The sequence below is a fragment of the Pseudomonas syringae group sp. 26L6 genome (genome assembly GCF_032587815.1).
In the GTDB taxonomy this organism is placed as follows: Bacteria; Pseudomonadota; Gammaproteobacteria; order Pseudomonadales; family Pseudomonadaceae; genus Aquipseudomonas; species Aquipseudomonas amygdali.
The window spans coordinates 109775-225117 of sequence record NZ_JAWHPJ010000011.1; the positions used below are offsets into that span (position 1 = coordinate 109775).

The window sequence follows — 115343 nt, forward strand, 5'->3', positions numbered from 1 at the left end:
AGACGTACGGCCTGAATCAGCATCAGGCTGATGCCCCAGGTGGCGAGCAGGGTTTCCAGTGGACGGCCATACAAGTGACGGATGACCGTACGTTCCAGGGCCATGCCGATCACGGCGGTGACAAAGAACGCCACCGGCAGTGCGATCAGCGGATAGTATTCGATGGCGCCCGGCGCATAGCGCTGCAGCATCAGTTGCACGACATAGGTTGAATAGGCGCCCAGCATCAGCATCTCGCCATGGGCCATGTTGATCACCCCAAGCAGGCCGAAGGTGATCGCCAGGCCCAGCGCCGCCAGCAGCAGGATCGACCCCAGCGACATGCCGCTGAACGCCTGACCGAGGATTTCACCGATCATCAGCTTGCGCTTGACCTGCGCCAGGCTGGTTTCAGCCGCCACGCGTACCGAAGCGTCGGTTTCCACGCCGGGTGCCAGCAATGACTCAAGACGGGTACGCGCCAGCGGGTCACCGGTTTCACCCAGCAGTCGCACGGCAGCCAGACGTACTGTCGGGCTGGAGTCGACCATTTGCAGGTTGGCCAGCGCCAGGGCCAGCGCGCTTTTGACGCTGGAATCGGTTTCGCTGGCGACACGTTCGGTCAGCAGCTCCAGTTGTGCAGGGCGAGCGCTTTTTTGCAATTGCAGGGCTGCTGCCATGCGCAGTTGCGTATCGGCTGCCAGCAACTGGTGGCTGGCCAGCGCTGTTTCAACCAGACCACGCAGCCGGTTGTTCAGGCGCAGTTTGCGCGGTTCGTCAGGGTTTGGGGCGTCGGCTGCTGCAGGGGCTTGTGCATCGACCGGCACGTATTGATCGTTGTTTTCGATCCAGGCGCGCTTGCTGATGTCGGCGGCAACACGGCCATCGCGCAGAGCTTCAAGCAGTTCAACGCGTTCCGCTGTCGGCTTGGCTGCCCAGGCCTCCAGCAGCTCGGCCTGTTGTGCAGAACTGGCTGCGACAAAATCACTGGCATCGCTGGCCTGAGCTGCAAGGGGAAGCAGCAGGCTGATAGCGAGGATAAAACGGTAGAAGTAGGAAGGCATATCAATATGGCCTTGATTGAGTGTGGCGCCGTCTGCTCTTGATTCTGGCCGAAGGCCGTGGGAGTGAACTTGTTCACGAAAGGGCCGTTACATTCACTGAAGATGTATCGTTTGAACAGCCGCCTTCGCGGACAAGTCCGCTCCTACAAAAAATGCTTTCCACCCTGAGGCCGAGCGAACGTGTGCGTACGACTAGCGCTGGAGCGTAGGGGCGAGAGTTATTGTGCTCTCAGCCCCGTCACATCAGTTGCTCTTCACGGGATGATCAGGCTTTTTGTCGTTGCCAGGAATGTAGGGGCTCCATGGCTGGGCGCGGATCGGCTCTTTGGTCTGCCAGACGACGTTGAACTGACCGTTGTCCTCCACTTCGCCAATCATTACCGGCTTGTGCAAGTGGTGGTTGGTTTTGTCCATGGTCAGGGTGAATCCCGACGGTGCTGCGAAGGTTTGTCCGGCCATTGCCTCGCGTACCTTGTCCACGTCAGTGGTTTTGGCTTTCTCGACTGCCTGTGCCCACATGTGAATACCGACGTAAGTAGCTTCCATCGGGTCGTTGGTTACCGCTTTGTCAGCGCCTGGCAGGTTTTTCTTTTTGGCGTAGGCAGTCCAGTCAGCGACGAACTTCTTGTTGACCGGGTTTTCCACCGACTGGAAATAGTTCCAGGCGGCGAGGTGGCCTACCAGTGGTTTGGTGTCGATGCCGCGCAGTTCTTCTTCGCCTACCGAAAACGCTACAACCGGTACGTCGGTGGCTTTCAGGCCCTGGTTGGCCAGTTCCTTGTAGAACGGTACGTTGGAATCGCCGTTCACGGTGGAGATAACCGCTGTCTTGCCACCCGCAGAGAATTTCTTGATGTTGGCCACGATGGTTTGATAGTCGGAGTGACCGAACGGGGTGTAGACCTCTTCGATGTCTTTATCCGCTACACCTTTGGAGTGCAGGAATGCGCGCAGAATCTTGTTGGTGGTACGTGGGTAGACATAGTCGGTGCCGAGCAGGAAGAAGCGCTTGGCCGAACCGCCTTCTTCACTCATTACGTACTCGACCGCAGGGATCGCCTGTTGGTTAGGCGCGGCACCGGTGTAGAACACGTTGGGCGACATCTCTTCGCCTTCGTACTGCACGGGGTAGAACAGCAAGCCGTTGAGTTCCTCAAAGACCGGCAGCACCGATTTGCGCGATACCGATGTCCAGCAACCGAAGACCACCGCCACCTTGTCCTGGGTCAGCAATTGGCGGCCTTTTTCGGCGAACAGTGGCCAGTTGGAAGCCGGGTCGACAACCACTGCTTCGAGCATCTTGCCGTTGACGCCGCCTTTGGCGTTGATTTCGTCAATGGTCATCAAGGCCATGTCTTTGAGCGAGGTCTCGGAGATCGCCATGGTCCCTGACAACGAATGCAGAATACCGACCTTGATGGTTTCGGCAGCCTGAACGGTCCAGGTCAACCCCATGGCGGCGATCGATGCGGACAGGGTAAAGGCTTTGATCAGGCTGCGACGCTTCATTGACTAGCTCCCTTGGTTCATTTTTTTGATAGGTCTGCGGCGGTGCATTACGTTGCTCTTTCAACCGTTAGCAAGGTCTGGGCCAACCTAAGCGCGTCGTAAAATGGAACGAATGTGTCGCGCAGTAAAGGGTGTGCGCACCAACCTGGAACGGGGGCAGGAAGAGGGTGTGCGCTATGCGCTGCAATGGTGCGGACCAGGAAATACCAGCATTGTCTCTACTGGCTGGGTGTTCAAACGGCCAAGCGCCTCATACCCAGAACTCCTGTGCTCCGGTGTAAAGATCGTAGGTCTGGTCAACGAGTCGCTCGGGAGCATCGAACCAGGCGAACAGCTGGCCGTTGACCCGTGTTGTCGCACCCAGTTGCACGCGACTCGAACTTCAAACGCTCAGCGCTGTTTGCTTCCTGCAAGGATGCAGGCCAGGCAGTTGTCAGGCTGGTCAGTTGTGCTCGGGCATTACGGATGCCTGTTTCAGCACTTTATCCAGTTGCTTGTCGATAAAGCGCGTGAGGTAAGTACGGCTTTCGATATCCGGCTGACTGAAGTGGTCCTTGTAGTCAGGGCTGACGGCGCACCGCTATCGGCCAGCGCAGGTCGGTGAAGGCAGCATTGGCGATCTGGTCGGTAGGAAGTTTCGGGGGCATGAAGGTTCAAAGCAGGGCGGGACCTGAAACCGGGTATGAGGAGGAATTCATCACAACGCCACTCAATGGTTTCAGGCCCCGCAGCGAGCAATCTAAGCTGTTGCCGCTGTTTTGGCAAAGCGTGAAAGCACTATTCGATCAAGCACCCAGACAATCAGCATCGAAATACCCACCAGAGGGAATATGACGCCCAGGGCAATCATGACCACCGTCGCGGTTTTCCAGCGTGGCAGGTCGTGGCGCAATGGCGGTACACCCAGCCCGCTTCGAGGTCGGCGCTTCCACCAGATCACCAACCCACTGACCGAGCTGAGCAGTACCATCAGGCAGATCAGCAGGATCAGCAACTGATTGATCCAGCCGAAAAATTTACCTTCATGCAGCATCACGCCCAGCTCGGTGGCCTTGGACACTGCGCTGTAATCAACGTAGCGCACGTCGGCCAGCACCTTGCCCGTGTACTGATCGATATGCAGCGTCGCGTCATCGCGCGGGTCGTCGGCGAACACCGACACAGTGAATACGCCATCAGCTGTTTTAGGCTGGGTGATGCTGTAGCCCGGTACGATCTCTCTGGCGCGTGCAATGTCGACAACTCGCTGCAACGACACGGTTGGCGCTGCCAGTGCGCTGGACATATGCATGTGGTCCATGTGCTCGGCGTGCTCGCCGGTAGAAACCGGCATCGGCGTATTTTCCATGGCCCATGGCACGGTCTGCACGCTGGCATTGTTCAGTTCGCCAGCCTGCTTGTCGGACTTGGGCACGTCAGTCCACATGGCTGCCGGAAAGGTGTTCCATACCGCAGCGTATTGTTTGCCCCACAGCCCGGTCCAGGTCATGCCGCTCAACAGCATGAACAACAGCAAAAACGCGCCCCAGAAACCGGTCACCGCGTGCAGATCACGCCACAGCACGCGCCCCTTGGCGGTCAGGCGTGGCCAGAACACGCCGGCGGCCGAGCGGCCTCGGGGCCACCATAGATAAAGGCCGGAGACCACCAGCACAATCCCCCAGCCAGCCGCCAGCTCGACAAGCCGGTCACCCAGCGTACCGATCATCAGCTCGCCATGCAGTGCGCGGGCAATCGCCTGCAGGTTCTCTTTGGCGTCCTGGGTGCCAAGAATCTCGCCGCGATAGGGATCAATGAAGACATTCACCTCGCGGCCTTGCTCGCTGATCACAAACTGTGCGCTGCCCTCGGTGCTTGACGGCGGGAAATACTTGCCGATGCCGGCCTGTGGGTAGGCACTCATCACCCGCTGTTGCAGCTCGTCGGCAGTGAGGCGGTGCTCGGCCGGTGCCACGCTGAGCAGGTCGTGGTACATCAGGTTGTCCAGTTGCGGCTTGAACAGGTAAATGATGCCGGTCAGCGATAACAGGATCATGAACGGCGCGACGAACAACCCTGCGTAGAAATGCCATCGCCAGGCAAGGTTGTAAAAAGAGACATCAGGTTTGGACACGTTAAACGCTCCCCAATAGGGATAACACAGCACGAATGGCGCGCAGCCTTGAGCTGCGCGCCGTCGTGGAATCTTTTTTTCGGGTTATGCCGTGGTGAGCGCTGGCGGTGCCCGGCTTCGGGCATTGGGGAATATAGCCTTGTGTGCATGCCCCGGCAGCGGCTGCGAGGCAAAGAAATCACCCGGCCTTGGCGGCGGGGCTGCGACCAGTTCCAGCACATGGGGCAGTGCCGGGCAACTGAACAGCAGTGTGCAATAGCCGCATTTTGCCCACAGCGCGTGATCGCTCATGCCCGCGTCGGCAGGCATGGCATGCTCGCCGCCGTGATGGGCGTGGCTGTCTGCCGACATATCCATACTGGCTGGCATGGACATCGACATGCCGGCGTGATGATCCATCGGCATCGACTGGGAAACCAGTGGACCGATAAAGATCATCAACATGGCGAACAGACTCAGCCATGCGCCCCGTTTGTTACGGGTGGCTGATCTGTCGCGAACGCGGCGCAATGTGCTCACTTTGTAAAACGACTCAGTGCTGGTGTTCCGGAGCCTGCTTTTGTACCACGACCTGCACCTCGACATCTCCCGCCTTTTCAAAATGCAGGGTCATCGGGAAGCGTTGGCCGGTGACCAGCTTCGAACGGTCTTTGAGGTCCAGCAGCATCACGTGCCAGGCCATCGGCGCGAAACTCACCTTCGCACCGGCCGGGATGTCGACCGCCTGAACGTGCTGCATCTTCATCAGTCCGTCGGCATGTATATGCTCATGCAACTGCGCTTGCCCGGCGATGGGGCTGTCGACGCTGATCAGACGATCTGCGCTGTCGCCCTTGTTCTCGACAGTGAAATACGCCGCGACCGTCGGTGCATTGGGCGGCAGCTCCATTGACCAGGGATGGCCAATCAGCAACGGCCCAGCCTTGTACTCATGGGCCTGGGCGAAGCAGGCTGGCAGCAGTAATGCGGCCAGCAGGAGTGCGTTTTTGAGCATGCGGGGATTCTCCGGTGACGTTCAGGTATTTAAGGTGAGAGAGGCGGGCAAGCGTGCTATTTCGAGTTTTTTAGCGCGTACTTGCGTGTAGTTTGATCCCCATCGCCCTCACGACTTTCATGATGGTCGTGAACTCTGGATTACCGTTTGCACCCAGCGCTTTGTAGAGGCTCTCACGACCAAGACCTGTATCACGTGCGATTTGTGTCATGCCATAAGCCCTTGCTATGTCGTTCAGCGCGGCCCTTACGAGCAGCCCGTCTCCTGAATCCTCTTCAAGACACGCATCCAGATAATTGGCCATATCTTCAGGTGTCTTCAAATAGTCGACGGTATCGAACGGTGTCGTCTCGTTGTTCATGGTTACTCCCTCTCACAGAGCTCTCTCGCCAGCTGTCTGGCAAATTTTATGTCGCGCTTTTGAGACGATTTGTCACCAGCGATCAAGAGCAGGTAAACCACACCCGTGCGTCGGGCAAAATACACCCGATAACCTGGTCCATGGTGTATTCGTAGCTCTCTGACGCCTTGACCTAAAGCATCGCAGTCCCCGAAGTTACCGAGCTCTGCTGCTCTTATTCGAGCCAGAATTCGAGCTCTGCCAATGGAGTCCTTCAACGACCTTAACCACTCCGCAAAAGCGGGCGTCTGTTCAAAGCGATTCATATTTTCGAGTATCCCTTGGGATACACCTCGATAAGTTACCAGCTGTTGGTCGCGCAGGCTAGTTATCAAGTTTGTCCTAAACAAGAGACTCTGGGATGTTCGGAATTTTCCCTCAGAAAATGAAGAAAGGCCCTCTAAGGAACCAGATTTCAGGCATTGTCAATCTGATCGTCAACAAGCCCCAAGGCCTCCAGCACCTCATCCACACTCCCCAAAATCCGATCCACCTCAGGCAACTCCGGGCGTTTCAGGATCAGGACGGGCAGGCCGCGCTCGCGGGCGACTTCAAGCTTGGGTTCGGTGGAGCTGCTGCCACTGTTTTTGCCGATCAGCACATCAATATCGCGTTGTTCAAACAGCTGACGTTCGTCTTCCAGTGCAAACGGGCCGCGCGCGCCGATCACTTCGCAGTGGTCATTGCCGGGGTAGCTGTCCAATGCCCGAAGCGTCCAGAATTGATGCTCCGGAATCTCGTGCAGATGCTGCAAAGGCTCGCGCCCTAGCGTGAACAGTGGCCGCTTGAAGGGCGCCAGTGCCGTGACCAGTTCTGACCAGTCGGCCACTTCACGCCAGTCATCACCCGCACCAGCCTGCCAGGCAGTGCGGCGCAAGGCCCAGCAGGGAATTCCAGTCAGCCGGGCCGCACATGCAGCGTTGTGGCTGATTTGCGCGGCATACGGATGGGTTGCGTCCAGCAGCAAATCGACGCCCTGGTCACGAATGTACTGCGCCATGCCCTCTGCGCCGCCATAGCCGCCAACTTTCAACTGACAGGCCAGATCTGCCGGCACTCGACCCACACCTGCCAGGCTATAGATATGCTCAGGCCCGAGCCTGCGTGCAATCGCCAGCGCTTCGGTAATGCCGCCCAACAGCAGAATTCGTTTCATGTGTGTTCCTTCGATAACGCAACGCCCGCCTGACCGACGATACCGCCCTGACGGTCTATGGCGAACACTTCGACCTGAACCTGTGCAGGCACCACGCTACGGGCAAAAGCCAGCGCATGACGACACACCTCATCACCCAGCGGCACACCCGCGGCAGCGCTCATCGCAAGCGCCTGCTGGCTGGTATTGGCATCGCGAATACGCTGTTGCAGGTCTGCGTCCGCGCCTGTATCCGCAGCCCACAGCGCCAGTTGCGGCAGGTCGATGCTCGAATGGCGGCTGTGCAGATCCATGTGGCCTGCTGCCAGTTTGCTGATCTTGCCGAAGCCACCGCACAAGCTCAACTTATCCACAGGCACCTTGCGCAGGTGCTTGAGCACTGCGCCGACGAAATCGCCCATTTCGATCAGGGCGATATCCGGGATGTTGTACACGCGGCGCATGGTGTCTTCGCTGGCGTTGCCGGTGCAGGCGGCAATATGCCGATAGCCGTTGGTGGTGGCGACGTCGATGCCCTGATGGATCGACGCGATGTACGCCGCGCAGGAGAAGGGCCGGACAATCCCGCTGGTGCCGAGAATCGACAGTCCGCCGAGAATACCGAGGCGCGGATTCATGGTTTTGAGCGCCAGCGCTTCGCCGCCCTCGACGCCAATCGTAACCTCGAAACCACCGCTGTAGCCGAGTTCTTCCGCCAGCTGCAGCAAGTGTTCGGTCATCATGCGTCGAGGCACCGGGTTGATGGCGGGCTCGCCCACCGCCAACACCAGGCCGGGGCGGGTCACGCTGCCTACACCTGCGCCTGCCACGAAGCGCACGCCGGGTGCCATTTCCAGCCTGACGCGCGCAAACACCAGCGCGCCGTGAGTAACGTCGGGATCGTCCCCGGCATCCTTGAGTGTTCCGGCTTCGGCGAAGTTATCCACAAGGCGGCAGAATTCCAGGCGCATCTGCACCTGTTTGCCCTTGGGCAACACAATCTCTACCGCATCGCTGATTTGCCCGCTGAGTAACAGCCGCGCTGCCGCGAGGCTGGTTGCTGTGGCGCAGCTGCCGGTGGTCAGGCCACTGCGCAGCGGAGCAGGCTGTTCGGCGGTTTCTTCGCGCATCAGGGTTTGACTACATCCAGCAGAGTGATCGGCAAGGCCTGACGCCACGTATCGAACTCGCCAAGAGGCTGAGCATGGGCGACGTGAATACGCGTCAGTTCGCCGCCATGCCGCTCGCGCCAGGCCATAAGTGCAGCCTCGCTTTGCAGGGTGACTGCATTGGCGACCAGCCGCCCGCCGGAGCGCAACTGCTCCCAGCAGGTTTCCAGCACGCCGATACGGGTCACGCCACCGCCAATGAAAATCGCATCTGGACGTTCCAGGCCGCCCAGCGCCTGTGGCGCGCTGCCGCGGACCAATTGCAGGCCCGGCACGCCCAACGCATCGCGATTGAATTCGATCAGTTGCTGACGGCCTTCGTCCGCTTCTATGGCCATCGCCCGGCAGGTTGGGTGCGCGCGCATCCATTCGATGCCGATGGAACCGCAGCCCGCGCCGACGTCCCAAAGCAGTTCACCCGGCACCGGAGCAAGGCGGGCAAGGGTGATGGCCCGCACGTCGCGTTTGGTCAACTGGCCGTCATGCTCGAAAGCGCTGTCTGGCAAACCGGCCACTGTACTCAGGCGAATGGCGCTGGCGTCGGCGCGACAATCGACGGCAACCAGGTTCAGTGCAGCGATCTCGGGATTGCCCCATTCACTGGCCAGCCCCTCGACGCGCCGTTCGGCTTCACCTCCCAGATGCTCCAGGACCGTCATGCGGCTAGGGCCAAAGCCTCGTTCGCGCAGCAAACCGGCAATCACTGCGGGGCTGCTGCCATCATTGCTCAGCACCAGCAGACGTACGCCATGATGGAAATGAGCGTTCAATGCGGCTACCGGACGCGCAACCACTGACAAGGTAACGACTTCCTGCAACGGCCAGCCCAGACGAGCGGCGGCCAGAGAGTAAGAAGAAGGGGCGGGCAGAATACGCATTTCGTCGATGGCGACTACGCGTGCCAGGCTGGCGCCGACGCCGAACAGCATCGGATCGCCACTGGCCAGTACGCAGATTTCGGCACCGCGCTGTTCCAGCACCGGGTTCAGCGAAAATGGACTCGGCCATGCACGCCGCTCGGCGCGAATGCACGGCGGCAGCAATGCCAGCTGGCGCGGACCGCCGAACACCTGATCAGCGTGCAGCAGAGCGTGCCGGGCGTTCTTGCCCAGGCCCTTGTAACCGTCTTCTCCGATTCCCACGACTGTCAGCCACGGCGACATGTACCTACCTCAATCCGAACTTCCGACAGAGCGCCTTTTCATGCCTGCGGACAAAGCAGGCATAATACCGCGCCCGACGGGGTACAAGTGCTCTAATCCACGTCCAGTTCATACCGGGTGATCCATTGAACGAGCCGCAGTCCGCTCGCACATCCTCTGCAACGCTACGCCCCTCGGCCTGTCCGGGGTTGCTGCGTATCGTCCCGGCACTGGACGGCGGGATCTGCCGGATCAAGCTGGCGGGCGGGGTCATCAGCAGTGTGCAGGCAATGGCGGTTGCAGAGGCTGCGCAGACTTATGCACAGGGCGTTATCGAAGCCACCAATCGCGCCAATCTGCAAATTCGCGGCATCGGCGCTGATCACGATGGGTTGATCAAGGCGTTGATGGCGGCAGGACTCGGCCCGGCCAACCCTGCCAGTGACGATGTGCGCAACCTGATGCTCAGCCCGACCGCGGGGCTGGATTCGCGCATGCTGTTCGATGCCCGACCGTTGGCGGCGCAGGTTCTCGATGCGCTGGAAAATCATCCGCGCTTCCATGAGCTGTCACCCAAATTTGCGTTGTCGCTGGATGCTGGTGAAGCGCTGGTGATGCTCGAACACGGGCATGATGTGTGGCTGTCGGCGCTGAACCTCGACGGCGAAGTGCTGCTGGCGTTCGGGCTGGCCGGTTGCCCGGCCAATGATCGACCGCTGGCCGCTGTGCCGCTGGCGGCTGGAGAAGCACTGGTTGTCGGGTTGCTGGAATTGTTCCTCGATCTGGCCCGCCCGGAGCATACCCGGATGCGGCATCTGCTGGCCGAGGTGTCGACCGACGATGTGTTGCGCGAGCTTTCTACCCGGCTGGACTGCGCGTTGCGGGTGGATCAAGCCGTCACCGGCTGGCAGCGCCCGGCCATTCAGGGCAATCGGCATATCGGTATTTATCCACAGGCCGAGCCTGCGCGGGTTGCGGTGGGGGCGGTGGTTCCGCTGGGGCGTCTTGATGCCGCCACACTCGCCATCGTCGCGCAACTGGCAGAAGAGCAGGGCGACGGCACTTTGCGCCTGACGCCCTGGCAGAGCCTGCTGTTGCCCAATGTGCCGGTCGAGCGCGCTGCAACAGTGATGACGGCGTTGCAGGCCGCGGGTCTGATCTGTTCGGCCGAACAGCCACTGGCGCAGATGGTGGCGTGTACCGGTTCTGCCGGCTGTGCAAAAGGGCTGGCCGATACCAAGGCTGATGCGCTGCAACTGGCTACCGGCCTGGTTGCCAGTCAGGCCGTTCATTTAAGCGGTTGCACGCGTTCCTGCGCTGCTGCTCACGTAGCGCCGGTAACCTTGCTGGCCGTTTCGCCCGGCCGTTACGACCTTTATTTTCGCGACGCAGCGCATGCCGGTTTCGGTGTGCTGCGCGCGCGTGACCTTACTATTGAAGCAGTCGGTGCGCAGTTGAACGCCGACTCACGGAGCAACATTGCATGATTGATTACATCCGCGATGGTCAGGAGATATATCGCAACTCCTTCTCGATCATTCGCGCCGAAGCGCGCCTGGACACGATCCCCGCCGACCTGGAAAAACTCGCCGTGCGCGTGATCCATGCCTGCGGGATGGTCGAAGTCATTGAGGACCTGCGCTTCTCGCCGGGTGCCGGTACAGCCGGGCGCAATGCCCTGGCCGCCGGTGCACCGATCCTCTGCGACGCACGCATGGTCTCAGAAGGCATCACCCGTACCCGGCTGCCCGCCAACAACCAGATCATCTGCACATTGCACGATGAAGGCGTGCGGGAAATGGCGCTCGAACTGGGCAATACTCGCTCTGCTGTGGCGCTGGAGCTGTGGCGTCCGTACCTGGAAGGCAGCGTAGTGGTCATCGGCAATGCGCCGACTGCGCTGTTCTATCTGCTCGAAATGCTCGATGCAGGCGCGCCGAAACCAGCGCTGATTCTCGGCTTTCCGGTTGGCTTTGTCGGCGCTGCCGAGTCCAAGGCCATGCTTGCCGCAGACAGCCGTGGCGTGCCATTTGTGATCATGCAGGGTCGTCGTGGCGGCAGCGCCATGGCCGTGGCCGCTGTCAATGCACTGGCCACGGAGATCGAATGATGCAGGCACGCGGTCGATTGATTGGCCTGGGCGTCGGCCCCGGCGACCCGGAGCTGATTACCGTCAAGGCGCTGCGCCTGCTGCGGGAGTCGCCTGTGGTGGCGTACTTCGTGGCCAAGGGTAAAAAGGGCAACGCATTCGGCATTATCGAAGCGCACTTGCAGGACGTTCAAACGTTGATGCCACTGGTCTATCCGGTCACCACCGAGGCCTTGCCAGCGCCGCTGTCCTACGAAAAAGTCATCAGCGACTTCTACGACGAGTCCAGCCTGCACATTGCGGCGCATCTGGATGCCGGGCGTGACGTAGCGGTGATCTGCGAAGGCGACCCGTTCTTCTACGGTTCCTACATGTACCTGCACGACCGCCTGGCCGAGCGCTACGAGGCGCAAGTGATTCCGGGTGTGTGTTCGATGCTCGGTGGCGCTTCGGTACTGGGCGCGCCGCTGGTGTATCGCAACCAGAGCCTGTCGGTGCTGTCCGGCGTGCTGTCCCACGAGGACCTGAAACGCAAGCTGGCTGATGCCGATGCAGCAGTGATCATGAAACTGGGACGTAACTTCCACAAGGTCCGTGAAGTGCTGACCGAACTGGGCATGGCCGGGCGTGCGCTGTATGTCGAGCGCGCAACCATGGCCAACCAGAAAATCGTCCCGCTGGATCAGGTAGACCCGATGTCTTCGCCGTATTTTTCGCTGATTATCGTTCCGGGTGACAGGTGGCAAGGCTGATGACTCTCAACATTCCAGCCATCGTTATTCTCGGCAATGGCAGCCTGGCTACCGCGCGGCGCATTCAGCAGCTGTTTCCCGATGCGCAGATTCATGGCCTGGCCGAGCGTGTGCAGAACGCTGACATTGCCTACAGCGAATTCGGTAGCACGCTGCGTCAGTTGTATCAGCAAAACACCCCTATTATCGCCCTGTGTGCCGCTGGCATAGTGATTCGCACCCTGGCCCCGCTGCTGTTGGAGAAGGGCGTCGAGCCGCCGGTACTCGCCGTAGCTGAGGACGGTAGTGCAGTGGTGCCACTGCTTGGTGGCCTGGGCGGGGTCAATGTCATGGCGCGCAGCATTGCCAACGGGCTTGGCGTTGCACCGGCAATCACCACCAGCGGCGAATTGCGCTTCGGCACCTGCCTGCTCAACCCGCCCAGCGGCTATGCACTGGGCGACCTGGAGCTGGGCAAGCGTTTTGTTTCCGACTTGCTCTCCGGCGAGCCGGTGCGCATTGAAGGCGAGGCACCCTGGCTGGAGCAAGCACAACTGCCCGAAGATCCGCAGGCTGAGCTGACGATTCATGTCGGCTGCGCCCTACGTGAGCCCGCTCCCCATGAATTACTGATCTACCCGCGCAGTGTACTGGTCGCCGTCAGCGAAATAACCGCTGAACTGGCTATGCGGGTCCGCTCGGCGTTGCACGACGCAAGCATTGCCGAGCAATCGCTGGCTTGTCTGCTGACCAGCGAAGAGCAGATGGCCAACGCGCAGTTGCATCAGGCAGCCAGCGAGCTGGGCGTCCCGGTGCGCTTCGACAAGGCTGGGGCGGCCAGCGAAATGGCCTCCCGCTGCGTGCCGCAACGGTTGCCGCCACTCAGCGTCGACGACATGGCGATTGCCGTCGCGACTCAACCGCTGGATGTGCAGAACATCGGCCGTGGGCGTGGCCGGCTTGCAGTCATCGGCCTGGGCCCCGGCGCAGCGGACCTTATGGTGCCTGCGGTCAAGGCTGAACTGGCACGCGCCAATGATGTGCTGGGTTACGAAACCTACGTGCGCATGGCCGGGCCGTTTCGTGCCGATCAGGTACTGCATTGCACCGACAATCGCGAAGAAATGCTGCGTGCCCGGCATGCCTTCGAACTGGCCGCGCAAGGTCGTTCGGTGGTTGTGGTGTCGTCCGGTGATCCGGGCGTGTTCGCCATGGCCTCGGCAGTGCTTGAAGCGCTGCACGAGTCCGGCAACCCGCACTGGCACTCTGTCGAGCTGGAGATTCTCCCGGGTGTCTCGGCTTCTCTGGCAACCGCCGCTCAGGCTGGTGCGCCGTTGGGGCATGATTTCTGTGTGTTGTCGCTGTCCGATAACCTCAAGCCTTGGGAGATCATCGAAAAGCGTCTGGACCTTGCCTGTCAGGCAGACCTTGCGCTGGCCTTCTACAACCCGATTTCCCGTTCACGACCCTGGCAACTGGGGCGTGCGCTGGAGATAGTTCGCCAGCACCGCACTCCTGAAACGCCCGTCACGCTTGGGCGCGACATCGGTCGTCCTGGCCAGACACTGCGCGTCATTACGCTGGGTGAACTGACGCCGGAGCAGGTGGACATGCGAACCATGGTGCTGATCGGCTCTTCCCTGACCTGCACCTTTCCTCGCAACGAAGGCGGCAATTGGGTCTACACGCCCCGCTGGTATGGCGCGAAACCTACAGCCTGAGCCCATAGGCTTGTCGTACCTGTATCGAATTTACTGTGGGAAAGTGCTGAAACCTCTGCGTATCAACAGGCATTCAGGCCGAGTTTTCGGCCTGGCTGCTTGCGCGAACGGATGTTCTTCAAGTTGCCAGGCTTGTGGCTTTTTTCTCTGTCCTGCCACGGATTTTTCTTTCGCCCGCTGTTTACCGAGGGCTGAGCACTGCTTGAGTTTTGCGCGCGCCATCGAGTGTTGCCGCGGCAGTTGAAAAAGCCACCAATAGACCGCTCGAAAGTGCCGGAAAAACGGCCTGATTTATTTGATTAGTCTCGTATCTGTCCATAAGGACTCACGAATTAAAGGACTAAATGAAATGAAACAGGACAATACGATGAGCATGACCGACAACCTAGATTACATTGCCGCTTGTGAGCTGGCTGAATGCCCTGCTTCGTCCATCGCCCACGCAGCAGCCATAAAGCCTGAATTGCTTCTGGCCAGTGACGAGACTGACTTTGACCCAGGCGATGAAGCTGCCAAGGGTGCTGTGGTTGCAAGCAGTCTGCTGGCATTTGCCGAGGGCGTTTCGCGGCAGAGCAAGCAAGACGTCATGGACTCCTTTCTGTTTGCCACCCTTGTGGCCAACAAGGCGTTCAGCCCTGAAACCCAGGGTGATCAGTGGTACGACAAATTCAACGAAGTACTCTCGAAGGTTGGCTGGCTTTCCACCCATTGGAACTATGCCCGCTATCGTGCTACCCAGCAGCGTTTCACCATGGACGAAGTCGGCCTTGAGATCCTTGGCTCGGCTGTTGCGGCTGCCGCTTTGCCTGGGCCTGCATTGCTGCTGATGCTCAAGGTCGCTGCGGATGCCATCGCTGCACTGAAAGCTAAAAAAGAGCCTCTGCGCCTGTTTGAAAGCCAGACAAAAAACCACCGCGGAGGCAGTTTCCGTATTGCCTCGTGCATCGAGTCCGATGACAAGACCGTGACTCTGTCCATGGGCGCGGTCAGCTTCCATACCGACAGTGATGTCACCAATGTCCTGTTCTGGGAGTGGCAGGACACAAACGTTGAAACCTGGAAAGGCGAGGACAACCTGGTGCTCAACACGAGCCTGTATTCGCGCCATCGCGACCTGATCCAGCAAAAGCTCAGCGACAACGCCAAGAGCGCGATCGAAGAGTTTGAAATCTGATCGGGTTATTTGCGGAGGCACGGGTTGCCTCCGCTTTCGGGATAAAAAGGAATTTCTCCCATGAAGCAGGAATTGGATGCCGCAGTCGTCAACGCCGGCTGTTTGCTGTTTTTCCCCACTTCGCAGCAGGTCGCGCCGAAAAACGATGTGCTGGACTCGATGCTGTATGTGCAGTTGGCAGCATCGAAGCAACACCCCAGGTTCGCCGAGTTCGAAAAATGGAATGAAACCCGCCTTGCTGCGGCTCTGCGTTTCGGCTGGGTGCTGAATGCCAGCGAACACGTCAGCGAGCCTTTGCCGGTAGATGCTGTCCGAACCGTATGGAGTTGCCTCGAGCGTGCCCTTGCACCGTCAGTGTCAGCGCAGACCCTGCAGGACGCAGAAACATTGATGCGTAAAGTGTGCAAGCAATCGGCTCGCAACCCGGCGCTTCAGTTGCTGCGTAGCCAGACGGTACAGAGCGGTTTGAATCATGCGGGAAAATTGCAGGTCGGCGTGGTCCTGCAACTGGGGTTCTTCGACGATCAGCACAACCTGACGCTGGCGCAGCTTCAGTTCGCCACACGTCAGCCGTTGCCATCCGGTTTTCTTTTCGAAGTACTCGAACCGCAAAGTGTCTACGGCAACATCGCTGTGACCGTTTATAAAATGCAATTGATTGAACAGGTCTATTCGCAGTTTCGCGATGACATCGACAAGGCGTTGTCGAGCAGGCGTCCCGGTATGATCATGTCGCTTGGGGAAACGCCTTATGTCTGATCTGGATGAGACCCTGCTGGCAGGGGCCAATCTCCTGTCTTTCGCCCGTAACGTCGAGCCCGGTTTGCGTCAGGACGTACAGGACTGTCTGCATCACGCGAAACTTGTCGCCGATGACCAGCATTCCCCGCGCATGGCCTGGCGTTCATGGCTGGACGCTTACCAGCAAGCCATTCTTGCAACGGGTGGACGGCGCAGCGCGGTGATTAACGACGTGCGCTTGAGAATTCACAGTTTCAGGGACATTGGCAAATTGCAGCTTCCAATGGTCAATAACTCCGTCGAGCTTCGCCAGCTCTATCGCAGCTCACTCGACAGGCTGCTGAGCAGTAACCATGCGAAGACATTTTTCAGCAGCTGGTTTACGTCTGGACGTTCTGAAAGCTTTCAACTCATGCCTTGTGCAATGCACAGCGAAGACGAGGTGATGATCCTGTTGTGCAGCCTACAGATGACCACCATTGCGTCGAGGCCAGCGCTTTATTTTTGGCAGATTCTTGGCGGAGAAATGCAAGTACATGCTGTTGGTACTGCGTTTCGGTTCAGTCGCAAGAGCTTCGAACCTTTTCGCCAGACTGTTCAGGACATGCTGGCTGATCGTGCTGCCGCTGAAATCATCAATTTATAACGACGGTCAAGTTCCCATGGAAGGGGGTTACTCAAATGAAAGCAGGCACAGGCAATGCGGCGTATCTGGGCGATATCCCCAGTATGGTGACGTTTCTTCCGGGGCTTACAAGTGAGGAGCGCACGGACATTCAGGATGTACTTCTGGATGCGCAGTTGTTCGCAGGTAAGCAGTTTGATTTCAAGATGCAGTGGAGCAGTTGGATGCATTACTACCGCAGCCGGCTCAAGACACGTGGCATACAGCAAAAAGGCGTGGTTCTGGGCGACTCACTGGTCGTAAGCAATGTCGATGATTTGTTACAGGCGACCTTCAAGGTCAGCAATCCAGCGGACCGCAAGCGCCTTGGCGACATGGTGCAGCGCGCTGTCGCAGCATTGGGAGTGAATCAGGCGGCAGAGTCTTACTTTAAAAACGGCTTTGAACAAGGCCGTCTGGGCAGCTTCCAGATAGTGCCCTGCGAGAAGTATGAACCTGATCGGGTACTTCTGTTGCTGTGCAGTCTGCATCTGAGCGTGGACGAGCACGCGGCAGGTAGCCGACGGCTGCTGTTTCACTTCAAGGGCGGCAGTTACACCTTTGACCGCAAGATTTACGCCGCACATCGTAATGACGTAACGCAGTATCTGGACGGCAGGGCGCAAGGGCTGGTGCGGGCTGCACGTATCTGAGTTGTATCAGGGCAGCAGATAGCCCCTTATACCGGTAAAGATGATTTGTGCCGCCAACGCACAGACGAACAACCCCATCAGGCGGCTGACAATCTGCAAACCCTGATCGCCCAGGATACGTTCGATACGGTTGGAGAGGTAAAGCACCGCGCCAACCGTGAGGCTGGCCAGTGCAATACTCAGGATGGCAGTGAGTTTGTCATCCCAATGAGGCTGACTGACGCCCATGACCAGTAGCGCACCGATGGTGCCGGGGCCGACGGTAAGGGGAATGGTCAGCGGAACAATGGTCACATCCTGCTGGATATTATCGGTCTGGACGGCCGATTTGCCTTGGGCCATGCCCAGCGCGGATATGAACAGCACGCTGCCAGCCCCAATCCTGAAGGCATCGACCGTGATTCCGAATACATCGAAAATCACTCTACCGAACAGATACAGCAAGATGCTGGAAATCAGTGTCGCCAGCGCTACCTTCCAGGCCAGACGCCGCTGTTCCTTGCGCGAGTGACCGCGGGTCAGGCTGATGAAGCAGGAAAGAACGAAAAACGGGCTGTAAAGCACCAGCATTTTCAGATAGACGCTGAACAACACGTGAAGCATGGCTTCGACTCACAGCAGCAGGTGGATGGCAGCGCCAGTCTATCAGGCCACTGTGTGCCTTTCCCGTTGCTGTCAGTTTCTTCGATACTGCTCGCCGTCCGACGGCAGTCCGCGAGCCTTGTCGCGGTGTGCTACCCAGTGTTCGACCAGTTCGCGCAGTTGCGACAGCTCGATAGGTTTGGCCATGTGACCGTCCATACCTGCCTGGCGTGCACGATCCTTGTGCTCAGTGAGAATATGCGCAGTCAGTGCAACGACCGGTGTGCGCACCCGCTGATTGCCGACCTCCCAGGCACGCAATTGCTCGGTTGCCGAGAAACCGTCGAGTATCGGCATTTCACAGTCCATCAGTACCAGGTCATAACGCTGCGCCTTCATGGCACGCAGCGCTTCTTCGCCGTTGCTCGCCGTATCGGGATTCAGGTTGAGCTTGCCGAGCATGCCGCGGATCACTTTGGTCGAAATGCTGTTGTCTTCGGCTACCAGAATCCGGAAGTCGCCCGGTACGCTGACCGGCGTATTGATGACCGGGCCAGGCTTTTGTGCAGCAACGCCCTTGTTCAACTGGGTCAGTTCATCTGCCAGCGTCGTCTTGAGCGTGTAGCCCGCCACCGGTTTGGCCAGAATGCGCTTGATACCGGAGTTGCGAGCAATGATCTTGCTTGGGGCATTGCTGATGCCGGTAAGCATGATCAACAGAATGTCATGATTCAGACTTGGGTCTTCCTTGATCTTGGCGGCCAGTTGCATGCCGGTCATGCCGGGCATGTTCTGGTCGAGCAGGACCACATCGAAATAGTCGCGCAGATGCGCCTTGGTCCGCAGCAAGGCCAGTGCCTCCTTGCCGGACGCCACTGCACTGACATTCAGGCCCCAGGCGCTGCATTGCTGGACCAGCACCTTGCGGCAGGTATCGTTGTCGTCAACCACCAGCACTCTGGCATCTTTCAGCGGGCTGTCCAGATCGATGGTCGGCTGCTCCAGCAGCTTTGCGTCCAGCGGCAGGTTCAGCCATAACGTGTTGCCCTGGGTGCCGCTGTTCTGAATACCGAATTCACCGTCCATCAGGATGATCAACTGGCGGGCGATGACCAGCCCCAGGTGACCACCGAGCCTGCTGCTGGCCAGGAAGTTCCGGCTGTGCAGTTCGGCGTGCAGCAACTCTTCACGTTCTTCGTCGGAAAGCGATTCACCGCTGTCCTGCACCGAAATACGCAAACGCGTCTTTCCGTTTTTCGAAGACTCAAGGGCGACGGCCAGAAGAATTTCACCTTCGTCGGTCTTCTTCAGGGCATTTTCCAGAAGGCTCAACAGCGTCTGGCGCAGGCGAGTCGGGTCACCATTGATAACCCGTGGCACCTGGGGCTGGATCTGGCTGATCAGCTCGACCTGCTGCTGCTCGGCCTTGGCGCGGAAGATGTTCAGGCAGTCCTCGACCAGCGCGCCGATGTCGAACTGCACATCGTCCAGTTCTATCTGCCCTGACTCGAGCTTGGTGATGTCCAGAATCTCGTTGATCAGCGTCAGCAGTTCGTTACCGGCACTGTGAATGGTCTGCACATAGTCGCGCTGCTTGACTGACAGCGGCGTACCGAGCAGCAGTTCGGTCATGCCCAGCACGCCATTCATGGGGGTGCGAATCTCGTGACTGATCTTGGCCAGAAATTCGGCTTTGGCGTTGATTTCGGCGGTACTCGCAGCCTGATCACGGCTGAGGCTGAAACGGTCTTCGGTGATGCTGCGATGGCGTTCGCTAAGGGCCAGGCTCATCGACAGACCGCTGATGCAGAACACGCTGAGCAGCGCGAGTATCAGCCACTGTGGCGGCACCAGACTCAGCCACAGCAGGCCCGGCAGAACCACCATGTAACCAATGTTGAAAATGATCATCCCGAGGACAAACAGGCGCGCCGAACGATAGCCTTTCTGCCAGTGCCACATCGACACCGCCAGAATGCTCAACGTCGTCAACGAGACCAGGCCGAAAGTCAGAATATTGATCGGCAGTCTGTCGTCCAGCAGTACCAGCACAGTACCGATGCCCATGAGCACGGCGTTGCCCAGCAATAGACGATCCAGTTTGCGGGCGTTGCGATGGACGAAGAAGCAGTAGGTGTAGATCAGGCCTGCGACAGCCGCCAGCAACAGCGCAATGTGCGCACTGGGGGTCTGTGCGATATTCCACGGGTCAATCGGGCGCAGCAGGTTAAGCAGCAACAGGGCACTGAGCCCGAGCAGTGCTTCACAGGCGGCGAGCCATAGATTGCTACGCGAACGTGTATGCCCGTAGCGCGTCAGGTTCTGCACGATGAGCATCGACAGCGCACCGAAAAGCAGCCCGAACAGGAACGGCTCGGTCTCGTCGGCGGCGCTTTTGATGGCCGGCTCCAAGGTAATGCTGGGGCGCATTTTCTGGGTGGAGACCAGCTTCAGGTAGATATCCAGCGTGTTCGAACTCTGGGGGATCGGCAGCAGGAAATCGTTCGAAGGCAGACGCTGATCTTCCTTGGGCACCTCGTTGCCGGTGCGCAGGTGATCAATCTGTTGATCGCCATCCATGACATACATGTCCGCGCTGGCGAGGTCGGGAGCGAAGATGCGCAGAAGCTGCTCGTGCTGGGTAGGCAGCAGGCGGTAATGCAGCCATACCGCACTGTCACGTTCCGCTGCAGTGACTCGTTCCAGCTCGGTAGGACTGAATTGATTCTGATAGCGCGCCGAACGAATTTCATCCAGCGTCAGGTGGGCCTTTTCGTCGAGCAGCGTCGACCAACCTGCGCCATGCTCGGCCTGTGCCGAAAGCATGAACAGCAGGGTCAGCAGTCCAGCGATTGATGCTATGGCAATCCTGAGCCAGCGCACAATGAAATCCCTTCGTGAGTGAATGCCTGGTAAAACCGCGAATGCCGGGTCAATCGGCCTGCCTCTGATTGAAGAGGCAGGCCTGATCGATTATTCCAGCGCTTCGCCACGCTCACGGGCAATGGCACGGTAGCCAATGTCCTTGCGATAGAAACATCCTTGCCAATCAACCTTGGCAGCCAACACATAGGCATTTTGCTGCGCATTGCCAACACTGTCACCCAGTGCCGTAGCACACAGTACACGACCGCCGCTGGTCACGACACGATCATCCTGCAAGGCAGTGCCTGCGTGGAATATCTTGCCTTCCAACTGTGCAGCAGCTTCCAGGCCTTCGATAACTGCGCCTTTGGCGTAATCGCCGGGGTAGCCACCAGCGGCCAGGACGATCCCCAGGCTTGGACGGGGGTCCCACTGTGCTTCGATCTTGTCCAGCGCCTGCGCCAGCGCTGCTTCAACCAGCAGTACCAGACTTGATTGCAGGCGCAGCATGACCGGCTGGGTTTCCGGGTCGCCGAAGCGGCAATTGAATTCGATGACCTTCGGGTTGCCAGCTTTGTCGATCATCAGACCAGCATAGAGGAATCCGGTGTAAACATTGCCTTCATCAGCCATCCCCCTGACGGTCGGCCAGATAACCAGATCCATGACACGTTGATGAACTTCGGCGGTGACCACCGGGGCAGGGGAGTAGGCCCCCATGCCACCGGTGTTCGGGCCGGTGTCGCCGTCGCCGACGCGCTTGTGATCCTGGCTGGTGGCCATGGGAAGCACATTCTTGCCGTCGACCATGACAATGAAGCTGGCTTCTTCGCCATCGAGAAACTCTTCGATAACGACGCGGGAACCGGCTTCGCCAAAGGCGTTGCCAGCGAGCATGTCACGCACGGCATCTTCGGCTTCTGCCAGGGTCATGGCGACGATCACGCCCTTGCCTGCTGCAAGACCGTCGGCCTTGATGACTATCGGAGCGCCTTTTTCACGCAGATAGGCCAGGGCAGGCTCGATCTCGGTGAAGTTCTGATAGTCGGCAGTAGGGATCTTGTGGCGCGCCAGGAAGTCCTTGGTAAATGCCTTGGAACCCTCAAGCTGCGCAGCGCCGGCGGTCGGACCGAAGCAGTCCAGACCACGGCTGCGGAACAGGTCGACAACGCCTGCAACCAGCGGCACTTCAGGACCGACGATGGTCAGTGAAACGTTCTTTTCAGCGAAATCCGCCAGTTGCTCCAGTGCCAGAACGTCGATAGCCACGTTCTCGCATTTGGCTTCGATGGCCGTGCCCGCGTTGCCGGGTGCGACGAACACCTTCTGCACACGTGGGTCCTGAGCGACTTTCCATGCCAGGGCGTGTTCACGACCGCCGCTGCCAATGATCAAAACATTCATTTCAAAAACCTCGATGACGCTGATTCTGGAGTACGCGGTGTGCCTGAGGCGACCCAACCGCCGTACGAGACCGCACTGGCGCAGCAGACGCCTGCGCCAGTGCGGCCGTTTTTCTGATTAGTGCCGGAAGTGACGCATGCCGGTGAAGACCATCGCGATGCCGGCTTCGTCTGCTGCTGCAATCACTTCGTTGTCACGCATCGAGCCGCCGGGCTGGATGACGGCAGTGATGCCGACCTTGGCCGCGTTGTCGATACCGTCACGGAACGGGAAGAACGCATCGGAGGCCATGACCGCGCCCTGTACCTGCAGCCCTGCATGCTCGGCCTTGATAGCGGCGATGCGTGCCGAGTTCACGCGGCTCATCTGGCCTGCGCCGACGCCGACGGTCTGGCGGTTGCGGGCGTAGACGATGGCGTTGGACTTGACGTACTTGGCGACTTTCCAGGCAAAGATCAGGTCGTGCATTTCGTGTTCGGTAGGGGCACGCTGGGTAACGACCTTGAGGTCTGCCTGAGTGATCATGCCGATATCGCGGCTCTGTACCAGCAAGCCGCCATTGACGCGTTTGTAGTCCCAGGCAGGCAGACGCTCGCTCCACTGGCCGCTGGTCAGCAGGCGCACATTGGCTTTGCTGGCCACGATGGCACGCGCTTCGGCGCTGACGCTTGGCGCGATGATCACTTCGACGAACTGGCGCTCGACGATGGCCTTGGCCGTTGCTGCGTCCAGCTCGCGGTTGAAGGCGATGATGCCGCCAAATGCCGATTCGGAGTCGGTGGCATAGGCCAGCTCGTACGCCTGACGAATGCCGCCTTCATCATCCGGGCAGACCGCGACACCGCACGGATTGGCGTGTTTGACGATCACGCAGGCCGGTTTGACGAAGCTCTTGACGCATTCCAGCGCGGCGTCGGTATCGGCGACGTTGTTGAACGACAGTTCCTTGCCTTGCAACTGGGTGGCCGTGGCAATGCCGACCTCGGCAGGTTTGGCTTCAACGTAAAACGCCGCGCTCTGGTGCGGGTTCTCGCCGTAGCGCATTTCCTGGGCCTTGACGAACTGGGTGTTGAAGGTGCGCGGGAACTGACTGCGGCCTTCGGTGCTCAGGGTTTCGGCAGTCTGATCGACGCCGCCCAGGTAGTTGGCGATCATGCCGTCGTAGGCGGCGGTGTGCTCGAACGCCTTGAGCATCAGGTCGAAGCGCTGTGCGTAGGTCAGGCCGCCAGCCTTGAGGCTTTCCAATACCTGACCGTAGTCACTGGCGTTGACCACGATTGCGACATCTTTATGGTTCTTCGCAGCGGAACGGACCATGGTCGGGCCGCCGATATCGATGTTTTCGATGGCGGTCGGCAGGTCGCAGCCCGGCTTGGATACAGTGGCTTCAAACGGATACAGGTTGACTGCAACCAGATCGATCGGCTTGATGCCGTGCTCGGTCATGATGGCGTCGTCGATGCCGCGACGACCCAGAATGCCGCCGTGGATCATGGGGTGCAGAGTCTTGACCCGGCCATCCATCATTTCAGCGAAGCCGGTATAGTCAGCCACTTCGACTGCCGCGACACCGTTGTCCTTGAGCAGTTTGAACGTACCGCCAGTGGAAAGAATCTCGACGCCCAGCGCTTCAAGCTCGCGGGCAAACTCAAGGATTCCTGTCTTGTCGGATACGCTGATCAGGGCGCGACGGATAGGCAGGCGGGTAGTCTGGTCGGTCATCTCGATTTCCATCAAAAGCAAAAGAAGTCAGCAAAAAAAAGCGACCGCGGTGCAAGGTCGCCTTTTCTGTTTTGAATGCTTTAAAGCAGATCGTACTGTTTGAGTTTCTTGCGCAGCGTGCCGCGGTTCAGTCCCAGCAGCTCGGAAGCCTTCGTCTGGTTGCCCTTGACGTAGTTCATCACGCTTTCCAGAAGCGGAGCCTCGACTTCCGACAACACCAGGTTGTAGACGTCAGTGACGGATGCGCCTTCGAGGTGGGCGAAATAATTGTGCAGCGCCTTCTCGACACTTCCGCGCAGGGTCTGACCCTCTTCGCTCGGCGTGTTGAGGTGCTGTTTCAAATTGACGTTGTCGCTCACGGGTGTTGTTCCACTCACTAAAGTCTCGGTCATCATCGTCATGCGGCCACCTCTTTATCATTCTCGTTATCCGGGCCCTTGCAGCCTTGGCTGAAGAACTCCCGGACGTTGGCGCACTGTGCTTCCGTATCTTCCAAACGATTGAAGTGGGCGCGAAACTCTCTGGCGCCCGGCAGGGTTGCGAGATACCAACTGACGTGTTTGCGTGCAATACGCACGCCCATCACATCTCCATAGAAAACGTGGAGCGCTGCCAGATGCTCAAGCAGAATACGTTCCACTTCACTCGACTGCGGGGCCGGGAGTTTTTCTCCGGTACGCAGGAAGTGTTCTATCTCGCGAAAAATCCAGGGACGCCCTTGGGCGGCCCTGCCAATCAGTAACCCGTCTGCGCCGGTGGCCTGTAGCACGCGCCGGGCTTTTTCGGGTGAATCGATGTCGCCGTTGGCAAACACCGGTATCGACACTGCCTGTTTGATCATGGCAATGGTGTCGTACTCGGCTTCGCCGGTGTAAAGGTCGGCACGGGTTCGCCCGTGTACCGCCAGTGCCTGAATACCGGCCTGCTCGGCGATTTTCGCCACTGTCAGGCCGTTCCGGTTGTCGCGATCCCAGCCGGTGCGGATCTTCAGCGTAACCGGCACATCGACCGCAGCCACGACGGCTTGCAGGATGTCGTTCACTAGTTGCTCGTCTTTCAACAGCGCCGAACCTGCTGCCTTGTTACAGACCTTCTTGGCCGGGCAACCCATGTTGATGTCGATGATCTGGGCACCCAGTTCGACATTGGCACGTGCTGCGTCTGCCAGCATCTGCGGATCACCGCCGGCGATCTGTACCGAGCGCGGCTCGGGATCACCTTCGTGGATCATGCGCAGACGCGATTTGCGGCTGTTCCACAGGCTCATGTCACTGGTGACCATCTCCGAAACCACCAGGCCGGCACCGAGTCGTCGGCACAGCTGGCGGAAAGGCTGGTCGGTGACGCCCGCCATCGGGGCGAGGACCAAGCCGTTTTGCACTGTATATGGGCCGATGCGTACTGCCGACATAGCCTTACCTGTTGTGGAGGCCAAATCATCCGCAGGCCGTGTAAAAAACCGTTTCACCCGGTCTGCAACGGCCCGTCCCGCCAGCCGCTTGCGCCACCGTCAGATCGAACCGAGAGTTTGAAAAAGGGTTGGCATGATACCCGCTCTCGATGACTGGATAAAGGCTGAATTGGATAAAATCTGAACAGCTGGTTGTGGCGCTTGCAGAGAACGATTACACGGCATCTGGCACTGTAAATTCTGCGATCATGCAGCGTTCCCTGGCCTAACGAGCCTGTATTGGATCAAGTAAAGCCGACGTTATGGCAGTAGGCCTGTCATTCCGGCGAACGGAAGTTCAGGCTGTAATTCACGGCCTTGGCGCCTGGATCAAGGATATCCAGCGCGATATGGATCGGCGTTTGCGGTGGCATCTCTTCCTTGCCGGCCATTTCGCCGCTCAAGTATTCACCGGGCTTGAACCGACGACTGGCAATCAACTGACCGCCGGTATCGGAAAAACGCAGCTCCAGCAGCGGGAACGGCTGGGAAAACGAGGCACGGTTGTAGATGATCGCATCAACCACCAGAGCCCCTTGAAACTCAGGATGGCTGCGTACCACCAGGTTGCTGCTCTTGAGCTGGGATATGTCCACCTTGGTCGGCACCTTGCAGCCAATTTGCGGGCAAATCTGCTGGAACCACGGGCGATACTGATCCTGGCGCGCCAGTTGATCGAAATGGTACCAGACGTATTGACCTGCCAGACCGGCCAAAGCCAGTACGATCAACAGGCCCCACGCAAAGCGGCGGCCCCAGCGCGGTTTGGGCGGCTGCCAGTCCAGTTGCAAAGGGTCGTCAGTCAGGTCAAGCAGTGCCTGCTCGCGCACTGCAGGTTCGTTACGGCTGCGTCTGCCACGTGGTTCAGGTTCAAGTTCTGGTTCGTCGTCGTCATGATCTTCGTCGTCATCCACGGCTGACCAGCGTTGCACTTTTTCCGCAGGCAGGGCCTTGCGCGGTGTGGTAACAAGCACGACGGGTTCGTCATCGTCCAGGTGCTTGTCCAGTGACAGCGAGGGCTCGGTCCTTTTGTCGTCGGGCAAAGCCTCCGGGTCTTCGGGCGAATCCGGGTCGGGGATGACCTCGGCGTGCAGCTCGGGCAGACGTTCGACATCGTCGTTGTGCAGCGTGCCGACCCAGGCAGCCTCGTCGGTCTGGCGATTGTCACGCTTCGCCGTCAGGTTCTCATCGTCAGTGCCGTTGTCGCTGGCCGGGCGGGCGAAGGTGTCGGGTCGTCGGGTCTCGCGCTGTTCGAGGCGAGCCAGTTCTTCGTCCAGGTTCAGATTGTCCAGATCCAGCTCGCTGACCTGCCAGGGGTCATCGTCTTCATGGGCCTTTTCCGGTTCAGGCTTCAATTCGGGCTCAGGCGTCGACGCAGGCTCTGGTTGGGGCGGCGCTATGACCACCGGCGTGGCGCTCAGGGCCTCCTTTTCGGAGTCGACTATGGCGCGCTGCTCCAGCAACTGCCGGGCTGCGTTGAAAACCTGCAGGCAGGCGCCACATCGCACCACGCCGCGGGCCACGCTCAGTTGAGCGTGGCTGACTCTGAAACTGGTCTGGCAGTGCGGGCACTGGGTGACAAAACTGTCGGTCATGCGGCTGTCCGGTTGAAGCGGCGGTTAACGGCGGCGTCCCGTGATGCGTACCCAGCCATCTCGGTTTGCGATCGGGTCTAGATCAAAGCTGTCAGCATAGGCCGCAGCGACTTCCTCACCCTGTTCGGCCAGGATGCCTGACAGGGCCAGGCGACCGCCGGTTCTGACCAGCGATGCCAGTTGCGGTGCCAGGGAAACCAGCGGGCCAGCCAGAATGTTGGCGACCAGCACATCGGCTTGCTGGTGCGGCAGGTCCTCGGGCAGGTACAGCGGGAAGCGCTCGGCAGCGATGTTATTGCGTCCGGCATTGTCACGAGAGGCTTCCAGTGCCTGCACGTCGATGTCAGTGCCCACGGCCTGTTCGGCACCCAGCAGCAGAGCGGCGATGGCCAGAATGCCCGAGCCGCAACCGAAATCCAGCACGTTGCAGCCTTTGAGGTCCTGGCCGTCCAGCCATTCAAGGCACAGTGCGGTGGTCGGATGGGTGCCGGTGCCGAATGCCAGGCCAGGATCAAGCAGCAGGTTCACGGCATCCGGTTGCGGTGCAGCATGCCAGCTTGGCACGATCCACAGGCGCTTGCCGAAACACATTGGCTGGAAGTTATCCATCCAGCTGCGCTCCCAGTCCTGATCTTCGATGACTTCGGCGCTGTGCTCGGGCAGTTCTTCGCCGGTCAGCAGGCTCAGGTGTGCCAAGGCCATTTCGGCATTGGTGTCGGCTTCGAACAGCGCCAGCAAATGGGTGTGTGTCCATAGCGGCGTGGTGTTGAGTTCAGGCTCGAAAATCGGCTGGTCTTCGGCGTCCATGAATGTCACGGACACGGCGCCGACTTCAAGAAGGGCGTCTTCGTAGGTTTCGGCTTGTTCTGGGCTGATGGCGAGACGGACTTGCAGCCAAGGCATGGCGGATTACCTTCGATTCGGAAATTAAGTGCGGCTTGCACGGCCGGCGCGGCCGCAGGAAGCGGGCAAGTTTACTGCTATGCGCTGCAAACAACAAAGCCGCATCGCTGCGGCTTTGTCGTTCTGAAACACACTGGCTTATTGATTGGCCAGTTTGTGCTCCAGGTAGTGGATGTTGACTCCGCCTTCGCAGAAGCCTTCATCACGGGTCAGATCACGGTGCAGCGGGATATTGGTCTTGATCCCGTCGACCACGATTTCGTCCAGGGCATTGCGCATGCGTGCCATGGCTTCTTCGCGGGTCGCGCCCCAGGTGATCACTTTGCCGATCAGCGAGTCGTAGTTGGACGGAACCTTGTAGCCGCTGTACAGGTGCGAATCGACCCGTACACCGTTGCCGCCCGGTGCATGGAAGTGCTTGACCAGACCTGGGCTTGGAACGAAGGTTTTCGGGTCTTCAGCGTTGATCCGGCATTCCAGCGCATGCCCTTTGATGACCACGTCATCCTGGGTGTACGACAGTTTGTTGCCGGCGGCGATGCTGAGCATCTCCTTGACGATGTCGATACCGGTGACCATTTCGGATACCGGGTGCTCCACCTGAACACGGGTGTTCATCTCGATGAAGTAGAAACGACCGTTCTCGTACAGGAACTCGAAAGTACCCGCGCCGCGATAGCCGATATCGATACACGCCTTGACGCAGGCAGCCAGAACATCCGCACGCGCCTGTTCGTCGATGAACGGTGCCGGTGCTTCTTCCAGAACCTTCTGGTGACGGCGCTGCAGCGAGCAGTCGCGGTCGCCCAGATGAATCGCCTGGCCCTGGCCGTCGGAAATGACCTGGACTTCCACGTGACGCGGGTTGGTCAGATATTTTTCCAGGTAGACCATCGGGTTGCTGAACCATGCCGCAGCTTCGGCGCGGGTCTGGGAGGCGGCTTCGATCAGGTCTTCTTCGCGATGAACCACACGCATGCCGCGACCACCACCGCCACCGGCGGCCTTGATGATCACCGGGTAACCCACTTCACGACCAATGCGCAGAGCGGTTGCTTCGTCTTCCGGCAGCGGGCCGTCGGAGCCCGGAACGGTTGGCACGTTGGCCAGCTTCATGGCGTCCTTGGCAGAAACCTTGTCGCCCATCAGGCGGATGGTGTCTGCTTTCGGGCCGATGAAGGCAAAACCCGATTTTTCGACCTGTTCGGCGAAATCGGCGTTTTCAGCGAGGAAGCCGTAGCCAGGGTGGATCGCCGTGGCACCGGTCACTTCGGCAGCCGAGATGATCGCCGGAATGTTCAGGTAGGACAGATTGGCTGGTGCCGGACCAATGCAGACGGTTTCGTCTGCCAGGCCCAGGTGCATCAACTCGCGATCTGCCGTGGAGTGTACAGCGACGGTCTTGATGCCCAGTTCTTTACAGGCACGCAAGATGCGCAAGGCAATTTCGCCGCGGTTGGCGATTAGAACTTTTTCCAACATCGCAGGCTCTCCCCGGGTCAAACGATTGTGAACAGCGGCTGGTCAAACTCAACCGGCTGACCGTTTTCTACCAGGATGGATTCGATCACGCCGCTGGCTTCTGCCTGGATGTGGTTCATCATTTTCATCGCTTCAACGATGCAGATGGTGTCGCCTTTCTTGACGGTCTGACCCACTTCGACGAATGCAGGCGAAGTAGGTGCCGGGGTGCGGTAGAACGTACCGACCATTGGCGACTTGACCACAAAGCCGTTCAGTTTCGGAGCCGATGGTGCTTCTGCTGCGGCCGGAGCGGCTGCAGGCGCCGGTGCGGCGACAGGCGCAGCAACCGGGGCTGGCGCGTAGTAAGGCTGCGCTGGAGTCTTGCTGTGACGGCTGATCCGTACGGATTCTTCGCCTTCACGAATTTCCAGCTCGTCGATGCCGGACTCTTCCAGTAATTCGATCAGCTTCTTGACTTTGCGAATATCCATTAATCAACTCCCAAGGTTCTGTAAGGGCAATTTGTCGGCCGTTTCAAGCGATGTGGTCAGCGTCAGGCTGGACTCGTCATGGCTTGGCACTGGCGGCCAGTTGTTCCAGGGCGGCTTCCAGGGCCAGGCGGTATCCGCTGGCTCCCAGGCCGCAGATCACTCCTACAGCGACATCTGAAAAGTAGGAGTGATGGCGGAAAGGTTCGCGTTTGTGCACGTTTGATAAATGCACTTCGATGAATGGGATGCTCACTCCCATCAGCGCGTCACGTATTGCAACGCTTGTGTGCGTAAAAGCAGCCGGATTGATCAAAATAAAGTCCACACCCTCACCGCGCGCGGCGTGAATACGGTCGATCAGTTCATACTCGGCATTGCTTTGCAGATACATCAGGTGGTGACCGGCATCGCGCGCGCGTTGCTCCAGGTCCTGATTGATCTGGGGCAGGGTGATGGTGCCGTAGACCCCGGGTTCCCGAGTGCCCAGCAGGTTCAGGTTGGGCCCGTGAAGGACCAGGATAGTCGCCATTGCGTGTTCCTTTTATTGTCTGCGAGCGGTTTACGCCCGGCGACTATGCCGGAAGGGCAATGGACTGTCCAGTTAACAACAGTAGCCAGCACGATGAGCGATATTCGCGCAAAGTTTGTGACTCAGCGTTTAGTTTTGGTCATTTGCCCTATTCAAGCGTTCAATCAGGCCTGCGGCGTCGATTTCGCCGACGACTCGCACATTTTGCAGCTCTTCGCCGTTTTTAGCGAAAAACAGCAGCGCGGGAGGACCGAACAGCTTGTAGCGGTCGAGCAGGGCGCGTTGCTCCGCATTGCTGTCTGTCATGTCAAAGCGAACCAGGCTGTAACCCGATAATCCGGCAACGACCCCAGGATCGGGCAGAACTTCGTGCTCGATGACCTTGCAACTGATGCACCAGTCAGCGTACCAGTCGAGCAATAGCGGTTTGCCTGCGTTTTGCGCTTCCTGCATCACGCGGTCCAGTTCGGCTGAGGTGGTGATGGTTTGCCACTGGTTCGAGCTTGATGTGACTGTTGGGTTGTTTGCCGTGGCGTATTCGCGGCCCAGCGGACGCAGCGGGTCGGTTTGTCCGGACAGCGCGCCATACCAGCTGGCCAGCGCATAAACCAACAGCGCCAGACCGAGCAGTTGAGCGAGCTTTTGCCGAGTGGTCTTTTCAGTGAACTCCAGTGCGCCGAGAAACAGCGCAACACCCGCAGACAGCAGGCCGACCAGCAACAAGGTGACCTGGCCCGGCAAAACGCGGCTCAGCAAACCGATGGCCAGCGCCAGCAGCAGTACACCGATTGCATTTTTCACCGTGACCAGCCAAGGCCCGCTTTTCGGCAGCCATGCAGCACCACCGGTGGCTATCAACAGCAATGGCGCGCCCATGCCCAAGCCCAGCGCAAACAGTTTCAACCCGCCACCAACGGCGTCGCCGCTGGCGCTGATATACAGCAGCGCACCGGCCAGAGGGGCGGAAACACAGGGGGAGACCAGCAGGCTGGAAACCACGCCCAGCACGGCTGCGCCCCACAGTGATCCGCCTTCGGTCTTGCCGGCGATACGGTCCAGACGAGAACTGATCGACTGCGGCAGACGCAGTTCGAAAGCGCCAAACATGGCGATGGCAAAGATCACGAAAAACGCTGAAAACGGCACCAGAACCCAGGCCGATTGCAGGCGTGCCTGCAGATTCAGGCTCGCGCCAAACATACCCATCAACGCGCCGAGCAAGGCAAAACAGGCCGCCATCGGCAGTACGTAAGCCAGTGACAGGCTCAGGCCGCGCAGGCCGCCAACCTTGCCGCGCAGCACCACGCCGGACAGAATCGGCAGCATCGGCAGTACACAGGGGGTGAAGGTCAGACCTACGCCTGCGAGGAAAAACAGCGTCAGTTCTTTCCAGCTCCAGGCGGCTGAGGTGGCTGCTGCAGTGGCGGATGCCGAGACGGCAGGGCTGGCGGCCACATCGCCAATGTTCAAACGCTCGGTTTCAGGCGGGTAGCACAGGCCCTTGTCGGCGCAGCCCTGATAGGTGACAGCGAGCGTGAAGGGGCGTTGTTCACCGGGTTTGCGTGGCAGGTCGATGTCGAGAATGCCGTGATAGACCTCGACATCGCCAAAGTATTCGTCGTGTTTCTGTTCGCCCTTGGGCAGTTGTGCTTCACCCAGGCCGATATCAGCAGGCTCGGTGCGAAACTGGAAACGATGGCGATACAGATAATAGCCATCGGTGGCGACCAGCCTTAGCTTGATCGATTCTGGCGTGGTTTCGATCAGGCTCAACTGAAAAGCCTGCCGCACGGGCAGGAAGTCCTTGCTGTTATCCAGCGAGCCGCCGCCCAGGGTTGACGACGGGCGGCTGTCCAGCAGACCGGCACCGAAGGCGGGCAGGGCCAGGATCAATAACATCAGGCATAACAAACGGCGCATGGCAGTCTCGAATCTCGAAAGTCCGCGCATGATAGCGGAGTGTTTCGCGGCCTGCTGACAGGAGGTTTGTAAGGTGCAGTGTCATTCAGGTGACAGAACCACCCCGCGAGGCTACTTGCTACCCGCTGAAAACTTGCCGCCAGCCTCCTGTTCGTAGTACTCGGGGATTTTGTACTTATAGGTTTCCAGCCAGCGTTGCAGGCTCAGGTCACGCTCGGCGGCGGTATTGATTTGCGGCGTCGGCGATGCAGCCTTGCCGCTGGCTTGCAGTTGCAGCCAGGTTTCAGTCTGTTTCTGCGCGTAAGGTGATTGCTCGTCGCTCGCAGCCCAGGCGCTGCTGACGATAAAAAGGGTGAAAATGCTGCCGACGAGTGCGCCTTTCATGGTTGTGCTCCTGTTGTACTGGCGGACGCGAGTGGCGTGGCGCGGGTTTTTCCGATTTTTTCGGCACGCGCCTGAGCCTCGGTGATCTGCTCGGGCGTCAGTCCGGCTCGAGAGGCCAGTTCGGCTGCTTGCGTCCATTTGTTCTGGTAGATCAGCAAGGTGGCCAGATTGATTGCCGCCAGCGGATCGGACTGTTTGAGCTCCATGGCGGTGAGGAACTGGAAGCGCGCCTGTTCCAGTTTCAACTGATTGAGATAGACAACGCCCAGGTCGTTGCGGATTTTTTCGTCAGTCGGTTGCAGTTTGCTGGCCATGAGCAGATGTTGCTGAGCCAGCGCATTGTCGCCACGCGCCGCAGCCAGTTGTCCCAGCCCATGCTCACCCTCGGCTGCCCGACAGGTGCCCAGCAGGCTGCGATACAGCGGCTCGGCTTCGTTGCTGCCCAACAGCCGCAATACCCGTGCCTTGCGCAGGCGAACCTCGCCCAGGCTGTCCGGCAGGCTTTCCAGATTGGCGAGGCTGGCATGCAAGCGTCCCTCATCTGCCATGTTCTGAGCCAGATTCAGGGAGAACTCCTGATCCGATGTCAGTTTGGGGCATTGGCCGGGCTGAGCCGTGGCCTGTGTCCAGAGCGCGCTGCCATCACTGGTACATCCGTTCAGCAACAGCATCCCGAGTAGTGCGATCACTGGTTTCATTGCAATGCGTCCTTTCGTGCACGGGTAACACTGGATTCAACTGCCCAGTGCGCGACTTATGGCGATAAATCCAGGGCCCGCCAACACGATCAGCAGGGCTGGAAACAGAAACACCATCATGACCACCGACATCTTTGCCGACAGTTTGGAAATATATTCCTGCAGGCGGGTCAGGCGTCGGTCGTCAATCAGTTGCTTGAGCGTGAGCAGAGACTTCAATGCGCCGCCGCCCTGATGAATCAACTGATTGAGGATCACACATGTGTCACTCAATTCGTCGACGGCCAGCAAGGCCGCGGTTTTTCGCAGTTCTTCGCCCAGTTCCAGGCCAGAGTCGACCCGCACCAGTACCACGCGAATTTCCTCGGACAGCACCGGCAGCAAGTCTTTACCTTCAAGACTCAGCACGCGTAGCGCCTGCTCGACGGCCATGCCGGACTCGAACAGGATGCGCAGCAACGGGATAAACGTAGAAATTTCCACCACCACCTGTTTCTGGCGGCGCTGAGCGACGGCCGCGAGAATTCGTTTGGGCAGCAGATAACCGATTCCCAAGGCAAATACCGGCGCTATGAGCGGCTGCTCGACGCCTTTGAAAAGCAGCAGTTGGGCTACAATGACCACGACCATCAGGCCGACCGGAACGCCGACCTGGCATGCGGCAAACAATGAGCGTTTGCTGGCGCGCCGCCAGCCGATTCGATTGAGCAACATCTGGGTTTCCGAGTCCAGGCTGATGCTGCGCTGGCCAATGCGGGTATCGCCGAGCAACCGCAACAGGCTGCCGATGCGGCTTTCGCGAATCACCTGGCCTCTCAATCGTCTTGCCACCAAGCGTTCGTTACGGCGTTGCCGAGCCATGCCGGACAGCAGCAGAAATGCGGCAGCGGCGAGCATCACGGCAGCGAGTAACAATTCCATCTAAATGCTCCTCAACATGCGCCACAGCACCACGCACCCTGTTGCCTGCAGAACGAAGGCCATGCTCAACATGATCTTCCCGCTGTCATCGTTCCACATATGCAACAGATAGCTGGGGTTCACGGTCAGAAAGTAGCCGGCCATGCCGACCGGCAGCAGCGCCAGCACTAGCGCTGTCATGCGGGTTTCACCGGTCATTGCGCGCAATTGGCGACCGGCCTGTTCCCGGTCACGAATCAGCTTGATCAGGTTTTCCATCAGCTCGCTGGCATTGCCGCCATATCGATGATTGACCCGCAAGCCAAGGGCAAACAGATGAAACTCGTCGCGTTCATACAGCTCGGCGAAATCCCTCGCGGCATCCGGCAGGCTGACGCCCAGTTGCACGTTCCGCTCGATACGGCTCATGCCATCCTTGAGTGGCTGATCCGTTGCTTCGATGCCGTGCAGCACCGCGTCGGCGAGGGTTCTGCCTGATTTGAGGCTGCGTACGGTATGGTCGAGCAGTTGCGGCAATTGCTGGATCATGCGGCGCACACGCACCTCATAGCGCCACGACACAAACAGGCGCAGGGTCAGCGGCACCGCCAGCAGCGCGCTGACCGCGCCGATGCCGCCGCCCAGTCCGTAGCCGATCAGAATCAACAAGGCATAGAGCGACAAAGCCAAGCCCATGCGCTCGGTCGGTCGACCCAACCCTGCACGCAAAAAGGCCCGATCCAGGTAGGTCCATCCAGCCTTTTCAACCACAGGCTGAACCTGTCCGGCGGTCAGACGCTGCCTGACCCGTTCGCTGGCGCCCTGATTGAGCGCGAGGTAGAACATGCGAATGGACGCAGTCAGCAGCAGCAAGGAGATCAGGCCGAGTACCAGTGATGCATTCATTGCGCCGCCTCCCTGAGCACGTCAGTAGCCTGGCCGCAGCTTGTCGCCTGCGGCGTGTGCAGCTTCGCGCATGAAGCCGACCCCGGTGCGGCGATCAAGCCGGAACAATGTATTGGTGACATAGATGTCATCGCGTATGCCGACTACCTCCACCACTTCGCTGACACAGCGTCGGCCATCCGGCAGGCGCGCCAGCTGGATAATCACATCCAGCGCCGCGCAGACCATCTGGCGCAGGGTTTTTTCCGGTATCAGTCGCCCGGTCAGGCCAACCAGCGTTTCCAGGCGCAGCAGAGCATCCTGAGCATTGTTGGCGTGAACGGTACTCATGGAACCGTCGTGGCCGGTGTTCATCGCCGTCAATACATCGAGCACTTCGACACCACGGATCTCGCCGAGGATGATGCGGTCCGGGCGCATCCGCAGCGAGTTGCGAATCAGGTCGCTGGCGCGCACCTCGCCATGCCCCTCGGCATTGGGCGGGCGGGTTTCCAGACGCACCACGTGCGGGTGGCTGAGCTGCAGCTCGGCAACGTCCTCGATAGTGACCAGGCGCTGGTTGCTGTCGATCAACTGGCTCAGCACGTTGAGCATGGTGGTCTTGCCTGTGCCGGTACCGCCGCTGACGAGGATGTTGCAGCGTTTGCCGACCGCTTCCTGAAAAAACTCGAAAATGGACTGATCGATGGTTTGCATGGCCACCAGATCTGCGCTCTTGAGCATGTCCTTGCGAAATTTCCGGATCGACAGGCAAGGGCCATCCAGCGCAATCGGCGGGATGATGGCATTGACCCGGCTGCCGTCGGGCAGACGCGCATCGACCATAGGCGAAGATTCATCCAGGCGCCGCCCGAGTGGCGCGAGGATGCGCTGCATCACGCGCTCGACGTGGTGCGAGTCGATAAAGCGCAGGTCGGTGTGGTGCAGCACGCCATCACGTTCGACAAATACCTTGCCCGGCCCGTTGACCAGAATTTCCGTGACCGACGTGTCGCGCAGCAACACTTCAAGCGGGCCGAAACCGGTCAGCTCATCGACCAGCTCTTCGGCCAGTCGCTCCATTTCATAGCGCGAAATAGCCAGCCGTAGTCGCGCAACGTATTCGGCCACCTTGTCGATGACAAATTGCGCCAGTGCCGGTCGTGAGCCTTCGAGCAGGTTTTTGCCGCTTTCTTCGATGCCGTCGATGATGTAACGGTGCAACACCAGTTTCAGGCCCTGGCCGTCATCGGCTTGCCCGCTGCCACGCGACGAGACGCCAAACAGTTTTTCCGCCATTACCTGTTCCCCCACAGTCGAGCGAGCCAGCCCTGATCGGGTTTGTCGTGAGCCTCGGTATTGCGTGCCAGATGCTCGCCAAGCCGACGCAGCCCGGAACACAACGCGTCGCGTGAGGCCAGCTCGAACAGCGTCACTCCCTGGTTTTTGGCGTTGAGGCGCAGCTCTGGTGCCAGCGGCAATACGGCCTGCACCGGCAGGCCGAAGGTCTTGGCCACGGTTTCCGAATTGGGTGCGACCGAGCGCTGATAGCGATCAATCAGCAGGCTGGCGTGTTGCATTCTCATGCCTTTCTCACGCCAGTTATTAAGCACCGTCAGGTTGCGTCGACAGCCCAGTACGCTCTGGTCGGCGTACCACAGCAACTGATCGCAATGGCTGACCAGCGAGCGCAGTGCCTCGCTGTCCGGCTGGCCCACGAGGTTCACGACCACATGTTGAAAATGCTGGCGCAGGGCGCTGAGCAGCATATAAAGCTCCGCTGCGCTGGACTGCTCCAGATGATCGTCGGCTTCGCTGTACGCCAGAATGCGCAGACCGCTTTCACTGGTGGTGAACGCACTGTCGATCAGCGTTGCATCGAGCCTGCGCAAGTGGCGCAGGGCATCGCCAAAGCTGAATGTGGATTCAAGGCCGAGCATCAGCAGGCTGTCGCCGCGCGGCAGGCCGAGGTCCAGCAGCAGCGTGCGTTGCCCGGTCTTGTGCACCACCATCGCCAGGTGCGTCGCGATCAAGGCTCCGTCGTCATCGCCTTGCGCGCCATACAGCACTGACAGGCCGCTCATGTTCGGGTTGGGCGTCACGGCAGGCAAGCGCTTGCTCAAGCGTCTGACCAGGCCGGCGACCTCACTCGAACGAGAGCCGTAAGCGACGAAATCCCGCGCCCCGGCACGCATCGCGTTGAGCACCAGCTGGTTATCCATACCATCGCCAAGCGCGACGATGGCCAGCATCGGCTTGGCTTCCAGCGCGCTCTCGATCAGGGCGCTCTGGGTCATCAGATGCTCACGGTCCAGCCCGACGAACACCACACTGGCAAAGGTCACGTCCACCAGCGCGAGCAGATCGTCGAGGCTGCCGGTGCCTGCGCTGACCACCTGGCCCAGTGAGCCAAGGGCACTCTGTAGCCATTCCAGATCAGTGTTGTTACGGGTGATTGCCAGGAAGGTCTGGCTCAGGCTCTGGCTCATTTGGATAACCCGTCGCGACGGTCAAAGTCGCCGTTTTCCAGAAAATACAGGCGCGGAAAGCTTGGATCGTAGGTGCGCAGCCCCTCACCCGGCAGCGAGGGCAATTGCGCGTTGGCGGCCAGCGGTTGAACCAGGTGCGGGGTGACGATCATCAGCAGTTCGCGTTCATCGCGCTGGATTTGCGAATTGCGGAAAAACGCGCCGAGAATGGGGATGTCACCCAGACCGGGAAACTTGCCTACGGAGCCGACGTTACTGGAGCTGATCAGCCCACTGACCACAAAGCTTTCTCCGTCGGCAAGCGCGATACTGGTGTCGGTACGCCGTATGTTAAGCGCCGGCACGTTTGTGCCGGCGATGGTGATACCGGCAGAGAAATCCAGTTCGCTGACTTCGGGGGCAACTTTTAGCAGGATTCGGTCACGGCCCACTACTGTCGGCGTCAGGGTCAGGCGTACGCCAAACTCCTTGTACTCGATGGAAATACCATTGCCCTCGCCATTGGGCACAGGCACCGGGAACTCGCCCCCTGCCAGAAAGCTTGCACTTTGCCCATTGAGCGCAACAAGGCTGGGGCGGGCCAGGGTGTAGGCGTAGCCGCTGTTTTCCATGGCGTTGAGCATGCCCAGCACTTTGCTGCTGCCGCCGCCCCAGACAATATTGAAATTGCTGTTGTTTAGCGGAATGCTCGGCCTTGTGCCACTCACCGTACCGGGGGTGACGTTTACGCCGGGAACCGTGCCAGGCGCGCCGAACAGAAAGTTGTTCGAGCCCTTGCCGAATATCGAGGTACTGGCCTCCTTGAGTTTGGTGCGGCTGACTTCGATAAAGCGGATGTCGGTCTGCACCTGGCTGGGTAACTCGGCATCAGCAGATGGCGCAGTAACGCTCTCTATCATCGATGCCGTGGCCCGGCCGCGTACGAATACCATGCTCTGGCGCGGGGCGGTGGCGCAGGCGGTCCAGACCATCAGGCTGGTCGTGCCCTGCGCAACGCCCGTCAACAGAAAACCATCCGTACCGTTGACATGCACATCGGCAATTTTCGGGTCGCCGACGGCAATGCGGGTGATGGCCACAGGTGAGCGCACTTCCTGCTGAATGCCCTGATCGATTTCCACCGCCGCTGGCATTGCAGCAAGTCCTGCACAACTGCCGGAAGCGGCCCAGGCTGATTGTGCAGACAGCGCCGCCAAGGCTAACGCCAGCAGCCGGGGTTTTGTTACTGGCACGGAACAACAGCTCATCAAATGCAATCCTTGCTCAATCAGGGAGTTTGTTGCGTGATCTGGTTACCGCGTATGACCTCGACTGCGCGAGGCGTGCGAGTGGCTGCGCCCTGTGTCGGCGAGTTGGCCGGGCCCAGGCTCAATTGTCTGAAGCTGACCAGTTGGCGGTTGGCAGAGTCCAGTCGTTCGGCGGCATCACGGCTACCGGCTTCGCTCGCCCAGTAATTCTGAAGGTTGCCCTCGTCGGCGCTGCGCACGGCCAGACGCAGGACACCGGTTTGCGACGCCAGCATCAGCCGTGCCAGCAAGGCTTCCGGTACCGCGACGGTGACGGTTCGCGCGTTGATCCGCAGCTGTTCCTGTTTAAGGCGTTCGTCAGCGTTGATGTCCTGCACCGGCTTGCCGTTGCGATCCGGGCCGAGCAGCCCGCCAACTCCAAGAACTCGCAGGGCGGGTACGACCACCTGGCTGGAGCGGTTCGGGTTGCTGGTGTCCTCGGGCAGGTAAAGCAGCACATCCACATAGTCGCCTGGGCTGAGCTGCCCGGATGCGCCAATCACCTCGTCAACCTGCAACGCCAGCGCTCGTTCATGAGGGCGAATCATCCGCGCCAGTGTGCCGCCTGCTTCAAAACTGTTCTCGCTAAGCCAGGTTCCGGCCGTCAGTGTTCGCCAAGTGCTGCGGCCCACCAGTTTGTCGATGTGCTCGAAACTTCCAGGCGGCGCGACCTTGAGGCGCTCTACGGTCAGGTCTTCAGCCGTGATGGGGGTATAGGCCGGTACGTCCCGGGCCAAAACCACTACGTTGTGGCGCAGCGCATCCTCGACCGGCGGAGTCGGGGGCGTTTGGGTCGATATTTCGGTGGCGTCAGGCACCGTGGGCGGCGTGACAACTGCAGGTGCCTCGGCCGGTTTGCTGACGGCGATTCCCAGATAACCGGCAATCAACGCTCCCAGCAAAAACAGGACAGCAAGCACCGTGGTAATGCGACTGCTCATGGCAACGTTCCCTTTGTCATTGCAGGACAACTTCAAACCGGTGCGACAACTTCGCAATGTGGCGCGGCGGACGACGTTCCCGTCCGTTATGTGACGTTAGCTCATGGCACTCAGAATGCCATTGTGCTTTGGTATAAAAATGCTGTTGCGTGAACAACATAGCGTTTGACCACGCCAGACGCAGGAGATGGCCAGTCTTATAACTTTCCGGTTAATGCTTTGTTGAGATTGTGGGTTTACGGATTGGAGACAATGCTGTGCAGGCAGACAGTTTCGCATGTGACACGCATGTTCGCGCCTAGAAGGCACAAGGAGAAATGAGATGTCCCTTACACGGCTATACGTAGGTACCTATATCCGGGTTAAATCCTTTATCAAAGACCGTGAAGCCGCTTCGGGTATAGAGTACGCCTTGATCGCAGCGATGGTTGCAGTGGCTATCGTTGCTTTTGTTCCCACGATAAGCGGCAGGATCACTGCAATGTTTACAACTATTCAGAATGCGTTGTGAGTTGAGCACAGATGGAAATATGTCAGTAGATAGCCTTTTTCAACAGGAGTAATCTGGATATCCTGATCGCATTTATTCACGTTTGAAGGTGTCAAAATGGCTGTCCATCCTACCCGCCAACAGCTGCTGTTGGTTGATGACGAAGAGGACGCGAACGAGGAGCTTGCAGAACTGCTCGAAGGCGAGGGGTTCTGCTGTTTCACGGCGTCGTCCGTGAAAATGGCCCTGCACCAGCTGACAGCCCATCCGGACATCGCGCTGGTGATTACCGATCTGCGGATGCCGGAGGAAAGTGGTATCCAGTTGATCCGCCACCTGCGCGAGCACACGTCGCGTCAACACCTGCCTGTCATCGTGACCTCAGGGCACGCCGACATGGACGACGTCAGCGACCTGTTGCGCCTGCATGTACTGGACTTGTTCCGCAAACCCATCTACCACGTTCGTCTGCTGGAAACGCTCAACAACCTGTTCCCCGAGCCGAAAATCTTTCAGGTTCAGTGACCACAGCGTTTTCGTAACCTTCACTCCACCACGCTGAATTCAACCCTCGCGGTCTGGCCGCTTTCGTCCAGCACGCTTAATTGATAACGGCCCGGTTTGCTAAGGGTCGGGGTGAAGTCTTGCCGGGTGTCGGTGTCCGCCAGTGGCACGCCGTCAATGAACCACCAGCGATGTCCGCTGCCGCCCAGGGCCGAGAGTCTGAGGCGCAGCGCCTGACGGCTGCTCGCTGGCAGGCGCAGGTTGTCGCCTTCGCGCACGCCGACGATGCTAAGCGGCGGTGCCTGGTTGAGGTTCTGTGGTGGACAGTCCGGGTCGGCGGGTGGCAGGCGGGCTTCGCGTCGTTCGGCCCTGGGCAGCCAGGGTTCCAGAGGGGCAGGCCAAAGCGCGATGTCCTGCGCTTGAGCGTCCGGGCAACCGGCAGCCACGCGTAACCCCTTGGCGTTGATCCAGACACGTTCCTGCAAGCCCAGACCGAGCGGTTGATCGGCCGCCTGCAAGGTTGGCGGCGTGGTGCCGTCCAGTGTCCAGGCGAAGCGCTGTCGACGGCAGTTCGGGTCGCTTTTGCTCATCGGTTGCCCCAGCGGCCAGCAGATCGCTGCCACGCCGACATTCAGCGGCACCGGTTGCACCGGCGCAGCGATCCCGCGCTGGCTGTCGCGATTGACCAGCACATCATGAACCTGAAGCATCAGTGGCGCTGCCGACGCCAGCCCGAACTGCCCCGGCACCGGTGTGCCGTCCGGGCGACCGATCCATACACCGACCAGAAAGCGCGGCCCCACGCCAATCGCCCAGGCATCGCGGAAGCCATAGCTGGTGCCGGTCTTCCAGGCCAGTTGCGGGCGCTGCACCAGCTCGGCGCGCGGGTCTATGTCCGGACGCGACTGGCCGCTGAGAATGCGCCGGATGATCCACGCGGCCCCTGGCGACATCATCTGCCGTTCGCGCAATCGGTCCTGCGGTTGCAAGCGAACATCGGCGCTTCGCCCGCCACGAGCGAAGGCGCTGTATCCCGTCACCAAATCCTCCAGCCGACTGCCCGCACCTCCCAGAATCAGCGCCAGATTCGGCTCGGCCAGCGGCGGCAGGGTCAGCGGTACGCCGCCATTGCGCAATTCGGCGGCGAAGCGTTTCGGCCCATAAACCTCCAGTAACTGCACGGCAGGCAGGTTGAGTGACATCGACAGCGCCGAACTGGCCGCCACCGGCCCGCCGAAACCGGTTGAGAAGTTGCCCGGCCGGTAGTCACCGTAGCGACGCGGGACGTCCTGCATCAGTGATTCGGAGTGAATCAGTCCGGCATCCAATGCCATGCCGTACAGGAATGGCTTGAGGGTGGAGCCGGGCGAACGCAGCGCCGTCACCATGTCCACATGCCCGAAACGTTTGGCGTCGTTGATGTCCACTGAACCCACATAAGCGCGCACGGCCATGTTTTCTGCCTCGACCACCAGAATCGCTGCCGAGGTCCGTTCCGGAAGGCGCGCGCGCCAGCCCATCAGCAGGTCTTCCATGCGCCGTTGCAGTGAGGCATCCAGCGTGGTGCGGATCAGCGGCGGGCTGTTGGGGCGATTAAGGCGTCGGGCCAGCAGCGGCGCAAGGCTGGGTTCCTGTCGCGGTGCCAGCCATAACGGCTCTTCCAGAGCCTCGTCCACGCTGGCTTGCGGCCATACCTGAAACTCGGCGAGACGCCTCAGGACCTTGTCGCGGGCACCTTGCGCCCGTTGTGGATGACGGTCCGGACGCAGACGGCTGGGCGCCTGTGGCAGCACCGCCAGCAATGCAGCCTCAGCGCGAGTCAGATTGTGTGGGGATTTGCCCAGATATGCCCAACTGGCGGCCGCCACCCCTTGCAACGTGCCGCCAAATGGCGCGCGATTGAGGTACAGGCTGAGGATTTCATCCTTGGACAGGTGCCACTCAAGCTGCAAGGTGCGCCACAACTGGCGAAACTTGCCGGATAAGGTTCGCGAGTGCGGGTCGAGTAGCCGCGCCACCTGCATTGACAGCGTACTGCCACCGGAGACCACGCGCGCGCCACTGAGGTTTTGCCAGGTGGCGCGCACCAGCGCCAGCGGGTTTACGCCAGGATGGCTGTAGAACCAGCGGTCTTCGTAGGTCAGCAGGGCTTCAAGGTAATAAGGCGAAACCTGCTCGTTGCTGACCGGATAGCGCCACACGCCATTGGCATCGGCAAAGCGCCACAGCGGTGTGCCGTCCTCGGCCAGTACGACGCGGGCCAGATCGTCTTTGGGCAGTGGCAACGGCCACAGGCGATCCGCCAGCCAAAGCAGGGCGATCAGCAGCATGATCGCGCCTGCCAGCCACTTGAGTTTTTGCCGCAGGCGCAGAAGAAATTCAGGTTTCAACGCAAAGAGCCTTTATGATCCACGGAACCTGACACGCCTTGCGACGGCCAAAGCGGACAGATCATTTTCTTCACGACCCCAATCAGGACGTACATATGCAGGTAGAAGGCTTTTTTGAATGGCTCGGGCAGGCCATCGGCGCGGTGATTCGCTTCTTCGTCGACGGTCTGGCGTGGTTGTTCAACGGGTTTACCCATGCTGGAGGAAATTTTGTCGATGGCCTGTCCCGCACGCTGGGCATGGACACTTCACTGATCAGCATCGTCGCACTGATCATCGGCCTGATGCTGCTTTACTCGGCTGTCCGGGCATTCATGCGCGCCTCGATCATCCTCGGGATCATCTGGCTGGCGCTGGGCCTGTGGTTGCTGAGCTGGATCATTCATTGATGCGCTAACTCCGCCTCCACGCCTTAAGCGCGTGCCCTTGTGGGAGCGAACTTGTTCGCGAAGGCTTTATTCCTGAAGATACATCTTCAGCGGATGTACCGGCCCTTTCGCGAACAATGTGGATCGCCGCCCCGGTCGCTCCCACGGGTACGCATTCCAGTCAAGCATTTGCCCTTCACCACCACTGCGCATCCATATTTGGGAGCGACCGGAATCTTTTGAGATAACGCGCACTCTTTGTGGGAGCGAACTTGTTCGCGAAGGCTTTATTCCTGAAGATACATCTTCAGCGGATGTACCGGCCCTTTCGCGAACAATGCGGATCGCCGCCCCGGTCGCTCCCACAGGTACGCATTCCAACCAACCAACCAACCAATCAGTCAGCGATCATTTGCCCTTTACCACCATCTGCGCGGGTGCATCACCCAGCGCCTGCCAGTTCGGGCGGTACATCGATTCGACCTGCGGCGGCGGCACGCGGTATGTTCCCGGCGTGACTGCGCGGGCCAGGTAGAGCAGGTGCACGGTGCTGCTGCCGTCGATATCCAGCGCCGCCACGTAACGATCACCGCGGTATTCCTGATGCTTGATCCCGGCGTTTTCCATCGATTCGCGGATCGTCTTCACTTCTTCACTGGCGTCTTCCAGGCTTGCCGAGCTTTGCGCCAGGTTCTGGTTTTCCAGCTCCAGGCCCGCAGGCAGCAAGTCCACCACCAACGCATCAGGTACGCGCTGTTTGGCACCAATCTCCAGATGCACCAGCACCAGTTGCCCGGTTTTCAGGGCTCCGACGTTCAGTGGCGCGCCGCTCAGGCTCAGGTATTCGCGACGAATGCTCAGGTTTTCGCCACCGGCTGCAGGCGTCTGGGTTGGATAACCGGAAACGGTCAGTTGCTGATAGAGCGGTTCGCTGCCTTGATTGTGTACTGAAAGCGGCGAGGCCAGCAGCGCACCGTCCAGCTTGAGGCCCGGCTGTTTGTTGCTCAACTCGCGGGTTTGAGTGCCGCTGGTGAGGCTGGCGGTCCAGTCCTTCTCCGCTTTACCCAGCAGGTTACGACCGGCAAGGAACAGCGAGTTGCTTTCCTGAGTGGACAGGTAGCGATTGGCGGCCACTTCATCGGCCAGGGCAAACAGGCGCTCGTCACGCCTTTCCCTGGCGAGATCATTTTCTTCCAGCAAGGCCAGAATCAGTGCCTGATCACGCAGCGAGCTGCCGTAGTCGGCCAGCCATTCATTTTTGCGGCTGACTGCCAGGCCGGCGCTCAGGGCCAGATCGGCACGCGGTTTGTCGCCCATCTTCTCCAATGCGACCGCCAGTTGTACCAGCGGCAGCCCGGAGCGGGCGTCACTGCGTCGGTCGAACAGACTGCGCAAGGCCGCCAGCGGAGCCTGTTGGCTGCGTGACAGCACCAGCCCCGCGTAGGCTTGCACGGCAAAGCGCGTATGTTCGGCGTTCTGGCTGTAATTGACCTGAATCTGCCCGGCATCCTGCAAATAACGCAGCAGACGTTCACTGGCTTTCTTCAGCGCGTCCGGTGGTACGGCAAAGCCCTGATCGCGGGCGCGCAGCAGGAAGTCGGTGACATAGGCCGTCAGCCAGTATTCCTCGTCGCTGTCCGAACCCCAAAGGCCAAAGCTGCCGTTGTAACGTTGCATGCCCAGCAGGCGCTCGATGCCGATTTCGACCTTGCGCTTGCGTTCGGCATCCGGTTCGCCGGTCAGGCCCAGACGCTTGAGGGTCGCCGCGTCGGCATACAGCGATGGATACAGGCCGCTGGCGGTCTGCTCCAGACAACCGTAAGGGTAGGCTTTCAGTGCCCGAATCTGTTCACCGATGTTCAGCGGCGGACGGCTCGACAGCGACAGCATGGCTTCGCGACCGGCAGGCTCGAAGGCTTCAAGTGCACCGTCCGGCAGGCTCCAGCTTTGCTCGTTGAGAGTGGCGCGATAATGCCTGAGCATCGCCGGGTAGGCTGGGCGTACACCGATGTTCCACTCGCGAGTGAAGGCGGGCAGGGTTTCACCGGGCAGGTCCAGACCTTCGACCAGCACTTTGATTTTGCCCTGACCCAGTCCACCCTGCGCCAGTACCGGCACTTTAAGGGTGACGCGCTGACCCTCTTTGAGTTGCAAGGGCTTGATCTGATCGCCGCCAGGAATGCTCAACTGGCCTTCAGCGCTGATCTTCACGTCCAGCTTTTGCGCTTTGCCCGACAGGTTGGAGACGTCAAGCGCGACGCTGGTCTGGTCGCCACCTGCGAGGAAGCGCGGCGTCGACAGCTCGGCGATGATCGGCGCAGCGACGACGGTTTTTGCCTCGGCCATGCCATAGCGGTCGTCGGTCCAGGCCTGAGCCATGACCCGCAGTTCGCCGTTGAAGTCTGGAATGTCGACACTCGCTTCGCCTTCACCCGCGTCGTTCAGGGTAACCGGTGCGCTTTGCAGTGCCACGATGGTCACGCTGGTGTCCGGACGCTTGCCGCCTTTGGCCAGCGCATCGCCACCGAACGCCATGCTGGCCAGGCGTCCCTGACCGGCTTCGATCAACTGGCCATAGATATCCAGTTGGTCCGCGCCATACTGCTTGCGGCCAAACAGGCTGGCAAACGGGTCAGGCGTGGCGTAGCGGGTGATGTTGAGAATGCCGACGTCCACTGCCGACACCAGCACTTGCACCTGCCTTGGCACGCTACCATCAGCATTTTTGGCGACAATCTTGAGTTTAAGCGGCTGTTTGGGGCGCATTTTCTCTGGTGCGGTGACCGTCAGCGCCAGTTTGCGTTGCGTGCGGTCCAGCGGCAGGTGCAGTACACCCACGGCGCGCTTCGGCGTGACGTTGGCCTTGCGTTCGCCGGGGCGTACGACCAGAGCAGTGACGTACAGATCGTGGCGAGCCCACTTTTTGTCCAGCGGGATTTCATACGATTTGCCCTCGGCCGGCACGTCGATTTCTTTCCACCACAATGGGCCTTCGCTGGACTCGACCAGCAGATAGCCCTTGCCCGCTGCGGGTGGCGTGACGGTCACCGTGGCGGTGTCGCCGTCGTTGTAGGCCGGTTTGTCCAGCGCCAGCTTGACCTGATCAGGCCTGACCGCGCCGCCATCGGTGTTGTCCTGCCAACGATAGCCCGCCCAGAAGCGCAGGCTGCTGACCATGCCGGTGGACGGGTCTTCCACTTCGACACGGTACGGACCCCACTCGACCGGGAAGCTGATTTTGGCCGTCGAGTCCTTGATGATGTTGAGGGTTTCCTCGTTCAGGTTGAGGAATTTCTCGTTGAAGTGGTAGCTCCAGCCATCGTTGGCCGAATAATTCCAGTAGTAGTCGCGGCGCTCACGAATCAACCGGACTTTTACATTATCAGCGGCCAGTTTGTTGCCAGCGGCATCGGCCATCACGATTTCAAATTCGGCCGGGCCGTCGCCGTTGGTCTGCGCCTCGCCCTTGTCGGCTTCGTCGTCGTAGTCATCGCTGCCTGTACTGCTGCCGAACAACGCACGCACGCCGGGCAAGTGCTCGGCAGGCCAGATCGGCTGCACCAGACGACGGGTGATCGGACGCCCGCCGGACTCTTGCAGGCTGGCTTGCAGAATCAGTTGCAGTGGCGATTTGGCTTGCGTCCATTCGCTCTGCACGGCAAGCGTCGAGTGACCTTCGGCGTCGAGCGTAATGGGCTCAAGCTCCAGGTCATGCTTGAGGTCTTCTTCGGTGATCGAACCGAACTGATAGCCCGGCAGTTTCGGCACGGCTTCGCGCAACGGACGCACGTAGACCTGACCGGTCAGGGTATTGCCCGAGGCGGGCGCGCCGTACAGGTAGCGGCCAGTGATATCGAACTCGGGGTTGTCAGCAGGCGCAACCGGCGTGTCGCTGCCCTTGAGTTCCAGAGCCAGGCGCTCGGGCAGGAAGTCTTCAACCTTGAATTCGTAAAGTTGCGGTTTGCCGTCGCCCAGATCGAACACCAATTGCCAACGACCGGTCGGCGCTTCATCGGCGAGTTGCAATTGATACTGGTAGAACCCACTGCTGTCGGCTTCCCAGACGAACTTGCGGCTGACCTGATCATCAGGGCGGCGCACTTCGACGGTGATGGGTTGTGGCTTGACGTTCTTGCCGTCGCTGTCACGCAGCAGGCCGTTGAGCAGCACGGTTTCACCGGGGCGATACAGGTCACGCGGGCCGAAAATGAAGAATTGCAGCGGGTGAGCCTGCGGGCCGGAGATGTCGAACTCGGCCAGGTCCAGCGCCGAACTGTTCAAACGCAGCATGCTGGTCTGTTCGTCCTTGTGCGCCAGCACCACCGCCGCCTTGGCTGGCAGCGGCAGTTGAGTGTGGCCGTCGCTGTCGGTCTTGCCCTGGGCGACAACCTTGCCGCTGTCGTCGTACACATCGACGCTCACATCGCTCAGGGCCTTGCCGCCCTCGAGCGCCTGAGTGAAGACGTCCAGACGGTTGCTGTAACGGTGTACCGACAGACCGATATCACTGAGGGTGAACAGGGTAGCCGGCTGCGAGTAGCTGTAGGTCCCCGACGCGCGCATGACTGCCAGATAAACACCCGGCTGTTGCAGAGGTTTGATACCGGCAATCGGCAGCAGCAGGGTTTCACGGGTATTGCGCGCAGGCTTGAGGTCGAAACGACCGCTGTAGACCAGTTCGGCCATAGGCAACAGCTCTTCGGAGCTATAGCTGGACAGGCTCGACGCGCCGTCCCACTGGGCGAGGAAGTTGGGCATCGAGTCGGGTTTGACGCGGAAGAATTCGACATCCACCTTGTCGACGTTCAGGGCGATGACCGGCAAGCCCTCGGCCAGCCGCGTCGGCAACAGGCTGCCACGGCTGGCGAAGCCGACGGTGGCTTGCAGGTCACGGGTTTCCAGACGGCTGATGTATTCGGCCGCGAGCGTGGCCTTGTTGACGGCCTGCAGACCTGCATCGACAGTCAGCACCAGTTTGCGCTGCGGCTCAAGGTGGCGCAGGCGCAGTTCCATGAGGTTGTCCGACAGCTCCCAGGCACCGTCGACCTTGCCGTTCTTGCTGTCCACCAGATGAAGTTTTTCGCCGAACTTCTGCTCCGGGTCGAGCGGCACGGAAAAGCTCACCGACAGGGCGCTTGCGCCGTCGATCTGGATTTCCGACACGTCGATGACGGTCAGTTCGCGCCCTGCGTAGCGCTTGCTCAGCGCGGCGAGGTCGATTGCGGGTTTGGGCTTTGTATCGGTAACCGCTGCCTGGGTCGTCGCTGCCGCGGCTGGTGCCGGTTTATCCGGGGAGGAGGAATCACAGGCGCTCAGCAACGCAAGCGCGCAAGCCAGAAACAATCCTTTGTTGAACATGGTGGCACTCATCGGCAACGGTAGAGAGGGTGCGACTATATAACAGTCGTGATGACAAGTATTACTGTCAGATTGAACAGGTAGTCCCTGGCATTCCTCACATGCCAGCGCAGGACGTAGAGCCTGGCTATCGTTCCTCACGCTCCAGCGTGGGAATGCCTTGGGTGACGCTCCGCGTCACAAATCTTCGCCGCACCGCACATTCACGACCTGGCCACCATCATCTGCACAGCAAAGCCTTGGCGCTCTGGCTACAATGCTCGCCTTGCCGGGAGTTCTCATGTCCACGTTGCTCAACGATTGGCGTCATCGCTCAACCCATCGTCGTGTCTGGGCGCTGGCTGCGCCGATGATTCTGTCGAATATTTCCGTTCCGCTGGTAGCGCTGGTCGACAGCGCAGTGATCGGTCATCTGCCGCACGCGCATCAGTTGGGTTCCGTCGCGGTCGGGTCGACGCTTTATACCTTCCTTGCCTGGGCCATGGGTTTTCTACGCATGGGCACCACCGGTTTTGCTGCGCAGGCGGCGGGGCGCAATGACAGTGCTGCGCTGCGCCGGATCCTGTTGCAGGGGCTGTTGCTGGCCATCGGGCTGGCGTTGTTGCTGGGTGTGATCGCCTTGCCGTTCAGCCATCTGGCGCTGGCGATGATGCAGCCGTCTGCCGATCTGCAGCAAATGACCCTGGATTTCTTTCACACCCGGCTGTTCGGCCTGCCTGCGGCGCTGGCCAGTTATGCGCTGGTCGGCTGGTTTCTCGGCGCGCAAAACGCCAGAGCGCCACTGGCCATTCTGCTCATCACCAATCTGGTCAATATCGCGCTCAACCTGTGGTTCGTCATCGGTCTGGACTGGGGAGTGGTCGGTTCGGCGCGTGCCTCGGTGCTGGCAGAGTGGACCGGCGTAGTGCTCGGTCTGCTGCTGGCCCGCAAGACCTTGCGCGCCTGGCCGGGGCAGATCGTCTGGTCAGCCCTGAAGCTATGGAGCAACTGGAGACCCTTGCTGGCGGTCAATCGAGACATCTTTCTGCGCACACTGGCGCTGCAATCGGTGATGTTCCTGATCACCGTGCAGGGCGCTCGTCTGGGTGACGCAACGGTTGCCGCCAACGCGTTGCTGCTTAACGGCCTGCTGTTGACTGCTCATGCACTGGACGGGCTGGCGCATGCGGTCGAGGCGCTGTGCGGCCATGCCATTGGTGCGCGTGACCGGGATAAGCTGCGGCGCTCGCTGGTGGTCGCGGGAGGCTGGTCACTGATTGCCAGCGTGGCATTTGCGCTGTTGTTTCTGGTGGGCGGGCATGGGTTCGTCAGCGTGCAGACCGATATTCCCGAGGTTCGCGCAACGGCCATGACCTATCTGCCATATCTGGCGCTGATGCCACTGCTGGCCGTCTGGAGTTACCTGCTGGACGGGCTGTTCATCGGTGCCACCCGTGCCCGTGAAATGCGCAACGCGATGCTGTTCAGCGCAGCAGGCATCGCGCCGGTGGCTTATCTGGCTTCCAGCCACGGCAATCACGCGCTATGGCTGACGTTTCTGGCTTTTACCCTGCTGCGCGGCCTGAGCCTTGGCGCCATTGCCTGGCGATTGACGCGCCGGGACGGCTGGTTCGTTCACTGAGTCTTCAAGGCCGGACGGTTCTTTTCCGCGAGCCTTGGCGGGGTATGATTGACGAACATGTCGACCTCGTCGACCACCGGTGCCAGGCCGCTTAACAGCTTGGCAAATGCACCGACCAGCGTGCCGTGGTTAGTGCGCGAGAAGTACAGATCGCGTACTGGCACACCTGCCTCGCGCAATGCCCGCGCCAGGCCACCGGTGTTGCGTTCGGGGTTGACCACCGAGTCCGTACGCGATGCCATCAGCAACGCAGGAGGTGCGCTGGAACTGACGTGGTTGATGGGTTGCGAGTCAGGCGGTGAGTCGGGGTAAAAGAATACCGGTTTCACATCGGCCTCCTCGATAGGCAGAAAGTCGTACGGCCCGGCCAGCCCGATCCAGCCGCTGAGAATGGACGGCGATAAGCCTTCACGGGCCAGCCAGCGCGGGTCGAGCGCCAGCATCGCAGCGTTATAGGCACCTGCGCTGTGGCCCATCACGTACAAGCGGTCAGGATCGCCACCGTAGGTTTTTGCATGTTTGTGCGCCCAGGCCAGCGCTTTGGCCGAATCTTCCAGAAAGCTTGGATAGCGCACTTGCGGATAGAGCCTGTAGTCGGCAATCACGACGACCATGCCACGCGCAGCCAATGCTTCGCCGATGAAGGCGTAATTGGCTTTCGAACCGGTGTTCCAACTGCCGCCATAGAAAAACAATACGACTGGCGCATTGGCCGGTTTAGTCTGTGGGGTGTAAACGTCCAGCGTGTTGCGTGGATCCTGCCCGTAGGCCAGCCCGTAGACATGATCGACAGGGCCGGTCGGATTCAACGTGTTGAGCAGCTTCAGGGGCGAGCAGCCGGACAATGCCGCCAGTACGGCACCCGTCATCAGAGTCAGGAAAATCACTCGTATCATAAGGGAAGTGCTCTGGCAGATGATTCGGACACGCCTTGGACCGTCGCGATTCGCCCAAGTGCCGCATGGTTGGTGCTATTTCATTCAATAGCGTCCGGATCACCCGAGGAACGAACATTCGCCTTGCTGGCAAAGCCGATGCGCGGGCTGCTCAGTGTCAGGCCATCATCGTCGATCTGCACCGTGCTGGGCCCCGCATCCAGCGTGACTTTGCTGCCTTTGCCAAGGTATAGGCAGACCCCGTCTGCGAGTTGCAGCAGTCGGTCAGGCCCGATGAATATTTGCCGGTCGAGGTGCATTAGGACGTTATCGACAGGCGCTGGATCATTCTCGCGGCGCACCTCCTGAGACGGCAGACCGCCGATGATCAGTGGTGGGTGTGTGTCATCCACAGAAAAGCTCACCGCCACTGACATGCCGGCGCGACATTCGATATCCAGCCCCGGTGCCAGATGCAGCCAGCAGCCACCGCCGGGATCATTCGGGTGTTGCCATTCCCACTCCAGCCGGACGTGCACCCGGCCTGACGCATCAAGCCTTGCCGGTTCGCCGCTGATGCCGATGATCCAGCCTCGCTGAAGTTGCGCAACGGGCGTGCGCGGTGCCGGGGCAGGCGTTCTGAAGCCGACTTCCCATGGTATGGCCTTGAACTGGTTCGAGTAGCGATCTGATGCCCCGCGGTCATTGCCATCAACGATGCCAAAGCGATGCCGGACTTCGGTGATCAGCCACATGTGGTTCCAGTTCTTCTCGGGATGGTCGGCCAGCGGCAGCAGTTCTGCGCAAGTCACGAACGGCAAGGTACTCTCGCCTGTCGCGTGCTGGGCTGCGCGGCTGCCGGGCAGATCCGTTGCATGCTCGGTGACGGCAAACCGGGTCACCCCGGACTGCTGCGCGAATTGACGCCAGCGTGCGACAGGGCTGCGCGCAAACCCGTGCAGGTTGGCGCCGAATACTAATTCGTGGCGATGCCGTGAATGGACAAAGTGGTAGTGAATGCCTTCTTCTGCGCACAGGCGCTGGACCAGTTGCAGGTCGGATTCCTGATACTGCACGCAACAGTCGCGTTCGCGGCACTCGGTCGGCAGGTCAAAACGGAAACAGTTCTTCAGGCCATGTTCTTCGAGCACTTGGGTGATGATCCGGGTGGCGGTCATGTGCTGAAAGATGCGCGACTGGTGGCGTAACCCGAGACAGGCCAGTCGAGGCCCCATTATCAGCGTGTAACACGCCGGGCCGGGTTGGTAATGCTTGCGTGTCGCGCCTTGAATCTGACCGTGAAAGTTCTTCCGGTTTCCGAAGCTCAGCGAGGCAGGTTTGTACATCAGGCCGGTCAGGTCCAGATCCAGGCCGTCGCCAAGAATGTCCAGTTCAAAGGTAAAAGGCTGGCTGATCGCCTCGCTTGCGCTGAACGATATGACAGTGAAGCAGCGCTGCAGGCGGGCAATTTCCAGACGAAAGAGCGGCGCGCTGGTGGGGTCGGGCATGATGGAGTGCTTCTCTACCGGGAATGCGACCGCGAATTCTGGCGCAGAAAACGGGCAGGGTAGAGGGCTGCAGGTAGAACAGGACGTTGCCTACAGGGAATGTTGGTAGCGGCTTACGATGTACGCATGACCATCGCGCCAGCGCACAGCATTGGCACCACAGTCACAGTAGATGGGGCCCAATTGCAGGCCCCATCGCAAATCCTGGAATCAGGACGACAGGTACGAAGAGCGTGTCAGCCCCAGGCGCAGGGCGTCGAGGAAGTAGGTACGCTCGCGCGGAGTAATCTTGGCGCTGGCGACCTTGTCCCGATAATGGGTCATCAGTTCTTCCGGCGACAAATGCACGTAGCGCAGCATGTCTTCGATGGTGTCGTGGGTTTCGATGCCCGCGTGGTAAACGCTGCCGTCCGGGTTCTGGTAGATGTTCACCGAGTCGGTATCACCGAACAGGTTGTGCATGTCCCCCAGAATTTCCTGATAGGCGCCTACCAGGAAGATCCCCAGCAGATAGTCTTCGCCTTCGTTCAACGAGTGCACCGGCATGCTGGTCTCGATGCTCTGCTCATCGACGTACTGCTTGATCTTGCCGTCGGAATCGCAGGTCAGGTCCTGAAGCACGGCGCGGCGCACCGGCTCTTCGTCTAGACGGTGCAAGGGCAGAATCGGCAGCACCTGGCCGATGGCCCAGGTATCGGGCAGGCTCTGGAACACCGAGAAGTTGCAGATGTACTTGTCGGCCAGCTTGTCGTTGAGTTCGTCGAGCACCTGACGGTGTGAGCGTTGACGTGCCTTCAGCGAGTTGTACAGGCGGCGGCAGACGGCGAAGTAGCATTGTTCGCCGAGTGCTTTCTCCGCCAGGCTGATTTTGCCATCGGCGTACTGGGTAGCGATGTCGCTCATGTAGTGCGTGGCACGCCAGTAGGTTTCGGTGACCATTTCTATGTCGGTCGGACCCAGCAGGTCCACCAGCCACTGCACGGTTTCCGGCAGGCTTTCCTTGTCGGAGATTTCCGGCACTTCGTCGTTATGCTTCTCGACGTCGGTCACCTGGACCACCAGCATGGCGTGGTGGGCGGTCAGCGAGCGGCCGCTTTCCGAGAAGATATGCGGGTGCGGCAGGCTTTGCGCATCGCAGAACTCCTTGAGCATGCCGACCACCACGCCTGCGTAGTCGTCCATGTCGTAGTTGATCGAGCTGGCGTTGCGTGAGTGGGTGCCGTCGTAGTCGACGCCCAGACCGCCGCCGACATCGATGTAATCCACCGGCAGGCCGAGTTTGCGCAGCTCACCGTAATAGCGGATAGCCTCTTTGAAGCCGTGCTGGTAATCAGCCAGGTTGGCGATCTGCGAGCCCATGTGGAAGTGCAGCAGGCGGATGCCCTGATCGAGCCCGGCCTTGCGGAAGCGCTCGACCACCGACAGCAATTGTGCGGCCGACAGACCGAACTTGGATTTCTCGCCGCCGGTGTCCGCCCATTTGCTCGACGCCAGGGAGGACAGACGCACGCGCAGGCCTACCTGAGGGGCGACTTTCAGCTCGGCGGCTTCTTCGATCACCAGCTCGACTTCGGATTCTTTCTCGATGACGATGAATACGTTGTGGCCCAGCTTCTGGCCCATCAGCGCCAGACGGATGAACTCACGGTCCTTGTAACCATTGCAGACGATGGTGCCGCCTTTGGGCGCCAATGCCAGCACGGCCATCAGCTCCGGTTTGGAACCCGCTTCCAGACCGATGGAGACGTTCTGCGTGGCGATGATGTTTTCCACCACCGCTTCCTGCTGGTTGACCTTGATCGGGTACAGCGCGGTGTATTGGCTCTGGTATTCCAGGCGCGCGATGTTGCTGTCGAATGCACCGGTCAGTTGACGCACACGGTCTTGCAGAATGTCGGGGAAGCGCACCAGCAAGGGCAGCGACAGGCCGCTCTTGCGCAGGTTGTCGACCTGTTCGTAAAGGTCGATGGGCGAGCTGTCCGGCCCATTGGGACGGACTTCAACGCGACCTGCTTCGTTGATTGCAAAATAACCCGCGCCCCAATGGCGAATACCATAAACGCTGCGGCTGTCCGCAACTGTCCATTGGCTGCCATCGTCTTTGCGTGTGCGTCGTACGGACATCGAAGTCCCCTATAAAGAAGTCGTTGCGCCAGCCAATAGCCAGCTGGGCGCAGTGTAATGAGTTGAAATGACGATTTGATTCGCTGCCCGCTACGCGGATTCAGCCGCCGGACTTTTTAGCCTTGAAGCCTTTTTTGATCAGCTCTGCCAATAGCAGTTCGACGTGATCGCCCTGAATCTCGATCACGCCGTCCTTGAGCGATCCGCCTGTGCCACAGCGCTGCTTGAGGGCCTTGGCGAGGTCCTTGAGCGGCTCTTCTGCCAGCGGGACACCACTGATGGTAGTCACGGTCTTGCCGCCGCGGCCTTTGCTTTCCCGGCGCACGCGGGCAATACCGTCCCCTTCGGGGATGGCGGTCTGTTTGCAGGTGCAGTCGGCAACGGGCTGACGACAATCCGGGCAGTGACGCCCTGCGTCGGTTGAAAACACCAGGCCACCAAGGGCGGCGAGAGAAGCGGCTTTTTTAGCCACGCAAAAATCCTCTTGTTGAGGACTGAAGATGGGTCGGGCTCACACGAACCATCGACCGCGAAGCCCCACTCTGGCAGGGGCAGCGCTACTGAAACGGCAGGGCCGGTCCAGTTTGAAAAGGTCGCGCAGTGTAACGGCAAACAGACCGGTTGCTAAGGGGCTGGATACGCCAATTTCTGAACACTGGCTTACTGAGCATTCTCTATCTGCTGCAGGTAGCGTTTCAGCGCCGCGAGCGAGTCCGGGCAGTAAGGGATTTTTTCAGCCTGATGCAGAACGTCGGCGATGGGCATGAAGCGCGCTTCCAGCACTTCTTCGGGCTGCAATCTCAAGGGCCCGTCCCACACGGCTGAAAATACGGCGCACCAGAGCCGGTTGCCCGGCTGATCGAAGAAAAACCGTTCGTGGGCCAGCAACGGTACGCCGCTGACGCCCAGCTCTTCTTCCAGCTCCCGGGCAGCGGACTCGTCATAGCTTTCATCCGCCTGCACCATTCCGCCTGCGGCGACATCCCAATAACCGGGATAAATCGCTTTGCTCAGTGTGCGCCGATGCACGCAAAGCTCACCGGCACTGTTGAACAGCAGGATATAAGTGCCGCGCCCGATCAGTCCGCGCTCACGCAAATCGGCGCGGACCCGCGAGCCGAGCAGTCGGTCCTGCTCGTCGACCCAGGCGATCTGCTCGGCATCCGAGGCGGCACGGTGCGCGGCCTCGTTGGCAGGAATAGACATCAGCCTTGATTCAGCAACTGGCGCAGGTCGATGACCGCGGCGTTGGCACGCGAGATGTAGTTGGCCATGACCAGCGAGTGGTTGGCGAACACACCGAACGGGCTGCCATTCAGAATCATCGGGCTCCACAGCGGTTCCTGGGACGCTTCCAGCTCACGAATGATCTGACGCACGCTGACGGTCGCATTCTTCTTGGCCAGTACATCGGCGAAGTCGACCTCGATGGCGCGCAGCAGATGCGACAGAGCCCAGGCCTGACCGCGCGCTTCATAGAAAACGTTGTCCACTTCCAGCCACGGGGTCTCGACGATTTCCTCGTCTACCTGCGGTACTTCGCCAGGCTTGACCGAAACAGCGGCCTCGGTTTTCAGCGTGCTGTTGAGTTTGACCCGACCGACACTGGCCGAAAGGCGTTGCGACAGCGAGCCCAGGCGGGTGCCGACATCACCCAGCCAGTTGTTCAGGTTGTCGGCGCGGGCATAGAACAGCGCGCCTTTCTGGTTCGGGTCGGACAAACGTGCCTGGTAGCGACTCAGAGAGTTGATACCTTCGGCGTATTGCGACTCGCTGGAAGGCAGGATCCAGCTGCGATTGTTGAAGTTGAACAGCGGCTCGGCGCGAGCCAGATCGCCATCTTCGGCAGATTGAGACTGGGAACGGGCAAAGTCCTTGCGCAGCGCACGACTCAAGTCACGCACCTGCACCAGTACGCCGTATTCCCAGCTTGGAATGTTGTCCAGCCACAAGCCCGGTGGCATGCGGTCGTTGGACAGATATCCACCGCGCTTGTTGAGCAGGGTGCCAGCCACGGTCTTGAGCGTTTCAACCGTCGTGTAGCCGATAACCATTGGCTTGCCTTCGCGCTCGGCGGCGGCTTGAGCGTTCTGTTGTACCGGGAACAGTGCAGGCTCTTTGCTCCAGTACCAGCCGACTACCAGTGCAACCAGCAGGTAAATCAAGATCAAGGCGCCCAGAGCGCGGCTATAGAACAGGTTACCCAGGTAACCGCGGCGTTTGACCGATGAAGTGTCAGCGGTGCGCTCACCCGCGCTGCCTGCGCGGTTCTTCCAATCCAGCATGGTAGGGTCCTTTCGATCTTGAGTTGAATGCTTCACGTGGGGTTCGACCGCAACCTTACCCTAAGGTGCGATCGGGGCAGCTGCAAGCTTCGAGCTTCAAGCCAAAAGCGAATTGCTTTCAACTTCCAGCTTGCAACTCAAGGCCTATAGCCAGGCTCTATCAGTCGATTGATTTTGAGTAATGGCTAAGCGCCATCAAAATGTTGTCAAATAAGTGACTTACGGCACTGTTCTGTTGTAACGGAGGTGCTAGCATAGCGCCATCAGCCGTATCGCTCAGTAAAATCACAGTAGTCTCAATATGACCGAGCCAGAAGACCCTAGCCGAGATCGCCTGAAGCATCATTTTGCCCAAAGGGTCATCCACCAGGCACGCCAGATTCTGGAGACGTGGCAACGTCTGCAGAAAGCCGAGTGGTCGGCTGGCGACATGGCTGAGCTCAAGGAGTCGACGTTGCGTTTACTGCGCTTTGCCGAGCGCTTCGAGCAGGTTGAACACATTTCACTGGCGCATGACATCAACCAGGCACTTGAGGCTGTCGAAGCCAATCGCGGTCGCCTCAACAGCAGCGTCATCACTGACCTCAATCGTCTGATGCAACGTCTCTCCCGCACCGGGCTACGGCATGGCGACCAGCTTGAGCAAACGTCGCTGCCTCCGCTGCGCAAGCCGGTCTATGTGGTGCTTCAGGACCATGAGCGGGCCGAGCGTCTGGCCAAGCAGCTGGAGTTTTTCGGTCTGGCAGCCCTGTCGTTGCACAGTGTTGCCGAGTTTCAGCGCGCAATGGCGCAACGGCACCCGGCGGCGATTGTCATGGATGTCGATTTCAGCGGGGCCGGTCAGGGTCTGAAGCTGGCTTCACAGGCCCAGGAAGGCCTGGAGCAGAAGCTTCCACTGTTGTTTTTCAGCCTTAACGAAACCGATACGCCCACCCGCCTCGCAGCAGTGCGGGCCGGTGGCGAAGAGTTTTTGACCGGCGCGCTGGAAGCGTCGAGTCTGCTGGAAAAAATCGAAGTTCTGACCTGCGTCGCTCAATACGAACCCTATAAAGTGCTGATCATCGACGATTCCCGCGCTCAGGCAATGCACACCGAACGCATTCTGAATGCAGCCGGAATTGTTACGCGGGTTCTGCTCGACCCGATTCAGGCAATGTCCGAACTGGCGGAGTTTCAGCCGGACCTGATCATTCTCGACATGTACATGCCTGGTTGCACCGGCACTGAGCTGGCCAAGGTCATTCGCCATAATGACCGCTATGTCAGCGTGCCGATCATTTACCTGTCGGCCGAGGATGACCAGGACAAGCAGCTTGACGCCATGAGCGAGGGTGGCGATGACTTCCTCACCAAGCCGATCAAGCCACGCCACCTGATCACCACGGTTCGCAATCGCGCCGCCAGAGCCCGCAGCCTCAAGGCGCGCATGGTTCGTGACAGCCTGACCGGGCTCTACAATCACACGCACATCCTGCAACTGCTGGAAGATTGCAGCTTTCGCTCGCGACGCGAGGGTAAGCCGCTGTGTTTTGCCATGCTCGATATCGACCACTTCAAGAAGGTCAACGACAGCCACGGTCACCCGATGGGAGATCGCGTCATCAAAAGCCTGGCGCTGTTTCTCAAGCAGCGCCTGCGCAAGACCGACTTCATCGGTCGTTACGGTGGTGAGGAGTTTGCCATCGTCATGCCGGATACCGACATTCAAAGTGCCCATAAAGTGCTTGATGAGATCCGCCATCGCTTTGCGGAGATCCATTACCCCGCGCAGCCGACCGATCTGTTTTGCACTTTCAGCGCCGGGGTCGTTTCTCTGGGGGCTAATGACGACAGTCTGAGCCTTGCGTCACAGGCGGATACTGCGTTGTACTGCGCCAAGCACGCGGGCCGCAATCAGGTGCATTCGGCCCTGGTGGATGTGCCCTATCACGTCGTGTTGACGGAAATCGAGGCCTGATTCGGTTTCAGTCCTGGCTTTCGATCAGCTTTTGCCGCTCTGCCGATTTGCCGGGTGAAAATGCCAAGGCCAGTTGGGTGCGGTTATGCATGTGGGTCAAGCGCAGCACTTGGGACACATAGAGTTTGACAGTGTTTTCGGTAATGCCCAGTTCGCAGGCAATCTGGTAATTGGTCAGCCCCTTGCTGACCAGGCGCGCGACGTCAAGCTGGCGGGGTGACAATTTGGCCAGCGATACGGGCATCTGTGCATCACTCTCGAAGCTGGTTTTGCGCTCGGACTGCGCCCTGTTCTGAACGTTATCCAGATTTTGATAGAGGTCGTCTATGGATGCGGCCAGAAACTGAAGTTTCTCGTTGAGCAGGCCCAATTGCTGACGGTTTTTCTGCCGTTCGTGCAGCGCTTCCACCTGCAACTGGACACCCTCAAGCAACTCTTCAAGGTTGACCGGCTTCTGGTAGTAATCGGCGATGCCGGCTCGCAGAGCCTTGATGACGTCCTTTTTCTCGGCTTGTCCGGTCAGCATGATGGCCTCGAACAGATGCGTCTTGCCGCCAGCCATCTTCATGGCTTCGACCATCTCGATCCCATTCATGCCTGGCATTTCCAGGTCGCAGAGTACGATGCCAATAGCGCTGTCGCTGCTGAAATGCTCGATGGCCTCAAGGCTTGAATGGCAGCGCACGCACGCATAGCCGTTGCTCTCCAGAAACTCACAGAGTTCTTCAACAATAAGAGGCTGGTCGTCGACCACCAGAACTTTTGTGACCGGGTAGTTATCCACATGCAACTCCATGCTGTTAAGGCCGGCAGACCGGAACCTTTATCCATTCAGCAAAACATGATTAAGCGTTGTATGACCCGTTTCGGGTAGTTCAATGACAGTACGCCACAGCGATGTGTTAACCGTAGTCGTACTTTCCGACTATGTACATAGCATTAAACTTTCAATTGGCCGAGAGTCGACTAATGGAGCAACGCTACTGTCAGCAGCAAGCCCGCCAATAAAAAAGGTGAAAAAGGATATTTATCTGGCGCGTCAGGGAACATATAGGCGTAACGCCGCGCAACTCGTTGGTTTATATGATGCTGCACTTTCCTGGCGAGCAACACCCAGGTCAGCACGGCGATGCCTGCGCCGATAAATGTGCACAGTAAATAGACGCTGTCGGAGGCGAGCGCGAGTGCGGCCATCAGCTTGACGTCTCCGGCGCCCAGCTTGCCGAGCGCATAACCAGGCAATGTCAAGCCCAGTGCCAGCGCCAGTGCCAGCGCGGCTTCCAGTGGCGGGGCGCCTAGCCAGGTCGTTCCGGTGCCTGCCAGCCAGGCGGCCGCCAGTGCTGCTGCGCCCAGTGTCAGCCCGTTTGAAATGTGCTTGCGTCGCGCATCCTGTTCGGCGCAAATTACAAACCAGACAAGCAGAAGAAATAATTTCATCAAGCAAAAAACATCCTGTTTTCCGGAAAGAATCTATGCTCTGTTGAAGCCGTAAATGTCAGGGTAGACGTTGATATGAAAACCGTTCTGCAGCATGCCTTGCCTCATCGGCAGCAAGGTGCCGCCGCTATTGAGTTCGCTGCGGTGTTCGTTGTTTTCTTTGCCGTGTTCTATGGCGTGGTGAGTTATAGCCTGCCGTTGCTTATGATGCAGTCTTTCAATGCGGCTGCCAGTGAAGCCGTGCGCCGAAGTGTCGCCCTTAGCCCGACAGTGAGTGGCTATAACACTCTGTTGGTCAGCCAGGCGCAGAGTGTCGTCATGAATCAGCTGTCATGGATGCCGCCTGCGCTGGGTTTCAACGCCAGTTATACCAACGTGACCTACACCGCCGGTGTTCTGACGGTGACCATCCAGTACCCCAAGACCCGATTGACCCAGGTACTCCCGTTATTGACGCTCCCTGGCATCGGCGAGGTCCCGCGCTTGCCGACCAACCTTACTGCACAAGCGAGTCTGCAACTTGCCCCTTGAAAAAAATCGTCTGAGCCGTTGGCTGGGCCGTGGTGAAGCGCCGCCGGTATCCCAGGCTGTGCCCGTGTCAAGCGAGCCGGGCCCGGTCGGGGTCGACCTTTATGTGCTGCTCGATGACGAAGGACGGATACAGAGCATCAGCCCGCAGTTGCTTGCGCGTTTGGGCATTGCCGCTCCGCTGTCAGCTGCGCAGCGGTTGATGAACCTGTTGCTGCCAAACAGCGCGCTGGTCATTGAAGGCGTGCCGCATGACTGGCTGGGGCACATGCTGGACCTGGACTTCAAGAGTGCCGATGCGCACACCTTGCACGCCCGTGGCTGGGTGCAGGCGCATGGCAAGGGCTGGCTGTTGCAGTTGCTGGATATCAGCGACTTGATGGAGGAGGCCAGTGCCGCCCGCAGCCGCCAGCAATGCCTGCGCTTTGCCGGGCAAATGGCCGAGCGTGTGCGCGTGTGCAACGTGGACCGGCTGACTGCCGTGGTGACCGAGCAACTCGAGGAACTGGCACAGCTATGGCGCGTTCCCTGTCTGGCGCTGGTATTGCCGGAAGTCAGCGGCGCTGGCTGGCGTGTCTACTGCCAGTACAGCGCCCACACCGCGCCGGAGTTATGGCAGGTTGGGCAGCGACTGGGCAATGCGCTGGATCGATTCGATGCCAATATCACCCATCAACTCAGGTTTGGCGGCGGCGTCGACCAAGGGCCGTTGCAGAGTGCCTTCGGCAACGCGGACGGTTTTCTGATCCCCCACAGCCGTGACAACGTTGCTAAAGCATGGCTGATGTTCGGTTTCTATAACCCGCAACAGCAGGCTCCGGATCTTGGTGAACGCGAGTGGCTCAACCTGTGTTCGGCGCTGGCCGGGCCGGTGCTTTTTCGCTTGTCCGAGCAGCACAATCGTCACCATGTAGAGCGCCTGGCGGTGCTTCAGGATCTACTGGGCACCGGTTGGTGGGAGCTGATGCCTGCTCGTGACGAAATCCTGCTGGCACCGCAACTGGCGCGCAGTCTGCGTCTGGGTGACCGGGTCGAAAGTCTGTCGCGTCAAGACTGGCTGGCGTTGATTCATCCGGCTGATCGACAAGAGCTTTCCAGTCGTCTGGCGCAGTTACGTGACAAAGGCACGCCGCTGATGCTTTGCGTGCGTCTCGCACAGAGCGACCCCGCCCAGGAAACCCTCTGGTACCGTATTCAGGGCCAGGCGCTGATCAGTGGTCAGGTTCAGCGGGTGTTGGGTTTCATGCTCGATGTCAGTGATATCAAGAATCAGGAAACCGAAGCAGCGGCCGCTCACGCCCGGCTGGATAACCTCATTGCCAGCTCGCCGGCCGTGATTTACGTGCAGCGCTACGATCACGGCAACCTTGAGCCAACCTTTTTCAGTGACAGTCTCACGCCCTTGCTGGGCTGGACGCTGGCTGACTGCGTAGACGGCCAGCTGGCGGAATACATTCACCCCGAAGACCGCGACATCTGGTTCGAGCGTAACCGGCAGCTGTTGCGCGGAGGCGTTGTCAGTCGGCGTTACAGGTTGCGCAACAAGAACGGCCACTACCATTGGTTGCTGGACGAAGCGCGATTGTTGCGTGACGACCTCGGCATGCCCGTGGAGGCGGTCGGCCTGTGGCTGGACGTGACCGAAGCCACTCTGGCGGCCGAGCACGTGCGCCAGAGCGAAGAGCGATACCGCATTCTGGTCGAAGACTCACCGGCCATGATCTGCCGCTATTCTCCGGATCTGGTACTGAGTTTCGGCAACCGTCCACTGGCCAATTACATGGAATGCACGCCGGAACAACTGACCGGGATCAATCTGGGGGACTGGCTTTCGGACGAGCAGCGCGAGGCGTTCATTCGGCGCATTGGTCAACTCACCCCGCAAGCGCCGGTGAGCACCGAAGAAATCTGTATCGAGCTGCCCGGCCGTGAGTATGCTTGGTGGGTCTGGGCCGACCGGGGAATATTCGACGAGCACGGCACGCTGGTCGAGGTTCAGGCCGTGGGCCGTGATAACACGGATGTGCGCCGCTCCAGGATGCAATTGAACCAGAGCGCGAAAATGGCCACGCTTGGCGAAATGTCCACAGGCCTCGCCCACGAGATCAATCAGCCCCTCAATGTCATGCGCATGGCGGTGGTCAATGTCCTCAAGCGCCTGGGGCGCGGGGACGTGGACATCGAATACCTCACCGAAAAGCTCAACCGTATCGACGCGCAGGTACAGCGCGCTGCCCGCGTGGTGGACCACATGAGGGTATTCGGGCGGCGCTCCGAAGTGGAGGAGCGGCTGTTCGATCCGGCGCAGGCGGTGGAAGGCACCCTCTCGATGCTGGCCGAAGGCATGAAAGGCAAGGGTGTGCAGTTGCGGGTCGGCACCATGATCGAAGACGTGCAGGTTCGCGGGCATGTCGATCAGCTTGAGCAGGTGCTGATCAACCTGATGGTCAACGCCCGTGATGCGTTGTTGTCACGTCGGGAAAAAGACCGGGATTTCGAACCGTGGATCAGCGTCGAGGCCGAGCGGGACGAAAATATCATCCGGCTGGCGGTTCAGGACAACGGCGGGGGGATTGATCCGCGTTTGCTGGAGCGCATTTTCGAGCCTTTCTTCACCACCAAGCCTGTCGGTGTCGGCACCGGACTGGGCTTGTCTGTCAGCTACGGCATCGTCGACCAGATGGGCGGCCAGCTCAGCGTCGGCAACGTCGGGGAGGGCGCTCGTTTCCAGATCGAGCTGCCGATATTCAACGCCGGTTAGATAATCAGCGTCGCCTGACCGATGTTGCAGCTTAAATTGGCACCCACATCGGTGGCACCCAGACTCAGGCCAAGTGACTCGAACAGCGGGTCGACGACTGATGTCAGCAAGCCGGTCAGCGTGTTCTCCACAATAGCGTCCAGCGCAACGGTCAGGCTGTTCAGCGTTGCAGCTGCTCCAGTAATGACGTTGCCTAGCACATTGCTGGTCGCAGGTTTATAGACATTCACCTTTACGCTGGAAACCGTGCCGTTCAGCAACGTACTGGGTTTGGTGTGCGCAACGCTCGTCAGGAAATAAGGCGCGCTGTTGATTTCCGGCAGATTGGGCGAGCTGAAGGTTGTACTGACGACCGGTGAGCTGCCCAGCGGCGACTGGCTTACCGTGTCGAACGTGAGACCTATGCCGCCACCGCCGAAGGGGGTACGGGCGGTGCAGTTGCCCAACAGTCCCGCTATCTTCTGGCAGGTCTTGGTGCCTATATCCAGCACCGGTAGAGGCAGTGCGGTGATTGCCGAGGGGTCAGTGCTGGCAGGAAACGCTGCCGTGCTGTCAATCCAGCCAACCTTGGCGCTGAGCAATCCTGCATCTGTTTTGACACTCAAGGTTTTGCTGGTATTGCTGGTACAGGTGTAGCCGGTGACATAGGTGTCGGCGCTGGCCAGTGACAGGCTCAGATCTATCCTGGGGCCGGCGCTGGCAGAAGAGTCCGAGGTCAGAAACTTGAAATCGGTGACCATGCAACTGTTTAGTCCTACGGCGCAGGTGGCTGATGTCACCAGGCCCGCGATGTTCAGGCTCAACGCGCTATTGAGGATCGGTGTCAGGCTGCCGACCACCGAGCCCGCAGTGTTGGTCAATGACGTGATGGTGCCCAGCACCGGCAGATTGACTGACACCAGCGCGCGCATCTGCGCGGTGCGCACGTAGATCCGGTTGGCACCGGTTTTGGGATTGAGCGGGTCGATCTTGCTCGGGTCGCCGATGGCCGATAACTGAGGCGGCTCAACGACCTGAAATCGTGTGGTGACCTGTGCCAGGGTGCCTACATTTATCTGCGCAGCTGTCGATATGCCGGTCTTGTCGTTGGCCAGTTGCGCAAGGCCCTGAACCAGGTCCAGAAGGCGCAGATTGGTGTTCAATGCAGCGAGGTCCGAACTGCCTTGTATCGACAGCACGTCGCCGAGCAACACAGTGGTTGCGCCAGCCGCCAGCTTCAATGCCTGCAGGCCCGCGATGGTGGCCGTGCCGTTCAAGGTCGCGCCGGGGTCGAGCACATTGATAGCACTCTGGATCAACTGGCTGACAGAAACCGATGTGTTGAGCACCTCGCTGTAACCGACCGCAGTCAGGTTAAGGTCGGTCTTGAGTCGGTTCAGATAGCTCAACAGGCTGAGGTCGGTGCTGGCGAGGCCCTGCCAGTTCGCTACGCTCAGGTTGAGTGTGCCACCGAGCAGGCTGCCGATGAGCGGGTTCAGAATGGCCGCCCGAGTGCTGTCCATTGTTACCGCCGCACTGCGAATGGTGAGTGCCGCCAGTGGCGCGGCACTGGCAGCCACGGCTGTGGCGCTGATCGTGATGTTCGCAGGGGAGGGAGTTTTTTCGAACAGGGCAACAATACCGGCAGCAATACTTCGTGGCACCGGATGCGCCGCGACCACTTGAATGGCCAGTGCCTGGGTGGAGTCCGCGACAAATACGCGCTGGCTCTGCAGGCCCACTGTAAGGTTGCCGCAGAGGGTGGTTAGCGTTCGACCTCCGCTATTCGGGGTAAAGCCGTTACGCGTGGCACTTTGTGTGGCGAAACCGGGGGCGGTGGCCGCCCCGCTGCACGTTCCCCTGCGCCCCGCAGCTTCCAGGGCGGCGATGTCCGCAACCCGCTGCAACGAGCGTTTCTCCAGATACAGCCTGCCGCTGTCGACCACTATCAGTGTGCACAGCAGCGCCAATCCCAATGTGAGCGCGGCCATCATGCCTATGGTGCCGCGTTGCCGGGCGGGCATTGCCGTATAACCATCCAGTGGGGACATCAGCACTCCTTCGGCCACGCCGTTGCTCACTCACCTGCTTCAGGGGAGTGTAGTCAACGCCTCGAAAGAGCACTGGCAAGGTGCCAGATTTGAGAAGTGTCGCACCCGATTTGTACGGGCGCGATCAGGTATGCCGATCAGTACTGGTAACGCAGTACTGCGTGCGAGAGGGCGCGCACCGCAAAAATGCCGAGCAGCGCGGTCATTGCCGGGACGATGAGCCACCATACCCGGACCGACATGGCGGGCAAGGGGGCGTTGCGCTGAATGAACGCCAGGCTGGCGGCGCAGACACAGAACGCCAGGAGCATTCCAGCGAGGATGTCGGTTGGCCAGTGAACGCCCAGGTAAACCCTGGAAAGCGCGATGGCCAGTGCCGGAATGCCACCGACCAGCATCCAGCTCAGGCGCAGGCGCACGGGCTGGCCGCGTCCGGCCAGCACCGCCAGCGTCATGAACAGCGCAAAGGCCGCAGAACTGTGGCCACTGGGCATACTGTAAGTGGTCAGCGGCTCTACCAGAACGTCCGGGCGAGTGCGGGCGAAGAACGTTTTCAGGGTGCCATTGGCTATTGCGGTACCCAGTGTTGCGGTCAGGGCAAAAGCTGCGTGACGCCATTGTCTGGCAACGGCCAGCACGATGATCAGCAGGGAGGCCGCCAGCAACTGGGCCTTGAAGTCGCCGATGCTAGTGACGAAGATCACGATGTTCTGTGCGGCCTCGCTGCGATGCTCCTGGATAAGCGTCATCAGGCCGTTGTCGAAGTCCGCCAGATAAGGCCAGCCGATGAACAGCGCCGCGACCAGCGTCAGGCTGAGCACGGAGATAAGTTTGGTTGCATAGCGCTTCTGGCGAATGCTGCTCTGAATACTCAGCCCGAACAGAATCGCCAGACCGGCACCGACCACTGCCGCCTCAGGCCAGAAGCCTTCCGGCAGCGGCAGGCGAATGGCCGCGCCCGCCGCCCAGCCCGGCATCAGGTAGGCAATCGACCAGCCTGCCGCGGCCAGTACACTGACGGCCGCAAAGCGCGGGAGCGGCATGTCGCACATGCCGGCAATCATTGGCAGCATCGGGCGTAGCGGTCCGATGAAGCGCCCGACCAGCAAACTGGCGATGCCGTAACGGTGGAAGTATTTTTCCGCACCTTCCATCCACTCCGGGTGCGTGCGCAAGCCGGGCAACTGACGGATATTCTGATGAAAGCGCCGGCCTATGAAGTACGACACTGCGTCCCCCAACAGCCCGCCGAGAAAACCCAGTAACAGTACTTCGCTCAACGGCAGTATGCCGCTGCCCGCCAAGGCGGCGATGGCAAACATGATGACCGTGCCCGGCACGACGATCCCGACGATCGCGACGCATTCAGTGAAGGCCACCAAAAAGATAGCGACAGCCACCCAGGAAGGATTCGCTGTCAGCCAGCCGGTCATGCCATTGAGCAGATCGCCCATCGGTCAGTTTCCTTGATCGAGAAATAAGTAGTCGCGGCCTTCGACCTGACCGCGTCTGAGAGGGTTCCGTGTGCAGAAACGGGCGTAACCGGCATCCACGAAGCGATACATCAAGTGCTCATCGCGCCCGGCAGGAATGCCCAGACGGGTGGTCTGGATAATGCGCTCGGGTGCCTGGCCGATGTCTTCGACCAGCAACCTCTGTGGGTCGAAGCGTCTGGCGTCCCACTCCGGTACTTTCAGGCCAAGTGCCTTGCACAGTAGCGTCTGGCCAGCGCAGAGCCGTTGCGGCGGGCGGATTGCGCCGCTGGCGTCGGGGTTGTTCAACTGCATCTGCGCCAGGGCGTTTTCGTCGCTGGTTGCGTCGGTCCAGGGAAATGCCGATTTGATCAGCACTGCATTGCCCGGCCCCTCGGCGCTGAAATTCAGCGAGTCACCGCCGCGCGCGTAGTACATATAGATGTGCCCGCCGTCGAGGAACAGCGCTTTGCGCTTTTCGGTATAGCCCAGCGAAGCATGGCTGCCTTTTTCAGCGCAGTAGTACGCTTCTGTTTCGATGATGCGGGCGGCCAGCCACAGCTCGCCCACTTTATGCCGAATGACCTTGCCCAGCAGATCGCGGGCCAGCAACTGGGCATCGCGATGGAAGAAATGATCCGGAAGAGCAGCAGGCATAGTCAGGCAGGTACGTTGAGAAGGTGCCCGATAATAACAAGCGCAACTTTAATTGCAGCTGAATGTGTCTGGATTAGCGGCTTTGTTGTTTCTGAAAGTGACTGAGGCATGACAAACCGGTTAACCCATAAGAGCGTTTTGTGCGTGCGTTTCCCTGCGACGCTGGTCGAGAGGGCGCGCAGGCTGAGCGCTCATCGTTATACACAAGTCCTGAAGAGCCCGGAAAATGGGGTGTTCAGGCTTCTGCCCGCAGGGCGTGGGAGCGAACTTGTTCGCGAAAGCTTTATTTCGGGCAATACACCTCCTGCGGATGTCACGGCCCCTTCGCGGACAAGTCCGCTCCTACGGCTTTCGGCCAGAATCAAAAGCGGACTTGTGTATAACGATGAGGGCTGAGCGTGATAAATGGTGGCGTTCAGGCTTCTGCCCGCAGGGCGTGGGAGCGAACTTGTTCGCGAAAGCTTTATTTCGGGCGATACACCTCCTGCGGATGTCACGGCCCCTTCGCGGACAAGTCCGCTCCTACGGCTTTCGGCCAGAATCAAAAGCGGACTTGCGTATAACGATGAGGGCTGAGCGTGATAAATGGTGGCGTTCAGGCTTCTGCCCGCAGGGCGTGGGAGCGAACTTGTTCGCGAAAGCTTTATTTCGGGCGATACACCTCCTGCGGATGTCACGGCCCCTTCGCGGACAAGTCTGCTCCTACGGCTTTTGGCCAGAATCAAAAGCGGACTTTGTATGTAACGATGAGGGCTGAGGGGGATAGGCATCGGTCTGCGCAATAAATCTGCGCACTGATATCGACCATCCGCCTGTCTGCGCTGTCGTTCGTGCGGCACGACAGCTATAATCAGCCGCTTTCCTCTTTGCCAAGACCTCTGAGACCATGACTGAGTCCGTTCTTGACTACATGACCCGCCTGGGTCGCGCCGCCCGCGAAGCATCGCGAGTGATCGGTCGTGCCAGCACTGCGCAGAAGAACCGCGCCCTGCAAGCCACTGCCGCTGCTCTGGATGAAGCGCGCGCCGAGCTGTCTGCCGCCAATGCGCTGGACCTGGCCAATGGTCAGGCCAATGGCCTTGAGCCGGCAATGCTGGAACGACTGGCCCTGACCCCCGCGCGTATCGACAGCATGATCGTCGGGTTGCGTCAGGTAGCAGGTCTGGCAGACCCGGTCGGTGCGATCCGCGACATGAGCTATCGGCCGTCGGGTATTCAGGTCGGCAAGATGCGTGTGCCGCTGGGTGTTGTGGGAATCATCTACGAGTCGCGTCCGAATGTGACCATCGATGCGGCCAGTCTGTGCCTGAAGTCCGGCAATGCGACCATTTTGCGCGGCGGTTCCGAAGCCATTCATTCCAATCGTGCCATTGCCGCCTGCATCGAGCGTGGTCTGGCCGAGGCCGGGCTGCCTGCTGCTGTGGTGCAGGTGGTTGAAACCACCGACCGTGCAGCGGTTGGCGCATTGATCACCATGCCCGAGTACGTTGACGTCATCGTTCCGCGTGGGGGCAAGGGCCTGATCGAGCGGGTCAGCCGCGATGCGCGCGTGCCGGTCATCAAGCATCTGGACGGCATCTGCCATGTGTATGTGAGTGCCCACGCCGATCTGGCCAAGGCGCAGAAGATTGCCTTCAATGCCAAGACGTACCGCTACGGTATCTGCGGCGCGATGGAAACCCTGCTGGTCGATCAAACCATCGCCGCCGATTTCCTGCCCGCCATGGCCGCGCAGTTTCGCGAGAAGGGCGTCGAGTTGCGCGGTTGCGAGCGCACCCGTGACCTGATCGACGTAACTCCGGCCACCGAAGACGACTGGCACACCGAATACCTGGCTGCAATCCTGTCGATTCGCGTCGTTTCAGGGCTGGACGAAGCCATCGAGCACATCAACCATTATGGTTCGCATCACAGCGATGCCATCGTTTCCGACCATCAAAGTCAGATTCGCCGGTTCATGGCCGAGGTCGATTCCAGTTCGGTCATGGTCAATGCACCGACCAGCTTTGCGGACGGGTTCGAATACGGATTGGGTGCCGAGATCGGCATTTCTACTGATAAGCTGCACGCCCGTGGTCCAGTCGGGCTTGAAGGGTTGACCTGCGAGAAGTACATCGTGATCGGTGATGGTCAATTGCGCGGACAAGCCTGACTTGAACAACCCCACGACAGCGCTGCCCAGACGTATCGGTATGCTTGGGGGTACGTTTGACCCGGTTCATATCGGTCACTTGCGCGGTGCGCTTGAAGTGGCCGAACTGCTGGAACTTGATGAGTTGCGCCTGACGCCCAGCGCCAGGCCTCCGCATCGTGACATGCCGAGTGTCACCGCCGAGGACCGTCTGGCGATGGTTCAGAGCGCGGTTGCGGGTGTGTCGCCCTTGACGGTGGATGACCGTGAACTGAAGCGGGACAAACCGTCGTATACCCTCGACACACTGGAATCGATGCGCGCCGAACTGGCGCCTCAGGACCAGTTGTTCCTGTTGCTGGGTTGGGATGCCTTTTGCGGGCTGCCGACCTGGCACAGGTGGGAAGAACTGCTGGAGCACTGCCATATCGTGGTGCTGCAACGCCCGGACGCGGACAGCGAGTCGCCGGATGCCATGCGCAATCTGCTGGCGGCACGCGCGGTCAGCGACCCCAAGGCCCTGAAAGGGCCGGGTGGACACATTACATTCGTCTGGCAGACGCCTTTATCGGTGTCTGCCACCCAGATCCGTCAACTGCTGGCCAGCGGTAAGTCGGTACGTTTTCTGGTGCCAGACGCGGTACTGGCCTATATCGATGCACGCGGACTTTACCGCGCGCCGAACACTGATGGGTCGTCCTGAAACTGCTTTGATCGATAAGCGTTTGAACGGTCCCACACATACGAGCTGAATGAGTTTTATATGACAAAGCAAAAAATGAGCAGTGAAGAAGTCATCAATGTTGCGATTGCAGCCCTTGAAGAAGTCAAGGGTGCAGACATCCTGACCATCGATGTGCGTGACAAGACCAGCATCGCTGACTACATGCTGATCTGCACCGGTACGTCCAACCGTCAGTTGAATGCACTGGTCGATAACGTCCGTGACAAGGTCAAGGCAGCCGGCCTGAAGTCCCTGAGCGAAGAAGGCAAGGGCGACAGCGACTGGGTTCTGCTGGACCTGGGCGATGTGATCGTTCACGTAATGACCGCTGCGGCACGCCAGTTCTACGACCTGGAACGCTTGTGGCAGGGCGCTGAACAAAGCCGTGCCGCCAGCGCTGCGCACCACACTCCAGGCAACGAATAAGGCCTTGATGTGCGTTTGCGTCTGATTGCTGTGGGTTCGCGCATGCCCAAGTGGGTGGAGGAAGGTTGGCATGAGTACGCCAAGCGGATGCCCTCCGAGCTTGCGCTTGAACTGGTGGAAATCCCGCTCAATACCCGGGGCAAGAACGCCGATGTTGCGCGCTTCATCCGTCAGGAAGGCGAGGCGATGCTGGCGAAAGTGCAGCCGGGCGAGCGGATTGTCACGCTTGAAGTGCATGGCAAACCGTGGAGCACCGAACAGCTGGCGGTCGAACTCGATCGCTGGCGCCTCGATGCGCGTACGGTCAACCTGATGGTCGGCGGCCCCGAGGGGCTGGCGCCTGAAGTCTGTGCCCGCAGTGAACAACGCTGGTCCCTGTCGCCGCTGACCCTGCCGCATCCACTGGTGCGCATTCTGATCGGCGAACAGATGTATCGCGCCTGGACAGTCCTGTCCGGGCACCCTTATCACAAGTAGCATCGTCTTTACTGTGAATACGGCCTAAATGTCTCAACCGATCCGCCTCAAAGACCACGAAAAGGACGCACGCCTGGTGCGCGGCAGGGTCGTGTTCGGTGCCGTGGCGGTGGTGTTGCTGGTGTGCGTGCTGATTGCCCGGTTGTATTACCTGCAGGTCATCCAGTACGAGTATCACTCCACGCTTTCGGAAAACAACCGCGTTCACGTTCAGCCGATTCCGCCCAGCCGTGGGCTGATCTACGATCGTAATGGCGTGGTGGTTGCGGACAACCGGCCCAGTTTCAGTCTCAGCATGACCCGTGAGCGTGCCGGCGAGTGGTCCAGTGTGCTCGACACCATTGTCGAGATCCTGCAGCTCACCCCGGATGATCGCATCATCTTCGAAAAGCGTATGAAGCAGGGGCGTCGACCGTTCGAGCCGGTGCCTATCCTGTTCGAGCTGAGCGAAGAGCAGATCGCTCTGATTGCGGTCAACCAGTTCCGCCTGCCAGGTGTCGAAGTGGTTGCGCAACTGGTCAGGCATTACCCGCAAGGGCCGCATTTTGCTCACTCGGTCGGTTACATGGGGCGGATCAACGAAAAAGAGCTCAAGAGCCTCGATCCGATCAATTACAGCGGCACGCACCATATCGGCAAGACCGGTATCGAGCGATTTTACGAACCCGATCTGCATGGTCAGGTCGGCTACGAAGAGGTCGAGACCAACGCCCGTGGCCGCGTGCTGCGCGTGCTCAAGCGCACCGACCCGATCCCTGGAAAGGACATCGTTCTTAGCCTGGACATCAACCTTCAGGAAGCTGCCGAGGCCGCATTGGGTGGGCGTCGTGGCGCGGTAGTCGCGCTGGACCCTGCCACCGGAGAAGTGCTGGCGATGGTCAGTGCGCCGAGCTTCGATCCGAATCTGTTTGTCACCGGTATCAGCTTCAAGGCCTACGCCGAGCTACGCGATTCAATCGACCGGCCGCTGTTCAACCGCATTCTGCGCGGCCTTTACCCGCCCGGTTCGACCATCAAGCCTGCCGTGGCGATTGCCGGGCTGGACGCCGGTGCAGTAACGCCCGGCTCAAGAGTGTTCGACCCCGGCTATTACCAACTGCCCAATTACGATCACAAGTACCGTAACTGGAACCGCACCGGTGATGGCTGGGTGGATCTGGATACCGCGATCATGCGTTCCAATGACACGTACTTCTACGATCTGGCGCACAAACTGGGCATCGATCGGCTTTCCACCTACATGAACAAGTTCGGCATCGGGCAGAAAGTGTCGCTGGATATGTTCGAGGAGTCCCCCGGTCTGATGCCGTCCCGTGAATGGAAGCGTGCGACCCGTCGCCAGGCCTGGTTCCCTGGCGAAACCCTGATTCTCGGCATTGGGCAGGGCTACATGCAGGCAACGCCGTTGCAACTGGCCCAGGCGACCGCACTGGTGGCCAACAAAGGTGTGTGGAACCGTCCGCATCTGGCCAGAACCATCGAAGGCAAGGCACCTGTGGATGAAAACCCGATGCCGAATATCGTGCTGCGCGACCCGGCCAACTGGGGGCGAGTCAACCACGGCATGCAGGAAGTGATGCATGGCGCGCGTGGTACGGCGCGCAAGGCTGCCATCGGTGCGCAATACCGGATCGCCGGTAAAAGCGGTACGGCTCAGGTAGTCGCCATCAAGCAGGGCGAGAAATACGACCGTACCAAGGTTCAGGAGCGTCATCGTGACCATGCCCTGTTTGTCGGTTTTGCACCGGCCGACAATCCAAAAATCGTTGTTGCAGTGATGGTCGAGAACGGCGAGTCCGGTTCCGGCGTTGCTGCACCCGTTGTGCGGCAGGTGATGGACGCCTGGCTGCTCGACGAAAACGGCCATCTCAAGCCTGAGTATGCCGGTTCCCTGAATCTGGAGGCTGCGGCCCGTGAAGAGTAATTTCGACCGCATCCTGTCCAGCGAAGACGTGATGCGTCGCCGTGCCACTTTTTTGCAGCGCATTCATATCGATGGCCCGTTGTTGATCCTGTTGCTGACCCTGGCGGCTGGCAGCCTGTTCGTCCTGTATTCGGCCAGCGGCAAGAACTGGGACCTGCTCATCAAGCAGGCCAGTTCGTTTGGTATCGGTCTGGTGGCAATGGTGGTGATTGCCCAGCTGGAGCCGCGTTTCATGGCGCGCTGGGTGCCTGTGCTGTATGTGCTCGGCGTCCTGCTGCTGGTAGTCGTGGATGTCATGGGCCACAACGCCATGGGCGCGACACGCTGGATCAATATCCCCGGTGTGATCCGCTTCCAGCCTTCGGAGTTTCTCAAGATCATCATGCCGGCAACCATCGCCTGGTATCTGTCCAAACGCACGCTGCCACCGCATCTCAAACATGTGGCGGTCAGTCTCGCCTTGATTGGTGTGCCGTTCATTCTGATCGTGCGCCAGCCTGATCTGGGCACCTCGCTGCTGATTCTGGCGTCCGGGGCCTTCGTGCTGTTCATGGCCGGCCTGCGCTGGCGCTGGATTATCAGTGTGCTGGCGGCCGCTGTGCCTGCTGCAGTGGCCATGTGGTTCTTCTTCATGCACGACTACCAGAAGCAGCGCGTACTGACGTTTCTGGACCCGGAAAGCGATCCGCTGGGGACCGGCTGGAACATCATTCAATCAAAGGCTGCCATCGGTTCGGGCGGTGTATTCGGCAAAGGCTGGCTGCTGGGCACTCAGTCGCACCTGGACTTTTTGCCGGAAAGCCACACCGACTTCATCATCGCGGTACTGGGTGAAGAGTTCGGTCTGGTGGGCATCTGTGCGCTGCTGATCATCTATATGCTGCTGATCGGACGTGGGCTTGTGATCACGGCACAGGCGCAGACATTATTCGGCAAGCTGCTGGCCGGAGCGTTGACCATGACGTTTTTTGTTTACGTTTTCGTCAACATCGGTATGGTCAGTGGCCTGCTGCCAGTGGTGGGGGTGCCATTGCCCTTCATTAGCTACGGCGGAACTTCGCTGGTGACCCTACTGTCAGCGTTTGGGGTTTTGATGTCGATCCATACACACCGTAAATGGATTGCTCAAGTTTGATTAAGGTGAACTATTCAATGCAAGCAATGCGTAACTGGGCTCGATATGCTCCGGTGGTCGGTCTGGTAGGCATCCTTGGATCGGTGCAAGAGGCGCTGGCCGGCGACTATGAGGGTTCGCCCCAGGTAGCGGAATTCGTCGGTGAGCTGACCCGCGATCACGGTTTTGCCGGTGAGCAGTTGATGAGCCTGTTTCGTGAGGTCGAGCGCAAGCAGGCGATTCTCGATGCCATTTCCCGCCCGGCCGAACGCGTCAAGCAGTGGAAAGAGTATCGGCCGATGTTCATCACCGATACGCGCATCGCCCGCGGCGTCGATTTCTGGCGTCAGCACGAGGCCGCATTGGCCCGCGCCGAGCAGGAATATGGCGTACCGGCGCAGATCATCGTTTCGATCATTGGCGTGGAAACCTTTTTCGGCCGCAATACCGGCAATTACCGGGTGATCGATGCATTGTCGACGCTCGGTTTCGATTACCCTCCACGCGCACAGTTCTTCCGCAAGGAATTGCGTGAGTTTCTGCTGCTGGCTCGCGAACAACAGGTTGACCCCTTGACTCTCAAAGGCTCGTACGCCGGAGCAATGGGCCTGCCGCAGTTCATGCCGAGCAGTTTCCGCGCCTATGCAGTGGATTTCGACGGCGACGGCCATATCAACATCTGGACCGACCCGGACGATGCCATCGGCAGCGTTGCCAGTTATTTCAAGCGTCATGGCTGGGTAGCCGGTCAGCCGGTAGTCAGCCGCGCGACCGCACGTGGCGACCGGGTTGACGAAGGGTTGAGCCCTGCGCTTGATCCGGTAATGTCGGTCGGGGAGTTGCGACAGCTGGGCTGGGCGAGTCATGATGCGCTGCGCGACGATATGCCGGTAACGGCGTTCCGTCTTGAAGGCGACAATGGTCCTGAATACTGGCTGGGTTTGAACAATTTTTATGCTATCACCCGTTATAACCGCAGTGTGATGTACGCCATGGCCGTGTATCAGCTGTCTGAATCGTTGGTTCAAGCTCGAGGCGTCAAGTAATGCGGGCATTGCCGATTCTGCAAACATTCAAGCTTCTGGCGCTGACCGGCCTGGCAGTGCTGGTTGCCAGTTGCTCGTCGCCGTCACGCACAACCTCGTCGCAGTCGCCAAAAGGCGGTGCCGCTGTGCGCTCGATGCCGGGGCTGGACATCAACCGTGCCCACAAGGACGGCGCGCCGTGGTGGGACGTGGATGTCTCGCGCATCCCCGATGCAACGCCGACCCTGCATACCGGTGCCTACAAGGCGAACCCGTATACGGTGCTGGGCAAGACCTATTTCCCGATGAGCGATTCAAAGCGTTACGTCGCTTCGGGCACCGCTTCCTGGTATGGCACCAAGTTTCATGGCCAGAACACCGCCAACGGCGAGGTGTATGACCTGTATGGCATGAGCGCCGCGCACAAGACCCTGCCGCTGCCCAGCTATGTCAAAGTGACCAACCTGGACAACAACCGTACGGTGATTCTGCGCGTCAACGACCGCGGGCCGTTCTATTCTGACCGCATTATCGACTTGTCCTACGCCGCCGCCAAAAAGCTGGGCTATGCCGAAACCGGCACCGCCCGGGTCAAGGTCGAAGGTATCGACCCGCAGGAATGGTGGGCGCAACGTGGCCGTCCTGCACCGCTTATGCTCAATCAGCCGCAAGTGATGGCCCAGGCCACGCCGCCCGCGCTGTCGACATCGACCGGAACCGTCGAGCAATACACGCCGCCACCGCAGCAACATGCCGCACCTGTCGTGCCGTTGCAGGTTGACGCAAAAAAAAACGCTTCAGGACAAGCCGCTGGGCTGTTTCTCCAGGTGGGAGCCTTCGCCAACCCGGACGCTGCGGAGCTCCTGAGGTCGAAACTGAGCGGGATGGTTCGAGCGCCGGTGTTCGTCAGCTCGATAGCTCGCAATCAGCAAACGCTCTATCGGGTCCGGATGGGACCGATCGACACGCCGGGTGAAGCCCAGCAACTGCAAAACAGCGTCAGGTCGGCCAATCTGGGTCAGCCAAGCGTAGTGACATCGGATCAATAAGTTTTTCGACAATCGTTTTCCAGCAACAATGGAGGACGATATGCAGTCGCAGGCAGCGCAGCTTTGCCATCAGGGCCAGCGTTGCAGGTAACTGCCCACAAGGTCGTGTGTCGAACAGGCGACTTTGTCAGCCAGGGTTACAGTCTGGCGCCACGAGCCGTACCGAGGCGTCTTCGCCTCGCCGGTCTGTTCAGTTTTGCCCGCAAGGGCATGTTTGCCCATTAGGATTCTCGAGAGACGGATGAACATCACCACCTTTGCAAAACGTTTGTGCCTGCTTGTTCCACTGATTATCACCCCGACCGTCTGGGCGGCAGAGCAGATGACGCCTGCTGCGCCGCAACTGGCAGCCAAGTCCTACGTACTGATGGATGCCACCAGCGGCAACGTTCTGGTCGAGAACAACGGTGACCAGCGTCTGGCACCTGCCAGTCTGACCAAGCTGATGACTGCCTACATCGCGACCCTGGAAATTCGTCGCGGCCAGATCGGCGAGAACGATCCGGTGACCATCAGTGAAAACGCCTGGCGCACAGGCGGTTCGCGGATGTTCATCAAGGTGGGCAGCCAGGTGACGGTCAGCGACCTGCTGCACGGCATCATTATCCAATCGGGTAACGACGCCAGTGTTGCGATCTCCGAGCACATTGCCGGCAGCGAAGATGCATTTGCCGACATGATGAACAAAACCGCTGGCGACCTGGGCATGACCAACAGCCACTTCATGAACCCGACCGGTCTGCCGAACCCCGAGCACTACTCGTCGGCTCACGACATGGCGATCCTGGCGCGTGCAATCATTCACGAAGACCCGGCTCACTATGCGATCTACTCGCAGAAAGAGTTCTTCTGGAACGGCATCAAGCAGCCTAACCGCAACCTGCTGCTGTGGCGCGACAAGACCGTTGACGGTCTGAAGACCGGCCACACCGACGAGGCCGGCTACTGCATGGTGTCTTCGGCTGTACGTGACGGCATGCGTCTGATCGCAGTAGTGTTCGGCACCAACAGCGAGCAGGCCCGCGCGGCTGAAACCCAGAAGCTGCTGACCTATGGCTTCCGTTTCTTCGAAACCCAGAACTTCTATCAGAAGGGCACCGAGCTGGCTCAGGCAACCGTCTGGAAAGGCACTGAGCGTCAGGTCAAGGCCGGTCTGGCTGAAGATCTGAGCATGACCATGCCAAAAGGTGACATGAAGAAGCTGTCCGCCAGCATGACCATGAACCCGCAACTGGTTGCGCCAATCGCCAAGGGCGACGTGATCGGTAAGGTCGAGGTCAAGAAAGACGATCAGGTGGTTCACACCGCTAACCTGATTGCGCTTGATGCAGTTGAGGAAGGTGGCATTTTCCGCCGCGTGTGGGATAGCATCCGCCTGTTCTTCTACGGCTTGTTCAACTGACCCTCCAGTAACTACTGCCGACCTTCTCGCGGCCTGCTCATGATCTGAGCGGGCTGCGTGTCCGTCGTCACGGCTTGTGAGACCTTTACTGCCATGACTGATACCGACATCAAGTCGCACAAAATCGAATTCCCCTGCGATGACTATCCGATCAAGGTGATCGGTGATACCAGCGTGGGCTTTACTGCTGCTGTCATGGAAGTCCTGCACAAGTACGCACAGGTCGACCTCAAGACGCTCGCCGAGCGTCAGAGCAGCAACGGCAAATACACCACCGTCCAGTTGCACATCGTCGCTACAGGCGAAGATCAATTGCGCGATATCAATAGTGCCCTTCGCGCTACGGGTTTCGTGCACATGGTGCTCTGATGACGGCTGCGCTGGGTTTTCGTGATCTGGGCCTGATCGATTACGAAACTGCCTGGCACGCCATGCAACGCTTTACCGATGGGCGTGGCCGCGAGGCTGCCGATGAGGTCTGGCTGGTCCAGCACCCCCCGGTTTTCACCCAGGGACAGTCCGGCAAGGCCGAACATTTGCTGCTGCCGGGCAATATTCCTGTCGTACAGGTCGATCGTGGCGGCCAAGTGACTTATCATGGCCCGGGCCAACTGGTGGCTTACCTGATGCTGGACGTCAGGCGCCTTGGTTTCGGTGTTCGCGATCTGGTAACACGGATCGAGAATACCCTTATCGCCTTGCTCGCCGACTACGGCGTCAAGGCAGCCGCCAAGGCCGATGCACCGGGTGTATACGTCGACGGCGCGAAAATCGCGTCGCTCGGTCTGCGCATTCGCAACGGCTGCTCGTTTCATGGTCTGGCGTTGAACGTCGACATGGACCTGGAGCCGTTCCGCCGCATCAACCCTTGCGGATACGCCGGGTTGGCCATGACCCAACTGAGCGATCAGGCAGGGCAGATAGAATTTTCCGAGGTAAGTGCCCGACTGCGTGCGCAGCTCGTCAAACACCTCGACTACGCTGAGCAGGCGACCCTTACGGGCGGAATAAACCATTATGACTGACACCGTGCAAACCCTGATCCCGACGCTGGATGTTTCCGAGCGAGTGGCCCGTCCGAAAGTCGAAGCGGGCGTCAAGCTTCGCGGAGCGGAAAAGGTTGCGCGCATCCCGGTCAAGATCATTCCAACGGTAGATCTGCCGAAGAAACCCGACTGGATTCGTGTGCGCATCCCGGTTTCTCCGGAAGTCGACCGTATCAAGCAATTGCTGCGCAAGCACAAGCTGCACAGTGTCTGTGAAGAGGCGTCCTGCCCGAACCTGGGCGAATGCTTCTCCGGTGGCACCGCAACGTTCATGATCATGGGCGACATCTGCACCCGTCGCTGCCCATTCTGCGACGTGGGCCATGGTCGTCCGAAGCCGCTCGACGTCAACGAACCGAAGAGCCTCGCCATCGCAATTGCCGACCTGCGTCTGAAGTACGTAGTGATCACCTCGGTGGACCGTGACGACTTGCGTGACGGCGGTGCTCAGCACTTTGCCGACTGCATCCGCGAAATCCGCCTGCTGTCGCCGGGCGTACAGCTTGAAACACTGGTGCCGGATTACCGTGGCCGCATGGACGTTGCGCTGGAAATCACCGCCGCCGAGCCACCGGATGTGTTCAACCACAATCTGGAAACCGTGCCGCGTCTGTACAAGGCTGCGCGTCCGGGTTCGGACTACCAGTGGTCGTTGACCCTGCTGCAGCGCTTCAAACAGATGGTCCCGCATGTACCGACCAAATCAGGGCTGATGCTGGGCCTGGGCGAGACCGACGAAGAGGTTATCGAAGTCATGCAGCGCATGCGCGAGCACGACATCGACATGCTGACGCTGGGTCAGTACCTGCAGCCATCGCGCAACCACCTGCCGGTGCAGCGCTTTGTCCACCCTGACACCTTTGCCTGGTTTGCCGAGGAAGGTTACAAGATGGGCTTCAAGAACGTCGCATCCGGGCCGCTGGTACGCTCTTCGTATCATGCCGACGAGCAAGCCAAGATCGCCAAGGCAATGCTCTGACAGCACGCCGCAAAAACAAGAAGGGCCAGGTAGCGATACCTGGCCCTTTTTGTTTGCGGTTGATTATCGTGCCAACGCTCCGCGTGGGCATGCTGTTCTGGACGCTCTGCGTCCTCCCGATTATTGCCCCACAGGCTTGCGCAGGGCCTCCAGCAATTCATGCGTCGGGTAACCATCTGCCGGCCAGCCGAATGACTGCTGCGCGCTACGAATGGCCTTGCGCGTATTGGCACCGATAATGCCGTCTGGTGCGCCTGCGTCATATTGACGTGCCGAGAGCAGGGTTTGCAGTTCAATGCGTTCAGAGCGGCTCAGCGGAGTGTCCCCGCGTGGCCATGCACCTACTACGTACCCGGCCCCTTTGAACCGGTCAGAAAGCAGGCTGATCGCCAGTGCGTACGAGGTGGAGTTGTTGTACTTGAGAATTGCTCGGAAGTTATCCAGCACCAGAAAGGCTGGCCCGCGATAACCGGCTGGCAACAACAAGGCGGCTTGCTGCTGGCTGGCTGCGACTGGAATCGCCGAGCCGTCCGGCTGTTTCAGGCCCAGTTGTTGCCATTCAGCGAGGCTCTTGCGAGTGGTCGAATCTGCCAGCGAGTAATCAAACCCGGAGCCGAGTACCACTTCAAAGCCCCAGGGCTGACCGCGTTGCCAGCCAGAGCTTTGCAGGTAATGCGCAGTGGAGGCCAGGGCATCGGCGGGAGTGTTCCAGATGTCACGACGGCCATCGCCGTCAAAGTCGACGGCATGAGTGTTATAGGTGGTCGGGATGAACTGGGTCTGGCCCATCGCACCGGCCCACGAACCCAGCATCTTGTCCGGTGTGATGTCGCCATGCTGGATGATTTCCAGCGCGGCCAGCAACTGGCTCTGTGCAAAACCGGGACGGCGACCTTCATAGGCCAGCGTAGCCAGCGAGCGGATGACGGATTGCGTGCCTTGGAACGACCCGAAATTACTTTCCATGCCCCATACCGCGACCAGCGCCTGACGATCCACACCATACTGCTGCTCGATCTTCTGCAGGTCGTCAGCGTACTGCGAAAGCAGCGCCTGCCCCTTGCGCACGCGTGCGGCGGAGATGGCACCGTCCAGGTATTCCCAGATCGGACGGGTGAACTCAGGCTGGCTGCGGTCGGCCTTGACCACGCTCATGTCGGGAGTGACACCGGCGAATGCCTGATCGAATATATCCGCCCGGATACCTGCCTTTAACGCCTGAACACGAAAACCGGCCTGCCATTCGCTGAAGCTGACGGCGGGTTGAATCGTGAGGCTGTCATCAACGACCAGCGCAGGCGTAGGAGCTACGGCAGGAGCGTTTGTCTGTGCTTTGCTGGATTGAAGAGGCGTGGCATCGGCTGCAGTGGGTTTTTCTGCGCAGGCTACCAAGGCAACAAGGCTGGAGGCAGCGATGAGTTGGCGCAGCTGCGGGCGATGGGTAAAACGAGAAGGCATGCTTGAGTCCAAGGGTATTACCGTTAGGTGCAGACCATAACACGGCTAAGCGGTTGAAAGCGCCCCGGAGATGTTGCTCGATATCAGGCCGCCATAAAGCAGGAAGCCTCCCAGCTTTTAGACTGGAAGGCTTCGCGGCGGTAGCTGCCTTTGCCCTTGGCGGGTTGTTCCTGACGACTGCGGAACAATGGCTGGGCGATGATGGATTTGGCCTTGTTCGGCCGCTTTGGCTTGCTCATGGCGGGGTGCTCCTGATGGGTGTTGTAAAGCGATGCAAATAATCGGGCAGAACGGCGCTTGTGTCTAATAGTCGTGTGCTATGACGCGGGAGGCGGACTTGAATGCAATACCTGTGGGAGCGAGCTTGCTCGCGAATGGGGCGGTGCAGGCTGCTCGCTTTATCGTGCCGGCGCTCCGCGTCGACATGCAGTTCGTGACGCTCCGCGTCACAAGAGGACGCAGAGCGTCCTGAAAGGCGTTACCACGCAGAGCGTGGGAACGAGAGTCGACAACCTCACTCACTCACTCCGCAGGCAGTGCCAGCCGTTGCCCTGCCATCAGCAGCGCCAGTCGGCTGAGGCTGCTCCAAGGCGAGCCTGCTGCCTGGCCTTTGATCTGCGCATCGATGCGTTGTGCATCCATGAGCAACTGGCTCCAGCGTTTTGCCGAATGGCGTTGCAGGGCTTTGCTCATCAATGGCTTGCGCTTGTCCCAGATCGGTGGGCGGGCCGAGCTGAACACTTTGTCGAGTGGCATGCCCTGACTGAACTGCTGGGACATGTTGGCCAGCGCGCGCAGCTCGCGGGTCAGGGCCCAGAGGATCACGGGGGTTTCGACCCCTTCGCCGCGCAGCCCTTCCAGCATGCGCAAGGCATGGGCAGCTTCGCCGTTGAGCACTGCATCGGTCAGACCAAATACGTCGAAGCGCGCACTGTCGGCCACGGCCGCCTGCACAGTCTCGACGGTTATCTGGCCTTCTTCGGCCATCAGCTTGAGCTTTTCGATTTCCTGCGCGGCCGCCAGCAGGTTGCCTTCGACCCGGGCCGCGATCAGTTCGACGGCATCCTGAGTCGCTGCCAGGCCCGCCTGCAACAGGCGCTGGCGAATCCATTGCGGCAGCTGGCCGACGTCCACCGGCCAGATTTGCACGAACTGGGTTTGCGCACCCTCAACCAGAGCCTTGCCCCATTTGGTTTTCTGCGCACTGCCATCGAGCTTGGGCAGGCTGATCAGCAGCAGGGTGTCTTCGGCAGGTCTGGCGCAATATTCCATGAGCGCCGCAGCGCCTTTGTCACCGGGTTTGCCTGAGGGCAAGCGCAGTTCCAGAAGACGGCGCTCGGCGAACAGCGACATGCTGGCGCCGGCCTGGAGCAGCGTACCCCAGTCGAAGCTGGCGTCAGCGCTGAATACCTGCCGTTCATCGAAACCTTGCTGGCGCGCAGCAGCACGCACGGCATCAGCAGCTTCCTGGCAGAGCAGCGGATCGTCACCGCTGATCACGTAGACGGGCGCAAGTGTGCCTTGCAAGTGCTTGCCGAGTTGGGCGGGGGCGAGTTTCATGAGTCAGAGCATGCCGGGGCCAGCTGACTGGCCCCGGACACTTACCTGGCCGGTACTTCGACAGGCGATTGCTGAGGCGTCTCGTCGCGGATCCGCTGGGCGGCTTCCTGTGCGTCGGCTTCAGCCTTGGCAACTGCGTCGGCCTTGGCCTGCAGTTCTTCAAGGCGTGTCGGCGTCATTTGCTGCAAGCGCGCCATCAGTTTCTGGATCAGGTCGTTGCGCATTTCCTGACGAACCTGAGAGGCTTCCTGATCGGAACCGGTCAGGTTGTTGCCATCGTGAACGTAGGAGCGGTCTGCGGTGACCTTGTCGCCGAGCAGGAAACGATCTCTGTCGCCATGCACTTCATAGGTCAGGGTGGTGGTCAGCTGGTATTCAGCCGAACGACCCGAACCCGAATAGCTGATGGCGCGCTGGGTTTCTGCTTCGTTGGTCAGCATGAGCTTGTAAGGCGCGCCGGTGTAGACCTTGACGCCGGAACTGGTCAGCAGGCGAGTGAGTTGGGTCACGGTTTCGCCATAAGCGTTACGCGCGCTTACATCCAGCTCCTTGATGGCCAGCTCGGTGGTGCCGGTGCCGCGCAGCTGGAAGCCACAGGCACTCAACAGAACAGCCAGGCCCATCACCAGCAAATTGCGTTTGATCATCTTGATGCTCCCCTTGAATCCGTTTGGGCCGACACTGCGTACCCTGGAAATATGTTCGGCGCCCGGCGTCTGCCGGGCGCCCGATCCAATCAGCTTGCGACGATGTTGACCAGCTTGCCAGGCACGACGATCACCTTGCGAATGGTCAGGCCATCAGTGAAGCGCAATACGTTCTCGTTGATACGTGCGGCCGCTTCGACTTCTTCGCGGCTGGCGCTGGCGGGCATTTCGATATGGCCGCGCAGCTTGCCGTTGACCTGAATCACCAGTTGCAGGCTGTCCTGAACCAGCGCATTTGCATCGAATGCAGGCCAGCCAGCGTCGATGACCGGCTCATTGTGGCCCAGTTGCGTCCACAGCTCGTGGCTGATGTGCGGCGTGATCGGTGCCAGCAGCAGGGTGACCGTTTCCAGACCCTCCTGCAGCAGCGCGCGATCCTGCGGGGTGACCTGCGGGGCTTTTTCCAGGACGTTCATCAGCGTCATCACTTGTGCGACGGCGGTATTGAATTTCTGGTTCTGGCCAATATCCTGGCTCGCCTGCCTGATCGCCTGGTGAATCGAGCGGCGGATGGCTTTCTGGTCATCCGTCAGTGCCGCAATGTCCAGACCGGTCGATGCGCCTTGAGCGACATGCGCCTGAGCCAGACGCCACACGCGGCGCAGGAAGCGATGCGAGCCTTCGACGCCCGAGTCGGACCATTCCAGGCTCATGTCGGGCGGGGAGGCGAACATCATGAACAGACGGCAGGTATCAGCACCGTACTGATCGATCATGGTTTGCGGGTCGATGCCGTTTTTCTTCGACTTCGACATCTTTTCAGTGCCGCCGATTTCCACCGGCAGGCCATCGCTGGTCAGCTTCGCGCTGATAACCTTGGCCTTGGCGTCTCTTTCGAGAGTCACGTCGGCCGGGTTGATCCAGGTTTTCTTGCCGCTGGTTTCCATGCGGAAGTAGGTTTCGGCGTTGACCATGCCCTGGGTCAGCAGGTTCTTGAACGGCTCGTTCGAGGTCACCAGGCCTTCGTCACGCATCAGCTTGTGGAAGAAGCGCGCGTAAAGCAGGTGCAAAATGGCGTGTTCGATGCCGCCGATGTACTGGTCCACCGGCAACCAGTGGTTGGCAGCATTCGGCTCGACCAGACCACCCTCGTAATGCGGCGACGCATAGCGAGCGTAGTACCACGAGGACTCGACGAAGGTGTCCATGGTGTCGGTTTCACGCTTGGCCGGTGCGCCGCATTTCGGGCAGCTGCATTCGTAGAACTCGGGCATGCGCGCCAGTGGCGAGCCAGCACCGTCGGGCACTACGTCTTCGGGCAGGACAACCGGCAACTGGTCTTCAGGAACCGGCACGTCGCCACAGGTATCGCAATGCACGATAGGGATCGGGCAGCCCCAATAACGCTGGCGGCTGATGCCCCAGTCACGCAGACGGAACTGGGTGCGCGACTGACCGAGGGATTTTTTCACCAGTGCCGCTTCGATGGCATCGAATGCGGCCTGGAAATTCAGGCCGGTGAACTCGCCGGAATTGATCAGCTCGCCATGCTCGCCGTAGGCCGGCTGCCATGGGGCAGGCGTCTGGTCGCCGGCGCTGGTGCGTACTACGGGCTTGATCGGCAGACCGTACTGGGTGGCAAACTCGAAATCACGCTCATCGTGTGCCGGCACGGCCATGACTGCGCCATCGCCATAATGCATCAACACGTAATTGGCGACCCACACCGGCAGTTTTTCGCCGGTCAGCGGGTGCTCGACGAACAGCGAAGTCGGCTGGCCTTTCTTTTCCTGAGTGGCAACGTCGGCTTCGGCAACGCTGCCGCCTTTGCACTCATCGATGAACGCTTGCAGCCCAGGGTTGCCTTGCGCGGCCAGGGTCGCCAGCGGGTGTTCGGCGGCGACGGCGACGTAGGTCGCGCCCATCAGGGTGTCAGGGCGAGTGGTGAAGACTTTCAGTGCACCGGCTTCGCCGATCGAGGCCTGATCGTACGGAAACTGCACTTCCATGCCGCGCGACCTGCCGATCCAGTTGCGCTGCATGGTCTTGACCTGTTCAGGCCAGCCCGGCAGTTCGTCGAGGCTTTCCAGCAGCTCATCGGCGTACGCGGTGATCTTGAAGTAGTACATCGGGATTTCGCGCTTTTCGATCAGCGCGCCGGAACGCCAGCCGCGGCCATCGATGACCTGCTCGTTGGCCAGTACGGTCTGGTCGATCGGATCCCAGTTTACGGTGCCGTTCTTGCGGTAGATCACGCCTTTTTCGAACAGGCGAGTGAACAGCCATTGTTCCCAGCGGTAGTAATCAGGCTTGCAGGTGGTGACTTCGCGCGACCAGTCGACCGCCAGACCCAGGCTCTTGAGCTGGTTCTTCATGTAGGCGATGTTTTCGTAGGTCCACTTGGCCGGCGCGACGTTGTTGTCGATGGCTGCGTTTTCGGCCGGCATGCCGAACGCGTCCCAGCCCAGTGGCTGCAGGACATTCTTGCCCAGCATGCGCTGGTATCGGGAAATGACATCGCCAATGGTGTAGTTGCGTACATGACCCATGTGCAGCTTGCCGCTTGGGTAAGGAAACATCGACAGGCAATAGAAAGTGTCCTTGCCTGGCTGTTCACTGACTTCAAAAGACTTTTGCTCATCCCAGAATGTCTGGGCAGCGGCTTCGATTTCGCGGGGCTGATAGAGTTCGTGCATGGCTACTTTTTACTAAAGATTAGTGACCCTTGACCTCTTCATTGCTTCGCCGAGTCAGGTCGGCACCGCGTGGCGGACAATTGCAACTGTCTGTGCGGTGCGTTCGGGCTCAAGAGCACGGAAGTGGAATTACAGGAAGCGCAGTAGCATACATGAGGGCTGTCTATCGAGGGAAACCCTGATTGCGCCTCGCAGCGCTCAAAGCCCGGCTGACAGCCCTATCTGCCCGTTGGTCGCAGTTCCATGCCGGTTTGTACAGCAGCGCTAAGCTCAATTTCGAGGGTGATGATTATCTTCGATGAGGTGAGCGGATGACCGAGTTGCAGCATGTAGTAAGCCTGTCCGAACTGTATGAGCGTCTGATCGACCGCCTCGGGCTTGCGCTCGAGACGGCGAGTACCTCGGTCCGGCTCCGAAACGAGACGCCAGCCGAGCTTGAACTCAAGGGCTTGAGCAGTGCCGAACTCCAGCTGATCGAAGCCTATCTGGAAAAAGGTTTGGGGGCCGCAGACGTCTCTGTCAGGGATCGCCTGTTCTTCCAGCCAGAGCTCGGCAGGCCGTCCAGAGCATCAGCCACTATCATTTGGCTGAAAGACAGGCGACGGGGCAAATCTTCGGCGCGGTTGGGCCGTCATAGTTAGGCATTTGAATTATCTTCTCTACGCGCAGGTAGGACCTGCCTACTTCAGGCGTTGTCGCCTGGCTTCAAACATTCTAGGCTGCGGACATCCTTGGAGATGTCCCGATGCCTTTGCGCTACCTGCTCAAAACCCTCCTTTTGCCGCCCGGTGTCCTGTTTGTTCTGCTCATTCTTGGCTGGTGGTTGCGTCGTTCCCGTCCGCGCCTGGCAACGGCATTTTTTGCCTTCGGTCTTGGTGGGTTGTGGCTGATGAGTCTGCCGGTGGCGGTAGAGTTCGCTGCCCGTAAAATTGAGCAGGTCCCGCCCTTGCCGCAGCAGCAATGGGCGACACTGGCGCAGCAGGCGGACGCCATCGTGGTACTGGGCAATGGCCGTGAGCGCAATTCTCCGACGTGGGGCACAGATACACCGACTGGTCTGGGGCTGGAGCGATTGCGTCTGGCGGCGCGGTTGTCGAAAACGTCCGGACTGCCAATACTGACCACCGGCGGCTTGCACTTTGATCAGCCGCCCAGCGAGGCGTCGATCATGGCGCAGTCGCTGCACGATGATTTTGGTGTGACGGCACGCTGGCAGGAAGGGCTGAGCCGAACGACATGGGAAAACGCGACAATGACCGCTGCGGTTCTTCAACCGCTAGGCATCAAGCGCGTGGTGCTGGTCACGCAAGCCTGGCATATGCAACGAGCGCGCTGGAGTTTCGAGAAGGCTGGTTTTACCGTGGTGAGTGCGCCGGTCGGCTTTCTTGGTGTCGACAACGCTCGCCCCTTTGGAGGCTGGCTGCCTGAAAGTCGTGTGTTCACGCAAAGCGGCGTGTTGCTTAATGAAGCGGCAGGCTTGCTGGTTTATCCGTGGATTTATCCGCCCAGCCACTGACTCTTTAGCCGGTATCGCCTGAAAGCAGGCGATACCGGCTTCGTGCACTCAGACGGTTTTGGCAATCCGTGCTGCCATCAATGCCCAGCCGAACAGCAGCAGGCAGACAATTGCCAGTGGCCATGAGCGCCAGCGCAGGTAGGGCGTGAGTTCGTGCATCGGTACCACTTCGCCGTACAACACGCCGCGTTCGAACTGCGGAATCTGTACCGTAATCCTGCCAAACGGGTCGATCAGCGCGGTCACGCCGTTGTTGGTGGCGCGGATCATCCAGCGGCCCGCTTCAAGGGCGCGCATCTGGGCCATCTGCAAGTGTTGCAGCGGACCGATCGAGGTACCGAACCAGGTGTCATTGCTGACCGTCAGCAACAAGTCGCTTTGCGCCGACAGGCCTGCGGCGAACTCTGGATAAACCACTTCGTAGCAGATGAACGGCGCGATGTGGTAACCCTTGGCCTGCAACAGCGCCTGGTCGTTCGGGCCGCGGGCGAAGTCCGACATCGGCAGGTCGAAGAAGGAAATCAACCCGCGCAACAGGTCCTGCAGCGGCACGTACTCACCGAACGGCACGAGCTTTTGCTTGTAGTAGGTGCCATCGCCTTGGCCGGTAACCGTGATGCCGTTGTAATAGCGATACTCGCCGCGCCCGGTCGGCTCACGCACTGGCACGCCGGTGATCAGCGCTGCGCCGCGGTCCGAAGCGAACTTGCCCATCATCGCCAGATAGCCTTCTGCGCTTTCTTTGAGTACCGGCACGGCGGTTTCCGGCCAGACGATCAGGTCCGCCTGCTGTGAACGGAAGGTCATGTCCCGGTACAGCGCGAGCTGATCATTGAGCTTTTGCGGGTCCCACTTCATGCTTTGTTCAATGTTGCCCTGCATCGCCGCGACTTTCAGCGGCGGGCCGGACGGTGATGTCCAGGCATGGTCCTTGAGTGCCAGGCCTGCGATCCAGGGTGCCAGCAACAGCACCACACCCGTCGCCAGGAACGATTTGCGTGCCCGCAAGCGGTGCAGGTTGCACAACAGTGCGGCAGTCAGGCCCAGCAAGAACGAGATTAGCCATACACCACCGACCGGGGCGAGCCCGGCAAGTGGTCCGTCAAGCTGGCTGTAACCGGAATAAAGCCACGGGAAGCCGGTAAGGAACCAGCCGCGAAATGCCTCCTGCCACAGCCATAGTGCTGCAAACGCCAGTGCATCGGCCAGCGGCGCCTCGTTGCGACGTAGCCAGCGCGCCCAGACCCAGGCGGGCAGGGCGAAAAACAGGGCAATGGCAGCGATGAACAGCAGCATCAACAGCCCGGCCAGCAGTACCGAAGCACCACCGTAGGTATGGATGCTGACGTAGATCCAACTGGTGCCCGCGCCGTACAGGCCAAAGCCGTAACACCAGCCACGAGCCAGCGCCTGGCGCGGATTCAGCTCGCGCAGCCCCAGATAGAAGAGGGCCACCGACACCAGCACCAGCGGCCAGAAGTCGAAGGGCGCCAGGGCCAGGGTCGTGAGCCCGCCAGCCGCCAGGGCCAGCAGGTTACCGGGCCAGCCGGGGCGGGTTATCCAGCGCATGTAGATTCCTTAAAACAGCATCAAGTGGTTACGGACGTGAAATGGGAGTCACGCGCAGCAAATGAATGCGACGGCTGTCAGCGCTCAGGATGCGGAAACGATACGCACCGATTTCAGTGATTTCGTTGCGCTTGGGCAGATGGCCGAAGGCATTCATCACCAGACCGCCCACGGTGTCGAACTCGTCATCGGAGAACGCACTGTCGAAGAATTCGTTGAAATTCTCGACCGGCGTGAGGGCCTTGACCAGGAAGTCACCGCTGGGCAGTGGCTTGATATAGCTGTCTTCCTCGACGTCATGCTCATCTTCGATATCGCCGACGATCTGTTCCAGCACGTCTTCGATAGTCACCAAACCTGCCACACCACCGTATTCGTCAATGACGATGGCCATGTGATTGTGGTTGGCGCGAAACTCGCGCAACAGCACGTTGAGGCGCTTGGATTCGGGCACGAACGTAGCGGGACGCAGCAGCTTCTTGACGTCGTCGCTGTCGCCGTCGGCTTTAAGGATCAGAGGCAGCAGATCCTTGGCCAGCAGCACGCCGAGTACGTCATCGTGGCTCTCGCCGATCACCGGGTAGCGCGAGTGCGCAGCATCGATGACCGCAGGCAGGAACTCACGGGGTGTCTGGGTCGCCTTGATGCTGATCATCTGCGAGCGCGGCACCATGATGTCGCGCACTTGCAGGTCAGCCACTTGAATGGCGCCCTCGACGATGGCCAGCGCTTCGCTGTCCAGCAGTTTGTTCTGGTGGGCTTCGCGCAACAGCTCAAGCAGCTCCTGGCGGTTTTTCGGCTCATGGACAAAGGCCTGGGTCAGTTTACCCAACCATGACTTTTGCCCGTTGCTCGATCGGTCTTCGCTCATAGCCCTTACTCGTGGTCCTTGCTTGGTGTGTCTGAATGGGGGTGGTCGGCACTTTCATCTTCTGCGTAAGGGTCGGGGTAGCCCAGCTCCTCAAGCAACGTTCGTTCCAGTGCTTCCATTTCTTCGGCTTCTTCATCATCGATGTGGTCGTAACCCAGCAGATGAAGGCAGCCATGAATGACCATATGTGCCCAGTGCGCGTCGACGGACTTGCCTTGTTCAGCAGCTTCACGGTTGACCACAGGGACGCAGATGACCAGGTCGCCCAGCAACGGGATGTCCAGCATGTCGTCTGGAACATCCGCCGGGAATGAAAGCACATTTGTAGCGTAATTTTTATGTCGCCAGGTGTGATTGAGCTCGCGCCCTTCGTTTTCGTCGACGAGGCGGATGGTCAGCTCGGAATCGGCACTGCGCTGACGCAAGCCCATTTCACACCAGAGGCGGAATCGGGCTTCGTCGGGGGCGCTTGTTTCGCTTGCAATCTGCAGGTCCAGCTCAAGCATCGCGGTTCTTGTCCCGTGGGTAACTGTTGTTGCCCGACGAACCGTCGCTGAGCTGATCATCGAAACGCTCATAGGCCTCGACAATGCGCTGCACCAGCGGGTGGCGAACCACATCCTTGGGTTTGAAATGCGTGAAGCTGATGCCCGGCACGTCCTTGAGCACATCGATGACATGCGTCAGCCCCGACCGGGTTCCCTTGGGCAGGTCGACCTGGGTGATGTCGCCGGTGATCACGGCGGTAGAGCCGAAGCCGATACGGGTCAGGAACATCTTCATCTGCTCGACAGTGGTGTTCTGACTTTCGTCGAGAATGATGAAGCTGTTATTAAGGGTACGTCCGCGCATGTAAGCCAGCGGTGCCACTTCAATGACCTGCTTCTCGATCAGCTTGGCGACGTATTCGAAACCGAGCATCTCGTACAGCGCGTCATACAGCGGGCGCAGGTACGGGTCGATCTTCTGGGCCAGATCGCCGGGCAAGAAGCCCAGTTTCTCGCCCGCTTCGACCGCCGGACGCACCAGCAGGATGCGACGAATCTGCTCGCGTTCCAGCGCATCGACTGCGCAGGCAACCGCCAGGTACGTCTTGCCAGTACCCGCAGGGCCGATGCCGAAGTTGATGTCGTTGCTGAGGACTTCCTTGACGTAACGCTGCTGATTCAGGCCGCGCGGGCGAATCATGCCCTTTTTGGTGCGCAGCGAGACGCCGACTTCGGCGGCAGGTTGGTTGTCGAGGCCGTCCACGCCTGATTCCTGAAGGAACAGGTGGACCATGTCCGGCGTCAGCTCGGTACCCTTGGTTTCCCGGTACAGGCGGCGCAGAAGATTCTCGGCGGAGTGATTTTGTTTTGAATCGCCAATAAGCTCGAATTGATTGCCGCGATTGCGGATCTCGATGTCCAGGCGTTGCTCGATCAGGCGCAAGTGCTCGTCGAGTTGCCCGCACAGGTTGGCGAAACGATGGGCCTCGAAAGGCTCGAGGGTGAAGCGATGAGGTTCTATGGGTGCGTTCAAGGTCGTTTAATGGCCGTCCGGCGGCAATTGAGATGTATTGAAGAATACCCCTGGCGCTGGTTGTGTGAAAGCTTTGCCTTGTTAAAGGCCGCGCCAGGGATTCACCGTGCTCAATGGTAGGGACCGCGCAGAACCGAATTCATTCGGCGATTCGTTTCTGCGGCGACATTCAAGGTTTACTGTAGCAGCGAGCCACGCAGAGAGTGAGGCTGCGCATCATCAATGTGTACGTTGGCAAACTGCCCGATCAGTTTCGGATTGTTGCAGCGAAAATTCACAATCCGGTTGTTCTCGGTGCGGCCCTGCAGTTCGCCAGGGTCTTTCTTCGAATAGTCGGTTACCAGAATGCGCTGGATGCTGCCCACCATCTGCCGGCTGATCTCGAAACCCTGCTGGTTCAGGCGGTGTTGCAGCGCGGCCAGGCGCTCTTTCTTGAGCGCTTCTGGCGTGTCGTCTTTCAGATCTGCGGCAGGCGTACCCGGGCGCGGGCTGTAGACGAACGAGAACGAGAAGTCGAAACCCACGTCTTCAATCAGCTTCATGGTGTTGTCGAAATCTTTTTCGGTCTCGCCGGGGAAGCCAACAATGAAGTCGGAACTGATACTGATGCCCGGCACGGCCGCCCTGAGCTTGCGCAAGCGGGACTTGTATTCCAGCGTGGTGTGGTTGCGCTTCATGGCCGCCAGAATGCGGTCGGAACCCGACTGCACCGGCAAGTGCAGGTGTTTGACCAGCTCCGGCACCTCCGCATGGGCCTGAATCAGGCTGTCGGAAAACTCCAGCGGGTGCGAGGTGGTGTAGCGAATTCGGTCGATGCCATCGACGGCGGCGACCACGCGGATCAGGTCCGCCAGATCTGCAACCCGCCCGTCGTGGGTGGTGCCGCGATAACCGTTGACGTTCTGCCCCAGCAGGGTGACTTCACGCACGCCGTTTTCGGCGAGGTGGATGACTTCGCTCAGCACATCGTCAAACGGCCGGCTGACTTCCTCGCCACGTGTATAGGGCACCACGCAGAACGTGCAGTATTTGCTGCAGCCTTCCATCACCGATACATAAGCGCTCGGGCCATCGACGCGAGGCTCGGGCAAGTGGTCGAATTTTTCGATTTCCGGGAACGAGACGTCGACCTGCGGCAAGCGGGTGATACGCGCTGCGTCGATCATTTCCGGCAGGCGGTGCAGGGTCTGGGGGCCGAACACCACGTCCACATAGGGCGCGCGATCACGAATGGCTGCGCCTTCCTGGCTGGCTACGCAGCCACCGACAGCGATCACCATCTCGGGATTGGCCAGCTTCAATTCACGCCAGCGGCCAAGCTGGGAGTACACCCGGTCCTGGGCGCGCTCGCGAATCGAGCAGGTATTGAGCAGGATCACGTCGGCGTCTTCCGCGCGAGCGGTGACTTCCAGGGCCTGATGTTCGCCCAGCAGATCGACCATGCGCGAGCTGTCGTACTCGTTCATCTGGCAACCGTGGGTTTCGATATAAAGCTTCTTGGCCATGCGTGATCATCAACCGTATCAGTGAACCGAGCATTATAAGGATGAAGGGCTTGGGTTCCTAGCGTTGGCTGTCCGATGGACATGCTATAGTCCGTGCCCCTTTTTCATCTCCGATCGTTACCCGCCCGTTATGACCAAACGCGAAGCTCCAATCTACAAGGTGATTTTCCTCAACCAGGGACAGGTGTTCGAGATGTACGCCAAGCAGATCTATCAAAGTGATCTGTGGGGCTTTCTGGAAGTTGAAGAATTCGTTTTCGGCGAACGCACGACGGTTGTGGTGGACCCGAGCGAAGAGAAGCTCAAGGCTCAGTTCGAAGGCGTGGTGCGCAGTTTCGTACCAATGCATTCGATTGTGCGCATCGACGAAGTCGAGCGCATGGGCGTGCCGAAGATCAGCGAAGCGCGCGGCAGCAGCAACGTAATGCCGTTTCCCATGCCGATGCCGGAAAAGTAAGTCTGAATCGCAAGTGCCCTGAGCTATTGCTGGTCAGGGCAGCGGAGAGAAGGGGCTGCGCCCTTCGGCGGTCTGCAGTTCAAGCAGGTATTTGCGGAAGATCTGCCCCAGTACCTGGGTGGCAACTTCCAGTTCGTCGCGCTGCATCTTTGCCGATACCTCGTCGGCGGCATCCAGCGCCTCTTCCGAGCCATTGACTGCGGCCATCTTCAGCACGATATACGCCTGAATGTTATTGGCCTGCACCCCTTCACCACGGCTGAACATCAAGCCCAGTTGATACTGCGCCTGGGCATGGCCCTGCAATGAGGCCTGCTCGAAGTAATTCAGCGCCTGCGGCAAATCGCGAGGTGCATTTCTGCCCTCGTAATAGAACTCACCCAACTCGTACTGCGCCTGCGCATCCCCACCCTTGGCGGCCTGCTGGCACGCTTCAAGCGCAGCGGGCAGGTTCTCTGGCTGGGTATTGAGGGTGCAACGACCCATCGCCGGGATTAACAACGAGTTGCCGCCAGCAGTCGCCAGCAGGGGATAGACAAGCAACAGGCAGCCCAATACAAGGGTGCGGCCGGTGCGGTTCATGGGAGTCGACTTACCTCTGAAAAAGGTGCGGGCATGCCCGACCAGCTAAACGTGCTGGCTGCGCATTATGAAATAAGCAGAGCCAACCTTACAAAGTCTTTACGGATTTTCTGCTGCACGGCGTTGAAAGCGCCCTTCTTTAGGGGAGGCATTACCTGAAACAACACTTCCAGTGACCTGTGTTTGCAGCATCCGCACTGCATTGTAGAAGCAAAATACGTACTTAGCGTTCCGTTTCATTCACAGGCATCACTCGCGCCGGTTCAATGACACACCGGCGCGGGTGAGTCTGACGAGCTTATTTCAGCGCAGCAAACGCTTTTTCCGCGGCATCGAGTGTCAGTTTCAACTCGGCATCGCCGTGGGCGATGGAGGTGAAGCCGGCTTCGAATGCGCTCGGCGCGAGGTACACGCCGCCCTCCAGCATCAAGTGGAAGAAACGTTTGAAACGCTCGGCATCGCTGGTCATCACGTCTTCAAACGTTACGATTTCACGCGCTTCACTGAAGTACAGGCCGAACATGCCACCCGCCTGGGTTGTCACGAACGCAATGCCTGCTGCATCGGCGCGCTGTTGCAGGCCTTCAAGCAGGCGACGGGTGTAGTCGCTCAATTCATCGTGAAAGCCCGGGCGGCTGATCAGGCGCAGGGTAGTCAGGCCAGCGGCCATCGCCAACGGGTTACCCGACAGGGTGCCCGCCTGATAGACCGGACCAAGCGGTGCGATGTGCGACATGATTTCGCGTTTGCCGCCAAAGCAGCCGACCGGCATACCGCCACCGATGATCTTGCCGAAGGTGCTCAGGTCGGGCGTCACGCCGTAGTAAGCCTGTGCGCCACCGAGGGCTACGCGGAAGCCGGTCATCACTTCATCGAAAATCAGCACCACGCCGTGCTCGTCGCACAGGTCGCGCAGACCTTGCAGGTAGCCAGGCGCAGGCGGCACGCAGTTCATGTTGCCAGCAACGGGCTCGACGATGATGCACGCCACTTCCTGACCCACTTCAGCCAACAGGTCACGCACGGCGTCGAGGTTGTTGAAGGGCACGGTCAGAGTGTGTTTCGCAAACGCTGCCGGTACGCCAGGCGAACTGGGTACGCCCAGGGTAAGGGCACCGGAGCCGGCCTTGACCAGCAGGCTGTCGGAGTGACCGTGGTAGCAGCCCTCGAACTTGATGATGCTGTCGCGGCCGGTAAAGCCTCGGGCCAGACGGATCGCGCTCATGGTCGCTTCGGTGCCGGAGCTCACCATGCGGACCATTTCCATGGACGGCACCAGTGCGCAGACCAGATCGGCCATTTCGGTTTCCATGGCCGTCGGTGCGCCGTAAGACAGGCCGTGTTCCAGCTGGCTGCGCACGGCATCGAGCACTTCCGGGTGGCTATGGCCAAGAATCATCGGCCCCCAGGAGCCAACGTAATCAACATAGCGTTTGTCGTCTTCGTCAGTCACGTAAGCGCCCGCAGCGTGCTTGAAGAACAGCGGCGTGCCACCCACGCTTTTGAAAGCACGAACCGGCGAGTTGACGCCACCGGGGATGTGTTTTTGGGCGTTGGCGAACAGTGTTTCGGAACGGGACATGATCGGGTCTCTGCTTTGAAACGGGGAATTCGTGTCTACGCTGGGGTCAGCCGAGGCGTGCAGCTTCAGGGTGGGCTGCTTTATTGGTTGGCATGAGCCAGAGAAGGCGCAGGAACGCGCACTATATCAAATGAAGAAGGATCCACGTACTCGTGGGAGCGAGCTTGCTCGCGAAGGGGGCGGTGCAGGCCCCGAAAACAGAGCATTTTGAACCATCGCCTTCGCGAGCAATGCGGATCGCCGCCCCGGTCACTCCCACAGCTGCTCTACAACAACGCCATGAAGGCTTTTGCCCGGCGAGTGACTTCCTGGGCGTTTTCAGCGCCGAACAGGCCCTGTACCACGGCGAGCAAATCTGCTCCATGTTCGACCAGTTGCGGGGCGTTTTCCAGGGTGATGCCGCCGATCACGGCAATCGGCAAGTGAACCCTTGCACGCACCCGAGCAATCAGGTCCAGCGGTACTGCGGGTGCACCGGGCTTGGTCAGGGAGTTGAAGAACCTGCCAAATGCTACGTACGTCGCGCCATCAGCCTTGGCCTGCTCGGCCAGTTCCAGACTGCCGTGACAGGTGGCACCGACAATCGCCTTGTGCCCCAGCAGGGCACGCGCATCCGGCAACGAGCCGTCGGTCTGGCCCAAATGCACACCCACGCCCAGACGCGCTGCCAGTTCGGCGTCGTCGTTGATGATCAGCCGCGTCTTGTAGCGTTCGCAGAGTTTGAGCAACTCAGTCGCTTCGCGCAGACGGCGGGACTCGTCACTGGTCTTATCGCGGTATTGCAGCAGCGTCACGCCGCCATCCAGCGCAGCTTCGACGTACGAGAGAAATTTGCCGGACAGCAACTGACTGTCGGTAATGGCATACAGGCCACGTAGTTTCATGAATCGAGCCTCATGGCGATGTGTTACGAGCAAAAATCCAGCGGCAACCGGCGAGGCACAAATTGCCCGCGGCCCAGCTGTTCGGCGTCCCTGAGCGTTCGCCAGGTGTAGTCCAGCGCCGATCTTACCGCGCTGACCAGTTCTTCTCCCTGGGCAATACGCCCGGCCAGTGCGCTGGCCAGTGTGCAGCCTGAACCGTGGTAGCTGCCGGGTAGACGTTCGCAAATGAAAGTGTGGGTCTGGCCGCCACGCACATAAAGACGATTATGGATTTGCTGTTCGTCACCATGACCGCCAGTGATTAACAGGTATTCACAAAACAGCAGTAGCTTGTCGGCGCACTCGTCCGCAGTACCCTCAGGCAGCTCGGCAAGAATGCGTGCTTCCGGAAGATTGGGGGTGGCGATGGTCGACAAAGGCAGCAGCCGTTCGCGCATGGCGTAGCCGACTTCGTCCTTGCCCAGCCGTCCGCCGCCGCCAGCACGCAGCACCGGGTCGCAGACCATTGGCAAATGCGGGTGAGCAAGAAGCAGGTCGACGACCGTGTCGACCATCTCCAGCGAACCGAGCATGCCCAGCTTGACGGCGGCTACGTTCGAATCGTTGAGGACGGCATTGGCCTGTGCCATGACCCATTCGCGATCGAGCACGCGAAAATCACTGACATTTACAGTGTCTTGCACGGTGAGCGCAGTAATCGCCGGAGCGGCGTGACAGCCTTGGGCGAGCAGGGCTTCTATATCGGCCTGCATACCGGCACCGCCACTAGGGTCGTGGCCGGAGAGGCAAAGGACAACGGGGCGGGAGCTATAGATATTCATGGTGCGCGAGCTTATCACTAAACCTTTCGCGGGCCGCTCGGGGTGCCAGGTTTTTCTTGCTGGTGATGGTCCGTCGGCGACTGTCGCAGATTCGACAAACCTGCAAAAAATACTCATGTTTGGCCTGAAATAGCCGATGTAGAGCTATTGCCTTGATTTTTATCGCGATACTGTCTTTACGCTATTAGCGGCTATGCTTGTGTGGTCAGACCGATTACCGACGGTTTGCATCGTTTTTTATACCGATGCCAGCCAGGTCATCCCTACGTTCAATGGTCTGTTTGAATCATTAGCCTGTTTCAAGGACAGAAAATTGCGGGACGTCGTAATCAATGGATGGATTGAACGCGACGACCCACCTTGGGGCTTCAATGCGCTATCTGTTGATCATTCTGGCTCTTTGGCTGCCGTTGCAGAGTCATGCAGTCGAGTTTGATGAAAACACTCGTTTTCTGCCGTTGGGTCGTGCCATTCAGGTATTCGAAGACCCGACCGGCGATGCGACCATTGAAAGCGTCAGCGCCGCCGCTCACGCCGGTGCCTTTCGGTCCGTGCCTGCCGGGACCTTCAACGCCGGGTATTCGCGTTCCGCCTTCTGGCTGAAAGTCGAGCTGACCTATCGCCCGATAGACGCCAGCATCCATAACGACTGGTTGCTGGAATTGGCCTATCCGCCAATGGACCACGTTGATTTCTATGTCCCGGATGCCGACGGGAATCCCGGGCGGGTCTGGCAGACCGGCGACATGTTGCCGTTCTCCAGCCGCCAGTTCGCCCAGAACAACTACCTTTTCCAGCTGGACCTGCCAGCGGGTCAGACGCGAACCCTGTACATGCGCATACGCAGCGAAGGGTCGGTTCAGGCTCCGCTCAATCTCTGGTCTACTCACGCCTACCTCGAGGCGCAGCCCACCAAGGTTTACGTCTTCGGGCTGATCTACGGCGTGCTGCTGGGCATGCTGGTCTACAACCTGTTCATCTACCTCAGCGTCCGTGAGGTGGATTACCTGTACTACCTGCTGTATGTCGCCTCGTTCGGGCTTTACCAGATGTCGATCAACGGCGTCGCAATTGAATACCTGTGGCCTGACAGCCCCTGGTGGGCAAATGCGTCGACGCCCTTTCTGATGGCGCTGGCCACGCTGTTCGCGTGCCAGTTTTCGCGCAGTTTTCTGGGTACGGCACAGTTGGCGCGCTGGCTGGACCGCTTGCTGCTGATAGTCATCGGCGCTGCTGTGCTGGTGATGGGCATGGCCTTGTTCCTGGGTTACGGGCCAGCCCTGCGCGGGGCCACTCAACTGGTCATGACAGGGGCCGTGACGATCTACCTGGCGGGCATTGTCGCCATCATGAAAGGCGAGCGGGTAGGGCGCTATTTTGTGCTGGCCTGGTCTGTCTTCATGGTCAGCGGGCTGATCTTCGGGCTGATGCTGCTGGGCTATTTGCCCAACACCTTCCTGACCATGTACGCCTCGCACATCGGCACGGTGCTGGAAATGGCATTCCTTTCCATGGCGCTTGCCGACCGTATCAACCATGCCCGGTGCCAGCAGGCGCGAACGCTGCTGGCGGCAGGTCAGGATCTGGAGCGTCTCAACCAGCAACTGGCCAACAGCAACCGGCTGAAAGATGAGTTCCTTGCCACGCTTACCCATGAGCTGCGCACGCCGATGAACGGCGTGATCGGGTCGCTGGAAGTGATGCAGACGCTCGATATGGATGACGAACTGGAGATGTATCAGCAAACGGCTGCCAGTTCCGCGCGGGACATGATGAGCATGATCAACGGCATTCTGACCCTCACCGAACTTCAGGCCGGAGTGCTGTATGCCGACTGCAATGCCTTTTCGCCCGAAGACCTCACCGACAGGCTACGCAATCGCTTCCTGGGCGCGGCTCAGTCCAAGGGGCTGATTTTGACGCTCGATCTGGACGATAAGCTGCCGCCTTACCTGCGTGGCGACATCGACAAGCTCTACCAGTGCATCGAGTGCCTGGCGGACAACGCGATCAAATTCACCCGTAAGGGCGCGGTGCAAGTGCGCTTCAGCGGGCACCCGCAGGATCTGGAGCGCATGTACCTGCGGGTTGAAGTAATGGACAGCGGCATCGGTTTCAGCCGACTGGACGAAGCCCAACTGTATCAACACTTCTTTCAGGTCGACGGCTCCATGACCCGCGAATACGGCGGGCTGGGCATCGGTCTGGCGATTTGCCGGAAACTGGTCGAGTTGCAGGGTGGCGAGCTGAGTCATCGTTCCGAGCCAGGCAAGGGCAGTTGCTTTACCTTGAACGTCCCGATGCTGATGGTTGTACCGGGCGCAGTGCGCAGAGCCCCAGAACTCAAGGCTCAGTGGGGTATATAAAGCGTCATTTGATACGCGCATCAGGTAAAAGCGCCGAGATTTCGGCGGCTACGGCACTTTTGCAAGTGTCGGGCGCGTGATTCACTGTCTGCATGTTGCGCGTGCACACAGGCAGGAGATGACTCATGAACCTGAATCAATTCGCCGAAACCCACGAAGTCACCAATCAACCGCCACCGCTGGACGGGGCGAACCTCTACCGTATCGACGTGCCGCTTCAGGAGTGGAGCAGCCGCTTCGGTGCGGGCTGGGCGCAACCGCGTATCGACGCTTACGGTGCGCTGGCAGGTGGCCCGCTGATGGAGGCTGGCTTTCTGGCCAATCAGAACAAGCCTGCATTCGCCAGCCATGACCGTTATGGGCACCGCATCGATCTGATCGAATTTCACCCGGCGTACCACCAGTTGATGAGCACGGCCATCGAGCATGGCATCCCGTCGTTGCCATGGACCGATCCACAACCCGGTGCTCATGTGGCGCGCGCGGCCATGAGCTATCTGCATACGCAGGCAGAACCGGGCAGCGGCTGCCCGCTGACCATGACGTTCGCCAGTGTTCCTGCGCTCAGGCTGCAACCGGATCTGGCTGAAATATGGCTGCCCAAGGTGCTGTCGACTGAGTACGACTCACGTAACGTGGGCATTGCGCACAAGCGTGGCGCAACCCTCGGCATGGCCATGACCGAAAAGCAGGGCGGCACCGACGTGCGCGCCAACACCACGCGCGCGTTCCCGGTAGGCGCAGGTGGCCCCGGCCAGGCTTATGAGCTGGTCGGACACAAGTGGTTCTGCTCGGCACCGATGTGCGACGCGTTTCTGACCCTGGCGCAGACCGATAAGGGCCTCAGCTGTTTTCTGCTGCCGCGCCACCGACCGGACGACACCCGCAACGAGTTCTATATCCAGCGCCTGAAAAACAAGCTCGGCAACTGGTCCAACGCATCGAGCGAAGTCGAGTTTCGCGGCGCGCTGGCGTGGATGATCGGTGAGGAAGGGCGCGGCGTACCGACCATCATTGAAATGGTCGCCATGACCCGTTTCGACTGCATGATTGGCTCCAGCGCCTTGATGCGTCAGGCGCTGACGCAGGCCACGCATCATTGCGCGCATCGTGCGGTCAGTGGCAGGGTGCTCGCCGAGCAACCGTTGATGCAGAACGTTCTGGCGGACCTGGCGCTGGAAAGCGAGGCCGCGCTGGCCCTGACCCTGCGCATGGGCCGTGCGCTGGACCATCTCGATGATGATCACGAAAAACGCTTTGTCCGTCTGGTCACGGCGGTGGGTAAATACTGGATCTGCAAGCGGGCTCCGGCCATGATCAACGAAGCCGCCGAATGCCTGGGCGGTGCCGGTTATGTTGAGGACAGCATTCTGCCCCGGCTTTACCGCGAAGCCCCGGTCAACTCCACGTGGGAAGGCTCGGGCAATGTGCAATGCCTGGATGTGCTGCGAACCCTGTCCAAAGAACCAGGCGCGCTCGATGCGCTGTTCGACGAACTGGGCGCCGGGCACGGCGATCGGTATCTGGCGGCGCATATAGCTGCATTGAAAGGTGCGTTTCAGGACACGAGCGATATTCAGTACCGCGCCCGCCAACTGACCGAGGACATTGCCGTCGCCTTGCAGGGCAAGCTGTTGCTGGAAGCGGGCAATGCCGCTGTCAGCGATGGCTTTATCGCGGGGCGAATAGCCTCTGGCGGGCGGGTGTATGGCACATTGCCGCGTGGTGTCGATGTCGAAACATTGCTGCTCAGGTCCTCGCCACAGGTGGCATGAGCACGCGAACCCGTTACGATGCACGTCTGCAAGATCAGACAGGACATGAATCGTGACCCAAGCCTTTGTTGTTGTCGACACCGCCGAGCAGGCCGTAGAGCGGCTCGCCGAGCTGCATGAGCGCGCGACCAGCGCGCTGAGTCAGGCGCTCAAGCGCTATTTGAAAGACCGCGTCGAGCCCACTGCCGAGGAGCGAGCGCAATTCAGCTACCCGGAACTGCGCCTGGTCTACCAATGCAAGGGCGAAGTGCCGGTAACCACTCGTGCCTACGCCAAGGTGCAGCTGCCGGGCACTTACAGCGTTACCGTCACGCAGCCCAAGGCCTTCAAGAAGTACCTGCTCGAACAACTTGTCCCGCTGATGAAAGATTTCACCGTGACGGTCGAAGTCGGCATGAGCGAGCAGAGCATTCCTTATCCTTACGTGGTCGAGCAGGGCGATGAGCTGGCCGGCACTGGCGTTACCGCAGCGGCGCTGGCGCGGGTATTCCCCAGCACCGACCTGTCGGCTGCCACCGATGGTATTGCCGACGGCCTTTATGACTGGGCCAATGTCGACCCGCTGCCACTGGCGCTGTTCGATGCCGCGCGGGTGGATTTCTCGCTACGCCGTCTGGTGCATTACACCGGCAGCGACTGGCGTCATGTGCAGCCGTGGATTCTGCTGACCAACTACCACCGCTATGTCGACCAGTTCATCCTGCACGGGCTGGAAAAACTCCGCGAAGACCCGCGTTTCGTGCGTATGGTTCTACCGGGCAATGTGGTGGTCGACAAGAGCATGAGCCTGGATGAAGCCCAGGCCATCGTCGCCAGCGTGGTCTGGCACCGCTATCAGATGCCTGCGTACCACCTGATCGCCGAAGACGGCCATGGCGTGACCCTGGTCAACATCGGCGTCGGCCCGTCCAACGCCAAGAACATCACTGATCACCTGGCAGTCCTGCGTCCGCATTGCTGGCTGATGATTGGTCACTGCGGCGGCCTGCGTCAGTCGCAGACCATCGGCGATTACGTACTGGCCCACGCCTATATGCGTCGCGACGGTATTCTCGACCGCGTGTTGCCGCCGCATATCCCGATTCCGGCGCTCGCCGAAGTGCAACTGGCCTTACAGGAATCGGCGGCGCAGATCACCGGCGAACGCGGCGAAGAGCTCAAGAAGCGCCTGCGCACCGGCACGGTGTTGACCTATGACGACCGGAACTGGGAGCTGCGCTGGGCTCAGGAACGTCCATTGATCAACCTGTCGCGTGCCGTGGCGGTCGACATGGAAAGTGGCACCATCGCCGCTCAAGGGTATCGTTTGCGTGTGCCTTACGGCACGTTGCTGTGCGTATCCGACAAGCCGTTGCACAGTGAAATCAAGCTGCCGGGTTCGGCCAATGCGTTCTACGAACGTGCGGTCAGCCAGCACCTGAAGATCGGTATCGCCGCGCTGGACCTGCTGCGCACCGAGCTGAACTCGCTGCACTCGCGCAAACTGCGCAGCTTCGACGAGCCGCCGTTCCGTTAATAGATTGGTATTTGCACGAAGGGCCACTAAAGTGGCCCTTTCTGTTTTTTGATTGCCAAATTCCCATGTCCCGCACCCAACGCCCCGTTTCCCGCCGTCCTGCCTCCAACCCGGCAGGCGCTGCCCGGCGTGTCGCCAAAGCGCCACCGGCCGAGCCGAAGCTGTTCCTCTTCAACAAGCCATTCGATGTGCTGACTCAATTCAGTGACGAAGGAGGGCGCGCCACGCTCAAGGACTTCATCAAGATCCCCGGCATTTATCCGGCCGGACGACTGGATCGTGACAGTGAAGGCTTGTTGCTGCTGACCAACGACGGCCAGTTGCAGGCGCGCATCGCCGACCCGAAACACAAACTGGCCAAGACCTACTGGGTGCAGGTCGAGGGTGAGCCGACCGATGAGCAGTTGCAGCAGTTGCGCGACGGTGTCCAGCTCAACGACGGCCCGACCTTGCCCGCCGAGGCGCGGCAGCTCGATGAACCGCAACTGTGGCCGCGCAACCCGCCTGTGCGCTTTCGCAAGAGCGTGCCGACCAGCTGGCTGGAACTGGTGATCAAGGAAGGGCGTAATCGGCAAGTGCGACGCATGACGGCTGCCGTTGGCTTACCGACCCTGCGGCTGGTGCGGGTCAGAATTGGCGACTGGACGCTGGATGGCCTGGATCAGGGCCAATACCGGGAAGTCGCCGCAAAGCTGTGAGGTCGAGCGGGCTCAGTTGCGCAAGTGGGTCAGCGGCATTTCGGTGCTGGCCAGCACCTGATTGAGCACAAAGCTGGACTTGACGCTGGTCACGCCCTCGATCCGCGTCAGATGGCCCAGTAGCAGTTTCTGGTAGTGATCCATGTCCGGCACCACCACTTTCAGTTGGTAGTCTGCGTCCATGCCGGTCACCAGGCTGCATTCCAGAACCTGAGGCAGGTTACGGATTTGCTGCTCGAAATTCTCGAAGCGCTCGGGCGTGTGCCGGTCCATGCCGATCAGCACGTAGGCGGTGAGGTTCAGGCCAAGTTTCTTGCGATCCAGCAGGGCCACCTGGCGCACGATGTAACCGTCGTCCTCCAGTTGCTTGACCCGGCGGGAGCAGGGCGAGGGTGACAGACCGATGCGTTCGGCCAATTCCTGGTTGGATATGCGTGCGTCCCGTTGCAATTCAGCCAAAATGCTCAGGTCGTATCTGTCGAGCTTGCTCACGATGCACCCCTTTATCAATTCAATTGCGCTGGATTATTCATCTGAAGTCAAAAATTGCGCAAGTAATGTTTTAATCCGCAATATTAGCAATCCTCTGCCTTAGCCTCAGGCCTATTCTTTTAACCAGAATCACTGCCCGGACACAGCGTCCAGCGCGACTCGCCGAATCAGGCCAGTCGCGGCCTCCCACCCAACAGGGTGTGCCAGGCCCCCGGGCTACATACTGTCCAGAAGACGGTATGAGGTGAGCCAACGTCAAAAGCGTTGCGCCAGGGCGAAGTATCTCAAGGGGGCCATTTGGTCCCCTTTTCTTTGTCTGCTGATAAAGTGCGCAGAACGGCGCTACGCTTAAACAGTCTTAATGACGTCAACCCGCGCTCTAGTGAGGAAAGCATGAAATCTGGCATCTGGCAGTTTGCGGGTGTAAGTCTGTTGTGTCTGAGCATCAGCGCTCAGGCATTGGCCGACGAACGTGATGATTCGCCGCGCAATCAGCTTTACAACAGCTCTGGCGAAAACGGGCAGCAGCGTCAGCAGCAACAACAGCAGCAGCGCTTACAGGAACAGAATAACCAGCAGCGTCAGATCCAACAGCAGCAGAATCAGCAGCGCCAGGTCGAGCGTCAGCAGCAACAACAGATCAACCAGCAGCAGATCAATCAGCAACGCCAGATTCAGGAACAGCAGAACCAGCAGCGGCAGGTTGAGCGCCAGCAACAGCAGCAGATCCAGCAACAGCAGATCCAGCAGCGCAACGTCGAGCGTCAGCAGCAACAGCAAATCGACCAGCAGCAACGTGATCAGCAGCGTCAGATTCAGCAGCAGCAAAACCAGCAGCGTCAGCAGTTGCGCCAGGCTCAGGACAACCTGCCGATTCAGAGCGGTCCGAAAGAGGCGTGGCAAACCCAGCCGCCGCGTCAGGGCTATTACCAGGACATTCCACGCGGCAACAATCGCAATTGGCAGGCCGGTAACGGTCGCCCTAATGATCACTGGGAAGGACGCCCCGATGGGCGTGGCAACGGCTGGGGACCCGGCCCGCAATACCGGCCTGGCTATGCGATAGATCGCGTACCGGGTGGCTACTCGCGTATTCCCTATCGTGGTCAGGACTATTACTACTCGGGTGGCTACTGGTATCGCCCGCAAGGCCCGCGTTATGTCGTGGTGACACCGCCTTACGGTGTGCGTGTCAGCAGACTACCGTCCTATTCGCAGGAAGTATGGATCGGCAGCAGCCTGCTGTTTCTGGCAGCCGGTACTTATTATGCCTACCAGCCTGACAGTCAGGACTACGTGGTGGTCAACCCGCCGCAGAACGAGGCGGTGTATCAGGCCCCTGCTGGACAGCAGGTCAATGGCTACGACCCGGTTGCCTACCCTGCCAATGGCCAGAGCCCGCAACAGGTCGAACTGGATCACTATCAGTGCTATTTGCAGGCCGCGCAGCAGAGCGGCTTCGACCCGGCCAATGTCAGCGGCCAGCCGCCGCCGGACTTGGTGGATGCCTATCGTCGCTCGATGGGCGACTGTCTGGCAGCGCGCGGCTACAACGTCAGCGCCAATTGACGCTGATCAGGCATTGGCCTGCTTGACGACTTCCTGAGGGTCGGCGTGCACCAGCACTTCGGCCTTCGGGAATTGCTCGTGAATAGCATCGGCGACCTTGTCGCAGAGCGCATGGGCGACCGACAGGGTCAGTGTGCCCGGCAACTCCAGATGTAGCTGCACAAACCAGTGATTGCCGGATATCCGTGTACGCAGATCATGCGCCCCAAGCACGCCCGGCACGTCGCACGCCAGCGCCAGCATGCGCGTGCTGACATCGGCGGGCAATTCTTCATCCATCAACACCGATACTGTTTCGCGGGCGATCTGCAAAGCGCTCCACAAGATGTACAGCGCGATGCCCAGACCAAAATACGCATCCAGCTGTTGCCAGCCGAAATACGCAAGGGTCAGCGCCACCAGAATACTGGCGTTCAGCAGCAAGTCGGAACGGTAGTGCAGTGAGTCGGCACGGATAGCCGCCGAGCCTGTCGCCTTGATCACCCGGTATTGCAAGGTGAGCAGTGCGAGCGTCAGTGCGATGGAAATCACCATCACCACCATACCCAACAGCGGCGCGCCCAGCGGCTCCGGGTTCTGGATGCGTTCGACCGCCTGAACAGCGATCAGCACGCCACTAACGGTGATGAACAGCGCCTGCGCCATACCCGACAGCGCTTCCGCCTTGCCATGACCATAGCGATGATCCTCATCGGCTGGGCGCAACGCGTAATGCACCGCCAGCAGATTGAGGAACGAGGCCGCGCCATCAAGCAACGAATCGGTAAGGCCGGCCAACAGGCTCACTGAACCACTGAGCCACCAGGCAACGCCCTTGGCCAGGATCAGCGTCACGGCAACCGCCAGCGAGGCCCGCGTCGCCAGGCGCAGCAGTCGGGAATGTTCGGCAGTGGTGCTCATGACGCTTCCTTGAACCGTATCGATATCAGGCTGCCGGGACCAGGCCCAAGGCTGCCAGTTGTTCCACGCTGCCTTTGTGCTGAATGAGGCGTGGGTCGTTCAGTGGCAGGGAACGGCCCAGCTCGGTTTCAATGATGGCTTGCAGCTTGGTGTTGTCGACGCTGCCGTCAGCCTTGATCGCCTTTTGCAGCTTCTGCGGATCGATCTGCGCATGCTCGCCGGGCGCGTAATAGATCGCGCCCGTCGCGAAGTCCACTGCAAACGCAATCACCCCGGGAACGATATAGAACAGCAGCGCAAAAGCATCCAGCGCCGCAATGGCCGGGTCAACCTTGCCATCGATCTGACCGCGACGGTCAGGATAGAAAATACTGCCGCAGGCAGAAATCTGAGTCAGCAACGTGGCGACCAGAACGCCACCGATCAAGCGAGAAGGAATGCGCATGGAAAGCTCCTGAGATGAAGAGGGCAACTATACAAGGCAATGGCTGCAAGGCTAAGACTATTGAGTGATGGCGTGGTTCTGCGAGCGTACATCTGACTGAACTGCAGAATTGCAGCGGTAGGAGGAAAACAGTTCCCGCGCCGATGCCCCTTACCGCCCACTATTAACATCTGGTTTACTGTGCCCACGATAATTACAAAAACTCAGGAGTCATGTATGCAACCGATTCGTCTCGGTCTGGTGGGCTACGGCAAGATTGCGCAGGATCAACACGTCCCCGCCATCCACGCCAACCCCGCATTTGAGCTGGTGGCTGTCGCTACGCAAGGGCAGCCGTGTGCCGGGGTGGAGAACTTCAAGTCGCTGGGTGAGTTGCTCGAGAGTGGAGTGCAGGTTGACGCTATTGCGTTCTGTACGCCCCCGCAAGGTCGGTTTGCCCTGGTGCAAGAGGCGTTGGCGGCAGGCAAACACGTGCTGGTCGAGAAACCGCCATGTGCGACGCTGGGTGAGGCGATGGCGTTGGTGGCGCACGTGTCGGAGCAGGGCGTCAGCGGTCTGTTTGCCTGGCATTCGCGTTACGCGCAGGGTATCGAAGCGGCGCGTGAGTGGTTGTCCACCCGTACTCTGCAAAGTGTCCAGATCGACTGGAAGGAAGATGTGCGCAAATGGCACCCTGGGCAGGCGTGGATCTGGCAGCCCGGTGGCCTGGGTGTGTTCGATCCAGGCATCAACGCCCTGTCGATAGTGACTCACCTGCTGCCACTTCCATTGTTCGTCGAATCTGCCGAACTGCGCGTGCCGAGCAACTGCCAGTCGCCAATTGCCGCTTCTATCAAGATGTCCGACACGCGCCACCTCGATATTCATGCCGAGTTCGACTTCGATCACGGTCATGACGAACTCTGGAGCATCGAGATTCGTTGCGCCGAAGGCACCTTGCGCCTGGATAACGGCGGCGCACTGTTGAGTATCGATGGCGTGCGCCAGACGGTTTCGGAGGAAGGCGAGTACGCGGCGGTGTATCGACACTTCCAACAGTTGATCGGCAACAAGGCCAGTGACCTGGACCTGCAACCGTTGCGGCTGGTCGCGGACAGTTTTTTCGTGGGCAGTCGGGCATCCGTTGAACCGTTCTACGACTAAGAGTCTCTCAGGTACAGGTGGGGGCAAGCGCTTTGTCGGCCCCCGCACACGTCAGCCTGACAAGAGAGCAGAAATTGGACAAAAAACAGCCTTGGCCTTGCAGTGAGCAGGAGTTGTCAGAAGTGCGACGGTTTAATAAAACCCTCGCGCGAATGCCGCGTTTCCAGATTCGCAATCGTGTTACACCCCGGTTGATTCAGGCGTTATTGCGTGCGGCTCAGATTGGCAGCGCTTTCAAACCGGGAGGGCATGGGCTGCGGATTGAAAAAAGAACGGTCAGCACGGATAACGTACCGGTCCCCGTGCGCATCATCCGTCCCAAAGGCAAACCCAAGGGCGTGGTGTTCGACATCCACGGTGGCGGATGGGTGATTGGCAACGCCCAGATGAACGATGAGCTCAACGTCGGCATGGTCAACGCCTGCAATGTGGCAGTGGTTTCTGTCGATTACCGGCTGGCGGTGACAACCCCCATTGAAGGCCTGATGGAAGATTGCTTTTCTGCCGCCTGCTGGCTGTTGGGAAACGAGTGCGACGAGTTCGCCGGTCTGCCAGTTATTGTCGTCGGCGAATCAGCTGGCGGGCATCTTGCCGCAGCCACGCTTCTGAAATTGAAAAGCCGACCTGATCTGCTCGAGCGGATAGTGGGTACGGTCCTGTACTACGGCGTCTATGACCTGACGGGCACCAAGAGCGTGCGTACCGCAGGGCCGGAGACGCTGGTGCTGGACGGGCCGGGCATGGTCGGTGCAATGCGTTTGCTTACCCCCGACCGAAGCGACGATAAACGCCGCGAGCCGCCACTATCGCCTTTGTATGGCGGCTTGACTGACTTGCCGCCTGCACTGATGTTCGTCGGGGAGATCGACCCTCTGCTGGATGACACACTGCAAATGGCCGAGCGCTGGGCCGACTCGGCAGAGGTTGAAATGCACCTCATGCCCGAGTCGCCGCACGGCTTCATCCACTTCCCGACTACCTTGGCGCGCAAGGCTCTGGCGCGGAGCCGCGAGTGGATCAATGAGCGGATCGACGCGCTGGATTGAGCTCGCCTCTCAGCCTATCTCCGTGACCCACTTCGATACTGGGTCGCCACTGCTCAAGCCCGGCTGCACAAGACCGTCGATCATGAAGGTCGGCGAGACGTGTATGCCGTTCTGGCGGGCGTATTTAGCATGCCATTTCACAGCGTGCTCAAGCTCGGGATTGGCGAATGCGTCAGCCAGCGCAAGGCCGCTGTAACGCTCGATACGCGCGATGATGTCGTTGGGCGTCGCGTCCATGTTCGGGCCGCTTGCGTGGTGTTCAAACTCGAACTCTTCACGGTGCGAGGCAACCGCTGTCATGACGGCCTTGGCACTTTCCTTTCCGCCTTCCAGCGTCGCAGCCGCCAGAATGCAGTGCACGATAACGCCCGAAAACATGTGCCAGGGCTGCGATTGCAGGCGGATTTTGACCGTGATCCTGTCTTCTCCGGCCTGAGCCAGCAGCTCATCGAGCTTGAAGAAGGCCTTGACCGAAAAGGGGCAGGTTGGCTCAAGGAAGACTTCGAACAGACGAGGTCCGTGGCCCCAGGAAAGTACGTCTGAATACATGGTCGTGTTGCTCCCGTCGATGGTTATGTAGAAGACGCGCTGGGCTGATTGCATTGCGACGAGCATGGTGGCCAGAAGCGTTCTCCCGAACACCTCTCGTTCCTCACGCAGAGCATTGGCGCGAGATAAACAAGGCGCGCCCGGCTGATTTGCCTTGCGCCGGGCATGGTCACGAGAAGTAATGTCCCGGAGACCTCTCGTTCCTCACGCTCCGCGTGGGAATGCAGTTCGTGACGCTCCGCGTCACATTGCAACTTTGACGCCACCAGATGAAGGCGCCATAAAGCCTGAACTGTGGATCATGCGGATTTGAGAGCAAGTTCGTGCACGAGTTCGATTTTCAGGCCAGCAATGCGCTAATCCAGCGAATCTGCTGCGCAACCTCCTGCCATTTTTCTTCGCTCACGCCTTTCTGTGCCCTTTCGAAGTTGTTCAGCGTTTTCTGTTTTTTGCCCAATAAACGCTGCCACTTGAGCAGAAATGCCGGGCTGCGCGCCTGCATCTGCAGCGGGCCGAAATACAGCTCCTCGGCGTTGTATTTAACGGGCCCGGTGCGCTCGGCGACGATGATTTCGTAGTCGAAACGGTTTTCCCGCAGCACCTCTTCGCTGACGATGCGGTAGTCATGCTCCATCAGCCAAAGCCGCAACGGCTGCTCGCCGCCATTGGGTTGCAGGATCAAGCGTTCCTGACCGCTCAGGCGCGCCTTGCCACGTTCAAGGATGTCGCGGATCGTCTCGCCACCCATGCCGCACATGCTGACCGCTGTTATCCCGTCTTCCGCCTCAATCGCCGCCAGACCATCGGCCAGACGCACGCTAACCTGTTGCTCCAGTTCATTCTCGCGCACCGTACGTTCGGCTGCGTGGAACGGCGTCAACGCCACCTCGCCAGCCACCGCCGCCGAGATGGCACCACGGTTCAGCAGCGCCACCGGCAGATAACCGTGATCCGAGCCGATATCAGCCAGCCGCGCACCGGTGGGTACGTGCGTCGCCACACGCTCCAGGCGCATGGACAATCTCTGTTCGTTCAACGGCAACCCCTTTCAGCACAAGCGTCCGGCAGCACGGCCGGGTCCGGGCGCGATTCTGTAGAGCAACGCGGCGCATTTCAACTTTCCGCGACATAGCCCGCGACTCGACCCCTAACTGACGCTCGCGTAGGCTTGGCGTTTTCCGTCCTTTGCAAAGCAGAGATCTTATGGCAAACGCAGACATCATCTTCACCCCCGATCCCGATGCGGACTCCATCTCGTCGGACGTCGCCGACTTCAACGGCGTGCTGGTCAGCACCCAGATCCCTACTCATCCCGACGGTAGCCTGGAACTGGGCGGCATCACCGAGCAGAGCGAATGCACCCTGCGTGCCCTGAAAGACGCCCTCGAACGCGCCGGCAGCTCGATGGACCGGGTCATGCACCTGACCATCTACCTGACCGACATGGCCGATCGCGCCGCCTTCAACGAAGTGTACAAACGCTTCTTCAAAAAACCGTGGCCAGTGCGCGCAGCAGTGGGCGTGGCATCGCTGGCGGTTGAAGGTATGCGCGTGGAAGTAACGGCGATGGCGGCCAAGGCGGGCTGAATGCAGTCGCTCGTCCCACACTCTGCGTGGGGACGCATTTTGTAACGCTCTTCGTCATAACATGCTTGTCATGAATAATGAGGCGAAACACGTCTGTCAGCCTCCAGCAGCACTAAACATAAGGAGATGTATGTGAGACCGGGTCGTAGACTGTCGATGATCGCGGGAGGGCTGGCAGTGCTGGGTTTTGTTGGCCATGCCGTATATGAAGCTCTGCCCGGTGATATGGGTAATGATCATATCAATGTCGTATGCGAGGAGGTTGTTAGCGGGCGCTTTAATGGAGACGGGACCATTGATAATTCAAAAAAGAAGACACGAAAGTGTTCTTCGGATCTTCGTACCCTTTCTGCCCATTACGTGGTGCTTGATGACGACGTCTATTGGATGAACCAAGTACGTTATAGGGAGAAACCCTGTATTACTGGCGCCGGTGATGCCTCAGGAGCGATTAGTAATTTTTCGTTTTCATGCCTGTTATCAAAACAAGCTCAGATCAACTCGATCGAGACGCGCGAGCTTAACCTGGTGGCACATTACTCGCCTTCCTTCAAGCCGCTGGAGGGCAGCCTTCAGGGGATTGCTGACTGGCAGACTGATCAGCTTGCCTATTACGCCAAAGACGATATTTCTGTTTACTATGAGGGACGAAAGATAAAGGGCGCAGATCCACATCTTTTTTCGGTGGTTTTTCCTTTGGGCGATGACAAAAAGTGGCGCAGTCTTAGTGTCTCTATGAGCGGCAACGAGATGTTCGTCGGCGGTTTGAGTATTGGCGACATTGATTTATACGATTTTCGTCCGTTGATTCCTGTTGATTGTCCTGAACACGGTATTTCTGAATGTGCGGGGCATAGAGAGTTAGAAGATTTTTTAAAGTATGATAATTGGGGTCAAGGCCTGCTGGGGGTGGTAGGCAATGATCTCGTCTTTCTGCATACCTCTGGCGCTGAGCGATTTGCTGATATGGCGTCTTCCGACACATTTATGTTCGCGACCAGCAAGAAAATCTATGTTTACACCAAAGCGAAATTTTATGAACTCGGCGGTGAGTATTCATTTAATAAAAAATTGGTACCGATGGACGTGAATGACTTTACAAATAATCGTGGGTGATTCGATTTTTGCGATGGCGGCCAAGGCGGGCTAACCATAAGGAGATGGAATGCTACAGATACTGGGCAAAGCCTCATCGATCAATGTCCGCAAAGTGCTCTGGACCTGTGCAGAGTTGGACATCCCGTTCAAACGGCAGGACTGGGGCTCTGGTTTCAGGGAAACCAACACGCCTGAATTCATGGCACTCAACCCTAATGCGATGGTTCCAGTCATTGAGGATGATGGCTTCGTTCTGTGGGAGTCGAACACGATCATCAGGTACCTGGCGAACCGCAGCAACGCCGTGCATCTCTATCCAGCGCACGCAATAGCCAGAGCCAGAGTGGATCAATGGATCGACTGGCAGGCCACAGATCTCAACAAATCCTGGGGTTATGCCTTCATGTCGCTGGTCAGGCACAGCGTCGCCCATCAAGACCCTGACGCGCTGGCTGCCGGATGCCTTCAATGGACCCGACACATGGCGATCCTGGATCGACAGCTTGATGCTACCGGGGCGTACGTTAGCGGCAGCGAGTTTTCGCTGGCAGACATCCCGATGGGCCTTTCAGTAAATCGCTGGTTTGAAACCCCGTTAAGTCATTCAGACTTCCCGGCAGTGAAGGCCTATTACGAACGACTGAGCGAACGTCCCGGCTACCGCTTGCACGGCCGAAACGGAACGCCGTGAGCCTTATACCCGAGCCCTGCATCGAATATTGACTCGCCCGTGGAACCAGATCCCGTTGCTTGCCACCAAGACGACAATGAGTTTCCGGGGACGCATATGATCAACCTCACCAGCATTGCATCTTCGTTGGCGCGTGTAGCGCTCAGCGATTCGACAAGGCCAACGATAGACCGCGCGATGAACGTCGTTAGCCATATCGCTGGCAAAGTGGCGTTGCAGGTCAACAGCTCATTGCTGGAGCAGAAAGGCCGGCTCAACGAGCGTCAGCAGAAAGGCCTCGCGGTAATCCTGGACGCATTGCGCGGCAAGGAACCGGTGACCAATGTCGAGACTCACGAAGGCGGAGGCCGATTCAATCTGGCGCGAGCTGCCTTCGACGTGACCAGCGTTGTCTGGGAGCGCGACAAGTCGATGCATAACGTGATGAGCTTTTTGGGCGTCAGCGACAGCCAGGGCAAGATGTTGTTCTCTCTGGGCAAGAAGCTGACCGACGCGATGGCCAAGCTTGAACCCGCGCAGGGCAAGGATAACTGTGAGGCGCACCACGCGTTCTTCTCCAGCAACCTGAAGCTGAACAAGCTGATGAACGACATCGCTGACCAGTTGATCAACGAGATTCGTCAGTCGAACACCGATCGCGTACGACGACCCACACCGGGCCCATCCTGGAGACCTGAAAGCGCCCAACAGCAAGCACATCCGCAAACGCCCCCACGCACTCGCCCGCAGGCCAACAGCACACCGCCGCCACCGAAAGCAAAGCCCAATGCAGGTGCTGAGCGGCCGTCAACGCAACGGCCCCACAACACACCAGCCGCTGACGCTTCCTCGAAGGTGGGCGATTCCGGCCCCGCCAAGCCACCCGTCAAGCCGTTGTACGAGCATCTGGGACTCTCGGACATGACGGCAGACCTCTCCGCAGTCAAAACGGCCTACAAGAAAGCCTCGCTGAGGAATCATCCTGATAAGAACGTCGGTAACGAGGCTGAGGCGACTGAGCGTTTCAAAGTGATTTCAAATGCGTTCAAGATTTTGTCCGATCCAGAATTGCGCAAGAAATACGACAATGGCCTTATTGATGAGAAAGGCGACGAGGTCCAGGTCTGATTTTTCGGCGTGAGGCATGCTTGCGGCAGTCTTTCTGGCGACTGCCGTTCAGCTAAAACACGCCGCCTGATTCCCCAACCCCACCCCGGTATACTCCCCGCATCTCTCCGGGAGCCCCCATGATCTCGTTACCCATCGATGCCGTCCTGCCAGCCCTGCGCCAGGCCCTGACCACGCGCTATGAAGCCGTACTCGAAGCCCCTCCCGGCGCGGGCAAGACCACGCGTGTGCCGCTAGCGCTGCT

105 protein-coding genes (2 of these 105 running past the window's edge) are annotated in these 115343 nt (G+C 59.5%); 43 read left to right on the forward strand and 62 right to left on the reverse strand.

The window, feature by feature from the left end:
* Positions 1–1043: the 5' portion of an urea ABC transporter permease subunit UrtB gene (gene urtB, locus RYA97_RS05445; RefSeq protein ID WP_316891996.1), read on the reverse strand. 547 nt of this gene lie to the left of the window's left edge; only the first 1043 of its 1590 coding nucleotides appear in the window; it begins with the start codon at positions 1041–1043; the stop codon falls past the left edge of the window.
* A 243-nt stretch (positions 1044–1286) separates the two neighbouring features.
* Entirely contained in the window at positions 1287–2552 is a 1266-nt protein-coding gene (gene urtA, locus RYA97_RS05450; protein WP_002555394.1) for an urea ABC transporter substrate-binding protein, read from the reverse strand.
* A 112-nt stretch (positions 2553–2664) separates the two neighbouring features.
* Between urtA and RYA97_RS05455 the strand changes: the two genes are divergently transcribed.
* Positions 2665–3156, forward strand: a complete 492-nt coding sequence (locus tag RYA97_RS05455) for a hypothetical protein (RefSeq protein WP_316891997.1) — start codon at positions 2665–2667, stop codon at positions 3154–3156.
* A 135-nt stretch (positions 3157–3291) separates the two neighbouring features.
* Here the strand turns inward: RYA97_RS05455 and RYA97_RS05460 are convergent, their stop codons facing one another.
* The 8 genes from RYA97_RS05460 to RYA97_RS05495 all read right to left on the reverse strand — a co-directional run bounded on the left by RYA97_RS05460 (position 3292) and on the right by RYA97_RS05495 (position 9526).
* On the reverse strand, positions 3292–4665 hold the full coding sequence (locus RYA97_RS05460; protein ID WP_316891998.1) for a PepSY domain-containing protein: 1374 nt from the start codon (positions 4663–4665) through the stop codon (positions 3292–3294).
* A gap of 84 nt (positions 4666–4749) precedes the next feature.
* The gene (locus tag RYA97_RS05465; protein WP_016982355.1) at positions 4750–5184 is read right to left on the reverse strand and encodes a DUF2946 domain-containing protein; all 435 of its coding nucleotides are present in this window, start codon (positions 5182–5184) and stop codon (positions 4750–4752) included.
* Positions 5185–5197: 13 nt separating this feature from the next.
* Positions 5198–5659 carry a copper chaperone PCu(A)C gene (locus tag RYA97_RS05470; protein WP_002555389.1) on the reverse strand — a complete coding sequence of 154 codons (462 nt, stop codon included), beginning with the start codon at positions 5657–5659 and terminating at the stop codon, positions 5198–5200.
* A gap of 70 nt (positions 5660–5729) precedes the next feature.
* Positions 5730–6020, reverse strand: coding sequence for an addiction module antidote protein (locus RYA97_RS05475; RefSeq protein WP_005746689.1), 291 nt, complete (start codon positions 6018–6020; stop codon positions 5730–5732).
* 2 nt (positions 6021–6022) lie between these two features.
* Complete coding sequence (locus RYA97_RS05480; protein WP_005746690.1) at positions 6023–6325, reverse strand: type II toxin-antitoxin system RelE/ParE family toxin; 303 nt, start codon at positions 6323–6325, stop codon at positions 6023–6025.
* A gap of 149 nt (positions 6326–6474) precedes the next feature.
* Complete coding sequence (locus RYA97_RS05485) at positions 6475–7215, reverse strand: cobalt-precorrin-6A reductase (RefSeq protein ID WP_316891999.1); 741 nt, start codon at positions 7213–7215, stop codon at positions 6475–6477.
* The gene (locus RYA97_RS05490; protein ID WP_058402638.1) at positions 7212–8324 is read right to left on the reverse strand and encodes a cobalt-precorrin-5B (C(1))-methyltransferase; all 1113 of its coding nucleotides are present in this window, start codon (positions 8322–8324) and stop codon (positions 7212–7214) included. The genes RYA97_RS05485 and RYA97_RS05490 overlap by 4 nt, the downstream gene beginning before the upstream one ends.
* On the reverse strand, positions 8324–9526 hold the full coding sequence (locus RYA97_RS05495; RefSeq protein ID WP_057401888.1) for a bifunctional cobalt-precorrin-7 (C(5))-methyltransferase/cobalt-precorrin-6B (C(15))-methyltransferase: 1203 nt from the start codon (positions 9524–9526) through the stop codon (positions 8324–8326). Before RYA97_RS05495 ends, RYA97_RS05490 begins: the two co-directional genes overlap by 1 nt.
* Positions 9527–9651: 125 nt before the next feature.
* Here RYA97_RS05495 and cobG point away from each other — a divergent pair, with 125 nt between their 5' ends.
* From cobG to RYA97_RS05535, 8 genes are all read left to right on the forward strand, one after another.
* Positions 9652–10992 (forward strand): precorrin-3B synthase, encoded by a 1341-nt coding sequence (gene cobG, locus RYA97_RS05500; protein ID WP_316892000.1) that lies wholly within the window; start codon positions 9652–9654, stop codon positions 10990–10992.
* A complete protein-coding gene (locus RYA97_RS05505; protein WP_002555383.1) occupies positions 10989–11615 on the forward strand; it encodes a precorrin-8X methylmutase in 627 nt (208 codons plus the stop codon). Before cobG ends, RYA97_RS05505 begins: the two co-directional genes overlap by 4 nt.
* Positions 11612–12346: a precorrin-2 C(20)-methyltransferase gene (locus tag RYA97_RS05510; RefSeq protein WP_016982359.1), complete on the forward strand. Its 735-nt coding sequence runs from the start codon at positions 11612–11614 to the stop codon at positions 12344–12346. Before RYA97_RS05505 ends, RYA97_RS05510 begins: the two co-directional genes overlap by 4 nt.
* Positions 12346–14046 (forward strand): precorrin-3B C(17)-methyltransferase, encoded by a 1701-nt coding sequence (gene cobJ / locus RYA97_RS05515; protein WP_316892001.1) that lies wholly within the window; start codon positions 12346–12348, stop codon positions 14044–14046. Before RYA97_RS05510 ends, cobJ begins: the two co-directional genes overlap by 1 nt.
* Before the next feature lie 349 nt (positions 14047–14395).
* The gene (locus RYA97_RS05520) at positions 14396–15220 is read left to right on the forward strand and encodes a hypothetical protein (protein WP_316892002.1); all 825 of its coding nucleotides are present in this window, start codon (positions 14396–14398) and stop codon (positions 15218–15220) included.
* Positions 15221–15280: 60 nt separating this feature from the next.
* Positions 15281–15979: a hypothetical protein gene (locus RYA97_RS05525; protein ID WP_016982362.1), complete on the forward strand. Its 699-nt coding sequence runs from the start codon at positions 15281–15283 to the stop codon at positions 15977–15979.
* On the forward strand, positions 15972–16607 hold the full coding sequence (locus RYA97_RS05530) for a hypothetical protein (protein ID WP_016982363.1): 636 nt from the start codon (positions 15972–15974) through the stop codon (positions 16605–16607). Before RYA97_RS05525 ends, RYA97_RS05530 begins: the two co-directional genes overlap by 8 nt.
* Positions 16608–16642: 35 nt before the next feature.
* Positions 16643–17278: a hypothetical protein gene (locus RYA97_RS05535; protein ID WP_016982364.1), complete on the forward strand. Its 636-nt coding sequence runs from the start codon at positions 16643–16645 to the stop codon at positions 17276–17278.
* 6 nt (positions 17279–17284) lie between these two features.
* Here RYA97_RS05535 and RYA97_RS05540 read toward each other — a convergent pair whose 3' ends face one another.
* The 20 genes from RYA97_RS05540 to cpaB form a co-directional block, all read right to left on the reverse strand.
* Complete coding sequence (locus tag RYA97_RS05540; protein ID WP_316892003.1) at positions 17285–17881, reverse strand: MarC family protein; 597 nt, start codon at positions 17879–17881, stop codon at positions 17285–17287.
* Positions 17882–17953: 72 nt separating this feature from the next.
* Entirely contained in the window at positions 17954–20743 is a 2790-nt protein-coding gene (gene retS / locus RYA97_RS05545) for a hybrid sensor histidine kinase/response regulator RetS (RefSeq protein ID WP_005782104.1), read from the reverse strand.
* 90 nt (positions 20744–20833) lie between these two features.
* On the reverse strand, positions 20834–22129 hold the full coding sequence (purD, locus tag RYA97_RS05550; RefSeq protein WP_057404495.1) for a phosphoribosylamine--glycine ligase: 1296 nt from the start codon (positions 22127–22129) through the stop codon (positions 20834–20836).
* 117 nt (positions 22130–22246) lie between these two features.
* Positions 22247–23851, reverse strand: coding sequence for a bifunctional phosphoribosylaminoimidazolecarboxamide formyltransferase/IMP cyclohydrolase (purH, locus tag RYA97_RS05555; protein ID WP_005732154.1), 1605 nt, complete (start codon positions 23849–23851; stop codon positions 22247–22249).
* A gap of 80 nt (positions 23852–23931) precedes the next feature.
* Complete coding sequence (gene fis / locus RYA97_RS05560; RefSeq protein ID WP_002555375.1) at positions 23932–24252, reverse strand: DNA-binding transcriptional regulator Fis; 321 nt, start codon at positions 24250–24252, stop codon at positions 23932–23934.
* Positions 24249–25262 carry a tRNA dihydrouridine synthase DusB gene (dusB, locus tag RYA97_RS05565; RefSeq protein WP_004666305.1) on the reverse strand — a complete coding sequence of 338 codons (1014 nt, stop codon included), beginning with the start codon at positions 25260–25262 and terminating at the stop codon, positions 24249–24251. The genes fis and dusB overlap by 4 nt, the downstream gene beginning before the upstream one ends.
* A 317-nt stretch (positions 25263–25579) precedes the next feature.
* Positions 25580–26896, reverse strand: coding sequence for a DUF3426 domain-containing protein (locus RYA97_RS05570; RefSeq protein ID WP_057404496.1), 1317 nt, complete (start codon positions 26894–26896; stop codon positions 25580–25582).
* Positions 26897–26920: 24 nt separating this feature from the next.
* Positions 26921–27799 (reverse strand): 50S ribosomal protein L11 methyltransferase, encoded by an 879-nt coding sequence (prmA, locus tag RYA97_RS05575; RefSeq protein WP_005746710.1) that lies wholly within the window; start codon positions 27797–27799, stop codon positions 26921–26923.
* Between the two features lie 138 nt (positions 27800–27937).
* The gene (gene accC / locus RYA97_RS05580) at positions 27938–29281 is read right to left on the reverse strand and encodes an acetyl-CoA carboxylase biotin carboxylase subunit (protein ID WP_002555371.1); all 1344 of its coding nucleotides are present in this window, start codon (positions 29279–29281) and stop codon (positions 27938–27940) included.
* A gap of 17 nt (positions 29282–29298) precedes the next feature.
* Complete coding sequence (gene accB, locus RYA97_RS05585; protein ID WP_002555370.1) at positions 29299–29754, reverse strand: acetyl-CoA carboxylase biotin carboxyl carrier protein; 456 nt, start codon at positions 29752–29754, stop codon at positions 29299–29301.
* Between the two features lie 76 nt (positions 29755–29830).
* The gene (gene aroQ / locus RYA97_RS05590) at positions 29831–30283 is read right to left on the reverse strand and encodes a type II 3-dehydroquinate dehydratase (RefSeq protein ID WP_002555369.1); all 453 of its coding nucleotides are present in this window, start codon (positions 30281–30283) and stop codon (positions 29831–29833) included.
* A 129-nt stretch (positions 30284–30412) separates the two neighbouring features.
* Positions 30413–32203: a protein-disulfide reductase DsbD gene (locus RYA97_RS05595; protein ID WP_272940248.1), complete on the reverse strand. Its 1791-nt coding sequence runs from the start codon at positions 32201–32203 to the stop codon at positions 30413–30415.
* Positions 32204–32314: 111 nt separating this feature from the next.
* On the reverse strand, positions 32315–32587 hold the full coding sequence (locus RYA97_RS05600) for a DUF3613 domain-containing protein (RefSeq protein WP_005753139.1): 273 nt from the start codon (positions 32585–32587) through the stop codon (positions 32315–32317).
* Entirely contained in the window at positions 32584–33285 is a 702-nt protein-coding gene (locus RYA97_RS05605; protein ID WP_005782117.1) for a hypothetical protein, read from the reverse strand. Before RYA97_RS05605 ends, RYA97_RS05600 begins: the two co-directional genes overlap by 4 nt.
* A 36-nt stretch (positions 33286–33321) precedes the next feature.
* On the reverse strand, positions 33322–34206 hold the full coding sequence (locus RYA97_RS05610) for a type II secretion system F family protein (RefSeq protein ID WP_002555365.1): 885 nt from the start codon (positions 34204–34206) through the stop codon (positions 33322–33324).
* Positions 34207–35091 carry a type II secretion system F family protein gene (locus RYA97_RS05615; protein ID WP_002555364.1) on the reverse strand — a complete coding sequence of 295 codons (885 nt, stop codon included), beginning with the start codon at positions 35089–35091 and terminating at the stop codon, positions 34207–34209.
* 21 nt (positions 35092–35112) lie between these two features.
* Positions 35113–36369, reverse strand: a complete 1257-nt coding sequence (locus RYA97_RS05620; protein WP_002555363.1) for a CpaF family protein — start codon at positions 36367–36369, stop codon at positions 35113–35115.
* Positions 36369–37559: a CpaE family protein gene (locus tag RYA97_RS05625; RefSeq protein ID WP_004666301.1), complete on the reverse strand. Its 1191-nt coding sequence runs from the start codon at positions 37557–37559 to the stop codon at positions 36369–36371. Before RYA97_RS05625 ends, RYA97_RS05620 begins: the two co-directional genes overlap by 1 nt.
* Positions 37556–38806 (reverse strand): type II and III secretion system protein family protein, encoded by a 1251-nt coding sequence (locus RYA97_RS05630; protein WP_005746718.1) that lies wholly within the window; start codon positions 38804–38806, stop codon positions 37556–37558. Before RYA97_RS05630 ends, RYA97_RS05625 begins: the two co-directional genes overlap by 4 nt.
* Before the next feature lie 20 nt (positions 38807–38826).
* Positions 38827–39786 (reverse strand): Flp pilus assembly protein CpaB, encoded by a 960-nt coding sequence (cpaB, locus tag RYA97_RS05635; RefSeq protein WP_016982371.1) that lies wholly within the window; start codon positions 39784–39786, stop codon positions 38827–38829.
* A 322-nt stretch (positions 39787–40108) separates the two neighbouring features.
* On the opposite strand from cpaB, the gene RYA97_RS05640 reads away from it, so the two are divergent.
* Together RYA97_RS05640 and RYA97_RS05645 are read left to right on the forward strand one after the other, a co-directional pair.
* A complete protein-coding gene (locus RYA97_RS05640; RefSeq protein ID WP_002555359.1) occupies positions 40109–40297 on the forward strand; it encodes a Flp family type IVb pilin in 189 nt (62 codons plus the stop codon).
* Positions 40298–40393: 96 nt separating this feature from the next.
* Positions 40394–40801 carry a response regulator gene (locus RYA97_RS05645; protein WP_002555358.1) on the forward strand — a complete coding sequence of 136 codons (408 nt, stop codon included), beginning with the start codon at positions 40394–40396 and terminating at the stop codon, positions 40799–40801.
* Positions 40802–40821: 20 nt separating this feature from the next.
* Here RYA97_RS05645 and pbpC read toward each other — a convergent pair whose 3' ends face one another.
* Positions 40822–43170, reverse strand: a complete 2349-nt coding sequence (pbpC, locus tag RYA97_RS05650; RefSeq protein ID WP_005745370.1) for a peptidoglycan glycosyltransferase PbpC — start codon at positions 43168–43170, stop codon at positions 40822–40824.
* A 95-nt stretch (positions 43171–43265) separates the two neighbouring features.
* Between pbpC and RYA97_RS05655 the strand changes: the two genes are divergently transcribed.
* Positions 43266–43559: a hypothetical protein gene (locus RYA97_RS05655; RefSeq protein WP_002555356.1), complete on the forward strand. Its 294-nt coding sequence runs from the start codon at positions 43266–43268 to the stop codon at positions 43557–43559.
* Between the two features lie 387 nt (positions 43560–43946).
* Here the strand turns inward: RYA97_RS05655 and RYA97_RS05660 are convergent, their stop codons facing one another.
* Entirely contained in the window at positions 43947–48896 is a 4950-nt protein-coding gene (locus RYA97_RS05660) for an alpha-2-macroglobulin (RefSeq protein ID WP_117140728.1), read from the reverse strand.
* 280 nt (positions 48897–49176) lie between these two features.
* On the opposite strand from RYA97_RS05660, the gene RYA97_RS05665 reads away from it, so the two are divergent.
* The gene (locus RYA97_RS05665; protein ID WP_117140732.1) at positions 49177–50517 is read left to right on the forward strand and encodes an MATE family efflux transporter; all 1341 of its coding nucleotides are present in this window, start codon (positions 49177–49179) and stop codon (positions 50515–50517) included.
* On the opposite strand, the gene RYA97_RS05670 is transcribed toward RYA97_RS05665, so the two are convergent.
* The 6 genes from RYA97_RS05670 to RYA97_RS05695 form a co-directional block, all read right to left on the reverse strand.
* Positions 50511–51413 carry an alpha/beta hydrolase gene (locus tag RYA97_RS05670; RefSeq protein WP_117140726.1) on the reverse strand — a complete coding sequence of 301 codons (903 nt, stop codon included), beginning with the start codon at positions 51411–51413 and terminating at the stop codon, positions 50511–50513. The genes RYA97_RS05665 and RYA97_RS05670 overlap by 7 nt on opposite strands.
* Before the next feature lie 80 nt (positions 51414–51493).
* Entirely contained in the window at positions 51494–52900 is a 1407-nt protein-coding gene (locus tag RYA97_RS05675) for a type VI secretion system Vgr family protein (protein WP_117140724.1), read from the reverse strand.
* Between the two features lie 210 nt (positions 52901–53110).
* Positions 53111–55024, reverse strand: a complete 1914-nt coding sequence (gene speA / locus RYA97_RS05680) for an arginine decarboxylase (protein ID WP_004666294.1) — start codon at positions 55022–55024, stop codon at positions 53111–53113.
* A 100-nt stretch (positions 55025–55124) separates the two neighbouring features.
* Positions 55125–55496 carry a translation initiation factor Sui1 gene (locus tag RYA97_RS05685; protein ID WP_004655683.1) on the reverse strand — a complete coding sequence of 124 codons (372 nt, stop codon included), beginning with the start codon at positions 55494–55496 and terminating at the stop codon, positions 55125–55127.
* A 188-nt stretch (positions 55497–55684) separates the two neighbouring features.
* The gene (locus tag RYA97_RS05690) at positions 55685–56230 is read right to left on the reverse strand and encodes an NUDIX hydrolase (RefSeq protein ID WP_005745375.1); all 546 of its coding nucleotides are present in this window, start codon (positions 56228–56230) and stop codon (positions 55685–55687) included.
* Positions 56230–57309 carry a DUF2333 family protein gene (locus RYA97_RS05695; protein WP_002555348.1) on the reverse strand — a complete coding sequence of 360 codons (1080 nt, stop codon included), beginning with the start codon at positions 57307–57309 and terminating at the stop codon, positions 56230–56232. The genes RYA97_RS05690 and RYA97_RS05695 overlap by 1 nt, the downstream gene beginning before the upstream one ends.
* Positions 57310–57610: 301 nt before the next feature.
* Here RYA97_RS05695 and RYA97_RS05700 point away from each other — a divergent pair, with 301 nt between their 5' ends.
* Positions 57611–59266 carry a PleD family two-component system response regulator gene (locus RYA97_RS05700; protein WP_005782131.1) on the forward strand — a complete coding sequence of 552 codons (1656 nt, stop codon included), beginning with the start codon at positions 57611–57613 and terminating at the stop codon, positions 59264–59266.
* A gap of 7 nt (positions 59267–59273) precedes the next feature.
* On the opposite strand, the gene RYA97_RS05705 is transcribed toward RYA97_RS05700, so the two are convergent.
* Together RYA97_RS05705 and RYA97_RS05710 are read right to left on the reverse strand one after the other, a co-directional pair.
* The gene (locus tag RYA97_RS05705) at positions 59274–60062 is read right to left on the reverse strand and encodes a response regulator transcription factor (protein ID WP_005753119.1); all 789 of its coding nucleotides are present in this window, start codon (positions 60060–60062) and stop codon (positions 59274–59276) included.
* 170 nt (positions 60063–60232) lie between these two features.
* Positions 60233–60703, reverse strand: coding sequence for a prepilin peptidase (locus tag RYA97_RS05710; protein ID WP_005745378.1), 471 nt, complete (start codon positions 60701–60703; stop codon positions 60233–60235).
* A gap of 75 nt (positions 60704–60778) precedes the next feature.
* Here RYA97_RS05710 and RYA97_RS05715 point away from each other — a divergent pair, with 75 nt between their 5' ends.
* Both RYA97_RS05715 and RYA97_RS05720 read left to right on the forward strand, forming a co-directional pair.
* Complete coding sequence (locus tag RYA97_RS05715; RefSeq protein WP_005732180.1) at positions 60779–61234, forward strand: TadE/TadG family type IV pilus assembly protein; 456 nt, start codon at positions 60779–60781, stop codon at positions 61232–61234.
* Positions 61224–63992: a PAS domain-containing protein gene (locus RYA97_RS05720; RefSeq protein WP_162882951.1), complete on the forward strand. Its 2769-nt coding sequence runs from the start codon at positions 61224–61226 to the stop codon at positions 63990–63992. Before RYA97_RS05715 ends, RYA97_RS05720 begins: the two co-directional genes overlap by 11 nt.
* Here RYA97_RS05720 and RYA97_RS05725 read toward each other — a convergent pair.
* From RYA97_RS05725 to RYA97_RS05735, 3 genes are all read right to left on the reverse strand, one after another.
* Positions 63989–66022: a pilus assembly protein TadG-related protein gene (locus RYA97_RS05725; protein WP_117140723.1), complete on the reverse strand. Its 2034-nt coding sequence runs from the start codon at positions 66020–66022 to the stop codon at positions 63989–63991. The genes RYA97_RS05720 and RYA97_RS05725 overlap by 4 nt on opposite strands.
* A gap of 137 nt (positions 66023–66159) precedes the next feature.
* Positions 66160–67476, reverse strand: coding sequence for a bifunctional DedA family/phosphatase PAP2 family protein (locus RYA97_RS05730; RefSeq protein WP_004666289.1), 1317 nt, complete (start codon positions 67474–67476; stop codon positions 66160–66162).
* 3 nt (positions 67477–67479) lie between these two features.
* Entirely contained in the window at positions 67480–68151 is a 672-nt protein-coding gene (locus RYA97_RS05735) for a DNA-3-methyladenine glycosylase (protein ID WP_004655663.1), read from the reverse strand.
* 886 nt (positions 68152–69037) lie between these two features.
* Here RYA97_RS05735 and RYA97_RS05740 point away from each other — a divergent pair.
* From RYA97_RS05740 to lipA, 12 genes are all read left to right on the forward strand, one after another.
* Positions 69038–70303 (forward strand): glutamate-5-semialdehyde dehydrogenase, encoded by a 1266-nt coding sequence (locus tag RYA97_RS05740; RefSeq protein ID WP_005780730.1) that lies wholly within the window; start codon positions 69038–69040, stop codon positions 70301–70303.
* A 22-nt stretch (positions 70304–70325) separates the two neighbouring features.
* Positions 70326–70985: a nicotinate-nucleotide adenylyltransferase gene (nadD, locus tag RYA97_RS05745; RefSeq protein WP_161794688.1), complete on the forward strand. Its 660-nt coding sequence runs from the start codon at positions 70326–70328 to the stop codon at positions 70983–70985.
* Positions 70986–71045: 60 nt separating this feature from the next.
* Positions 71046–71432 carry a ribosome silencing factor gene (gene rsfS, locus RYA97_RS05750; RefSeq protein WP_002555337.1) on the forward strand — a complete coding sequence of 129 codons (387 nt, stop codon included), beginning with the start codon at positions 71046–71048 and terminating at the stop codon, positions 71430–71432.
* 9 nt (positions 71433–71441) lie between these two features.
* Positions 71442–71909 (forward strand): 23S rRNA (pseudouridine(1915)-N(3))-methyltransferase RlmH, encoded by a 468-nt coding sequence (rlmH, locus tag RYA97_RS05755; RefSeq protein ID WP_002555336.1) that lies wholly within the window; start codon positions 71442–71444, stop codon positions 71907–71909.
* A gap of 28 nt (positions 71910–71937) precedes the next feature.
* Positions 71938–73833 carry a penicillin-binding protein 2 gene (mrdA, locus tag RYA97_RS05760; RefSeq protein WP_005745383.1) on the forward strand — a complete coding sequence of 632 codons (1896 nt, stop codon included), beginning with the start codon at positions 71938–71940 and terminating at the stop codon, positions 73831–73833.
* A 31-nt stretch (positions 73834–73864) separates the two neighbouring features.
* Positions 73865–74968 (forward strand): rod shape-determining protein RodA, encoded by a 1104-nt coding sequence (gene rodA, locus RYA97_RS05765; protein ID WP_005753105.1) that lies wholly within the window; start codon positions 73865–73867, stop codon positions 74966–74968.
* A gap of 17 nt (positions 74969–74985) precedes the next feature.
* The gene (gene mltB / locus RYA97_RS05770; RefSeq protein ID WP_002555333.1) at positions 74986–75993 is read left to right on the forward strand and encodes a lytic murein transglycosylase B; all 1008 of its coding nucleotides are present in this window, start codon (positions 74986–74988) and stop codon (positions 75991–75993) included.
* A complete protein-coding gene (locus RYA97_RS05775; protein WP_002555332.1) occupies positions 75993–77021 on the forward strand; it encodes a septal ring lytic transglycosylase RlpA family protein in 1029 nt (342 codons plus the stop codon). Before mltB ends, RYA97_RS05775 begins: the two co-directional genes overlap by 1 nt.
* Positions 77022–77262: 241 nt before the next feature.
* The gene (locus tag RYA97_RS05780) at positions 77263–78423 is read left to right on the forward strand and encodes a D-alanyl-D-alanine carboxypeptidase family protein (RefSeq protein ID WP_002555330.1); all 1161 of its coding nucleotides are present in this window, start codon (positions 77263–77265) and stop codon (positions 78421–78423) included.
* Between the two features lie 93 nt (positions 78424–78516).
* Positions 78517–78792, forward strand: a complete 276-nt coding sequence (locus tag RYA97_RS05785; RefSeq protein WP_002555329.1) for a DUF493 domain-containing protein — start codon at positions 78517–78519, stop codon at positions 78790–78792.
* Positions 78792–79448: a lipoyl(octanoyl) transferase LipB gene (lipB, locus tag RYA97_RS05790; RefSeq protein ID WP_005745386.1), complete on the forward strand. Its 657-nt coding sequence runs from the start codon at positions 78792–78794 to the stop codon at positions 79446–79448. Before RYA97_RS05785 ends, lipB begins: the two co-directional genes overlap by 1 nt.
* Positions 79441–80448, forward strand: coding sequence for a lipoyl synthase (gene lipA, locus RYA97_RS05795; protein ID WP_002555327.1), 1008 nt, complete (start codon positions 79441–79443; stop codon positions 80446–80448). The genes lipB and lipA overlap by 8 nt, the downstream gene beginning before the upstream one ends.
* A gap of 120 nt (positions 80449–80568) precedes the next feature.
* Here the strand turns inward: lipA and RYA97_RS05800 are convergent, their stop codons facing one another.
* From RYA97_RS05800 to leuS, 5 genes are all read right to left on the reverse strand, one after another.
* Complete coding sequence (locus RYA97_RS05800) at positions 80569–81906, reverse strand: lytic murein transglycosylase (protein WP_117140629.1); 1338 nt, start codon at positions 81904–81906, stop codon at positions 80569–80571.
* Positions 81907–81989: 83 nt separating this feature from the next.
* Positions 81990–82145: an alternative ribosome rescue factor ArfA gene (arfA, locus tag RYA97_RS05805; RefSeq protein WP_002555325.1), complete on the reverse strand. Its 156-nt coding sequence runs from the start codon at positions 82143–82145 to the stop codon at positions 81990–81992.
* 283 nt (positions 82146–82428) lie between these two features.
* Positions 82429–83466: a DNA polymerase III subunit delta gene (holA, locus tag RYA97_RS05810; protein WP_117140628.1), complete on the reverse strand. Its 1038-nt coding sequence runs from the start codon at positions 83464–83466 to the stop codon at positions 82429–82431.
* A gap of 41 nt (positions 83467–83507) precedes the next feature.
* Positions 83508–84113, reverse strand: a complete 606-nt coding sequence (lptE, locus tag RYA97_RS05815) for an LPS assembly lipoprotein LptE (protein ID WP_005745388.1) — start codon at positions 84111–84113, stop codon at positions 83508–83510.
* An 89-nt stretch (positions 84114–84202) separates the two neighbouring features.
* Positions 84203–86809 carry a leucine--tRNA ligase gene (gene leuS, locus RYA97_RS05820; RefSeq protein WP_016981875.1) on the reverse strand — a complete coding sequence of 869 codons (2607 nt, stop codon included), beginning with the start codon at positions 86807–86809 and terminating at the stop codon, positions 84203–84205.
* 311 nt (positions 86810–87120) lie between these two features.
* On the opposite strand from leuS, the gene RYA97_RS05825 reads away from it, so the two are divergent.
* Both RYA97_RS05825 and RYA97_RS05830 read left to right on the forward strand, forming a co-directional pair.
* Positions 87121–87450 (forward strand): hypothetical protein, encoded by a 330-nt coding sequence (locus RYA97_RS05825; protein ID WP_117140627.1) that lies wholly within the window; start codon positions 87121–87123, stop codon positions 87448–87450.
* Positions 87451–87554: 104 nt separating this feature from the next.
* Complete coding sequence (locus tag RYA97_RS05830; protein WP_004666281.1) at positions 87555–88325, forward strand: YdcF family protein; 771 nt, start codon at positions 87555–87557, stop codon at positions 88323–88325.
* Between the two features lie 48 nt (positions 88326–88373).
* Here the strand turns inward: RYA97_RS05830 and lnt are convergent, their stop codons facing one another.
* From lnt to miaB, 5 genes are all read right to left on the reverse strand, one after another.
* Positions 88374–89894: an apolipoprotein N-acyltransferase gene (gene lnt, locus RYA97_RS05835; RefSeq protein ID WP_316892004.1), complete on the reverse strand. Its 1521-nt coding sequence runs from the start codon at positions 89892–89894 to the stop codon at positions 88374–88376.
* 28 nt (positions 89895–89922) lie between these two features.
* Positions 89923–90765, reverse strand: a complete 843-nt coding sequence (locus RYA97_RS05840) for an HlyC/CorC family transporter (RefSeq protein ID WP_002555318.1) — start codon at positions 90763–90765, stop codon at positions 89923–89925.
* A gap of 5 nt (positions 90766–90770) precedes the next feature.
* Complete coding sequence (gene ybeY / locus RYA97_RS05845) at positions 90771–91271, reverse strand: rRNA maturation RNase YbeY (RefSeq protein ID WP_002555317.1); 501 nt, start codon at positions 91269–91271, stop codon at positions 90771–90773.
* Positions 91264–92286 carry a PhoH family protein gene (locus RYA97_RS05850; protein WP_005780749.1) on the reverse strand — a complete coding sequence of 341 codons (1023 nt, stop codon included), beginning with the start codon at positions 92284–92286 and terminating at the stop codon, positions 91264–91266. Before RYA97_RS05850 ends, ybeY begins: the two co-directional genes overlap by 8 nt.
* A gap of 176 nt (positions 92287–92462) precedes the next feature.
* Positions 92463–93791 carry a tRNA (N6-isopentenyl adenosine(37)-C2)-methylthiotransferase MiaB gene (gene miaB / locus RYA97_RS05855; protein WP_010193240.1) on the reverse strand — a complete coding sequence of 443 codons (1329 nt, stop codon included), beginning with the start codon at positions 93789–93791 and terminating at the stop codon, positions 92463–92465.
* A 130-nt stretch (positions 93792–93921) separates the two neighbouring features.
* Here miaB and RYA97_RS05860 point away from each other — a divergent pair, with 130 nt between their 5' ends.
* A complete protein-coding gene (locus RYA97_RS05860) occupies positions 93922–94248 on the forward strand; it encodes a DUF1820 family protein (RefSeq protein WP_002555314.1) in 327 nt (108 codons plus the stop codon).
* A 33-nt stretch (positions 94249–94281) separates the two neighbouring features.
* On the opposite strand, the gene RYA97_RS05865 is transcribed toward RYA97_RS05860, so the two are convergent.
* The 4 genes from RYA97_RS05865 to RYA97_RS05880 form a co-directional block, all read right to left on the reverse strand.
* Positions 94282–94830, reverse strand: a complete 549-nt coding sequence (locus RYA97_RS05865) for a tetratricopeptide repeat protein (RefSeq protein WP_002555313.1) — start codon at positions 94828–94830, stop codon at positions 94282–94284.
* A gap of 298 nt (positions 94831–95128) precedes the next feature.
* Positions 95129–96412 (reverse strand): glutamate-1-semialdehyde 2,1-aminomutase, encoded by a 1284-nt coding sequence (hemL, locus tag RYA97_RS05870; protein WP_002555312.1) that lies wholly within the window; start codon positions 96410–96412, stop codon positions 95129–95131.
* Positions 96413–96678: 266 nt separating this feature from the next.
* Positions 96679–97296, reverse strand: a complete 618-nt coding sequence (thiE, locus tag RYA97_RS05875) for a thiamine phosphate synthase (RefSeq protein ID WP_117140624.1) — start codon at positions 97294–97296, stop codon at positions 96679–96681.
* 23 nt (positions 97297–97319) lie between these two features.
* Positions 97320–98117: a hydroxymethylpyrimidine/phosphomethylpyrimidine kinase gene (locus tag RYA97_RS05880; RefSeq protein WP_005745399.1), complete on the reverse strand. Its 798-nt coding sequence runs from the start codon at positions 98115–98117 to the stop codon at positions 97320–97322.
* 371 nt (positions 98118–98488) lie between these two features.
* Here RYA97_RS05880 and RYA97_RS05885 point away from each other — a divergent pair, with 371 nt between their 5' ends.
* From RYA97_RS05885 to RYA97_RS05900, 4 genes are all read left to right on the forward strand, one after another.
* Positions 98489–100483 carry a 7TM diverse intracellular signaling domain-containing protein gene (locus tag RYA97_RS05885; protein ID WP_316892015.1) on the forward strand — a complete coding sequence of 665 codons (1995 nt, stop codon included), beginning with the start codon at positions 98489–98491 and terminating at the stop codon, positions 100481–100483.
* Between the two features lie 125 nt (positions 100484–100608).
* Positions 100609–102258, forward strand: coding sequence for an acyl-CoA dehydrogenase family protein (locus tag RYA97_RS05890; RefSeq protein ID WP_316892005.1), 1650 nt, complete (start codon positions 100609–100611; stop codon positions 102256–102258).
* 52 nt (positions 102259–102310) lie between these two features.
* A complete protein-coding gene (amn, locus tag RYA97_RS05895) occupies positions 102311–103774 on the forward strand; it encodes an AMP nucleosidase (protein ID WP_002555307.1) in 1464 nt (487 codons plus the stop codon).
* 65 nt (positions 103775–103839) lie between these two features.
* Positions 103840–104472 (forward strand): pseudouridine synthase, encoded by a 633-nt coding sequence (locus RYA97_RS05900; RefSeq protein WP_005732205.1) that lies wholly within the window; start codon positions 103840–103842, stop codon positions 104470–104472.
* A gap of 12 nt (positions 104473–104484) precedes the next feature.
* Here RYA97_RS05900 and RYA97_RS05905 read toward each other — a convergent pair whose 3' ends face one another.
* Entirely contained in the window at positions 104485–104964 is a 480-nt protein-coding gene (locus RYA97_RS05905; protein WP_002555305.1) for an Lrp/AsnC family transcriptional regulator, read from the reverse strand.
* Positions 104965–105357: 393 nt separating this feature from the next.
* Between RYA97_RS05905 and RYA97_RS05910 the strand changes: the two genes are divergently transcribed.
* Positions 105358–106533 (forward strand): DUF6515 family protein, encoded by a 1176-nt coding sequence (locus RYA97_RS05910; protein ID WP_117140620.1) that lies wholly within the window; start codon positions 105358–105360, stop codon positions 106531–106533.
* 6 nt (positions 106534–106539) lie between these two features.
* On the opposite strand, the gene RYA97_RS05915 is transcribed toward RYA97_RS05910, so the two are convergent.
* Together RYA97_RS05915 and RYA97_RS05920 are read right to left on the reverse strand one after the other, a co-directional pair.
* A complete protein-coding gene (locus RYA97_RS05915) occupies positions 106540–107433 on the reverse strand; it encodes a cation diffusion facilitator family transporter (RefSeq protein WP_054076786.1) in 894 nt (297 codons plus the stop codon).
* A 25-nt stretch (positions 107434–107458) separates the two neighbouring features.
* Entirely contained in the window at positions 107459–107878 is a 420-nt protein-coding gene (locus RYA97_RS05920; protein ID WP_002555302.1) for a hypothetical protein, read from the reverse strand.
* Between the two features lie 216 nt (positions 107879–108094).
* Between RYA97_RS05920 and RYA97_RS05925 the strand changes: the two genes are divergently transcribed.
* Positions 108095–109021 (forward strand): Gfo/Idh/MocA family protein, encoded by a 927-nt coding sequence (locus RYA97_RS05925; protein WP_016981867.1) that lies wholly within the window; start codon positions 108095–108097, stop codon positions 109019–109021.
* Positions 109022–109095: 74 nt separating this feature from the next.
* Positions 109096–110067 carry an alpha/beta hydrolase gene (locus RYA97_RS05930; RefSeq protein WP_029240985.1) on the forward strand — a complete coding sequence of 324 codons (972 nt, stop codon included), beginning with the start codon at positions 109096–109098 and terminating at the stop codon, positions 110065–110067.
* A gap of 9 nt (positions 110068–110076) precedes the next feature.
* Here RYA97_RS05930 and RYA97_RS05935 read toward each other — a convergent pair whose 3' ends face one another.
* Positions 110077–110616 carry a DsbA family protein gene (locus RYA97_RS05935; protein ID WP_016981865.1) on the reverse strand — a complete coding sequence of 180 codons (540 nt, stop codon included), beginning with the start codon at positions 110614–110616 and terminating at the stop codon, positions 110077–110079.
* A gap of 340 nt (positions 110617–110956) precedes the next feature.
* Entirely contained in the window at positions 110957–111652 is a 696-nt protein-coding gene (locus RYA97_RS05940; RefSeq protein ID WP_005745412.1) for a tRNA (adenine(22)-N(1))-methyltransferase, read from the reverse strand.
* A 167-nt stretch (positions 111653–111819) separates the two neighbouring features.
* Here RYA97_RS05940 and RYA97_RS05945 point away from each other — a divergent pair, with 167 nt between their 5' ends.
* The 5 genes from RYA97_RS05945 to hrpB all read left to right on the forward strand — a co-directional run.
* On the forward strand, positions 111820–112203 hold the full coding sequence (locus tag RYA97_RS05945) for a RidA family protein (protein WP_002555295.1): 384 nt from the start codon (positions 111820–111822) through the stop codon (positions 112201–112203).
* A 126-nt stretch (positions 112204–112329) separates the two neighbouring features.
* Complete coding sequence (locus tag RYA97_RS05950; RefSeq protein ID WP_316892006.1) at positions 112330–113319, forward strand: DKNYY domain-containing protein; 990 nt, start codon at positions 112330–112332, stop codon at positions 113317–113319.
* Between the two features lie 49 nt (positions 113320–113368).
* Positions 113369–113992 carry a glutathione S-transferase family protein gene (locus RYA97_RS05955; RefSeq protein WP_117140616.1) on the forward strand — a complete coding sequence of 208 codons (624 nt, stop codon included), beginning with the start codon at positions 113369–113371 and terminating at the stop codon, positions 113990–113992.
* A gap of 96 nt (positions 113993–114088) precedes the next feature.
* The gene (locus RYA97_RS05960) at positions 114089–115099 is read left to right on the forward strand and encodes a J domain-containing protein (protein WP_057404518.1); all 1011 of its coding nucleotides are present in this window, start codon (positions 114089–114091) and stop codon (positions 115097–115099) included.
* 119 nt (positions 115100–115218) lie between these two features.
* Positions 115219–115343: the 5' portion of an ATP-dependent helicase HrpB gene (gene hrpB, locus RYA97_RS05965; RefSeq protein ID WP_057404519.1), read on the forward strand. The gene runs 2410 nt beyond the window's last position; 125 of the gene's 2535 nt are visible here — the first part of the coding sequence; the start codon lies at positions 115219–115221; the stop codon falls past the right edge of the window.

Bases quoted from the DNA above. Each gene is read 5' to 3' on its own strand.
- arfA (WP_002555325.1), bottom strand. From the start codon at position 82,145: ATGAGCAAGCCAAAGCGGCCGAACAAGGCCAAATCCATCATCGCCCAG.
- RYA97_RS05915 (WP_054076786.1), bottom strand. From the start codon at position 107,433: ATGAGCACCACTGCCGAACATTCCCGACTGCTGCGCCTGGCGACGCGG.
- RYA97_RS05525 (WP_016982362.1), top strand. From the start codon at position 15,281: ATGAAGCAGGAATTGGATGCCGCAGTCGTCAACGCCGGCTGTTTGCTG.
- RYA97_RS05470 (WP_002555389.1), bottom strand. From the start codon at position 5,659: ATGCTCAAAAACGCACTCCTGCTGGCCGCATTACTGCTGCCAGCCTGC.
- accC (WP_002555371.1), bottom strand. From the start codon at position 29,281: ATGTTGGAAAAAGTTCTAATCGCCAACCGCGGCGAAATTGCCTTGCGC.
- rodA (WP_005753105.1), top strand. From the start codon at position 73,865: ATGCGTCGCCGTGCCACTTTTTTGCAGCGCATTCATATCGATGGCCCG.
- RYA97_RS05480 (WP_005746690.1), bottom strand. From the start codon at position 6,325: ATGAATCGCTTTGAACAGACGCCCGCTTTTGCGGAGTGGTTAAGGTCG.
- RYA97_RS05830 (WP_004666281.1), top strand. From the start codon at position 87,555: ATGCCTTTGCGCTACCTGCTCAAAACCCTCCTTTTGCCGCCCGGTGTC.
- RYA97_RS05540 (WP_316892003.1), bottom strand. From the start codon at position 17,881: ATGCTTCACGTGTTGTTCAGCGTCTATCTGAAAATGCTGGTGCTTTAC.
- RYA97_RS05490 (WP_058402638.1), bottom strand. From the start codon at position 8,324: ATGCGCGAAGAAACCGCCGAACAGCCTGCTCCGCTGCGCAGTGGCCTG.
- urtA (WP_002555394.1), bottom strand. From the start codon at position 2,552: ATGAAGCGTCGCAGCCTGATCAAAGCCTTTACCCTGTCCGCATCGATC.
- RYA97_RS05625 (WP_004666301.1), bottom strand. From the start codon at position 37,559: ATGAGCCAGAGCCTGAGCCAGACCTTCCTGGCAATCACCCGTAACAAC.
- RYA97_RS05950 (WP_316892006.1), top strand. From the start codon at position 112,330: ATGTATGTGAGACCGGGTCGTAGACTGTCGATGATCGCGGGAGGGCTG.
- RYA97_RS05620 (WP_002555363.1), bottom strand. From the start codon at position 36,369: ATGGCGGAAAAACTGTTTGGCGTCTCGTCGCGTGGCAGCGGGCAAGCC.
- RYA97_RS05785 (WP_002555329.1), top strand. From the start codon at position 78,517: ATGACTGATACCGACATCAAGTCGCACAAAATCGAATTCCCCTGCGAT.
- cobJ (WP_316892001.1), top strand. From the start codon at position 12,346: ATGACTCTCAACATTCCAGCCATCGTTATTCTCGGCAATGGCAGCCTG.
- RYA97_RS05670 (WP_117140726.1), bottom strand. From the start codon at position 51,413: ATGATACGAGTGATTTTCCTGACTCTGATGACGGGTGCCGTACTGGCG.
- RYA97_RS05715 (WP_005732180.1), top strand. From the start codon at position 60,779: ATGAAAACCGTTCTGCAGCATGCCTTGCCTCATCGGCAGCAAGGTGCC.
- RYA97_RS05710 (WP_005745378.1), bottom strand. From the start codon at position 60,703: ATGAAATTATTTCTTCTGCTTGTCTGGTTTGTAATTTGCGCCGAACAG.
- mltB (WP_002555333.1), top strand. From the start codon at position 74,986: ATGCAAGCAATGCGTAACTGGGCTCGATATGCTCCGGTGGTCGGTCTG.
- RYA97_RS05890 (WP_316892005.1), top strand. From the start codon at position 100,609: ATGAACCTGAATCAATTCGCCGAAACCCACGAAGTCACCAATCAACCG.
- RYA97_RS05705 (WP_005753119.1), bottom strand. From the start codon at position 60,062: ATGGAGTTGCATGTGGATAACTACCCGGTCACAAAAGTTCTGGTGGTC.
- RYA97_RS05660 (WP_117140728.1), bottom strand. From the start codon at position 48,896: ATGTTCAACAAAGGATTGTTTCTGGCTTGCGCGCTTGCGTTGCTGAGC.
- RYA97_RS05910 (WP_117140620.1), top strand. From the start codon at position 105,358: ATGAAATCTGGCATCTGGCAGTTTGCGGGTGTAAGTCTGTTGTGTCTG.
- RYA97_RS05510 (WP_016982359.1), top strand. From the start codon at position 11,612: ATGATGCAGGCACGCGGTCGATTGATTGGCCTGGGCGTCGGCCCCGGC.
- purD (WP_057404495.1), bottom strand. From the start codon at position 22,129: ATGAATGTTTTGATCATTGGCAGCGGCGGTCGTGAACACGCCCTGGCA.
- leuS (WP_016981875.1), bottom strand. From the start codon at position 86,809: ATGCACGAACTCTATCAGCCCCGCGAAATCGAAGCCGCTGCCCAGACA.
- RYA97_RS05665 (WP_117140732.1), top strand. From the start codon at position 49,177: ATGTCCACGTTGCTCAACGATTGGCGTCATCGCTCAACCCATCGTCGT.
- RYA97_RS05865 (WP_002555313.1), bottom strand. From the start codon at position 94,830: ATGAACCGCACCGGCCGCACCCTTGTATTGGGCTGCCTGTTGCTTGTC.
- RYA97_RS05455 (WP_316891997.1), top strand. From the start codon at position 2,665: ATGTGTCGCGCAGTAAAGGGTGTGCGCACCAACCTGGAACGGGGGCAG.
- ybeY (WP_002555317.1), bottom strand. From the start codon at position 91,271: ATGCTTGAGCTGGACCTGCAGATTGCAAGCGAAACAAGCGCCCCCGAC.
- RYA97_RS05725 (WP_117140723.1), bottom strand. From the start codon at position 66,022: ATGTCCCCACTGGATGGTTATACGGCAATGCCCGCCCGGCAACGCGGC.
- RYA97_RS05945 (WP_002555295.1), top strand. From the start codon at position 111,820: ATGGCAAACGCAGACATCATCTTCACCCCCGATCCCGATGCGGACTCC.
- RYA97_RS05655 (WP_002555356.1), top strand. From the start codon at position 43,266: ATGCAGGTAGAAGGCTTTTTTGAATGGCTCGGGCAGGCCATCGGCGCG.
- RYA97_RS05860 (WP_002555314.1), top strand. From the start codon at position 93,922: ATGACCAAACGCGAAGCTCCAATCTACAAGGTGATTTTCCTCAACCAG.
- RYA97_RS05775 (WP_002555332.1), top strand. From the start codon at position 75,993: ATGCGGGCATTGCCGATTCTGCAAACATTCAAGCTTCTGGCGCTGACC.
- RYA97_RS05960 (WP_057404518.1), top strand. From the start codon at position 114,089: ATGATCAACCTCACCAGCATTGCATCTTCGTTGGCGCGTGTAGCGCTC.
- RYA97_RS05610 (WP_002555365.1), bottom strand. From the start codon at position 34,206: ATGGAATTGTTACTCGCTGCCGTGATGCTCGCCGCTGCCGCATTTCTG.
- lptE (WP_005745388.1), bottom strand. From the start codon at position 84,113: ATGATCAAACGCAATTTGCTGGTGATGGGCCTGGCTGTTCTGTTGAGT.
- aroQ (WP_002555369.1), bottom strand. From the start codon at position 30,283: ATGGCGACTATCCTGGTCCTTCACGGGCCCAACCTGAACCTGCTGGGC.
- RYA97_RS05840 (WP_002555318.1), bottom strand. From the start codon at position 90,765: ATGAGCGAAGACCGATCGAGCAACGGGCAAAAGTCATGGTTGGGTAAA.
- RYA97_RS05740 (WP_005780730.1), top strand. From the start codon at position 69,038: ATGACTGAGTCCGTTCTTGACTACATGACCCGCCTGGGTCGCGCCGCC.
- RYA97_RS05570 (WP_057404496.1), bottom strand. From the start codon at position 26,896: ATGACCGACAGTTTTGTCACCCAGTGCCCGCACTGCCAGACCAGTTTC.
- RYA97_RS05920 (WP_002555302.1), bottom strand. From the start codon at position 107,878: ATGCGCATTCCTTCTCGCTTGATCGGTGGCGTTCTGGTCGCCACGTTG.
- RYA97_RS05900 (WP_005732205.1), top strand. From the start codon at position 103,840: ATGTCCCGCACCCAACGCCCCGTTTCCCGCCGTCCTGCCTCCAACCCG.
- purH (WP_005732154.1), bottom strand. From the start codon at position 23,851: ATGACCGACCAGACTACCCGCCTGCCTATCCGTCGCGCCCTGATCAGC.
- RYA97_RS05735 (WP_004655663.1), bottom strand. From the start codon at position 68,151: ATGCCTGCTGCTCTTCCGGATCATTTCTTCCATCGCGATGCCCAGTTG.
- RYA97_RS05600 (WP_005753139.1), bottom strand. From the start codon at position 32,587: ATGAAAGGCGCACTCGTCGGCAGCATTTTCACCCTTTTTATCGTCAGC.
- RYA97_RS05955 (WP_117140616.1), top strand. From the start codon at position 113,369: ATGCTACAGATACTGGGCAAAGCCTCATCGATCAATGTCCGCAAAGTG.
- miaB (WP_010193240.1), bottom strand. From the start codon at position 93,791: ATGGCCAAGAAGCTTTATATCGAAACCCACGGTTGCCAGATGAACGAG.
- RYA97_RS05475 (WP_005746689.1), bottom strand. From the start codon at position 6,020: ATGAACAACGAGACGACACCGTTCGATACCGTCGACTATTTGAAGACA.
- RYA97_RS05495 (WP_057401888.1), bottom strand. From the start codon at position 9,526: ATGTCGCCGTGGCTGACAGTCGTGGGAATCGGAGAAGACGGTTACAAG.
- RYA97_RS05630 (WP_005746718.1), bottom strand. From the start codon at position 38,806: ATGAGCTGTTGTTCCGTGCCAGTAACAAAACCCCGGCTGCTGGCGTTA.
- RYA97_RS05925 (WP_016981867.1), top strand. From the start codon at position 108,095: ATGCAACCGATTCGTCTCGGTCTGGTGGGCTACGGCAAGATTGCGCAG.
- fis (WP_002555375.1), bottom strand. From the start codon at position 24,252: ATGACGATGATGACCGAGACTTTAGTGAGTGGAACAACACCCGTGAGC.
- RYA97_RS05730 (WP_004666289.1), bottom strand. From the start codon at position 67,476: ATGGGCGATCTGCTCAATGGCATGACCGGCTGGCTGACAGCGAATCCT.
- lnt (WP_316892004.1), bottom strand. From the start codon at position 89,894: ATGCGCTGGATAACCCGCCCCGGCTGGCCCGGTAACCTGCTGGCCCTG.
- RYA97_RS05690 (WP_005745375.1), bottom strand. From the start codon at position 56,230: ATGTCTATTCCTGCCAACGAGGCCGCGCACCGTGCCGCCTCGGATGCC.
- holA (WP_117140628.1), bottom strand. From the start codon at position 83,466: ATGAAACTCGCCCCCGCCCAACTCGGCAAGCACTTGCAAGGCACACTT.
- dusB (WP_004666305.1), bottom strand. From the start codon at position 25,262: ATGTCGGCAGTACGCATCGGCCCATATACAGTGCAAAACGGCTTGGTC.
- hemL (WP_002555312.1), bottom strand. From the start codon at position 96,412: ATGTCCCGTTCCGAAACACTGTTCGCCAACGCCCAAAAACACATCCCC.
- speA (WP_004666294.1), bottom strand. From the start codon at position 55,024: ATGTCCGTACGACGCACACGCAAAGACGATGGCAGCCAATGGACAGTT.
- RYA97_RS05535 (WP_016982364.1), top strand. From the start codon at position 16,643: ATGAAAGCAGGCACAGGCAATGCGGCGTATCTGGGCGATATCCCCAGT.
- RYA97_RS05645 (WP_002555358.1), top strand. From the start codon at position 40,394: ATGGCTGTCCATCCTACCCGCCAACAGCTGCTGTTGGTTGATGACGAA.
- RYA97_RS05800 (WP_117140629.1), bottom strand. From the start codon at position 81,906: ATGCCTTCTCGTTTTACCCATCGCCCGCAGCTGCGCCAACTCATCGCT.
- RYA97_RS05675 (WP_117140724.1), bottom strand. From the start codon at position 52,900: ATGCCCGACCCCACCAGCGCGCCGCTCTTTCGTCTGGAAATTGCCCGC.
- RYA97_RS05530 (WP_016982363.1), top strand. From the start codon at position 15,972: ATGTCTGATCTGGATGAGACCCTGCTGGCAGGGGCCAATCTCCTGTCT.
- lipA (WP_002555327.1), top strand. From the start codon at position 79,441: ATGACTGACACCGTGCAAACCCTGATCCCGACGCTGGATGTTTCCGAG.
- RYA97_RS05485 (WP_316891999.1), bottom strand. From the start codon at position 7,215: ATGAAACGAATTCTGCTGTTGGGCGGCATTACCGAAGCGCTGGCGATT.
- cpaB (WP_016982371.1), bottom strand. From the start codon at position 39,786: ATGAGCAGTCGCATTACCACGGTGCTTGCTGTCCTGTTTTTGCTGGGA.
- accB (WP_002555370.1), bottom strand. From the start codon at position 29,754: ATGGATATTCGCAAAGTCAAGAAGCTGATCGAATTACTGGAAGAGTCC.
- mrdA (WP_005745383.1), top strand. From the start codon at position 71,938: ATGTCTCAACCGATCCGCCTCAAAGACCACGAAAAGGACGCACGCCTG.
- RYA97_RS05695 (WP_002555348.1), bottom strand. From the start codon at position 57,309: ATGCTGGATTGGAAGAACCGCGCAGGCAGCGCGGGTGAGCGCACCGCT.
- RYA97_RS05520 (WP_316892002.1), top strand. From the start codon at position 14,396: ATGAAACAGGACAATACGATGAGCATGACCGACAACCTAGATTACATT.
- lipB (WP_005745386.1), top strand. From the start codon at position 78,792: ATGACGGCTGCGCTGGGTTTTCGTGATCTGGGCCTGATCGATTACGAA.
- RYA97_RS05700 (WP_005782131.1), top strand. From the start codon at position 57,611: ATGACCGAGCCAGAAGACCCTAGCCGAGATCGCCTGAAGCATCATTTT.
- RYA97_RS05640 (WP_002555359.1), top strand. From the start codon at position 40,109: ATGTCCCTTACACGGCTATACGTAGGTACCTATATCCGGGTTAAATCC.
- RYA97_RS05505 (WP_002555383.1), top strand. From the start codon at position 10,989: ATGATTGATTACATCCGCGATGGTCAGGAGATATATCGCAACTCCTTC.
- RYA97_RS05825 (WP_117140627.1), top strand. From the start codon at position 87,121: ATGACCGAGTTGCAGCATGTAGTAAGCCTGTCCGAACTGTATGAGCGT.
- prmA (WP_005746710.1), bottom strand. From the start codon at position 27,799: ATGCCTTGGCTGCAAGTCCGTCTCGCCATCAGCCCAGAACAAGCCGAA.
- RYA97_RS05605 (WP_005782117.1), bottom strand. From the start codon at position 33,285: ATGAAACCAGTGATCGCACTACTCGGGATGCTGTTGCTGAACGGATGT.
- RYA97_RS05885 (WP_316892015.1), top strand. From the start codon at position 98,489: ATGCGCTATCTGTTGATCATTCTGGCTCTTTGGCTGCCGTTGCAGAGT.
- rsfS (WP_002555337.1), top strand. From the start codon at position 71,046: ATGACAAAGCAAAAAATGAGCAGTGAAGAAGTCATCAATGTTGCGATT.
- RYA97_RS05880 (WP_005745399.1), bottom strand. From the start codon at position 98,117: ATGAATATCTATAGCTCCCGCCCCGTTGTCCTTTGCCTCTCCGGCCAC.
- RYA97_RS05780 (WP_002555330.1), top strand. From the start codon at position 77,263: ATGAACATCACCACCTTTGCAAAACGTTTGTGCCTGCTTGTTCCACTG.
- thiE (WP_117140624.1), bottom strand. From the start codon at position 97,296: ATGAAACTACGTGGCCTGTATGCCATTACCGACAGTCAGTTGCTGTCC.
- RYA97_RS05615 (WP_002555364.1), bottom strand. From the start codon at position 35,091: ATGAATGCATCACTGGTACTCGGCCTGATCTCCTTGCTGCTGCTGACT.
- RYA97_RS05935 (WP_016981865.1), bottom strand. From the start codon at position 110,616: ATGTATTCAGACGTACTTTCCTGGGGCCACGGACCTCGTCTGTTCGAA.
- RYA97_RS05595 (WP_272940248.1), bottom strand. From the start codon at position 32,203: ATGCGCCGTTTGTTATGCCTGATGTTATTGATCCTGGCCCTGCCCGCC.